General features: G+C 72.0%; 116 protein-coding genes (1 of these 116 cut by a window edge). 72 read left to right on the top strand and 44 right to left on the bottom strand.

Annotation, left to right across the window (positions count from 1 at the left end):
* Positions 1 to 304: 304 nt before the first annotated feature.
* The 6 genes from ACZ63J_RS16635 (at position 305) to ACZ63J_RS16660 (ending at position 6,732) form a co-directional block, all read left to right on the top strand.
* Complete coding sequence (locus ACZ63J_RS16635) at positions 305 to 2,482, top strand: SulP family inorganic anion transporter (protein ID WP_465405034.1); 2,178 nt, start codon at positions 305 to 307, stop codon at positions 2,480 to 2,482.
* A gap of 500 nt (positions 2,483 to 2,982) precedes the next feature.
* Positions 2,983 to 3,702, top strand: a complete 720-nt coding sequence (gene bioD / locus ACZ63J_RS16640; RefSeq protein ID WP_465308290.1) for a dethiobiotin synthase — start codon at positions 2,983 to 2,985, stop codon at positions 3,700 to 3,702.
* 72 nt (positions 3,703 to 3,774) lie between these two features.
* Entirely contained in the window at positions 3,775 to 4,788 is a 1,014-nt protein-coding gene (bioB, locus tag ACZ63J_RS16645; RefSeq protein WP_465308113.1) for a biotin synthase BioB, read from the top strand.
* Positions 4,775 to 4,981: a biotin synthase auxiliary protein BsaP gene (gene bsaP / locus ACZ63J_RS16650; protein WP_465308111.1), complete on the top strand. Its 207-nt coding sequence runs from the start codon at positions 4,775 to 4,777 to the stop codon at positions 4,979 to 4,981. Before bioB ends, bsaP begins: the two co-directional genes overlap by 14 nt.
* 72 nt (positions 4,982 to 5,053) lie before the next feature.
* Positions 5,054 to 5,650: a DUF2567 domain-containing protein gene (locus ACZ63J_RS16655; RefSeq protein ID WP_465405033.1), complete on the top strand. Its 597-nt coding sequence runs from the start codon at positions 5,054 to 5,056 to the stop codon at positions 5,648 to 5,650.
* A gap of 41 nt (positions 5,651 to 5,691) precedes the next feature.
* Positions 5,692 to 6,732 carry a M48 family metallopeptidase gene (locus ACZ63J_RS16660; protein WP_465405031.1) on the top strand — a complete coding sequence of 347 codons (1,041 nt, stop codon included), beginning with the start codon at positions 5,692 to 5,694 and terminating at the stop codon, positions 6,730 to 6,732.
* 8 nt (positions 6,733 to 6,740) lie between these two features.
* Here ACZ63J_RS16660 and ACZ63J_RS16665 read toward each other — a convergent pair whose 3' ends face one another.
* Together ACZ63J_RS16665 and ACZ63J_RS16670 are read right to left on the bottom strand one after the other, a co-directional pair.
* Positions 6,741 to 7,457: an LON peptidase substrate-binding domain-containing protein gene (locus tag ACZ63J_RS16665; protein WP_465405029.1), complete on the bottom strand. Its 717-nt coding sequence runs from the start codon at positions 7,455 to 7,457 to the stop codon at positions 6,741 to 6,743.
* A gap of 40 nt (positions 7,458 to 7,497) precedes the next feature.
* Complete coding sequence (locus ACZ63J_RS16670; protein ID WP_465405027.1) at positions 7,498 to 8,130, bottom strand: NUDIX hydrolase; 633 nt, start codon at positions 8,128 to 8,130, stop codon at positions 7,498 to 7,500.
* A gap of 111 nt (positions 8,131 to 8,241) precedes the next feature.
* Between ACZ63J_RS16670 and nadA the strand changes: the two genes are divergently transcribed.
* The 4 genes from nadA to ACZ63J_RS16690 all read left to right on the top strand — a co-directional run bounded on the left by nadA (position 8,242) and on the right by ACZ63J_RS16690 (position 13,016).
* On the top strand, positions 8,242 to 9,255 hold the full coding sequence (gene nadA / locus ACZ63J_RS16675) for a quinolinate synthase NadA (RefSeq protein WP_465405025.1): 1,014 nt from the start codon (positions 8,242 to 8,244) through the stop codon (positions 9,253 to 9,255).
* Positions 9,252 to 10,895 carry an L-aspartate oxidase gene (locus tag ACZ63J_RS16680; protein ID WP_465405023.1) on the top strand — a complete coding sequence of 548 codons (1,644 nt, stop codon included), beginning with the start codon at positions 9,252 to 9,254 and terminating at the stop codon, positions 10,893 to 10,895. Before nadA ends, ACZ63J_RS16680 begins: the two co-directional genes overlap by 4 nt.
* Positions 10,892 to 11,785 (top strand): carboxylating nicotinate-nucleotide diphosphorylase, encoded by an 894-nt coding sequence (nadC, locus tag ACZ63J_RS16685; protein ID WP_465405021.1) that lies wholly within the window; start codon positions 10,892 to 10,894, stop codon positions 11,783 to 11,785. Before ACZ63J_RS16680 ends, nadC begins: the two co-directional genes overlap by 4 nt.
* A 70-nt stretch (positions 11,786 to 11,855) precedes the next feature.
* Complete coding sequence (locus ACZ63J_RS16690; RefSeq protein WP_465405019.1) at positions 11,856 to 13,016, top strand: S8 family serine peptidase; 1,161 nt, start codon at positions 11,856 to 11,858, stop codon at positions 13,014 to 13,016.
* A 363-nt stretch (positions 13,017 to 13,379) separates the two neighbouring features.
* On the opposite strand, the gene ACZ63J_RS16695 is transcribed toward ACZ63J_RS16690, so the two are convergent.
* The 6 genes from ACZ63J_RS16695 to ACZ63J_RS16720 all read right to left on the bottom strand — a co-directional run bounded on the left by ACZ63J_RS16695 (position 13,380) and on the right by ACZ63J_RS16720 (position 17,554).
* On the bottom strand, positions 13,380 to 13,748 hold the full coding sequence (locus ACZ63J_RS16695; protein ID WP_465342046.1) for a hypothetical protein: 369 nt from the start codon (positions 13,746 to 13,748) through the stop codon (positions 13,380 to 13,382).
* Positions 13,745 to 15,085 (bottom strand): alpha/beta hydrolase, encoded by a 1,341-nt coding sequence (locus tag ACZ63J_RS16700; RefSeq protein WP_465405017.1) that lies wholly within the window; start codon positions 15,083 to 15,085, stop codon positions 13,745 to 13,747. The genes ACZ63J_RS16695 and ACZ63J_RS16700 overlap by 4 nt, the downstream gene beginning before the upstream one ends.
* Before the next feature lie 26 nt (positions 15,086 to 15,111).
* Positions 15,112 to 16,407, bottom strand: coding sequence for a WXG100 family type VII secretion target (locus tag ACZ63J_RS16705; protein ID WP_465405015.1), 1,296 nt, complete (start codon positions 16,405 to 16,407; stop codon positions 15,112 to 15,114).
* Positions 16,404 to 16,790 carry a hypothetical protein gene (locus ACZ63J_RS16710; protein ID WP_465405045.1) on the bottom strand — a complete coding sequence of 129 codons (387 nt, stop codon included), beginning with the start codon at positions 16,788 to 16,790 and terminating at the stop codon, positions 16,404 to 16,406. The genes ACZ63J_RS16705 and ACZ63J_RS16710 overlap by 4 nt, the downstream gene beginning before the upstream one ends.
* Before the next feature lie 98 nt (positions 16,791 to 16,888).
* On the bottom strand, positions 16,889 to 17,191 hold the full coding sequence (locus tag ACZ63J_RS16715) for a hypothetical protein (RefSeq protein ID WP_020644701.1): 303 nt from the start codon (positions 17,189 to 17,191) through the stop codon (positions 16,889 to 16,891).
* An 18-nt stretch (positions 17,192 to 17,209) separates the two neighbouring features.
* Positions 17,210 to 17,554, bottom strand: coding sequence for a WXG100 family type VII secretion target (locus ACZ63J_RS16720; RefSeq protein ID WP_086856673.1), 345 nt, complete (start codon positions 17,552 to 17,554; stop codon positions 17,210 to 17,212).
* Positions 17,555 to 17,906: 352 nt separating this feature from the next.
* On the opposite strand from ACZ63J_RS16720, the gene ACZ63J_RS16725 reads away from it, so the two are divergent.
* The 7 genes from ACZ63J_RS16725 to ACZ63J_RS16755 all read left to right on the top strand — a co-directional run bounded on the left by ACZ63J_RS16725 (position 17,907) and on the right by ACZ63J_RS16755 (position 22,526).
* The gene (locus tag ACZ63J_RS16725) at positions 17,907 to 19,370 is read left to right on the top strand and encodes a class I adenylate-forming enzyme family protein (protein WP_465405013.1); all 1,464 of its coding nucleotides are present in this window, start codon (positions 17,907 to 17,909) and stop codon (positions 19,368 to 19,370) included.
* A gap of 130 nt (positions 19,371 to 19,500) precedes the next feature.
* Entirely contained in the window at positions 19,501 to 20,205 is a 705-nt protein-coding gene (locus tag ACZ63J_RS16730; RefSeq protein WP_465405011.1) for a S1 family peptidase, read from the top strand.
* 57 nt (positions 20,206 to 20,262) lie between these two features.
* Entirely contained in the window at positions 20,263 to 20,706 is a 444-nt protein-coding gene (locus ACZ63J_RS16735) for a YdeI/OmpD-associated family protein (protein ID WP_465405009.1), read from the top strand.
* Positions 20,706 to 21,194: a nucleotidyltransferase domain-containing protein gene (locus tag ACZ63J_RS16740; protein ID WP_465405008.1), complete on the top strand. Its 489-nt coding sequence runs from the start codon at positions 20,706 to 20,708 to the stop codon at positions 21,192 to 21,194. Before ACZ63J_RS16735 ends, ACZ63J_RS16740 begins: the two co-directional genes overlap by 1 nt.
* A 2-nt stretch (positions 21,195 to 21,196) precedes the next feature.
* A complete protein-coding gene (locus tag ACZ63J_RS16745; RefSeq protein WP_465405006.1) occupies positions 21,197 to 21,535 on the top strand; it encodes a hypothetical protein in 339 nt (112 codons plus the stop codon).
* 55 nt (positions 21,536 to 21,590) lie between these two features.
* Positions 21,591 to 22,223 carry a DUF4190 domain-containing protein gene (locus ACZ63J_RS16750; protein WP_465405004.1) on the top strand — a complete coding sequence of 211 codons (633 nt, stop codon included), beginning with the start codon at positions 21,591 to 21,593 and terminating at the stop codon, positions 22,221 to 22,223.
* 3 nt (positions 22,224 to 22,226) lie between these two features.
* Positions 22,227 to 22,526, top strand: a complete 300-nt coding sequence (locus ACZ63J_RS16755; RefSeq protein ID WP_465405002.1) for a hypothetical protein — start codon at positions 22,227 to 22,229, stop codon at positions 22,524 to 22,526.
* Between the two features lie 4 nt (positions 22,527 to 22,530).
* On the opposite strand, the gene eccCa is transcribed toward ACZ63J_RS16755, so the two are convergent.
* Entirely contained in the window at positions 22,531 to 26,460 is a 3,930-nt protein-coding gene (gene eccCa, locus ACZ63J_RS16760; protein ID WP_465405000.1) for a type VII secretion protein EccCa, read from the bottom strand.
* Between the two features lie 141 nt (positions 26,461 to 26,601).
* Here eccCa and ACZ63J_RS16765 point away from each other — a divergent pair, with 141 nt between their 5' ends.
* The 6 genes from ACZ63J_RS16765 to eccD are packed head-to-tail and all read left to right on the top strand — an operon-like array spanning position 26,602 to position 31,987.
* The gene (locus ACZ63J_RS16765) at positions 26,602 to 27,378 is read left to right on the top strand and encodes a WXG100 family type VII secretion target (RefSeq protein ID WP_465308074.1); all 777 of its coding nucleotides are present in this window, start codon (positions 26,602 to 26,604) and stop codon (positions 27,376 to 27,378) included.
* 31 nt (positions 27,379 to 27,409) lie between these two features.
* Positions 27,410 to 28,462: a WXG100 family type VII secretion target gene (locus ACZ63J_RS16770; protein WP_465404999.1), complete on the top strand. Its 1,053-nt coding sequence runs from the start codon at positions 27,410 to 27,412 to the stop codon at positions 28,460 to 28,462.
* 3 nt (positions 28,463 to 28,465) lie between these two features.
* Positions 28,466 to 29,827 (top strand): WXG100 family type VII secretion target, encoded by a 1,362-nt coding sequence (locus ACZ63J_RS16775; RefSeq protein ID WP_465404997.1) that lies wholly within the window; start codon positions 28,466 to 28,468, stop codon positions 29,825 to 29,827.
* Positions 29,827 to 30,297, top strand: coding sequence for a hypothetical protein (locus tag ACZ63J_RS16780; protein WP_465308068.1), 471 nt, complete (start codon positions 29,827 to 29,829; stop codon positions 30,295 to 30,297). The genes ACZ63J_RS16775 and ACZ63J_RS16780 overlap by 1 nt, the downstream gene beginning before the upstream one ends.
* On the top strand, positions 30,294 to 30,614 hold the full coding sequence (locus tag ACZ63J_RS16785) for a YbaB/EbfC family nucleoid-associated protein (RefSeq protein WP_465308066.1): 321 nt from the start codon (positions 30,294 to 30,296) through the stop codon (positions 30,612 to 30,614). Before ACZ63J_RS16780 ends, ACZ63J_RS16785 begins: the two co-directional genes overlap by 4 nt.
* Positions 30,614 to 31,987: a type VII secretion integral membrane protein EccD gene (eccD, locus tag ACZ63J_RS16790; RefSeq protein ID WP_465342071.1), complete on the top strand. Its 1,374-nt coding sequence runs from the start codon at positions 30,614 to 30,616 to the stop codon at positions 31,985 to 31,987. The genes ACZ63J_RS16785 and eccD overlap by 1 nt, the downstream gene beginning before the upstream one ends.
* A gap of 34 nt (positions 31,988 to 32,021) precedes the next feature.
* Here the strand turns inward: eccD and ACZ63J_RS16795 are convergent, their stop codons facing one another.
* Complete coding sequence (locus ACZ63J_RS16795) at positions 32,022 to 33,068, bottom strand: type VII secretion protein EccE (RefSeq protein WP_465404995.1); 1,047 nt, start codon at positions 33,066 to 33,068, stop codon at positions 32,022 to 32,024.
* Between the two features lie 152 nt (positions 33,069 to 33,220).
* Between ACZ63J_RS16795 and eccB the strand changes: the two genes are divergently transcribed.
* Genes eccB through ACZ63J_RS16810 form a run of 3 tightly spaced genes read left to right on the top strand, consistent with a single transcriptional unit; the run spans position 33,221 to position 35,981 of the window.
* The gene (eccB, locus tag ACZ63J_RS16800) at positions 33,221 to 34,642 is read left to right on the top strand and encodes a type VII secretion protein EccB (RefSeq protein ID WP_465404993.1); all 1,422 of its coding nucleotides are present in this window, start codon (positions 33,221 to 33,223) and stop codon (positions 34,640 to 34,642) included.
* Between the two features lie 11 nt (positions 34,643 to 34,653).
* Positions 34,654 to 35,349: a response regulator gene (locus ACZ63J_RS16805; RefSeq protein ID WP_465308052.1), complete on the top strand. Its 696-nt coding sequence runs from the start codon at positions 34,654 to 34,656 to the stop codon at positions 35,347 to 35,349.
* Positions 35,346 to 35,981 (top strand): response regulator, encoded by a 636-nt coding sequence (locus ACZ63J_RS16810; RefSeq protein WP_465308050.1) that lies wholly within the window; start codon positions 35,346 to 35,348, stop codon positions 35,979 to 35,981. The genes ACZ63J_RS16805 and ACZ63J_RS16810 overlap by 4 nt, the downstream gene beginning before the upstream one ends.
* On the opposite strand, the gene ACZ63J_RS16815 is transcribed toward ACZ63J_RS16810, so the two are convergent.
* Positions 35,978 to 36,772, bottom strand: coding sequence for a carbon-nitrogen hydrolase family protein (locus tag ACZ63J_RS16815; RefSeq protein WP_465405043.1), 795 nt, complete (start codon positions 36,770 to 36,772; stop codon positions 35,978 to 35,980). The genes ACZ63J_RS16810 and ACZ63J_RS16815 overlap by 4 nt on opposite strands.
* Before the next feature lie 83 nt (positions 36,773 to 36,855).
* On the opposite strand from ACZ63J_RS16815, the gene hisD reads away from it, so the two are divergent.
* From hisD to hisB, 3 genes are read left to right on the top strand one after another with little or no spacing between them, the layout of a single operon-like run.
* A complete protein-coding gene (gene hisD, locus ACZ63J_RS16820) occupies positions 36,856 to 38,181 on the top strand; it encodes a histidinol dehydrogenase (RefSeq protein WP_465404991.1) in 1,326 nt (441 codons plus the stop codon).
* Positions 38,178 to 39,278 carry a histidinol-phosphate transaminase gene (locus tag ACZ63J_RS16825; protein WP_465404989.1) on the top strand — a complete coding sequence of 367 codons (1,101 nt, stop codon included), beginning with the start codon at positions 38,178 to 38,180 and terminating at the stop codon, positions 39,276 to 39,278. Before hisD ends, ACZ63J_RS16825 begins: the two co-directional genes overlap by 4 nt.
* A complete protein-coding gene (gene hisB, locus ACZ63J_RS16830; RefSeq protein WP_465308044.1) occupies positions 39,275 to 39,874 on the top strand; it encodes an imidazoleglycerol-phosphate dehydratase HisB in 600 nt (199 codons plus the stop codon). Before ACZ63J_RS16825 ends, hisB begins: the two co-directional genes overlap by 4 nt.
* On the opposite strand, the gene ACZ63J_RS16835 is transcribed toward hisB, so the two are convergent.
* A complete protein-coding gene (locus ACZ63J_RS16835) occupies positions 39,871 to 40,608 on the bottom strand; it encodes an MBL fold metallo-hydrolase (RefSeq protein ID WP_465404987.1) in 738 nt (245 codons plus the stop codon). The two genes, hisB and ACZ63J_RS16835, sit on opposite strands and share 4 nt — an antisense overlap.
* Before the next feature lie 17 nt (positions 40,609 to 40,625).
* Here ACZ63J_RS16835 and ACZ63J_RS16840 point away from each other — a divergent pair, with 17 nt between their 5' ends.
* Positions 40,626 to 40,784, top strand: coding sequence for a hypothetical protein (locus ACZ63J_RS16840; RefSeq protein WP_247062838.1), 159 nt, complete (start codon positions 40,626 to 40,628; stop codon positions 40,782 to 40,784).
* A 33-nt stretch (positions 40,785 to 40,817) separates the two neighbouring features.
* Here ACZ63J_RS16840 and ACZ63J_RS16845 read toward each other — a convergent pair whose 3' ends face one another.
* Both ACZ63J_RS16845 and ACZ63J_RS16850 read right to left on the bottom strand, forming a co-directional pair.
* Positions 40,818 to 41,255 carry a hypothetical protein gene (locus ACZ63J_RS16845; RefSeq protein WP_465404984.1) on the bottom strand — a complete coding sequence of 146 codons (438 nt, stop codon included), beginning with the start codon at positions 41,253 to 41,255 and terminating at the stop codon, positions 40,818 to 40,820.
* Between the two features lie 75 nt (positions 41,256 to 41,330).
* Entirely contained in the window at positions 41,331 to 43,526 is a 2,196-nt protein-coding gene (locus ACZ63J_RS16850; RefSeq protein WP_465404983.1) for an MMPL family transporter, read from the bottom strand.
* A gap of 205 nt (positions 43,527 to 43,731) precedes the next feature.
* On the opposite strand from ACZ63J_RS16850, the gene ACZ63J_RS16855 reads away from it, so the two are divergent.
* The gene (locus ACZ63J_RS16855) at positions 43,732 to 44,325 is read left to right on the top strand and encodes a TetR/AcrR family transcriptional regulator (RefSeq protein WP_465308034.1); all 594 of its coding nucleotides are present in this window, start codon (positions 43,732 to 43,734) and stop codon (positions 44,323 to 44,325) included.
* A 745-nt stretch (positions 44,326 to 45,070) separates the two neighbouring features.
* Here the strand turns inward: ACZ63J_RS16855 and ACZ63J_RS16860 are convergent.
* Positions 45,071 to 45,604, bottom strand: a complete 534-nt coding sequence (locus ACZ63J_RS16860) for an RNA 2'-phosphotransferase (protein WP_465404982.1) — start codon at positions 45,602 to 45,604, stop codon at positions 45,071 to 45,073.
* A gap of 33 nt (positions 45,605 to 45,637) precedes the next feature.
* Positions 45,638 to 46,099 (bottom strand): redox-sensitive transcriptional activator SoxR, encoded by a 462-nt coding sequence (gene soxR / locus ACZ63J_RS16865; RefSeq protein ID WP_465308030.1) that lies wholly within the window; start codon positions 46,097 to 46,099, stop codon positions 45,638 to 45,640.
* 53 nt (positions 46,100 to 46,152) lie between these two features.
* On the opposite strand from soxR, the gene ACZ63J_RS16870 reads away from it, so the two are divergent.
* Positions 46,153 to 46,842: a thiamine pyrophosphate-dependent enzyme gene (locus tag ACZ63J_RS16870; RefSeq protein ID WP_465308028.1), complete on the top strand. Its 690-nt coding sequence runs from the start codon at positions 46,153 to 46,155 to the stop codon at positions 46,840 to 46,842.
* 1 nt (position 46,843) lies between these two features.
* Positions 46,844 to 47,734 (top strand): transketolase family protein, encoded by an 891-nt coding sequence (locus ACZ63J_RS16875; RefSeq protein ID WP_465404980.1) that lies wholly within the window; start codon positions 46,844 to 46,846, stop codon positions 47,732 to 47,734.
* Here the strand turns inward: ACZ63J_RS16875 and ACZ63J_RS16880 are convergent.
* A complete protein-coding gene (locus ACZ63J_RS16880; protein WP_465404979.1) occupies positions 47,712 to 48,812 on the bottom strand; it encodes a hypothetical protein in 1,101 nt (366 codons plus the stop codon). The genes ACZ63J_RS16875 and ACZ63J_RS16880 overlap by 23 nt on opposite strands.
* A 459-nt stretch (positions 48,813 to 49,271) precedes the next feature.
* Here ACZ63J_RS16880 and ACZ63J_RS16885 point away from each other — a divergent pair, with 459 nt between their 5' ends.
* Positions 49,272 to 49,694 (top strand): NUDIX hydrolase, encoded by a 423-nt coding sequence (locus tag ACZ63J_RS16885; protein WP_465404977.1) that lies wholly within the window; start codon positions 49,272 to 49,274, stop codon positions 49,692 to 49,694.
* Here ACZ63J_RS16885 and ACZ63J_RS16890 read toward each other — a convergent pair.
* The 3 genes from ACZ63J_RS16890 to ACZ63J_RS16900 are packed head-to-tail and all read right to left on the bottom strand — an operon-like array spanning position 49,680 to position 51,643.
* The gene (locus tag ACZ63J_RS16890) at positions 49,680 to 50,207 is read right to left on the bottom strand and encodes an NIPSNAP family protein (protein WP_465404975.1); all 528 of its coding nucleotides are present in this window, start codon (positions 50,205 to 50,207) and stop codon (positions 49,680 to 49,682) included. The two genes, ACZ63J_RS16885 and ACZ63J_RS16890, sit on opposite strands and share 15 nt — an antisense overlap.
* 37 nt (positions 50,208 to 50,244) lie before the next feature.
* Complete coding sequence (locus ACZ63J_RS16895; protein ID WP_465342090.1) at positions 50,245 to 51,417, bottom strand: acyl-CoA dehydrogenase family protein; 1,173 nt, start codon at positions 51,415 to 51,417, stop codon at positions 50,245 to 50,247.
* A 49-nt stretch (positions 51,418 to 51,466) separates the two neighbouring features.
* Positions 51,467 to 51,643: a hypothetical protein gene (locus tag ACZ63J_RS16900; RefSeq protein ID WP_465404973.1), complete on the bottom strand. Its 177-nt coding sequence runs from the start codon at positions 51,641 to 51,643 to the stop codon at positions 51,467 to 51,469.
* Positions 51,644 to 51,813: 170 nt separating this feature from the next.
* On the opposite strand from ACZ63J_RS16900, the gene ACZ63J_RS16905 reads away from it, so the two are divergent.
* The 3 genes from ACZ63J_RS16905 to priA are packed head-to-tail and all read left to right on the top strand — an operon-like array spanning position 51,814 to position 54,094.
* Positions 51,814 to 52,668, top strand: a complete 855-nt coding sequence (locus ACZ63J_RS16905) for a hypothetical protein (RefSeq protein ID WP_465404972.1) — start codon at positions 51,814 to 51,816, stop codon at positions 52,666 to 52,668.
* Positions 52,669 to 52,699: 31 nt separating this feature from the next.
* A complete protein-coding gene (gene hisH / locus ACZ63J_RS16910; protein WP_465405041.1) occupies positions 52,700 to 53,320 on the top strand; it encodes an imidazole glycerol phosphate synthase subunit HisH in 621 nt (206 codons plus the stop codon).
* Between the two features lie 36 nt (positions 53,321 to 53,356).
* Positions 53,357 to 54,094 (top strand): bifunctional 1-(5-phosphoribosyl)-5-((5-phosphoribosylamino)methylideneamino)imidazole-4-carboxamide isomerase/phosphoribosylanthranilate isomerase PriA, encoded by a 738-nt coding sequence (gene priA, locus ACZ63J_RS16915; protein WP_465342093.1) that lies wholly within the window; start codon positions 53,357 to 53,359, stop codon positions 54,092 to 54,094.
* Here the strand turns inward: priA and ACZ63J_RS16920 are convergent.
* A complete protein-coding gene (locus ACZ63J_RS16920; protein ID WP_465404970.1) occupies positions 54,091 to 54,489 on the bottom strand; it encodes a pyridoxamine 5'-phosphate oxidase family protein in 399 nt (132 codons plus the stop codon). The genes priA and ACZ63J_RS16920 overlap by 4 nt on opposite strands.
* A gap of 82 nt (positions 54,490 to 54,571) precedes the next feature.
* On the opposite strand from ACZ63J_RS16920, the gene ACZ63J_RS16925 reads away from it, so the two are divergent.
* The 3 genes from ACZ63J_RS16925 (at position 54,572) to ACZ63J_RS16935 (ending at position 56,437) form a co-directional block, all read left to right on the top strand.
* Positions 54,572 to 55,498 carry an AraC family transcriptional regulator gene (locus ACZ63J_RS16925; RefSeq protein ID WP_465404968.1) on the top strand — a complete coding sequence of 309 codons (927 nt, stop codon included), beginning with the start codon at positions 54,572 to 54,574 and terminating at the stop codon, positions 55,496 to 55,498.
* Between the two features lie 56 nt (positions 55,499 to 55,554).
* Positions 55,555 to 55,896 carry a DUF1330 domain-containing protein gene (locus ACZ63J_RS16930; RefSeq protein WP_465308004.1) on the top strand — a complete coding sequence of 114 codons (342 nt, stop codon included), beginning with the start codon at positions 55,555 to 55,557 and terminating at the stop codon, positions 55,894 to 55,896.
* A gap of 67 nt (positions 55,897 to 55,963) precedes the next feature.
* The gene (locus ACZ63J_RS16935) at positions 55,964 to 56,437 is read left to right on the top strand and encodes a GNAT family N-acetyltransferase (protein WP_465404966.1); all 474 of its coding nucleotides are present in this window, start codon (positions 55,964 to 55,966) and stop codon (positions 56,435 to 56,437) included.
* Here the strand turns inward: ACZ63J_RS16935 and ACZ63J_RS16940 are convergent.
* Genes ACZ63J_RS16940 through ACZ63J_RS16950 form a run of 3 tightly spaced genes read right to left on the bottom strand, consistent with a single transcriptional unit; the run spans position 56,421 to position 58,265 of the window.
* The gene (locus tag ACZ63J_RS16940) at positions 56,421 to 56,807 is read right to left on the bottom strand and encodes a PPOX class F420-dependent oxidoreductase (RefSeq protein WP_465404964.1); all 387 of its coding nucleotides are present in this window, start codon (positions 56,805 to 56,807) and stop codon (positions 56,421 to 56,423) included. The genes ACZ63J_RS16935 and ACZ63J_RS16940 overlap by 17 nt on opposite strands.
* A 13-nt stretch (positions 56,808 to 56,820) precedes the next feature.
* Positions 56,821 to 57,555 (bottom strand): ABC transporter permease, encoded by a 735-nt coding sequence (locus ACZ63J_RS16945; protein WP_465404962.1) that lies wholly within the window; start codon positions 57,553 to 57,555, stop codon positions 56,821 to 56,823.
* Positions 57,552 to 58,265 (bottom strand): ABC transporter ATP-binding protein, encoded by a 714-nt coding sequence (locus ACZ63J_RS16950; protein ID WP_465404960.1) that lies wholly within the window; start codon positions 58,263 to 58,265, stop codon positions 57,552 to 57,554. Before ACZ63J_RS16950 ends, ACZ63J_RS16945 begins: the two co-directional genes overlap by 4 nt.
* Before the next feature lie 145 nt (positions 58,266 to 58,410).
* Between ACZ63J_RS16950 and ACZ63J_RS16955 the strand changes: the two genes are divergently transcribed.
* Entirely contained in the window at positions 58,411 to 59,358 is a 948-nt protein-coding gene (locus ACZ63J_RS16955) for a hypothetical protein (RefSeq protein WP_465404958.1), read from the top strand.
* Here the strand turns inward: ACZ63J_RS16955 and ACZ63J_RS16960 are convergent.
* From ACZ63J_RS16960 to ACZ63J_RS16975, 4 genes are all read right to left on the bottom strand, one after another.
* Positions 59,348 to 60,319: a hypothetical protein gene (locus tag ACZ63J_RS16960; RefSeq protein ID WP_465404956.1), complete on the bottom strand. Its 972-nt coding sequence runs from the start codon at positions 60,317 to 60,319 to the stop codon at positions 59,348 to 59,350. The two genes, ACZ63J_RS16955 and ACZ63J_RS16960, sit on opposite strands and share 11 nt — an antisense overlap.
* Positions 60,316 to 60,813 carry a SigE family RNA polymerase sigma factor gene (locus tag ACZ63J_RS16965; protein WP_465404954.1) on the bottom strand — a complete coding sequence of 166 codons (498 nt, stop codon included), beginning with the start codon at positions 60,811 to 60,813 and terminating at the stop codon, positions 60,316 to 60,318. Before ACZ63J_RS16965 ends, ACZ63J_RS16960 begins: the two co-directional genes overlap by 4 nt.
* Positions 60,814 to 60,880: 67 nt before the next feature.
* The gene (locus ACZ63J_RS16970) at positions 60,881 to 61,993 is read right to left on the bottom strand and encodes a phytase (protein ID WP_465405039.1); all 1,113 of its coding nucleotides are present in this window, start codon (positions 61,991 to 61,993) and stop codon (positions 60,881 to 60,883) included.
* Between the two features lie 66 nt (positions 61,994 to 62,059).
* Positions 62,060 to 62,647: a TetR/AcrR family transcriptional regulator gene (locus ACZ63J_RS16975; RefSeq protein WP_465404952.1), complete on the bottom strand. Its 588-nt coding sequence runs from the start codon at positions 62,645 to 62,647 to the stop codon at positions 62,060 to 62,062.
* A gap of 38 nt (positions 62,648 to 62,685) precedes the next feature.
* Between ACZ63J_RS16975 and hisF the strand changes: the two genes are divergently transcribed.
* The 6 genes from hisF to ACZ63J_RS17005 all read left to right on the top strand — a co-directional run bounded on the left by hisF (position 62,686) and on the right by ACZ63J_RS17005 (position 65,394).
* The gene (gene hisF, locus ACZ63J_RS16980) at positions 62,686 to 63,459 is read left to right on the top strand and encodes an imidazole glycerol phosphate synthase subunit HisF (RefSeq protein WP_370972470.1); all 774 of its coding nucleotides are present in this window, start codon (positions 62,686 to 62,688) and stop codon (positions 63,457 to 63,459) included.
* The gene (locus tag ACZ63J_RS16985; RefSeq protein ID WP_465404950.1) at positions 63,456 to 63,833 is read left to right on the top strand and encodes a hypothetical protein; all 378 of its coding nucleotides are present in this window, start codon (positions 63,456 to 63,458) and stop codon (positions 63,831 to 63,833) included. The genes hisF and ACZ63J_RS16985 overlap by 4 nt, the downstream gene beginning before the upstream one ends.
* Positions 63,830 to 64,192, top strand: coding sequence for a phosphoribosyl-AMP cyclohydrolase (gene hisI / locus ACZ63J_RS16990; protein ID WP_465307983.1), 363 nt, complete (start codon positions 63,830 to 63,832; stop codon positions 64,190 to 64,192). The genes ACZ63J_RS16985 and hisI overlap by 4 nt, the downstream gene beginning before the upstream one ends.
* On the top strand, positions 64,189 to 64,551 hold the full coding sequence (locus tag ACZ63J_RS16995; protein WP_395924693.1) for a DUF1304 domain-containing protein: 363 nt from the start codon (positions 64,189 to 64,191) through the stop codon (positions 64,549 to 64,551). The genes hisI and ACZ63J_RS16995 overlap by 4 nt, the downstream gene beginning before the upstream one ends.
* 19 nt (positions 64,552 to 64,570) lie before the next feature.
* The gene (locus tag ACZ63J_RS17000) at positions 64,571 to 64,696 is read left to right on the top strand and encodes a hypothetical protein (protein WP_465404949.1); all 126 of its coding nucleotides are present in this window, start codon (positions 64,571 to 64,573) and stop codon (positions 64,694 to 64,696) included.
* Between the two features lie 434 nt (positions 64,697 to 65,130).
* Positions 65,131 to 65,394 (top strand): hypothetical protein, encoded by a 264-nt coding sequence (locus ACZ63J_RS17005; RefSeq protein ID WP_465404947.1) that lies wholly within the window; start codon positions 65,131 to 65,133, stop codon positions 65,392 to 65,394.
* On the opposite strand, the gene ACZ63J_RS17010 is transcribed toward ACZ63J_RS17005, so the two are convergent.
* On the bottom strand, positions 65,339 to 65,518 hold the full coding sequence (locus tag ACZ63J_RS17010) for a DUF397 domain-containing protein (protein ID WP_465439540.1): 180 nt from the start codon (positions 65,516 to 65,518) through the stop codon (positions 65,339 to 65,341). The genes ACZ63J_RS17005 and ACZ63J_RS17010 overlap by 56 nt on opposite strands.
* Positions 65,518 to 66,351 (bottom strand): helix-turn-helix domain-containing protein, encoded by an 834-nt coding sequence (locus ACZ63J_RS17015; RefSeq protein ID WP_465404946.1) that lies wholly within the window; start codon positions 66,349 to 66,351, stop codon positions 65,518 to 65,520. Before ACZ63J_RS17015 ends, ACZ63J_RS17010 begins: the two co-directional genes overlap by 1 nt.
* A gap of 199 nt (positions 66,352 to 66,550) precedes the next feature.
* On the opposite strand from ACZ63J_RS17015, the gene ACZ63J_RS17020 reads away from it, so the two are divergent.
* A complete protein-coding gene (locus ACZ63J_RS17020; RefSeq protein WP_465404944.1) occupies positions 66,551 to 67,495 on the top strand; it encodes a hypothetical protein in 945 nt (314 codons plus the stop codon).
* On the opposite strand, the gene ACZ63J_RS17025 is transcribed toward ACZ63J_RS17020, so the two are convergent.
* Positions 67,476 to 68,090 (bottom strand): TetR/AcrR family transcriptional regulator, encoded by a 615-nt coding sequence (locus ACZ63J_RS17025; RefSeq protein ID WP_465342116.1) that lies wholly within the window; start codon positions 68,088 to 68,090, stop codon positions 67,476 to 67,478. The genes ACZ63J_RS17020 and ACZ63J_RS17025 overlap by 20 nt on opposite strands.
* 94 nt (positions 68,091 to 68,184) lie before the next feature.
* On the opposite strand from ACZ63J_RS17025, the gene ACZ63J_RS17030 reads away from it, so the two are divergent.
* The 9 genes from ACZ63J_RS17030 (at position 68,185) to ACZ63J_RS17070 (ending at position 76,347) form a co-directional block, all read left to right on the top strand.
* Entirely contained in the window at positions 68,185 to 69,735 is a 1,551-nt protein-coding gene (locus ACZ63J_RS17030; protein WP_465404942.1) for an anthranilate synthase component I, read from the top strand.
* Positions 69,736 to 69,769: 34 nt separating this feature from the next.
* Positions 69,770 to 70,297 carry a Trp biosynthesis-associated membrane protein gene (locus ACZ63J_RS17035; protein WP_465308280.1) on the top strand — a complete coding sequence of 176 codons (528 nt, stop codon included), beginning with the start codon at positions 69,770 to 69,772 and terminating at the stop codon, positions 70,295 to 70,297.
* Positions 70,298 to 70,421: 124 nt separating this feature from the next.
* Entirely contained in the window at positions 70,422 to 71,231 is an 810-nt protein-coding gene (gene trpC, locus ACZ63J_RS17040) for an indole-3-glycerol phosphate synthase TrpC (protein WP_465307968.1), read from the top strand.
* On the top strand, positions 71,228 to 72,439 hold the full coding sequence (gene trpB / locus ACZ63J_RS17045; RefSeq protein ID WP_465342121.1) for a tryptophan synthase subunit beta: 1,212 nt from the start codon (positions 71,228 to 71,230) through the stop codon (positions 72,437 to 72,439). Before trpC ends, trpB begins: the two co-directional genes overlap by 4 nt.
* Complete coding sequence (trpA, locus tag ACZ63J_RS17050; protein ID WP_465404940.1) at positions 72,436 to 73,227, top strand: tryptophan synthase subunit alpha; 792 nt, start codon at positions 72,436 to 72,438, stop codon at positions 73,225 to 73,227. Before trpB ends, trpA begins: the two co-directional genes overlap by 4 nt.
* 207 nt (positions 73,228 to 73,434) lie before the next feature.
* The gene (locus ACZ63J_RS17055) at positions 73,435 to 73,812 is read left to right on the top strand and encodes a MerR family transcriptional regulator (RefSeq protein WP_465404938.1); all 378 of its coding nucleotides are present in this window, start codon (positions 73,435 to 73,437) and stop codon (positions 73,810 to 73,812) included.
* 63 nt (positions 73,813 to 73,875) lie between these two features.
* Positions 73,876 to 74,505, top strand: a complete 630-nt coding sequence (locus ACZ63J_RS17060) for a hypothetical protein (protein WP_465404936.1) — start codon at positions 73,876 to 73,878, stop codon at positions 74,503 to 74,505.
* Positions 74,502 to 75,653, top strand: a complete 1,152-nt coding sequence (locus ACZ63J_RS17065) for a PrsW family intramembrane metalloprotease (RefSeq protein ID WP_465404934.1) — start codon at positions 74,502 to 74,504, stop codon at positions 75,651 to 75,653. The genes ACZ63J_RS17060 and ACZ63J_RS17065 overlap by 4 nt, the downstream gene beginning before the upstream one ends.
* A gap of 43 nt (positions 75,654 to 75,696) precedes the next feature.
* Positions 75,697 to 76,347, top strand: a complete 651-nt coding sequence (locus ACZ63J_RS17070; protein ID WP_465404933.1) for a peptidoglycan recognition protein family protein — start codon at positions 75,697 to 75,699, stop codon at positions 76,345 to 76,347.
* On the opposite strand, the gene ACZ63J_RS17075 is transcribed toward ACZ63J_RS17070, so the two are convergent.
* Positions 76,339 to 77,697: a type I glutamate--ammonia ligase gene (locus ACZ63J_RS17075; RefSeq protein ID WP_465404931.1), complete on the bottom strand. Its 1,359-nt coding sequence runs from the start codon at positions 77,695 to 77,697 to the stop codon at positions 76,339 to 76,341. The genes ACZ63J_RS17070 and ACZ63J_RS17075 overlap by 9 nt on opposite strands.
* 54 nt (positions 77,698 to 77,751) lie before the next feature.
* Between ACZ63J_RS17075 and ACZ63J_RS17080 the strand changes: the two genes are divergently transcribed.
* Entirely contained in the window at positions 77,752 to 79,185 is a 1,434-nt protein-coding gene (locus ACZ63J_RS17080; RefSeq protein WP_465404929.1) for an APC family permease, read from the top strand.
* A 22-nt stretch (positions 79,186 to 79,207) separates the two neighbouring features.
* Here the strand turns inward: ACZ63J_RS17080 and ACZ63J_RS17085 are convergent, their stop codons facing one another.
* The gene (locus ACZ63J_RS17085) at positions 79,208 to 79,585 is read right to left on the bottom strand and encodes a hypothetical protein (protein WP_465404927.1); all 378 of its coding nucleotides are present in this window, start codon (positions 79,583 to 79,585) and stop codon (positions 79,208 to 79,210) included.
* Between the two features lie 161 nt (positions 79,586 to 79,746).
* On the opposite strand from ACZ63J_RS17085, the gene ACZ63J_RS17090 reads away from it, so the two are divergent.
* The 3 genes from ACZ63J_RS17090 (at position 79,747) to lgt (ending at position 83,260) form a co-directional block, all read left to right on the top strand.
* A complete protein-coding gene (locus tag ACZ63J_RS17090; protein WP_465404926.1) occupies positions 79,747 to 80,871 on the top strand; it encodes an amidohydrolase family protein in 1,125 nt (374 codons plus the stop codon).
* Positions 80,868 to 82,043 (top strand): M20 metallopeptidase family protein, encoded by a 1,176-nt coding sequence (locus tag ACZ63J_RS17095; protein ID WP_465404924.1) that lies wholly within the window; start codon positions 80,868 to 80,870, stop codon positions 82,041 to 82,043. Before ACZ63J_RS17090 ends, ACZ63J_RS17095 begins: the two co-directional genes overlap by 4 nt.
* A 197-nt stretch (positions 82,044 to 82,240) precedes the next feature.
* The gene (gene lgt / locus ACZ63J_RS17100) at positions 82,241 to 83,260 is read left to right on the top strand and encodes a prolipoprotein diacylglyceryl transferase (protein WP_465404922.1); all 1,020 of its coding nucleotides are present in this window, start codon (positions 82,241 to 82,243) and stop codon (positions 83,258 to 83,260) included.
* A 3-nt stretch (positions 83,261 to 83,263) separates the two neighbouring features.
* Here lgt and ACZ63J_RS17105 read toward each other — a convergent pair whose 3' ends face one another.
* Positions 83,264 to 84,049, bottom strand: a complete 786-nt coding sequence (locus ACZ63J_RS17105; RefSeq protein ID WP_465404920.1) for an SDR family oxidoreductase — start codon at positions 84,047 to 84,049, stop codon at positions 83,264 to 83,266.
* Between the two features lie 311 nt (positions 84,050 to 84,360).
* Between ACZ63J_RS17105 and gltB the strand changes: the two genes are divergently transcribed.
* From gltB to ACZ63J_RS17130, 5 genes are all read left to right on the top strand, one after another.
* A complete protein-coding gene (gene gltB / locus ACZ63J_RS17110; RefSeq protein WP_465404918.1) occupies positions 84,361 to 88,914 on the top strand; it encodes a glutamate synthase large subunit in 4,554 nt (1,517 codons plus the stop codon).
* A complete protein-coding gene (locus ACZ63J_RS17115) occupies positions 88,907 to 90,415 on the top strand; it encodes a glutamate synthase subunit beta (RefSeq protein ID WP_465404916.1) in 1,509 nt (502 codons plus the stop codon). Before gltB ends, ACZ63J_RS17115 begins: the two co-directional genes overlap by 8 nt.
* 158 nt (positions 90,416 to 90,573) lie before the next feature.
* Positions 90,574 to 91,461 (top strand): trypsin-like serine peptidase, encoded by an 888-nt coding sequence (locus ACZ63J_RS17120; protein ID WP_465404914.1) that lies wholly within the window; start codon positions 90,574 to 90,576, stop codon positions 91,459 to 91,461.
* Between the two features lie 81 nt (positions 91,462 to 91,542).
* On the top strand, positions 91,543 to 92,934 hold the full coding sequence (locus ACZ63J_RS17125) for an alpha/beta hydrolase (RefSeq protein WP_465404912.1): 1,392 nt from the start codon (positions 91,543 to 91,545) through the stop codon (positions 92,932 to 92,934).
* Between the two features lie 20 nt (positions 92,935 to 92,954).
* On the top strand, positions 92,955 to 94,376 hold the full coding sequence (locus ACZ63J_RS17130) for a class II 3-deoxy-7-phosphoheptulonate synthase (RefSeq protein WP_465404910.1): 1,422 nt from the start codon (positions 92,955 to 92,957) through the stop codon (positions 94,374 to 94,376).
* 12 nt (positions 94,377 to 94,388) lie between these two features.
* Here ACZ63J_RS17130 and ACZ63J_RS17135 read toward each other — a convergent pair whose 3' ends face one another.
* From ACZ63J_RS17135 to pknB, 5 genes are all read right to left on the bottom strand, one after another.
* Positions 94,389 to 95,639 carry a wax ester/triacylglycerol synthase family O-acyltransferase gene (locus ACZ63J_RS17135; RefSeq protein WP_465404909.1) on the bottom strand — a complete coding sequence of 417 codons (1,251 nt, stop codon included), beginning with the start codon at positions 95,637 to 95,639 and terminating at the stop codon, positions 94,389 to 94,391.
* A 253-nt stretch (positions 95,640 to 95,892) separates the two neighbouring features.
* A complete protein-coding gene (locus ACZ63J_RS17140; protein WP_465404907.1) occupies positions 95,893 to 96,597 on the bottom strand; it encodes a hypothetical protein in 705 nt (234 codons plus the stop codon).
* A 136-nt stretch (positions 96,598 to 96,733) separates the two neighbouring features.
* Complete coding sequence (locus ACZ63J_RS17145) at positions 96,734 to 98,227, bottom strand: SPFH domain-containing protein (protein WP_465342270.1); 1,494 nt, start codon at positions 98,225 to 98,227, stop codon at positions 96,734 to 96,736.
* Positions 98,228 to 98,277: 50 nt separating this feature from the next.
* On the bottom strand, positions 98,278 to 98,487 hold the full coding sequence (locus ACZ63J_RS17150) for a hypothetical protein (protein WP_465307931.1): 210 nt from the start codon (positions 98,485 to 98,487) through the stop codon (positions 98,278 to 98,280).
* A complete protein-coding gene (gene pknB, locus ACZ63J_RS17155; protein WP_465404905.1) occupies positions 98,484 to 100,490 on the bottom strand; it encodes a Stk1 family PASTA domain-containing Ser/Thr kinase in 2,007 nt (668 codons plus the stop codon). Before pknB ends, ACZ63J_RS17150 begins: the two co-directional genes overlap by 4 nt.
* A gap of 103 nt (positions 100,491 to 100,593) precedes the next feature.
* Here pknB and ACZ63J_RS17160 point away from each other — a divergent pair, with 103 nt between their 5' ends.
* From ACZ63J_RS17160 to ACZ63J_RS17175, 4 genes are all read left to right on the top strand, one after another.
* Positions 100,594 to 100,962, top strand: coding sequence for an Rv2175c family DNA-binding protein (locus ACZ63J_RS17160; RefSeq protein WP_465307927.1), 369 nt, complete (start codon positions 100,594 to 100,596; stop codon positions 100,960 to 100,962).
* Between the two features lie 460 nt (positions 100,963 to 101,422).
* Positions 101,423 to 101,719, top strand: coding sequence for a hypothetical protein (locus ACZ63J_RS17165; RefSeq protein WP_465404904.1), 297 nt, complete (start codon positions 101,423 to 101,425; stop codon positions 101,717 to 101,719).
* A 360-nt stretch (positions 101,720 to 102,079) separates the two neighbouring features.
* Positions 102,080 to 102,616: a CGNR zinc finger domain-containing protein gene (locus tag ACZ63J_RS17170; RefSeq protein WP_465405037.1), complete on the top strand. Its 537-nt coding sequence runs from the start codon at positions 102,080 to 102,082 to the stop codon at positions 102,614 to 102,616.
* A 96-nt stretch (positions 102,617 to 102,712) separates the two neighbouring features.
* Complete coding sequence (locus ACZ63J_RS17175) at positions 102,713 to 103,354, top strand: MmpS family transport accessory protein (RefSeq protein ID WP_465404902.1); 642 nt, start codon at positions 102,713 to 102,715, stop codon at positions 103,352 to 103,354.
* Positions 103,355 to 103,405: 51 nt separating this feature from the next.
* On the opposite strand, the gene ACZ63J_RS17180 is transcribed toward ACZ63J_RS17175, so the two are convergent.
* From ACZ63J_RS17180 to merB, 5 genes are all read right to left on the bottom strand, one after another.
* On the bottom strand, positions 103,406 to 104,185 hold the full coding sequence (locus tag ACZ63J_RS17180) for an LLM class F420-dependent oxidoreductase (RefSeq protein ID WP_465404900.1): 780 nt from the start codon (positions 104,183 to 104,185) through the stop codon (positions 103,406 to 103,408).
* On the bottom strand, positions 104,182 to 105,108 hold the full coding sequence (locus tag ACZ63J_RS17185) for a phytoene/squalene synthase family protein (RefSeq protein WP_465404898.1): 927 nt from the start codon (positions 105,106 to 105,108) through the stop codon (positions 104,182 to 104,184). The genes ACZ63J_RS17180 and ACZ63J_RS17185 overlap by 4 nt, the downstream gene beginning before the upstream one ends.
* Positions 105,105 to 106,577, bottom strand: a complete 1,473-nt coding sequence (gene crtI, locus ACZ63J_RS17190; protein ID WP_465404896.1) for a phytoene desaturase family protein — start codon at positions 106,575 to 106,577, stop codon at positions 105,105 to 105,107. The genes ACZ63J_RS17185 and crtI overlap by 4 nt, the downstream gene beginning before the upstream one ends.
* Position 106,578: 1 nt before the next feature.
* Complete coding sequence (locus ACZ63J_RS17195) at positions 106,579 to 107,670, bottom strand: polyprenyl synthetase family protein (RefSeq protein ID WP_465404894.1); 1,092 nt, start codon at positions 107,668 to 107,670, stop codon at positions 106,579 to 106,581.
* A 61-nt stretch (positions 107,671 to 107,731) separates the two neighbouring features.
* Positions 107,732 to 108,421, bottom strand: coding sequence for an organomercurial lyase (gene merB, locus ACZ63J_RS17200; RefSeq protein ID WP_465404890.1), 690 nt, complete (start codon positions 108,419 to 108,421; stop codon positions 107,732 to 107,734).
* A gap of 70 nt (positions 108,422 to 108,491) precedes the next feature.
* Between merB and ACZ63J_RS17205 the strand changes: the two genes are divergently transcribed.
* Positions 108,492 to 109,376 (top strand): methylenetetrahydrofolate reductase, encoded by an 885-nt coding sequence (locus tag ACZ63J_RS17205; RefSeq protein ID WP_465307909.1) that lies wholly within the window; start codon positions 108,492 to 108,494, stop codon positions 109,374 to 109,376.
* Between the two features lie 42 nt (positions 109,377 to 109,418).
* Positions 109,419 to 109,621, top strand: partial view of a DUF885 domain-containing protein gene (locus ACZ63J_RS17210; protein ID WP_465404888.1) — the 5' end (the start) only. The gene runs 1,486 nt beyond the window's last position; the window shows 203 of its 1,689 coding nt (coding positions 1-203); the start codon lies at positions 109,419 to 109,421; the stop codon falls past the right edge of the window.

The raw sequence follows: 109,621 nt of genomic DNA on the forward strand, positions 1-109,621 counted from the left end.
TCCTTTTGTGAAGGCCTCCCCCGTGGTTTCCTCCTGGGTGGGTGCGGGGAAGCTCGACTGGGCTTTCTTTCCTCGTGTGTTCGGTGGTTGTGCCTTCCTCCCCCCCCCCCCCCCCCCCCCCCCGACACCTGGCACCGCGCGAAACCCTTTGGTGGTACGGGATTCAACTATCGTGTGACAGGTACTTGATCTTGTGAACGGCGCGTTAACGACCTGTCCGATTTGTGACATTAGTGCTAAATATGGCCAGTTGTTCACTCGATCGGGTGGCGCATAGCGGACATTTCACACGATTTCCGGTTGCATGGTGATCATGAGACCCCTCGCCGTGCTCCGACACGACCTGCCGGCCTCACTGGTCGTCTTCCTCGTAGCTGTCCCCTTGTCCCTCGGCATCGCCCTCGCCTCGGGCGCGCCGGTCGCCGCCGGCCTGGTGGCCGCCGTCGTCGGCGGTGTGGTCGCCGGCGCGCTCGGCGGCTCCGCGCTCCAGGTGAGCGGGCCCGCCGCCGGCCTGACCGTCGTCATGGCCGAAACCATCCAGACGTTCGGCTGGGTCGTCACCTGCGCGATCACCGTCGCCGCCGGCGCGTGCCAGATCCTGCTGGGCCTGAGCCGCATCGCGCGCGCCGCGCTGGCCATCTCGCCGGCGATCGTGCACGGCATGCTGGCCGGCATCGGCGTCACGATCGTGCTCGGCCAGCTGCACGTCATCCTCGGCGGCAAGGCCCAGAGCTCGGCGGTGGAGAACGTCGCCGAGCTGCCCGGCCAGATCGTCGCCCACCACGACTCCGCCACCGTCGTCGGCCTGCTCACCATCGTGATCCTGCTGGTCTGGCCGAGGCTGCCGGCGGCGGTCCGCAAGGTGCCGGGCCCGCTGGCCGCGATCGCGCTGGCCACGGTCGTGTCGCTGGTGTTCGGGATGACGCTGCCGCGCGTCGAACTGCCCGGTGACCTGCTGAACGTCCACCTGGTCCCGCAGCTGCCCGACGGCGGCTGGGGCGGGTTCGCGCTCGCCGTCGTCACCATCGCCCTGATCGCCAGCGTCGAAAGCCTGCTGTCGGCGGTCGCGGTCGACAAGATGCACACCGGACCGCGCGCCAACCTCGACCGCGAGCTGGTCGGCCAGGGCGCGGCCAACATGGTCTCCGGCGCCCTGGGCGGGCTGCCGGTCACCGGCGTCATCGTCCGCAGCTCCACGAACGTCGCGGCCGGGGCCAAGACCCGGCTTTCGGCGGTGCTGCACGGCGTCTGGGTGCTGGTGTTCGTCGTCCTGCTCGCCGGGGTGATCCAGGACATCCCGCTGGCCGCGCTGGCCGGGCTGCTGGTGCACGTCGGCGCGAAGCTGGTCAACCCCGGGCACATGAAGCAGGTGCTCGCCCACGGCGACCTGCCCGTCTACCTGCTCACGCTCGCCGGTGTCGTGGTGTTCGACCTGCTCACCGGCGTGCTCGCGGGCATCGGGCTGGCGCTGGTGCTGATGCTGCGCCGCACGCTGTGGTCCGGCATCCACGTCGAGACCGAAGACGGCAACTGGCGCGTTGTCGTCGAAGGCGTCCTGACGTTCCTGTCGGTGCCACGGCTGTCGAAGATCCTCGGGGCCATCCCCGCGGGGGTGCCGGTGCGGCTGGAGCTGGTCGTCGACTACCTCGACCACGCCGCGTTCGAAAGCCTCACGACGTGGCAGCAGGCGCACGAACGCGCCGGCGGCACGGTGGACGTCGACGAAGTCGGCCACCCGTGGTTCGGCGAAGGCAAGGCAGGACGTCCGACGCGGTCCCGGCTGGCGGCGAGCCGGGCCGTGCCGCGCTGGCTCGCGCCGTGGTCGGAATGGCAGGCGGTGGAAGGGATTCCCGCCCAGCAGACCCGCCGCGGCGCGACGGAGTTCCACCGCCGCGCGGCGCCGCTGCTGCGCGACACGCTGTCCGGCCTCGCCGACGGCCAGCGCCCGCGCACGCTGTTCATCACCTGCGGCGACTCCCGCATCGTGCCGAACCTGATCACCACGAGCGGACCGGGTGACCTGTTCACGATCCGCAACATCGGCAACCTGGTGCCGGCCGGCCAGGCGGACCCGTCGATGAACGCGTCGGTGGAGTACGCGGTGGGGGTCCTCGGAGTGGAGGAGATCGTGGTGTGCGGCCACTCGGGCTGCGGCGCGATGGCGGCGCTCGCCGACGGGCCGCCCCCGGGCCCGCTGTCGGTGTGGTTGCGCCACGCGGAGCCGAGCGCCCACCGTCTCGGTTCGGCCACGCTGGACGGGAAGGTCCCGGATCGCGAAGGCGACCGTCTCGCGCTGCACAACGTGCTCCAGCAGCTGGAGCACTTGCGCGACTATCCATCGGTAGCGGCGGCCGAGGGGGAGGGAAGGTTGCAGCTGACCGGTATGTACTTCGCGGTCGGGACGGCGCAGGTGTATCTGTTCGACGCGGCGGAGCGCACGTTCCGGCCTGCTGGGGCCGCGGTGGTGGCTCCGGGGGCTTGAGGTCGGGGGGCCGCGCGGGTGCTTTGGTGGCCCGCGCGGCCCCGCCGGTCGGCCTGGGCGCGCTCGGACGCTGCTGTCCGGCGTGGTTGGGCTGGGCCGCGGTGGCGGCGCCGGGCGTGAGGTTCGCGGTCCCGCCGGTCGGCCTGGGCGCTGCTGCCCGGCGTGGTTGGGTGGCCTCGACCGGCCGAAGCGGCGGCGGTGGCGCGGTCCCACCGGTTGGCCCGCGCGACGTTGTCCGGCGTGGGTGGGTCAGGCTCGCGGTGGTGGTGCCGGTTCGCGGTCCCGCCGATCGGCCCCGGCGCCCAGCGCCGCTGTCCGACGCTGCCGGGTGGCCGCTGCGCCGAAGCGGCGGCGAGGACCGCCGGCGTTCCGGCGCCCCACGCGGTCCCGCCGTCAACCCGCCACTACCGCCGGTCGGCTCGAATCCGCCGCCGACCTGGTCACCCCATGCCCGCAGTGCGGGGCCGCGCACCCAGTCACTATGTTCATGGTCCGTGACCATGCTGGTGATGACGGGGACCGGGACCGGGGTCGGCAAGACGATCACCACGGCGGCCATCGCGGCGCTCGCGGTGGCCGGGGGGCAGCGGGTCGCCGTGCTGAAACCCGCCCAGACCGGCGTGCGCCCCGATGAGGCCGGTGACCTGCAGGACGTCCTCCGCCTCGCCGGTGGCGACGTCACCACCCGCGAGCTGCGGCGCTACCCCGACCCGCTGTCGCCGGAGGCCGCCGCGCGGCGGAGCGGGCTTCCCTCCCTTCATCCCGGGGAGATCGCGCAAGCCGCGTCCGAGCTGGACACCGCGCACGACCTCACCCTCATCGAAGGCGCCGGTGGCCTGCTCGTGCGCTTCGACGAGACCGGCTCCAGCCTCGCCGACGTCGCCTGGTCGCTCGGGTCGCTGGTGATCGTCGTGGCCGAGGCCGGGCTCGGGACGCTCAACGCCACCGCCCTCACCGCCGAGGTCGCCACCAAGCGCGGCCTGACCGTCGCCGGGGTGATCATCGGCTCCTGGCCGGCCGAGCCGGACCTCGCCGCGCTGTCCAACCTCGAAGACCTGCCGGTCGCGGCCGGGGCGCCGCTGCTGGGCGTGCTGCCCGCGGGCCTCGGCGCCGCCTCCCCGGCGGACTTCCTGGCCGCCGCGCGGGCCGGGCTCTCGCCGTGGTTCGGCGGTGAGTTCGACCCCGAACTGTTCGCAGGGTGCGCTTCCGCCGAGAAGTGACCTGCGTCGCTGTCCCCTCGCTGCGCCTTCGTGCACGATGAGGGACGCTGCCCCCACGATCAAGGAGACGCCGTGACCGCAGTCCCGGACACCGATGTCCTCGCCTACGCACGCGAGCAGGTCCTCGAAAACGGCGTCGGCCTGGGCGAAGCCGGGGTCCTCGAGGTGCTGCGGCTGCCCGACGACCGGCTGCCGGACCTGCTCGCGCTCGCCCACGAGGTGCGGATGCGCTGGTGCGGCCCCGAGGTCGAGGTCGAGGGCATCATCAGCCTCAAGACCGGCGGCTGCCCGGAGGACTGCCACTTCTGCTCGCAGTCCGGCCGCTTCCCGACGCCGGTGCGCTCGGCGTGGCTCGACATCCCGAACCTGGTCAAGGCCGCCCGCCAGACCGCCGAGACCGGCGCGACGGAGTTCTGCATCGTCGCCGCCGTCCGCGGGCCGGACCAGCGGCTGCTTTCGCAGGTCCGCGAGGGCGTGAAGGCCATCCGCGAGGACGGCAACGACATCCAGATCGCCTGCTCGCTCGGCATGCTCACCCAGGAGCAGGTCGACGAGCTCGTCGAGATGGGCGTGCACCGCTACAACCACAACCTCGAGACGGCGCGTTCGCACTTCCCGGCGGTCGTCACCACCCACACGTGGGAAGAGCGCTGGGACACGCTGCGGATGGTCGCCGACGCGGGCATGGAGGTCTGCTGCGGCGGCATCATCGGCATGGGGGAGACGGTCGAGCAGCGCGCGGAGTTCGCCGTGCAGCTGGCCGAGCTGAGCCCGCACGAGGTGCCGATGAACTTCCTCATCCCGCAGCCGGGCACGCCGTACGAGCACTACGAAATCGTCGAGGGCAAGGACGCGCTGCGCACGGTCGCCGCGTTCCGGCTAGCGATGCCGCGCACGATGCTGCGCTTCGCCGGCGGCCGGGAGCTGACCCTCGGTGACCTCGGCGCGGAGCAGGGCATGCTCGGCGGGATCAACGCGATCATCGTCGGCAACTACCTGACCAACCTGGGCCGCCCGGCTTCGGCGGACCTCGAGATGCTCGACGAGCTCAAGATGCCCATCAAGGCCCTCAGTGACAGCCTCTGACGCACCCGCGTTCTGTGTCCACTGTGGACAGCAGTCGGCCGGTGGCGCGGACCACCCGGCGTGCCACAACCCGAGGACGGCGCTCGAGCCACCGCGGTACTGCACGTTCTGCGCGCGGCGGCTCGTCGTCCAGGTGAGCCCGCTCGGGTGGACGGCCAAGTGCAGCAGGCACGGCGACACGGCGAGCGGCTGACGCTCGTCACGCACCGACCGGTTACCCTCGGTCGCACCGTGTCGCAGGAGCGCGGCGCAGGAGGGAGTCCGGGTGAGTGAGTCGTCGGGGCCCGCGCACCGGCCGTCGGCCGTGGCCGGCCCGTGGTCGGTGCCCGTGCTGGTCCGGGAGCGGCGGCCCCGGGTCGTCGTCAAGGGCGACATCCTGCCCGCCGTGAGCGTGTTCGGCGTGCTGAGCCTGCTCAGCTTCCCCCTCGCGTTCGTCTGGTCGCGGATCGCGCCGCCCGAGCGCGTCCGCATCATCGCCACCGACGGCACCCAGGGGCCCCTGGAGCTGGAGAGCTGGCACCGCTTCGACGACCTCGCCGTGTTCGGCTTCCTGACGCTGGGCGTCGGGATCGTGGTCGGGGTGGTCGTGTGGCTGCTGCGCGAGCGCCGCGGGCCGGTCGTGTTCCTCGGCGCGGTGCTCGGGGTCGCGCTCGCGAGCGCGCTGGCCATGCTGCTCGGCGTCGGCTGGGCGAACGCCCACTACGCCATCGACAGCGCGCCCGCGCTCGGCTCGGTGATCGAGCTGGCGCCGCGGCTGGAGTCGTGGTGGGTGCTGCTCACCGGCCCGCTCGGTGTGTCGGTCACCTACAGCATGCTGACCACCTGGAACGGGCGTGACGACCTGGGCCGCCGCCTCGGCTGAGCGTTTTCCCCTACTCTGGTGCCCTCGACACAGGGGGTTCAGTGACTGAAGACATCGAGGTTTCGCGGCACAACGCCGTCCGTTTCCCGGGCATCAGCCCGCGCGCCTACGAGCACCCGGTGGACCGCGGCGCGCTCGCCACGCTGCGCGCGGTGCCCGGGTTCGCCCAGGTCGTCAAGGCCGTCTCGGGCTTCTACAACGAGCGGGGCGAGCGGCTGATGGCGCTCGCGTCGTCGATCCGCGTCGGGCCGAAGCAGTACCCGGAGCTCGACCGGCTGCGCCACGAGTGCGCCGAGACGCTCGACCTGCCCGCCGTGCCGAACCTGTTCGTCTACCAGGACCCGCGGATCCAGGCGTCGGCGGTCGGCATGGACGAGCCGTTCATCCGGGTCAGCACCGGGCTCGTCGAGCTGATGAGCCACGAGTCGCTGCGGTTCGCGATCGGGCACGAGATGGGGCACGTGCTGTCCGGGCACACGGTCTACCGCACGATCATGGTGCGCCTGATCGGCCTGCAGCTGTCGATGTCGTGGACGCCGGTGAGCGCGCTCGGCATCCGCGCGATCATCGCGGCGCTGCGCGAGTGGTACCGCAAGGCCGAGCTGTCGTGCGACCGCGCCGGGCTGCTCTGCGGCCAGGACCCGACGGCCGCGCTGCGCGCGCAGATCCAGATCGCCGGCGGCGTCGACCCGTCCCGCATCGACATCCCGTCGTTCCTGCAGCAGGCGACCGAGTACGAGTCGGTCGAGGACATCCGCGACAGCTTCCTCAAGCTCAAGTTCGTCGAGACGGAGACCCACCCGTTCGCGGTGGTCCGCGCGGCGCAGCTGCAGCGCTGGGCGGCGTCGGAGGAGTACCGCGCGATCCTCGCGGGCGACTACCCGCGCCGCGACGACGACACCCCGGCGTCGGACTGGAAGGACGACCTGAAGTCGGCGGCCAAGTCGTACAAGGACTCGTGGAACAGCTCGGCCGACCCGCTGACGAAGGTGTTCAGCGACGTCGGCGAGGCGGTTTCCGGCGCGGCGGGCAAGGTGTGGAACAAGTTCGGCACCGGGAACGGCTCGGGGGAGGGCGCCTGACCGCGGGGTCAGTTCAGGCTGGCCGGGCGGCTCATGTCCGTGAGCTCGCTCGGCGGCAGGGGCACCGCGCCGAGCGTGTTCAGGAACCCCGCCTCGCGCGTCAGCAGGCGGCAGGCGATGCGCAGCCGGCGTAACGGGTGCCGCTCCTCGAGCAGGCGCTGGCGGTCCTCCAGGGGCAGCAGGCAGTCGGCGGCCAGTTGGTAGGCCAGCTCCGCCAGCTCGGTGTCCGCCGCCGGGGCGGTCCAGTCGTCGCTGCGCCACGCCGTTTCGCAGTAGCGCTGGTGCGCTCCGCGCGCGACCGTCGCCAGGCGCTCGGCCATGTCGCCGGCCGGGGCCACCGGGTCGTCGTCGACCCACTCCACCGACGCGATCAGGTACGGCGCCGAGACGCAGTCGAGGTCGGTCAGCCGGAAGCGGCGCTGGGCCTGCGTCACGACGTCGAAACGGCCGTCCGGCAGGCGTTGCGCCTCGCGCAGGATCGTGCTGCAGCCGATGTCGTACAGCTGGTCCAGACCACGGACCTCCCGCGTGAGGGACGACCGCAGCGCGACCACGCCGAACTCGCGGCCCGGCACCGTGCCGCTGACGAGGTCCGCCGTCAGCTGCCGGTACCGCGGTTCGAAGATGTGCAGCGGGAGCCGGGTGCCCGGGAGCAGCACCGTCTGCAACGGGAACAACGGCAGGATCGTCGTCGTCGCGCTGCTTTCCGGTTCCGGCTCGGTCACGGGTCAACCGTAAGGGGAGAACCGGTTCGGCGCAGGATGGTCACCGGTTCGGCGGCTTGAACACCGCGAACGGATCGGTGATCTGCATGCCCTTGCCGGCGAAGGAGAACAGGGCCGCCGGACGCCCGCCCGCGCGGCCCGGCGCGGCCGTGTGACCAGTGGGAACCAGCAGCCCGCGCCGGGAAAGCACCCGCTGCAGGTTGGTCGCCGAGACGCGGTAGCCCAGTGCCGCCGAATAAAGCCCGCGCAACGCGGAAATCGTGAACTCGTCGGGGGCCAGGGCGAACCCGACGTTGGTGTAGGAGAGCTTCGCGCGCAGCCGGTCGCGCGCTCGCAGCACGATCGCCTCGTGGTCGAACGCCGTGCGCGGCAGCTTCGCGACGTCGTGCCATTCGGTGTCCTCGGGCACTTCCGGGTCGACGTCGGAGGGAACCAGGGCGAGGAACGCCGTCGCGACCACGCGCGGGCCGGGGACGCGGTGCGGGTCGCTGAACACCGCGAGCTGCTCGACGTGCTTGAGCCGCCCGACGTCGACCTTCTCGGCGAGCTGGCGGCGGATCGACGTCTCGACGTCCTCGTCGGGCCGCAGCCGGCCGCCCGGCAGTGACCAGCGGCCGAGGTGCGGGTCGAGCGCGCGGCGCCACAGGAGCACCCGGAGTGTGTCCGAGCGCACTTGAAGGACCGCTCCCAAAACCTCGTGGGCCAGGGGGGCCTGGGTGTTAAGATGACTTCGCACGGTTTTCGATTATAAGGCGAAAACCCGCGACCGGTCCAGGAGGGCCACATGACCACCACGTTGGTTCCGGAAGGTCTCACCCCGTTCGGCGGGGTCGAGGCGAACGCGGCCTGGGCGGAGGAGGTGCGGCGCCTGGCGAACGAGCGCGACGCGGTCCTGCTCGCGCACAACTACCAGGTCCCGGAGATCCAGGACATCGCCGACCACACCGGCGACTCGCTCGCGCTCAGCCGCATCGCGGCGAGCAGCGACGCGTCCACCATCGTCTTCTGCGGTGTGCACTTCATGGCCGAGACCGCGAAGATCCTGGCCCCGGAGAAGACCGTCTTGATCCCGGACGCGCGGGCCGGCTGCTCGCTCGCCGACTCCATCACCGGCGCCGAGCTGCGGGCCTGGAAGGCTGAGCACCCGGGCGCGGTCGTCGTCTCCTACGTCAACACCACGGCCGAGGTGAAGGCCGAGACCGACATCTGCTGCACGTCCTCGAACGCGGTCGACGTCGTCGCCTCCATTCCTGCTGACCAGGAGGTTCTCTTCCTGCCGGACCAGTTCCTGGGCGCGCACGTCAAGCGCGTCACCGGCCGGGAGAACATGCACATCTGGGCCGGGGAGTGCCACGTCCACGCCGGGATCAACGGCGCCGAGCTCGCCGAGCGCGCGGCTTCGAACCCCGACGCGGACCTGTTCATCCACCCCGAGTGCGGGTGCGCGACGTCGGCGCTCTACCTGGCCGGCGAGGGGGCCGTGGCGCCGGAGCGGGTCAAGATCCTCTCGACCGGCGACATGGTCCACGAGGCCCGCGACACGAAGGCCAAGACCGTCCTGGTGGCCACCGAGATCGGCATGATCCACCAGCTGCGCAAGGCCGCACCGGGCATCGACTTCCGCGCGGTGAACGACCGCGCGTCCTGCCGGTACATGAAGATGATCACGCCGGCGGCGCTGCTGCGGTGCCTGCGTGAGGGTCTCGACGAGGTCCACGTCGACCTCGAAACCGCCGCCCGCGCGAAGGCGTCGGTGCAGCGGATGATCGAAATCGGGCAGCCTGGCGGCGGAGAATGACCACGCCGGTTAATGACTTACGGGCGAAAACCCCGGTTTGGGAAGCCCGTGCGGATCTGGTCGTGGTCGGCAGCGGTGTCGCCGGGCTGACGGCGGCGCTGCGCGCGCAGGCCCTCGGGCTGCACGTCCTGGTGGTCACCAAGGCGACGGTCGCGGACGGCAACACCCGCTGGGCCCAGGGCGGCGTCGCCGTGGTCCTGGAAGACCAGCACGACCTCGACGACTCGGTCGCGAAGCACGCGGAGGACACCTTCACCGCGGGTGCCGGGCTGGTCGACGAGGCGGCCGCCCGGTCGATCCTCGAGGGCGGCCCGGCGGCGATCGCCCAGCTCCGGGCGGACGGCGCGAAGTTCGACTCGGCCGGAGACGGCCTGCTGGCCCGGGCCCGCGAGGGCGGGCACAGCGCGTTCCGCGTCATCCACGCGGGCGGCGACGCCACCGGCGCCGAGGTCGAGCGCGCCCTGGTCGCGCAGGCCGGGCAGGCGCGGGTACCGGTGCTGGAGCACCACATCGCCGTCGACGCGCTGCGCACCCCGGGCGGGCGCGTCGCGGGGGTCACCGTGCTCGACTCGGGTGGCGTTCTCGGCGTCGTCCGCGCTTCGGCCGTGCTGCTGGCCAGCGGCGGGATCGGGCAGCTCTACCAGGCGACGTCGAACCCGGAGATCGCGACCGGAGACGGGCTCGCGCTCGCGCTGCGGGCCGGGGCGACCGTCGCGGACGTCGAGTTCGTCCAGTTCCACCCGACCGTGCTCTACACCCCGGGCGCTCGCGGCCGCTGCCCGCTGGTCACCGAGGCGGTGCGCGGCGAGGGGGCGACCCTCATCGACGGCGCCGGCGTTTCGGTCATGGCGGGGGTGCACCCGCTGGGCGACCTCGCGCCGCGGGACGTCGTCTCCGCGGCGATCACCCGCCGGATGGGGACGGCGCCGGGCGGCGTCGACGACCACGTCTTCCTCGACGCGACGTCGATCGCCGGGTTCGCCCAGCGGTTCCCGACGGTCTTCGCGGCCTGCGGGGTGCTGGGGCTGGACCCGGCCCGCGACCCGATCCCGGTGACCCCGGCGGCGCACTTCTCGTGCGGCGGTGTGGTGACCACTGTGGACGGACGCTCGTCGGTGCCCGGGCTCTACGCGGCCGGCGAGGTCGCGCGGACCGGCCTGCACGGCGCGAACCGGTTGGCCTCCAACAGCTTGCTCGAAGGCCTGGTCGTCGGGCAGCGGGTCGCCGAGGCCGTCGCGGCGGACCTCGCCGCGGGGCTGCTGGCGGATCCGTCGCGGGGGCGGCTGCCCTCGTGGACGACCGCGCCGGCCGCCGACCGCGACTCGCTGCAGCGGGTGATGAGCCGGTACGCGGCGATCGGCCGGGACGCCGACGGCCTGGCGGCCGCCGGTTCCGTGCTCGACCTGTCCGTCCAGGACAGTCCCTTGTGGACGCACGCGGCGGTGGAGGACGCCGCGCTGACCGTGGTGGCGCAGGCGCTGCTCGCCGCGGCCGTCCGGCGCACCGAGTCGCGCGGCTGCCACGTGCGCACCGACTTCCCGGCGCCGTCGGAGACCTGGCGGCGCAGCCAGCTGATCCGGCTCAGCCCGTCCGGCCAGCCGGTGCTGGCCGACCCGATCCCCTTGGAGGGCGTGGCATGACGTTCCCGATCTCCGAACCGGTCCTGCGCCTGGTCGCGGCGTCCGGTCTCGACGTCGAAGACGTGCGGCGCGTGGTCACCACGGCGCTGGGCGAAGACCTGCGGTACGGGCCGGACGCGACGACCGCGTCGACGGTGCCCGCGTCCGCTTCCGCGGTGGCCGAGCTGACCCCGCGGGTCGACGGGGTGGTGGCCGGGCTGCCGGTCGCGCTGGCCGTGTTCGACATGGTGCTCGGCTCTTCCGTCGAGGTGCTGGCCGGGCGCGAGGACGGCGAGCGGCTGGTGGCGGGGGAGCCCGCGCTGGTGCTGCGCGGGCCGGTCCGCGGGCTGCTCACCGCCGAGCGCACGGCGCTGAACCTGCTTTGCCACCTCTCCGGTGTCGCCACCGCGACCGCCGCCTGGGTGTCCGAAGTGGACGGCACGGGGTGCGCGATCCGGGACTCCCGCAAGACGTTGCCGGGGCTGCGGCTGCTGCAGAAGTACGCCGTCCGCTGCGGCGGCGGGGTGAACCACCGGCTGGGGCTGGGTGACGCGGTGCTGATCAAGGACAACCACGTCGTCGCGGCGGGGTCGGTGACGGCCGCGCTGGCCGCGGCCCGCGAGCACGCGCCGGAGCTGCCGTGCGAGGTGGAGGTCGACACGCTTTCCCAGCTGGAGGAGGCGCTGGCCGCGGCCGCCGACGAGGTGCTGCTGGACAACTTCACGCCGGAGCAGTGCCGGCAGGCGGTGGCGCGCCGCGACGACGTCTCCCCGAAGACGCGGCTGGAATCCTCTGGTGGGCTCACCCTCGACCGTGGTAGGGCCTACGCGGAGTCCGGTGTGGACTATCTGTCGGTGGGCGGCCTGACGCATTCTTCGCCGGCGTTGGATCTGGGCATGGACCTTCGCTGAACGGGCTTTCCGAGCTAGACTGGCGGTGGTGGGAAGTTCTTTCCCGCCACCGTCTTTCGGGAGGGATCGGGTGCGGATTCCGGCAGCGCTGGCGGTCGCGGGCCTCGTGCTCACCGCCTTGCCCGCAGTGGCCGTCGCGGCGCCCGAAGCGCAGTGCGCGAACCCGTCCGGCACCTACACCGGCGCGGTCCCCTGGGGCCAGCGCCTGGTCGACCCGGCGCGGCTCTGGCCGCTGACCCGGGGTGACGGCCAGCTGGTCGCCGTCATCGGCACCGGCGTCGACGGGCTCAACGGCCAGTTCGCGCCCGGGCAGCTCGAAGGCGGCGCCGGCACGGAATCCTCCGACTGCGACGGCCGCGGCACGATCGCGGCCGGGATCGTCGCGGCGCAACCGGATCCGTCGACGACGTTCGCCGGTGTCGCACCGGGCGCGCGTCTCCTGCCGATCCGGTACACCGACAGCTCGGCGAAGGACGGCGGCGACCCGGGTGCGCTGGCCGGCGCGATCGACACGGCGCTCGACCGGCGGGCGGGCGTCATCCTCGTGGCGGTGCCCGCGGCGTTCGACAACCCGGCGCTCTCCGGGGCGGTGGCGCGGGCGCGGTCGGCAGGCGCGGTGGTCGTCTCGGCGGCGTCGGCGACCCAGCAGGGCGCGCGGACGTACCCGACGGCGACCCCCGGTGTGCTGGCCGTCGGGTCGGTGAACCCCGCGGGCGAGCCGGTGCAGACCGAAGCCGGGGACTACGTCGGGATCGCCGCGCCGGGCGCGGAGCTGGTCAGCACGTCGGCGGGCGCGGGCGGCGCGGTCGCGCACCGCTTCCCGGTGACCGACCCGGGACTGCCGGCGGCGTACGTCGCCGGCGTCGCGGCGCTGGTCCGTGCATACCACCCGGACCTCACCGGCGACCAGGTCCTCACCCGCCTCACGCTCACCGCGCACCGCCCGGCTTCGGGCGGCCACGACCCGCGTCTGGGCTGGGGAGTCCTGGACGCCTACGCGGCGGTGTCCTCGACCCTGCCGGCCGACGCGGCCCCGCCGGGCTCGGTCGTCCAGCCGGCGGCGGGACCCGCGGTGGTCCCGGCCGCGGCCCCGGCCCCCACGCCGTCGGACCTCGCGGCGGGCACGATCGCGCTGGCCGGCGTGGCTCTCGCGGCCGCCGCCGGCCTGACGGTCGCCGCGGTCCGCCGCGCCCGCCGCCGCAACTGGCGCCCCTCCCGCTTCACCCCCTGACCCACGTGTCGTCCGTCCAGGCACGCGTGTCGTCCGCCGGTGTACGCGTGTCGTCCCTTCAATCACGAGTGATGCCCCTCCAATCACGCGAGATACCCCTTCAATCACGCGAGATACGCGCCCAATCACGCGAGTTACGTCCCTGATCACGCGAGTTCGGAGTACCGGACCGGACGACACGCGTACTCAGCCGGACGACACGCGTACCTGGATGGACGACACGCGTGATCAGACGCGGGATTCGCGTGACTGGAGGCGGAACTCGCGTGATTGGGGAGCGATCTCGCGTGATTGAGCGGGCATCTCGCGTGACTGGAGGGGCATCTCGCGTGATTGGAGGGGCATCACGGCGGGAGGGAGGGGTCAGGCGGGGACGGGGCGGGTGGAGCCGATGATCGCGACCGCGTGGCTCGCCCGGGCGACGTGCACCGTGAAGTCCGCGCCTTCTCGGCTGAACCGGGCGATCAGCTCACGCGGGGTGCTGCGGTCGTGGGCCTGCCAGCCACTCTGCTCCAACGTCGGGAGGACGACCTCGGCGAGCCGGCGTTCCGGCTCGCCGGGGTGGTCGAGCCGGACGCCGTACTGCCAGCAGAGCAGGTTCCCGGGCTGGGTGGGGTCGCAGTCCAGCTCGCCGTTCACCGTGGGGTCCGCCGAGGGGCCGAACACCGCCGCGACGCTGTTGATCACGTCCGTCAGCTCGGCCGCCAGGCGGTCCAGGTCCGAAGAAGTCACCGCAGCACGCCTCCGTCGTTGAGGAACTCGACGCCGTGCTCCAGGATGCCATCCGGCTGGAAGGAGCCGTTGGGCGTGGTCGGCCCGGAGGTGATGACGCGGTACATGTTCGTCCAGGACTCCGAACCCGGCTTGAGCACGTCACTGTGCGACGAGAGCCCCCACAGCTGGTCCCCGGACGCGGAGCGGCCCGTCTCCAGCTCGGTGACGCCGGGGAAGGTGTCCGGGTCCGCGCCGTGGCCGATGCCGGTCCACTCGAGACCCCACGCGTTGCCCTGCGCGATCTCGATCGGGTCGAGCGGCGCCGTCATCGAGAACCGCTGCACCCCCGCCTGGCTCGCCGGCAGGTCCGCAGGCGACCAGACGCCGTGGCCCATGCCCGCCGACTCGACGTGCAGGACGCGGTCGACGTCGAGACCCTGCGTCTCGGCCAGCCCGACCGTCGCGCCGCCGTAGCTGTGCCCGATCGCGGTCAGCGTGACGTCGGAGCCGGCGTGGCTCCCGATCTCGCCGCGCAGGTCGTCGGTGAAGTGCTTGAGGTCCGGCGCCATCGCCTCCGCATAGCTCGCGGACGGCCCCTGCACCACCGGGTTCTGCGGGAACACCCCGTCGGCCCAGACGACCATCGCGGTGCGCCCGGTCGGGTCCGCGGCCACCAGGCTGCGCCCGAGGCCGGCGTAGGAGTCGAAGTTGGACATCTGCGTGTTGACGCCGGGGACGAACAGCCCGACGTTGCGCGTGCCCGGCTCGATGTGCCCGACGAGCTCGGCGATCCGGCCGTTGCCCGCCGGGTCGAACTTCAGGATCTGCCGGTTGTTCGCGAGAATGTCTTCGTACAGCGAAATCCGCGCCTGGGAGCGTTTGATCTCGTCGGCGTCGGTCAACGAAGCCAGCCGGGAACGCTCGGCCGTCAACGCGTCGGAGACCTTCGTGCGGTTGGCCGCGATCGCCTGGCCCCACGCGCCGGTGTCGGCCGCGCCGCCGATCCCCGCGGGATTTCCCGCCGCAGGCAACGGATCCTCGGGAAGCAGCGAGCGGTACATCGCCGCCACCTGAGCGTCGGCCCGGCGGTACCCGACGGCCGACGACGTCAGTCCACTTTGGAGCGTCCGCAGCCGGGAGACCTCCGAAGAGAGCTTCGATCCCAGCTCCGTCATGGTCTTCTCGAACGTCTTCGCGGCGGCGGCCGACGCGTCGACCTTGCCGAACGCGGCCGCCGGCACCTTCTCACCCGCCACCGCCGACTGCGCCGAAGCGAGTGCGTCCGCCCGCGTGCCGAACTCGCCCGCCACGGTGTCGAGGCGGGCCGGGGCGACGCGGTATCCAGCAGCCGTCACGGCCCGCCTCCATGGTCAGAAGTTACTCAGTACGCTTCCGGCTCTTCGCCGATCACCGGCGGTGCGACCGGGGCCGACTGGCCCCAGACGTTCTCCGTCTCCACCAGCCAGGCCGGGATCCGGCGCCCGGACCCCATGTCCCCGCCGCCGCCCATGCCCATCGGCATCATGGGCATCATCGGCATCGCGCCCTTGGCGGCCGCCGCGCCCACGGCCCCGGCCGCGCCGCCGGCGAGCCCGGACAGCGCGTTGCCCGCGCCGCCGTCACCGGCCAGGCCGGAGTGCGCCGCGGGGCCGTCGCCGCCCCCGCCGATCCCGGCCCCGCCGGGGACACCGCCGCCGATCGACGGCGCGTCACCCCCGCCGATCGGGATGCCGCCGCCGGCGCCGCCTTCGACACCCGCGCCGCCACCGAGCTTCGTGCCGGGCGCTTCTTCCTTGCCGTCCTTGGGATCCTTGCCGCTGGCCCACGACGGCACCTTCGGCATGATCGAGCCGAACCGCCCGAACGCGGCGGCCGAGGCCGCGGCGAGCCCGGCGGTGAACATGTCGCCGAAGAGCGGGTTGGACGTCGGCACGGTCGTCCCCGGCTGCTGCGTCGTGCCGCCGCCGGGCAGCGGGTGCCCGTCGGTCGGGGTGACGACGACGCCGGGATCGGTGACGCCGTTGCCGACCAGACCGGGCGAGCCCACGGTGCCCGCGCCACCGCCGGCGGGCGGGGCCGTCGGCGTCTGCACGGCGTTGGGGGACGCCGGGATCGAGTCCTCGGCGGTGGTGTAGTCGCCGGCCAGCTGGGTCATCACGACGATCGCCTTGCCGTGCGCGGACCCGGCGGCGTTGGCCGCGGACTGCTGCGCCTCGACGTTCGAGATGGCCTGCTGCCGCTGCTGCGCGGCGGCCTGGACGACGGCGGGCGAGGCGTCCGGCGGCAGCAGCGGCGGGTTCACCGCGAGCGCGACGTCGGCGGGGGAGACGTCCGGCACCGAAACCGGCGGCGGCATCTCCTTCTTGGCCTTGACCAGCGCGTCCGCGGCGTCGTCGAGCATCACGTTCATCGCCTCGGCGGTCTGCGCCACCTTGGAGATGCCGTTCGCCAGGTCGACGATCATGTGCTGGTACTGGTCGGCCGCGCCGCCGGTCCACTCGTCCTTGAACTCGGTGAGCTCGGAGTTGAGGTTGTGGGCCTGCTCGTGCAGGTGCAGCGCGGCGGACTTCCACTTGTCGGCGGCGTGCCGCGCGCTGTTCGGGTCGCCCGCCTGCAGCATCGCGTAGAGCTGCTGGTGGCTGTACGCGGCGAAGTTGGTGTGCGCGGTGTTCGTCATCCCTTGTGGCTCCCGTTCGAGTCACCGAGGCCCAGCAGGCCGAGCACGGGGTCGAGCAGCCCGGTGACCGCACCCGAGCTGTGCAGGTCCCCGGCCACCGTCTGGTCGGCGTTCTGGTACCCGTCGGCGACCGTGGTGGTGACGTCCTGGGCGAACCCGATCGCGCTGCGGACCTGGTCGAGCAGGCCCTGCATCTCCGAGACGGCGGCGCGGTGGGCGTCGGCCAGCGACCCGGCCTCGCCGAACTCGCCGAACAGCAGCGGCTCTTCGCCGAGCGTGAGCAGGAAGTCGTTCGGTTTGGCCATCGCGTGGATCTGGGTCTCCAGCTCCCGCACGAAGTCCTTCAGCGATTCCAAGTGGACGTAGTACGACTGGTCGTGCATCGGGTCCCGGCTCTCTCGTCGCACGTGAAGAAGGCAAGCCGGTCGGCCGGTGCGAGCGGGGGGTTTCCCGCACCGGCCGACCGACGTCTGGGCGCGGATCAGCCCGCGAACAGCCCCTGGTTGCGGTTCTCCAGGCTCTGCTGGAGGTCGTGGGCCTCGCCGACCTTGCCGCCGAACTGCGCGATGATGGCGACGATGTCCGCGGTGGCCTGGCGCAGCCGGGTCTCCGACTGGCGAGCGGCGTCACCGGCGGAGCTGCCGGAGGCGTACCAGGTCGCGGTGATGGGCTGGAGGTTCTGGTGCAGCTGCTCCAGCTGCGAGGTGAGCGCCTTGGCCTTGGCGGCCAGGGAAGCCGAGCTGTGCTGCAGCGCGGCGAAGTTGATTTCGACGACGTCGGCCATGGTGGGCGTCCTCTCGGGTCAGGGGTTGAGGCGGGGGATCACGCCCGAGCCCTCGAGGGAGTTGCCGACCCCCTGGAAGCTCTGGTGGACGTCGGCGTCGCCGCGGCCGTAGTTCTGGTGGCTGGTGTGGACGAGCTGCGACATGGTGTCGAGCTCCTTCACGGCCACGGTCATCTTCTCCTGGAGCCGGCGCTGCAGGTCCCAGAACGCGACGGCCTGGTCACCCTTGTAGTTGCGGAGCGCCTCGGTCAGCTCGGACTCCAAGCTGGCCATCGTGGACTTGGCGTTCGTCGCGGTTTCCTCGAAACCCTGGACGGCGCGCGTCATGGCAGCGGAATCTGCCTGGAATCCCGGACTGGACATCGACGGGCCACCTCCCTTCCTCAAGCGAATTCCCCTGGCGCGGTGGTCCGCGCGGTGTGAAACTCACGCTAGAAAGAAGGCCGGTGTGGTCAAACGGCACAACTGCCGGTCGCGGTGACGGCTTTTATACCCACAGAGGACACCCGGTCGCCGGACGGGGGCGCGTGGCAGCGGTCGCGGTTCCGGCCCGGGGCAAACCCTGGCGGACAACGGAAAGCCGCTGTTCACGCACCGGCCATGTCGCGTCGCCGGGTCGCTGCCCGTTGATGATCGCACCCCGGTCAACCCGCCTCTGCCGAAATTCTGAGATCCGCCCGGTAGACCGGGAGCCCCCGGGCGAAAGGCGGTCGAGATGGTCCACCCGCAGGCTCTGCTGGACGAGCTGGGGCGCGCCCCCGGCGTTCCCGCGTTCGAACACGGCTCGCGCGTCACGTCGCGCCGCGAGCTGCGGGAGCTGGTCGGCCGGTTCACCGCGGGCCTGCGGGCGGCCGGGCTGTCGCCGGGGGACGGCGTCGGGATCGCCACCGCCGTCACCGCCGAGGGGTTCGCCGCGATCATCGCCGCGCAGGTGCTCGGCTGCCGGGTCGTCGGGGTGCGGCCGGGCCTGCCGGTGCCACAGCTGCGGCACGTCGTCGGGGACGTCCGGGCGCTGGTCGTCGACGAGGCTTCCGAGTCACCGGAGCTGCGCGGCACCGTCGCCGGGGCGGTGATCCTGCGGATCGGGCCGGAGCTGCTCGCGGCGTACGAAGAGCCGGAGCCGTGCGGGCGGCCGGACGACACCGCGACGGTCGTGTTCACCAGCGGCAGCACCGGCGTCCCGAAAGGCGTCGCCTTCAGCTACCGCGCCCTGACCGAAGGCCGCGTCTGGCGGCCCCCCGTGCCCGGTTCGGCCCACGAGCGGCTCGGCGCGGGGTTCGGCCGGTTCCTGCTGTTCGGCACGCTCACCAGCGCGGTGATGCTCGAACAGCTGGCCCTGTGCCTGTTCGCCGGCGGCACCGCGGTGATCCCGGAGGAGCTGCCGGACTTCCCGTGGGTGCTGCCGCGGCTGCGGGTGAGCGCGGCGCTGATGACCGTGCCGCGGCTGCACCAGGTCCTGGACGTGCTGCGCGCCGAGGACGTCGACCTGAGCGACCTGCGGACGCTGATCGTGGCCGGCTCGCCGGTGCCGCCGCACAAGCTGGCCGAGGCGGCCGAGCTGGTCGGGCCGGCGATGCACCACGCCTACGGCCAGACCGAGACCGGGATGCTGACGATCTCCGGCGCGGCCGAGGGGCCCGGCTCCGTCGGGAAGGCCTGCGACACCGTCGAGATCGAGGTTCGCGACGCTTCGGGCGTGCCGCTCCCGGCCGGGACCGAAGGCGAGATCTGGGTGCGGACGCCGTCGGCCTTCGTGGGCTACTGGCGCGACGAGGTGACGACGGCCGAGGTGCTGGACGGCGGCTGGGTGCGCACCCAGGACCTCGGGCACCTCGACGCCGCGGGGTACCTGCACCTGTCCGGGCGGGCGCGGGACGTGGTGATCGTCAACGCGATCATCCACTACACCGGCCCGATCGAGCGGGCGATCGCGGCGCACCCGGACGTCGACCAGGCCTACGTCGTGGCGGTGCCGGACGCGCGGACCGGCGAGGCCGCGGTCGCGTTCGTGGTGCCGTCATCCGGGCGCTCGCCGGACCTCGATGAAGTGCGCAAGGGCGTGGCGGCCGAGCTGGGGGAGGCCGCGGTGCCCGCGCGGTTCGCCGTGGTGGCGTCGGTTCCGGTCGCGCCGTCGGGGAAGCCGGACAAGGCGGCGCTGAGGGCGTCCCTACTGGACTAGCAGTACCGCCGGTCACGGTCGGCAAGTTACCGACTTCGGTAGGTTCCGACAAACCTCTCACGAACCTACTTTGGGCTCGTCGCCCGAATTCGGGACGGACATCCGGATCACCTGGCCGAAGGGCATTTTCATGCGAATGTCGAGGGCTGTCACCGCGGTCGGCGCCGCCGCCGCGGTACTGAGCATGGTCTCGGTGGGGGTTGCGGACGCCCAGGAGGACATCATCGGCGGGAGCACCGTCTCCTCCGCTCCGTGGGGCGCCCAGATCTACTGGAACAACGTCACCACCTACGGCGGTTTCGAGTGCTCCGGGACGATCATCGCCCCGCAGTGGGTGCTCACCGCCCAGCACTGCCTGAACTCGCCGGGCATGCACGTCAAGGTCGGCAACGTGACCCTCCAGCAGGGCACGAACGCCACCGTCGACCAGCAGAAGGCGTCGCCCAACGGCGACATCGCGCTGCTGCACCTGTCCACGGCGGTGAACACGACCTACATGAAGCTCGGCACCGGCAACCCGCCGACCGGGTCCACCAACCAGATCTACGGCTGGGGCCGCACGCAGGGCACCAGCCCGCCGTCGAGCACCCTCAAGACCGCCAACGTCCGCGTCACCGGCACCAGCACGGACGCGTTCGGCGGCACGGCCATCGCCAGCCAGGGTGTCAACGGCTCGGCGTGGCACGGCGACTCGGGCGGCCCGCAGCTCTCGGGCGGCGTCCAGGTCGGCGTCTGCTCCACCGGCAGCAACTCCGGTTCGAACCCGCAGGGCACGCAGAACTACGCGAGCGTCGCGTCGAGCCGCAGCTGGATCCGCACGACCGCGGGCGTCTGACACGCGTCCCGTGCCGGCCTCACCGCCCGGGAGGCCGGCACGGGGCATACTCGCCCCATGGAGTTCCGCACGACGGTCCTGCTCGGCGGCAAGACGGCGACCGGCCTGCCGGTCCCGGACGACGTCGTCGAGGCGCTCGGGGCCGGGAAGAAGCCCGCTGTCACGGTGACGCTCGGCGGCCACAGCTACCGCACGACGGTCGCGAGCCGCGGCGGGCAGTACCTCGTCCCCTTGAGCGCGGAGAACCGCGAGAAGGCCGGGGTTGCCGCGGGGGACGACGTCGAGGTGGCGATCGTCCTCGACACCGCGCCGCGCGAGCTGGAGATCCCGCCGGACCTGGCGGCCGCGCTGGCCGCCGACCCGGCCGCCCAGGCCCGGTTCGAAAGCCTGTCCTACAGCGGGAAACAGCGGTTCGTGCTGCCGATCGGCCAGGCGAAGACCGAGGAGACGCGGCAGCGCCGGGTCGCCAAGGTGATCACGGACCTGCGCGCCGGGAAGTGATGGACGCCCGCACGGTCCGGCGGGTGCTCGCGGCACTGGCCCCGGCCCGGGTGTGGCTGGCCGGCGGCTGGGGCGTCGACGCCCTGCTGGGCCGTCAGACGCGCGAACACCACGACCTGGACCTGCTGCATCGCCTCGAGGAAGAGCCCGACGTGCTGGCACGGCTCGGGGCGCTGGGCTACCGCGAAACCCTCGACCTGCGCCCGGTCCGGTTCGTCCTCTCCGACGGCGGCACCGAGCTGGACCTGCACCCGCTCGTCTTCGCTCACGACGGTTCCGCCACGCAGAAAGCCGACGACAACGGCGCGACTTTCCCCTATCCCACGGACTGTTTTGTCACCGGGCGGATCGACGGGGTCGAGGTGCCGTGCGTGTCCGTGGCGCAGCAGGTCTTCTTCCACCAGGGGTACGAACCGCGGCCGCACGACCTCGCGGACATGCGGCACCTCCGTGAGGCCTTCGGCGTGGCCACGCATTTCCAGTGGTGACAGTGGAGAAGACACTCAGGGTGCTGGCGGACTACGACTGCTGGGCGTTGTGGGCGTTCGCTCCGCCGAGAATGGAGAACCTCGATCCCGCGGATCCCGAGCTGGGGCTGAGCCCGGCTCTGGTGGGAGAGCTGAACCGCTGGGCGGACGAGTACACCGCGACCTTGAATCGTGACGACCCAGCAGCCTCCGGTTTTCCGTCCGAAGCGGAGGAGCGGGACTTCGTGGCCCGGGGCCGCCACCTGGCGGAAGAGGTGCACGCGCAAGTCGGCCCCGGCTGGCGAGTCACGTACTACGACAGTGAGCTCGGCCACGATGTCGAGGTTCAGGCTCGCGCTTGAGCCCGAAGCGCCGCGGCGGGTATACGCTGCCCGCTGACTTCGTCCCGGGGGAACCATGGCCGCACCCGAGCACGATCCTGTGCTCTTCGACGAGCTGATGCGCACCGAGCTGCGCCGTCAGCCGATCAGTCGTTACGCCATCGCCACGCTCGTGTCGGGGCTGCTCGGCGGGCTGCTCGCGCCGGTCTTCGGTGTCGTCGCGCTCGTGCGGATCCGGAAGCACCGGCAGCGCGGGCGCGTGCTGGTGATCTGTGGCCTGGTCGCCTTCGCCGGGTGGATGGGCGTGCTCACCTACCAGATCTCGACCGGGACGACGTGGTGGCAGCAACGCGCCGCGCTGGCGTCCGGCGAGCGGCTGCCCGAGGGAGTGACCCACGGCAGCGACCTCGTGGCCGGCGACTGCTTCTGGTCCCCGGCGGCTTCGGGCGGCGTCGACGTGCTGCGGGCGTCCTGCACCGAGCGGCACACCGCCGAGGCGTTCGAGGTGCTCCCGCTCGGCGACGGCCCGATGCCCGACATCGTCGAGGTCTACCAGCGCACGCTGGCCCGCTGCCAGGCCGACGCCCGGCCGGTCCCCGAGGTCCGCGTCCAGGTCGTGACGCCGACGTCGCAGTGGTGGGCCGAGGGCAAGCACCGCGCGGTCTGCTACTACCACTTCGCGGCCGAGCTGACCGCGCCGGTGCGCTGAGCCGTGTCCGGGAACCTCGTGCTGCCGGACGGACGGGTGTGGTCCGCCTCCAGCGGCGTCTACTACTGGGTCGTCGACTACCTCGCGGCCGCGGTCACCGACCGGGAGCTGGCCGAGGAGCTGCGTGCCGTGTCGGTGCACGGCTTCCGCACCTTCGACCTCGGCGCCCTCGCGCCCGATCGGCGGCAGGAAGTGCTCGACCTGGTCCTCGGCCCGCTGCTGCCGGCCGTGGCGGACGAGTTCCCGGACAGCGCTGCCGCGCAGGAGTTCGTCGCCGGGCTGAGGGACCTCGTGCGAGGCTGACCCCTCAGGACTCCGCCGGTTTGGTCCACGCCACCTGGACCAGCCCGGTCCCGTGCCGCCGCGACACCAGCGTTCCGCGGCCCGGCGGCTGCGGGGACGGCTTGACGTCCGCCAGCAGCGCGCCCTCGTCCTTCGTCCCCGACATGATCAACCCCGGTGAGCCCAGCTCCCGCAGTCGCTGCAGCACCGGCTCGAACAGCGCGCGCCCGGCGCCGCCGGAACCGCGGACGATGATCACGTGCAGGCCGATGTCACGCGCCTGCGGCAGGAACTCCAGCAGCGGCTGCAGCGGGTTGCGCCCGACCGTGGCCACTAGCTCGTAGTCGTCCACCAGGACGAACAGCTCCGGGCCGCGCCACCACGAGCGGTTGCGCAGCTGCTCCGGCGTCACCGACGGGCCCGGCAGGCGGTTGCGCATCGCCGTGGCGCACTCGGTGATCAGGTCGGTCAGCTTGCCTTCCGCGCCCGCGTAGCCCAGCAGGTGGTCTTCGGAGACCGCGCCGAGCAGGCCGCGGCGGTAGTCCGCGACGATGATCGCCGCCTCCTCCGGCGTGTACGCCGAGGTGATGCCGCGAGCGATCGCCCGCAGCAGCGAAGACTTCCCGGACTCGACGTCGCCGAAGGCCACGAAGTGCGGGTCCGCCGCGAAGTCCAGGCACACCGGGCGCAACGTCGACTCCGCGATGCCCAGGGTGACCTGCCGGGACGGGGCCGCGGGCAGCGTGTCCAGCGGGACCTCCGGCGGCAGCAGCCGCACCTTCGGCGCGCGCGCGCCCTTCCACGCGTCGGAGATCCGGCGCGTCAGGTCGACACCGCCGGCGCCGATCGTCTCCGGACGCTGGTCGCCGTCGATGCGCGGCAGCGCCGCCAGGAAGTGGAGCTTCTCCGCGGTGATGCCGCGCCCGGGCCGGTCGGCCGGGACGTTCACCGCGACCTTGCGGTCGATGGAGGAGTCCATCGGGTCGCCGAGCCGCAGCTCGAAGCGCGTGCCGATGGCGTCACGCAGCTGCGCGCGGACGCCGATCCACTGGTTGAGCGAGACGATCACGTGGATGCCGAACCCGAGCCCGCGCGCGGCCAGCCCGGTGATCTGCTCCTCCAGCTGCTCGTACTCCTGCCGGATCGTGGTCCAGTTGTCCACGAACAGGAAGACGTCGCCGAACTCGCGGCCGTCGGTGCTCTCGGTGAACTCCGCGCGACGCTGGCGGAACGTCGTCACCGACTCGATCCCGTTGGCGGAGAAGAACTCCTCACGCTGTTCGAGCAACGTCGTCAGCTCGGCGACGACCCGGCGGCAGCGCTGCGCGTCGCGGCGGGTGGCGTAGCCGGACGTGTGCGGCAGGCCGGCGATCGGCGCCAGCGCGCCACCGCCCATGTCCAGCACGAAGAACTGCACCTCGGCCGGGGTATGGGTCAGCGCGAGCATGCCCGCGATGTCCTTCATCAGCGTCGACTTGCCGGTCTGCGGGGCGCCGACGATCAGCGCGTGCCCGCCCGCGCCGGAGAAGTCGGCCCACAGCATGTCGCGGCGCTGCTCGAACGGCTTGTCCACCAGGGCGACCGGCACGGTCAGCTTGCCGTTGCCGCCCCAGCCGAGCGGGCACAGGCCACGCGCGGCGTCCTCGCCCAGCGGCGGCAGGAGCTGGTCCAGCGTCGGCGGCTCGTTCAGCGGCGGCAGCCAGATCTGGTGCGCGGACGGGCCGCGGCCCTCCAGCCGGGACAGCATCGCGTGGATGATCGTCTCGCCGGTGCCGTCGGGCGCGACAGGGGCGTCCGAGATCTCGGTCGTCACCGGGATCTCCACCGGGGCCAGGGAGAACGGCAGCACGCCGAGCTCCTGCCCGTCCTCGCGCACGACCGTGCTGCGCGGCGGCAGCTCACCCGAGACGTAGGCGGCCTTGAGGCGGATCAGCGTGTCGGTGTCGGACTTCAGGTACGCCGAACCCGGCACGGGCGGCAAGTGGTAGGCGTCGGCGACCCCCAGCACGGTCCGGCTTTCCGACGCGGAGAACGTCCGCAGGCCGATCCGGTACGACAGGTGGGAGTCCAGCCCGCGCAGCCGTCCTTCTTCGAGCCGTTGCGACGCCAGCAGGAGGTGGATGCCGAGCGAGCGTCCCAGCCGGCCGATCGCGACGAACAGGTCGATGAACTCCGGCCGCGCCGACAGCAGCTCGCTGAACTCGTCGATGATCACCAGCAGTGAGGGCAGCGGCTCGAGCGCGACGCCGTCCGCGCGCGCCTTCTCGTAGTCCCGCACGGACGCGTAGTTCCCGGCCGCGTGCAGCAGCTCCTGCCGCCGCAGCAGCTCGCCGTTGAGCGCGTCCGCCATGCGGTCGACGAGCGCGAGGTCGTCGGACAGGTTCGTGATGACGGCGCAGGTGTGCGGCAGGTCCGTCATGCCGGCGAAGGTCGCGCCGCCCTTGAAGTCGATCAGCGCCAGGTTGAGCGTCTCCGACGAGTGCATCACGGCCAGCGCGGTCACCAGCGTCCGCAGCAGCTCGGACTTGCCGGACCCGGTCGCGCCGATGACCAGGCCGTGCGGGCCCATCCCGCCTTCGGCCGACTCCTTGAGGTCCAGCTCCACCGGCCGGCCCTCCGGGTTGATGCCGAGCGGGATCCGCAGCCGGTCGCGGGCCGCGCGCGGCGCCCACGTCACGGTCGTGTCGGTGTCGCGCGGGTCGCCGATGCCGAGCAGCCCGGACAGGCCGAAGGTCGCCGACATCGGCTTCTCGCCGACGATCGCGGCCGGCGTGTGCAACGGCGTCAGCATCCGGGCCAGCGCTTCGGCGGCGCCGCGGTCGAGGACGTCCGGGCGGCCGAGGAACCCGAGGCGCTGCTCACTGGCGTCGCCGACGACCATCCCGAGGGAGTCCGCCGACGTCTGCAGGCTCAGCAGCCGCTCGGTCGAGTACGTCCGCGGGTGCTCCTGCCCGATCTCGATCACCGTGACGCCGAGCCGCCCGTCCTCGCCGATCAGCCGCGGCTCGCCGTGGGCGTTGCCGCCGTCCACGACGACCACCAGGTGCGGGAGGTCCAGCTCGGCCGCGGCGCGGCGGCTGAACGCGGGGCGTTCGCCGAGGTCCGGGCCGAGCAGCTCGGCCAGTCCCGCCGCCGAGTCGGCCGCCAGCCGCCGCGAGCCGACGGCGTCCGTGGCGCCGGCCGCGGTCGCGTGCGGCAGCCACTTCGCCCACTCCCAGTCGTGCTGCCGGTCGGGCGGCACGCACAGCGCGACACGCAGGTCGCCGGGGGAGTGGAAGGTGACGAGCTGGCACACCAGCGCCCGCACCAGGCCGAGCACGGCCGGGCGCCGGCCGGCCACGGTGACCGCGGCGAACGAGCGCAGCGACAACGCCACCGGCAGGCCGTCGACCGTCGAGTAGGTGCGGATGAAGTGCTTGAGGCTGGTGGAGGACACCGGGTCCAGGTCCTCCAGCGGCACGGTCTGCGGCGCCTTCAGCGGGGTCGCCAGCCGCTGCGGCCCGGACCCCGCGCGCACCTGCGCGAACTGCGCGTCGGTGCGCCGGCGGTCCCACAGCTTCCCGGTTTCGACGTAGGCCCAGAGGTCCGCGGGGTCGGGCTGGACGGCGACCATGGCCGCGCGCTGGCCGTCGGCGATGTCGCGGACCTGGGCCCGCAGCCCGGAAAGGTACCGCTGGTAGTCGCGGCGCTCGTCGTTGATCTGCGCCTTCTTCGCCATGCCACCGCGGCCCAGCGACATCACGACCATGCCGCCCATGGCGCAGATGAACAGCGCGCCGAAGATGTAGGTCATCACGCCGCCGTCGCGTCCGATGTAGACGAACGACATCGCGCCCATGCCGAGCATCATCGGCAGGAACATCATCAGCTGCATCATCCCGCCGGACGAGCTCTTCGGGAGCATCGGCGGGGACTGCAGCACGATCTCGCTCGGTCGTTCGGGCGACAGGCTCATCGGGACATGCTCCGGACTCGGGGATGCTCTGACCGGTATTTTGGCCACTCACCGCCCGCTCGCGGTGGGTACTTTTGCCGTCCGCCCGCTTCCTGGCGCGAACTTACGCTCTGCCGAGCAGCCACCCGCGGAAGGAGAGCCATGGCCGGCGAGTACCGGGCTGAGCCCGAGGCGATGCGCTCCGCCGTGGGCAACGTCGGCGGCATCATCGCCCACGGCATCAACGCCGTGGCCGACCTCGAACGGCTCATCGTGCAACCGACGTCGTTCGCCGGCTTCGGCACCGCGGTCGCGGCCGCCAACGCCGCGCTGCACTCCAGCCAGGTGACCGCCGTCCGCACGCTCCTGCAGCTGCTGCAGCAGGTCAACGGGCTCGTCAAGGCCAGTGCCGACGCCTACCAGGCGGCCGACCAGGACGCCGCCGCCGGTTACGGCGGGGGCACCGGGAGCGGGTCGACGCCCCCCGCGTCGTCGATCTGGGGGAGCTCGCACGCGTCCGAGCTGGCCACCGTGGCCATCAACGACAGCGCGGGCGCCCACGGCGAGCCGTCTTCGGTCGGCAACGTGCTGCGCTACCTCGGCGACGCGAGCTTCGGCAGGCTCGGCGACCACCCGATCACCGACGCCCGCTTCCACGGGGTCGCCGACTTCAACGACTGGCTCGCCGGGGACGCCGGCAACCAGGCGCGAGTCGGGCTGATCGAGGTCTACGCCGGCACCGCGCGCGCGTTCTCCGACGTCCCCGGCGGCGTGCACAGCGGTGACGTCGTGGTCGTGGAGCCGCTGCTGTTCTCCGACCGCCAGCCGGTCATCGGGGTCGCCGGGGACGGCGGCCGCCTCTACAACCACGGGCTCCTCGACGCCCGCATCAGCGGGCTGGCGAAGGTCAGCGTTTACCGGCCCGCGTCCGTCGTCTGATCGTCCGCTCCTTGAGAACTTGCGAGGTCCGATGCTGACTTTCCCGAACTCCAGCGCGATGGACGCGACCGCGTCCTCGGGCGGGCCGATCACCATCCTGCCGCAGATCGTCACCGGCCAGCCGGAGCAGATCGCGCAGCACGTGCTCGACCTGGTGAAGAAGGCCGAGCAGTTCCTGAGCATGTACACCGAGCTCACCAAGGCCGCCGACCAGCTCGGCAAGATCTGGTCGGGCGCGGCGAGCGAGTCGGCGCTGAAGAAGATCTCCGACTCCTTGAAGCAGCTCGAGACGATCATCACCGTCGTGCAGAAGGGCGCCGAGCTGCTCGGGGTGTCCGGCACGCTGATCAAGACGGCGCAGCAGGCCTACCGCTCGGTCGTGGCCGCGGTGAACCCGACGGTCGCGTCGCTGATGTCGAACCCGTGGACCTACGGCGCGGCGGTCGCTTTGTCGACCGCGACGAGCGCGTCGCTGCGGGCGTTCATCACCGCGATCGGCGCGCTGCTCAAGGCCCTCGGCGCGGTCGACCTCGCCCAGCAGGTCACCCAGCTGGCGCAGGTGATCGGCGCGATCGAGAAGCTGTTCCACCACGACTCCGGCAGTGCGGGCGCGACGACGCCGTCGATCGGGAACACCCCGGTCACGGCGCCCCAGGCCCCGCCGTCGGTGGCAAGCCCGGCCGGGCAGCAGGCGGTGGCGGGCGGGAGCGGCGGGGGGATCCCGCAGCAGCCTTCGTTCACCGACTACACCCCGCCCGCGCTCGCCACCGGCGGCGGTTCCAGCGCCGGCGCCGGCGCGACCGTCCCGGTGACGGCCAACGGCACCCCGCTCGACCCGTCGAACAGCTGGATCGCCGTGGACCCGGCGCAGCACGGCGCCACCGTGCCGACCCAGCCGGCGCCGGTCACCCAGCCCGCCCCGGTCGGCGGCGGCGCGAACGAGGTCACCATCCACACCAACCTCACCACCGGTGAGTCCACTGTGGAGGCTCCGGGCGGCCAGGACTTCGACCTCGACATCGCCTTGGACTACAACGGGAAGCACTTCAGCCAGCACGTCGGCTACGACGCGGCCGGGAACTGACCCGTGTGGGGCTCGGGGGTCGTCGACGCGTCCGGGGTGGTCAGCTCCGTGCTGTCCGGGTACCGGCAGGTGCTCGTCGAATGCCAGAGACGGGTGACCGGTGACCCCGGCGCCCTGAGCGCGGCCTCGCAGCGTGTCGGCACCCAGGCGTCGACGGTCTCGGCCAAGGCCCGCGAGATCGGCGACTCCGCGAAGAGCCTGCACGCGGACTGGGACGGCGACGCCTACACCGCGTTCGCGACAGCGGCCCAGAAGCTCGGCGAGGAGCTCACCGACGCCGCCACGAAGCTCGACGACCAGGCGAAGCGGCTCGCGACGGCGTCGCAGCTCGTGCAGTCGGCGAAGGCCGCGGTCGACTCGGTCATCGCGCAGTTCGACCAGTACGCCCAGCAGCTGACCGCGCAGGCCCGCGCGGTGAACTCGGGCTCGGTCGGCGCGTTCATCCAGGCCGCGCGCCAGCTCGGCGAACAGAGCGTGCAGGCCGCTCGCCAGGTCGTCGACGAGTTCTCCGAGGCGCTGGCCGAGCTGTTCCCGCCCGAGGGCACCCAGCGGCTGGAGTACAAGCTGGGCAAGAAGACCGGCGGCCCGCTGGGCTGGCTCAACGGCAGCCCGCTCGACGGGCGCAAGCGGCCGCGCGACGCGCCGTCGTGGTTCAAGAACTCGGGCTGGAAGAAGCTCACCTGGGACGGCCTCGAAGGCACGCGCGCGCCGAAGAAGGCGGACACGCCGTTCGGGCAGCCGAAGCCGGAGAGCGTCAAGGACAAGCTGGGCAACAACACCGAGATCACCTACTACAAGTTCAAGCACGAGCAGGACGGGCTCACCCCGGAGTACGACGGCAAGATCACGTCGAAGGGCTGGGACGTCGGCGCGTCCGGGCACACCGAGCTGGCCGCGGTGAAGGAAGAGGCCGAGCTCAAGGGCGACTGGGGTGTCTCTTCGGCGCACGCCAAGGGCACGCTCTTCGCCGGCGGCGAGGCGAGCGCGTCGGGCACCATCGGCGCCCACGGCGCCGGCGCGCACCTGAACGCCTTCGCCGGCGGGAAGGTCGAGGGCGAGGTCGCGGCGGACGTCGCGGGCATCGGCGTCGGCGCGAACGGCACGCTGCAGTACGGCGTCGGCGCGCAGCTCGACGCCCAGGCCGTCTACGACGCCGGGCACCTGAAGGTGAACTTCAAGGCGGGCGCGGCGCTGGGCCTCGGCGCGGGAGTCGGCGCGAAAATCGACATCGACCTGCCGAAGCTCGGCCACACCATCGGCGAGTACGGCGGCGCGGCCGTCGACTACGTCGGCACCGCGGCTTCCGACGCGGCGAACGCCGTCGGATCCGCTTGGGACGACGCCGTTTCCTACGTGGGGCTGTGATGACCCTTCCCCTCGACTTCGTCATCCCGGACGGCTGGACGGCCGTCGACCCGGGTGACTCCGGCGCGGTTTTTGTCGCCGTGCACGACGCTTCGCCGGGCGAGTTCGTCCCGAACATCACGGTGAGCGTGCAGCAGCGGCCGGACGACGCCTCGATCGACGCCATCGCCGCCGAAGCCGTCGAACGCCTTTCGCGCACGACGGCCGGGCTCGACGTGCTGAGCCGCCGCGACGTCGGCGCCCCGGCCGCGCCCGGTGTCATGCAGCTGCTGCACCTGCGCACCGGCGAAGGCGACGAGCTGATCCAGACGCAGGTGCACCTGACGGTCCCCGGCGCGACGCCGGAAGAGCGGCTGGTGCTCGAGCTCGCCTGCACGGCCGCGCCCGCGACCGCGCGGGCGCTCTCACCCGGTTTCCAGCGGTTCGTGGGCAGCGTCCACGTCCGCCAGCACGAAGGGAAGACGCGATGACCGATCCGTACGCGGTGCCGGACATGGACGAACTGCTGGCGCAGGTGCGCAAGCAGACCGAAGAGGTCCAGCGCATCCAGCGCACGGTCGAGGCGATGGAGATCAAGGCGCACTCGCGGCAGAACGAGGTCACCGTCACCCTCCGCGGCGACGGGCGGTTCACCGCCATCGACATCGACCCCCGCGCGATCCGCGAGTACGACGCCCGCAACCTCTCGGAGATCGTGCTGGAGGCGGTGAACGCCGGGCTCTCGAAGCTCGCCGAAGCCTCGAACGCGAAGTTCGCTCCGGTGATCTCGGCCGCGAAGAACGTCTGATGACCACCGCGTCTCTCACGGGGACGACGCGCCGGGTCACGGTGGTCACGCCCCGGGCCCGCGTCGACGTCGCGCTGCCACAGCAGTCGACGTTCGCCGAGCTGGTGCCGCAGCTGGTCCGGCTGGCCGGCGCCGCCGGGCAGGCGTCGGCGGAGCATCCGGGCTGGGTGCTCTCCCGCCTCGGCGGCGCGCCACTGGCGCTCGGCCTGAGCGTCGCCGCGGCCCAGATCCGCGACGGCGAAGTCCTCCACCTGACCCCGCGGGAACGCCCGCGGGGTCCGCTGCTGTTCGACGACGTCGTCGACTCGATCGCCAGCGTCGCCGACTCGTCCGGGGGCTGGAGTCCTTCGGTGGCACGGCGTTCCGGCCTGGTGGCGGCGGTGGTGCTGCTGCTGGCGGGCGGGCTGCTGGTGCAGTCGGCGGCGTCCGGCAGTGTGCTGGCCCCGGTGGGGACGGGGTTGCTGGCGCTGGTGCTGCTCCTCGGCGGCGGCGCGCTGAGCCGCGCGTACGGCGACGCCGAAGCGGGCGCGGCCGGGTCGCTGGCCGGGGTCGGCGTGGCGCTGCTGGCGGGGATGTCGATCCTGCCGCCGCACCCGCTGTTCTCGCTGTCGGCGGGCCCGCTGGCGGCGGGGCTCGCGGCGGTGACGGTGTACGGCGTCCTGGCGGCGGTCTCGGTGGCCGACCGCCTGCCGTGGTTCGTGGCGATCACGGTCGCGGCCGGCTTCGGCGCGGTGACCACGGGCGTGGTGCTCCTGTCGGGCGTCCGCCCGGTGGCGGCGGCGTCGGTGGTGGCGGTGCTGGCCACGGCGCTGGCGGCGGTGGCCCCGATGCTGGCCCTGCGCCTGGCCCGCCTGCCGCTGCCCCGCGTCCCGGACGACATGGAGGCGTTCCGCGCGGACGAACAGCCGTCCCTCGGCACGGAGATGTTCGGCCGGACGTCGCACGCGCAGGGCGTCCTGACGGGGTTGCTGGTAGGCCTGGGCCTGGTCGTCCTGGCGGCGTCGGTGGTGCTTTCCACGGGTGGGCCGTGGGAAGCGGGCCTGGCGGCGCTGCTGGGGGTGGCGTGGATCCTGCGGTCCCGCTCGTACGCGCGCCGAGCGCAACGGCTGGTGCTCATCGGTTTCGGGATCGTCGGCCTGGTGACCGCGGGAGTGTGGCTGGTGGCCTCAGGCCAGCGAACGGCGATCTTCGCGGCCGGCTGCGCGGTGGTTTTGGCCGCGGCGGTGTGTTTGGTTTACGCGACGCGGGTGGCGCGCGGGCTGCGTTCGCCGTACTGGTCGCGGCTTTTGGACGTCTCGGAGTTCCTGGTGCTGCTGTCGCTGGTGCCTTTTGTGGGGATGATCGCGGGGGTTTACGAAGCCGTCCGCGGCTGACGCCGAGCGCCCCAAGGCCACCTTGGGGCGCTGCTCAGCTGTCCAGGGCCAGCGGAAGGGTCTTCCGCACCGCGGCCCCATGCCGCCCGTGCAGCGGAACCGCCGCACCCGGCACGGGCACCGCAGCCCCGGGCCGACCCCCCACCCGGATCGTCACTTCAGCCTTCTCCCGCCCACCCGGAGTCCGCGTCAGCGTGTAAGACGTCGCCGTGAACGCCGCCCCCGCCACCGACGCATCCAGCACCCGCGACGACCGAGGCGTGAAGCACATCTGCGCGGCTTCCCCCCACGTCCACGACTTCCACCGGTCCGGCGCACCCGAAGCCGCGCCCTGGACACCGAGCGCCACCCGCAGCTCCTGCGCCAGCTCGCCGGCTTCGAGCACCGTGCTCTGGTACCCCGCCTCGGCCAGCGAGCCCATCAAGCTCAACGCCGCCGACGCCGTGCTCCGCAGCGCGCCCAGGTCGCCGCCGCCGCGGGCGAGGGCCGCTATCGGGGCCTGGTCCGGGCGGTAGCGGACGGCCAGCCAGCGGACCCGCAGCACCTGCTCGCCGCGCGGGATCGCCCACGTCAGCAGCTGGGCCGACGCCAGCGGGACGTCCGTGCGGCGGTACGCCTCGCGCAGGATGTCCACCAGCGCCGTCGGCGCGCCCGTGCCGGGGGTCAGGCGCACCAGCGCGCTCCAGCCGCCGTCGACCTCCGCGACGCCGAAGCGGTTGCCCGCGCGGTCGACGTGCTGGCGCACCTTCACCGGCCCGGCCACGCACATCAGCGGGTCCGGGCTCTCGCGGCGCGTGTCGTGACGCCGGAGCCGGTACGCCGTCCAGGTCAGCGCCCAGCCGGCCAGGTGCCGCCCGGCGAAGCGCACCGACGTCAGCAGCACCAGCAGCCCGGCGGCGACGCTCACGCCGATCCGCACCGGCTGGCCGACGGCGTCGACCGTCCACACGAGCAGGACGGCGATCGCGGCGATCTCCCACAGCGCGGCCTGCAGCGGCCGGACCGGCAGCAGCCAGGGCAGCGGCGCCGACGCGGGCCGGGCCGGGGCCGGGCGGACGGCGCCGGCGGTTTGGACGGACACGGGCTCCCCTTTCCCCGGGTCTCCGACGCTACTGCCTCCCCAGATGTCGCGTGGGCGTAAAAATTACCCTCCCCTTCGGCCAACCGGGTGCCTAGCATCGAGGCCTCTGAGGGCCGAGCAGGGACGACGCACACAGCCGGGGGCTAAGCAGCGTGTGGACGCAGCGGGACCAGATCCAGGCGTACCAGTTCCTCCGCCGCAGGCTCGTTTCGGCGCTCGTCGCCGCCGACGCCAACCACCCCGTCTCGCCCAGCCGCCGGCTCGTGCTCGGCACCGTGCTGGGGCTCGTGGCCGCGCTGCTGGTCACCGCCGTCTTCGGGATCATCGGCCTGCTGAACCCCTCCGGCGGCAAGGACTGGCTGGAAGGCGGCAAGGTGATCGTCGAGGAGGGCACCGGCGCGCGGTTCGTCCTCGGCGCCGACGGCGTGCTGCACCCGGTCCTCAACTACGCCTCCGCGCGGCTGCTGGCCGGCGGCGCCGGCGACGCGACCGTGTCCGTCTCGTCGGAGAACCTCGGCAAGGCCGGCCGCGGCGCTCAGATCGGCATCCCGGGCGCGCCCGACTCGGTGCCGGTGGCGGCCGCGCTGGTCACCACGCCGTGGACGAGCTGCAGCCGCACCACGCAGGACGCGCCCGCGTCGGCCGAGCCGCGCACCGCCGTGCTGCTCGCCGCGCCCGCGTCCGGGGTCGAGCTGCCGCGGGACCAGGGTGTGATCGTCCGGCTGCCGAAGGGCGACCGGTTCCTGCTCGCCGGCGGCCGCCGCTACAAGCTGTCCGACGAAGCCGCGACGGCGTTGCAGTTCGACAGCTACCCGACGATCGCGGTGTCCGCGCGCTGGATCGACACCGTCCCGGCCGGGCGTGACCTCACCGCGCTGCCGGTCGACGGCGCCGGCGACCGGGGCCCGTCGATCGGCGGCCACGACTCCCGCGTCGGCCAGGTGCTGGCCGTCGTGGACGCCATGGCCGCGCCCGGCGCCGCGGCTTCGTACTACGTCGTCCGCCGCGACGGCCTCGAGCCGGTCGGCCAGACCGAGGCGAGCCTGCTGGTGACGACCGAAGCCAACGCCGCCGCCTACCCGGGCCCGCCGGCGCCGGTCGAGGTGCGCGCGGCCGACGTCGCCGCCGCGCCGAAGGCCGGGGCTCCTCGCGCGGGTGGGGCCGACCCGGCGGCCTTCCCCGACCGCATCCCGGGGAAGGCGCCGATCACCGGGAACTCGGTGGTCTTGTGCATCCAGGGCAACCGGTTGCTCGTTTCGGCCGAATTCCCGCTTCCCGCCGGCGCCAAGGCAATCCAGGTCCCGATGCGGACCGAAGCAAGGGTGGCGGACGAGGTGTTCGTGCCTCCGTCGGGGGGCGCCGTCGTCGTCGAGTCCGGCTCGGCCACCACTTACCTGGTGACCGACTCAGGCCGGAAGTACCCGGTGGTGAACGCCCAGGCGTTGGCGTCGCTCGGCTACGGAAGCGTGGCCAAGTCACCGGTCACAGGTAGTTTGCTGGCATTGGTGCCGACGGGCCCCGCGCTGGACCCGGCCACGGCCGGGCAGCCGGCTCCGTCGGGTGGAACGGGGTGAAAGTCGTGCACATGACAGAAGAGCGTTCGACCGAAGACGACTTGGGCCAGGGGCGCGTCCGGGTCGCCGTCATCGAAGACCACCCGCTGTACCGCGTTTCGGTGGAACGCGTGCTGGCCGAAGCCGACTTCGTCGAGCTCGGCGCGGTGGTCGACTCGGTCGCCCGGTTCCACGTGCACCGGCAGCCGCCGGGCAGCGTGGTCCTGCTCGACCTGGGCCTGCCCGGGGTGGCGGGCGCGGCGGCGGTGCTGGAGGTCTGCGAGCTCGGCCACCACGTGCTCGTGGTGTCCGCGCAGGCCGAGCCGGAGGTCGTGCTCGGCGCGATCGCCGCCGGCGCGCGCGGTTTCCTGTCGAAGGACGTCGACGCCGACGAGCTGCTGATCGCGATCAAGACGGTCGCCGGCGGCGGCGCGTACGTCTCGGCGGTGGTCGCCGGGATGATCATGAAGGACAACGCCGACCGGCCGGCGCCGTCGGCCGAGGTCGAGCTCTCGCCGCGCGAGGAACAGGTGCTGCGGCTGGTGGCGGCGGGGGAGCGGGACGTCGACATCGCCCTGATCCTCGGGATCGGCGTCCGCACGGTGCGCGGCTACCTCGACCGCATCCGCGACAAGACGGGCGAGCGGCGGCGCCCGGGCCTGGTCAAGGAGGCCATCCGGCGCGGTCTCATCGGCGGCTCGGGCCCCCGGCGCGGCGGCCGCAAATGAGCCAGCCGCGGTCGATCCGCGTCGGCGTGATCGAGGACCACCCGCTCTACCGGTACGCGCTCACCCGCGTGCTGACCGAGGCCCCGGACATCGAGCTCGGCGCGGTCGCCGACTCGGTGGCCCGGTTCGCGGTCCAGGACCAGCCGGCCGGCAGCGTGGTCGTGCTCGACCTCAAGCTCCGCGGGGTCCAGGACGCGGCCGCGGTCCTGGAGGTGGGGCACATGGGGCACAAGGTGCTGGTGGTGTCCGCGCACGCGGAGCAGCCGGAGGTCCTCGGCGCGATGCAGGCGGGCGCGAAGGGGTTCCTGTCGAAGGACGTCGACGGCGACGAGCTGCTGCGCGCGATCCGCACGATCGCCGACGACAACGCGTACGTGTCGCCGACGCTGGCCGGGATGATCATCCAGGACAGCGAAGAGCGCCACGCGGGCCCGAAGATCGTCCTGTCGGAGCGCGAAAAGCAGGTGCTCCGGCTGGTGGCGGCGGGCGAGCGGGACGTCGACGTCGCGGAGATCCTCAACATCAGCGTCCGCACGGTGCGGTCCTACCTGGACCGCATCCGCGACAAGACGGGCGAGCGGCGCCGGGCGGGCTTCGTCCGGGTCGCGATCCGCGAAGGCCTGCTCCGCTAGAGCCTGCGGTTGGCCAGGGCTCCCGTCGCCGTGCGGGCCTTGGCCGGCACCGCCGGGTCGACGTCCACCAGCAGCATCTCCGGGGCCGCGCCCGCGGCGGCGTGCACCCGGCCGAAGCCGTCCGCGGCCAGCGAGTGGCCGATCCCGGTCGGCGCCTTCGGGTTCACCGTGACGCCCGTCGCCGCCGGGTCGGCCTGGCCGCAGCCCAGCACCCAGCAGCCGGAGTCCAGGGCCCGCGCCCGCACCAGCACCTCCCACTGCTCGCGCTTGCCCTCGCCGGCGCCCCACGACGTCGGGAGCAGCACGACGTCGGCGCCGTCGTCGGCCAGCGCGCGGAACAGCTCCGGGAACCGGACGTCGTAGCAGGTCGCGACGCCGTAGACGACGTCGTCCAGCTCGAACGTCGCCAAGGTGGCGCCGGGCGCCACCGTGTCGGACTCGGCGAAGCCGAACGCGTCGTAGAGGTGGATCTTGTCGTAGCCGCGGTGGTGCCCGCCGCCGGTGATCAGCAGCGTGTTGTGCACGCGCCCGGCGTCGGCCGGGGTGAACATCCCGGCGACGACCACGACGTCGTGCTCGGCGGCCACCGCGGCGACCGCGGACGCCCACGGCCCGTCGAGGGGCTCCGCGACCGGCTCCAGCGGACGGCCGAAGCGGGCCATGGTCGCTTCGGGGAAGACGACGATCCGCGCGCCCTCGGCCGCGGCCGCCTCGACCCCGGAGCGGACCAGCTTCAGGTTCGCCTCCGGTTCGTCACCCGAGTTGACCTGGCACAACGCGATTCGCGCCACCGCTGCCTCCTGCATGCTGGGATCCGCCGTCACCGGGGAGTATCGCTGAAAACCCGCTCGGCGTGACCTCGTACCCTGGGGGCATGTTGAACCGCACCGACCTGCGCGGGCAGGTCCCGACCGCCGCCGAACTGCGCGCCACGCTGCCGCGTGCCGAATACGACGTGGACGCGGCGCTGCATCACGTGCGCCCGGTGGTCGAGGCGGTCCGTGACCGCGGTGTCGAAGCCGTCCTCGAGTACACGGAGAAGTTCGACAAGGTCCGCCCGATGAGCGTGCGCGTGCCGCGGGAGCGGCTCACGCAGGCCCTCGCGCAGCTCGACCCGGCGGTGCGCGCCGCGCTGGAGGAGTCGATCACCCGCGCGCGCAAGGTGCACGCGGAGCAGCGCCGCACCGACGTGACCACGACGGTCGTCGACGGCGGCACGGTCACCGAGAAGTGGGTGCCGGTCGAGCGTGTCGGGCTGTACGCGCCGGGCGGCCTCGCGGTGTACCCCTCGACCGTGGTGATGAACGTCGTCCCGGCGCAGCTCGCCGGCGTCGGCTCGCTGGTCGTCTGCTCGCCGCCGCAGGCCGGGTTCGCCGGGCTGCCGCACCCGACCATCCTCGCCGCGGCCGAGCTGCTCGGCGTCGACGAGGTGTGGGCGGTCGGCGGCGCGCAGGCCGTCGCGCTGCTGGCGTACGGCGGCACGGACACCGACGGCACCGAGCTGACCCCGGTCGACGTCGTCACCGGGCCGGGCAACATCTACCTGACCGCGGCGAAGCGGCTGCTGCGCGGCCTGATCGGCATCGACTCCGAGGCCGGCCCGACCGAGATCGCCATCCTCGCCGACGAGACGGCCGACCCGGTGCACGTCGCCGCCGACCTGATCAGCCAGGCCGAGCACGACCCGCTCGCCGCGAGCGTCCTGGTGACGACTTCGATGGAGCTGGCCGACGCCGTCGACAAGGAGCTGGTCGGGCGCGTCTCGGCGACCAAGCACACCGAGCGCGTCACCGAAGCGCTGGGCGGCAAGCAGTCCGGCGTCATCCTGGTGTCCACAGTGGACGACGGCCTGCGCGTGGTGGACGCGTATGCCGCCGAGCACCTGGAGATCCAGACGGCGGACGCGCGCGAGGTCGCCGCCCGGGTCCGCAACGCGGGCGCGATCTTCGTCGGCGCGTACGCCCCGGTGTCGCTGGGCGACTACTGCGCCGGCTCCAACCACGTCCTGCCCACCGGCGGGTTCGCCCGCCACTCCTCGGGCCTGTCGGTGCAGAGCTTCCTCAAGGGCATCCACGTCGTGGACTACAGCGAAGACGCGCTGCGCGAGGTCGCCGGCCGCGTCGTCGCGCTGGCGAACGCCGAGGACCTGCCCGCGCACGGCGAGGCCGTGACGGCGCGTTTCGGAGGTTCGGTCCGATGACCATCGGCGAAGAGGTCACCCTGGACGAGCTGCCGCTGCGGGACGACCTGCGCGGCAAGTCGCCCTACGGCGCGCCGCAGCTGGACGTCCCGGTCCGGCTCAACACCAACGAAAACCCGTACCCGCCGCCGCCGAAGCTGGTGGCGGACGTCGCGGAGGCGGTCCGCGCGGAGGCGGCCGAGCTGCACCGCTACCCGGACCGCGACGCGCTCGCCCTGCGGCACGACCTGGCCGACTACCTCAGCGTGTCGACGCGTGTGGTGCTGACCGAGCGGAACGTCTGGGCCGCCAACGGGTCCAACGAGGTCCTGCAGCAGATCCTGCAGGCGTTCGGCGGTCCCGGGCGCAGCGCGCTCGGTTTCGAGCCGTCGTACTCGATGCACCCGATCATCGCGTCCGGCACCCGCACCGAGTGGGTCCCGGCGCCGCGCCGGGACGACTTCACGCTGGACACGGCCGCGGCGGCGGCGGTCATCTCGGAGCGGCGTCCGGACATCGTGTTCGTCACCAGCCCGAACAACCCGACCGGCGGCTCGATCCCGCTTTCCGAGCTTCGCGCGATCCTGGACGCGGCCACCGGGATCGTCGTGGTCGACGAGGCGTACGCGGAGTTTTCGTCGCAGCCGAGCGCGGTGGAGCTGCTGGCCGACTACCCGGCTTCGTTGATCGTCTCCCGCACGATGAGCAAGGCGTTCGCCTTCGCGGGCGGCCGGCTGGGCTACCTGGCGGCGGCCCCGGCGGTCGTCGACGCGTTGCAGCTGGTGCGCCTGCCGTACCACCTCTCACGGCTGACGCAGGCGGCGGCTCGGGCGGCGCTGCGGCACGCAGACGCCACTTTGGACAGTGTGCACAAGCTGGCCGCCGAACGCGACCGCGTCGTGGAGGCGTTGGCGGGCCTGGGATTCGACCCGGTGCCGAGCGACTCGAACTTCGTCCTCTTCGGACGGTTCGCGGCGCCCTCGGTGGCGTGGAAATCCTATTTGGACAAGGGTGTGCTGATCCGCGACCCGGGTATTCCCGGACACCTGCGCGTGAGCATCGGCACCCCGGAAGAGAACGACGCCTTTCTCGAGGCGAGTAAGGAAGTGGCCCGATGAGCCGCATCGGCAAGGTCGAACGGACCACCAAGGAGTCCTCGATCTTCGTGCAGCTGGACCTCGACGGCACGGGCGAGGTCGACATCTCGACCGGCGTGCCGTTCTACGACCACATGCTGACGGCGTTCGGCGTGCACGGCTCGCTGGACCTCAAGGTCGAGGCCACCGGCGACGTCCACATCGACGCGCACCACACGGTGGAGGACACGGCGATCGTGCTCGGCCAGGCGATCCGCCAGGCCCTGGGCGACAAGAGCGGCATCCGCCGTTTCGGCGACGCGTGGATCCCGATGGACGAAACCCTCGCGCACGCGGCGATCGACGTCTCCGGGCGGCCGTACTGCGTGCACGTGGGGGAGCCGGAGCAGTTCAACACCTTCACGATCGGTAACAACTACCCGTTCGTCCTGACGCGGCACGTGTTCGACTCGCTGGCGTTCCACGCGCAGATCGCGTTGCACGTCCGGGTGATCCACGGCCGCGACCCGCACCACATCGCGGAGGCGGAGTACAAGGCGGTGGCCCGCGCACTGCGCGCCGCGACCGAGCCGGACCCGCGCGCGGGCGGCATCCCTTCCACGAAGGGCGTGCTCTAAACCGCGAACACCGCGCCGGGCGTCGCGACTTCGACCTGTCCGGAGTGGACGGCCGAGGCGCGCGCGACGGCGTCCCCGGCGGTGAGGAACGGGCCGAGGTGAGTCAGCACGAGCCGCCCGGAGCCACGGGCGGCCCGTGCGGCGTCCTCGGGCGTCAGGTGGACTTCCGACGGCTCGGGCCCATCGGCCTCGCAGAGGAACAGGTCGGCGCCGGTGGCCAAATCGGTGAGCGCGGCGCACGGGCCGGTGTCCCCGGAGTAGGCCAGCACCCGGTCGCCGTCGGTGACGCGCACGCCGAACGCCGGAAAGCCGTGCTCCACCGCGGTTGTCGCCAGCGTCAGCCCGCCGACGGCGGCGAAGTGACCGTCGTGCAGTTCGTGCACCTCGAATGCTTCCCCGATCGGTGCCGCCGCGGCGTTGGTGAGGAAAGCGCCGAGCCGCTCGCCGATGCCGGGCGGCCCGTACAGCGGAATCGGCCGCACCGGCCGCAGGTCGGCGAACAGCAGCGCGTACACGGCGGGCAGCAGGTCGGCGACGTGATCGGCGTGCAGGTGCGAGACCCAGATCGCGTCGACGTCGGTCAGCATGGTGTGCTCCTGCAGCGCGGCCAGGGTGCCGGGCCCGGCGTCGAGCCAGACTGTGGTGCCGGCACCGCGCACGAGGTAACCGGAGCACGGTTCGCCGGGGCGCGGGTAGGGGCTGGCGCTGCCCAGCACGAGCACGTCGAACGGCATGTGGCACCCTAACCGGCGTGAGCAAAGAAGTCGTTGGCGTCCTGCTGCTGGCCCTGGGCGGTTTCCTGGTGGGCGGGGTCTACTCGGCGTGGAAGACGGCGAAGTTCATGGCGGTGGTCCTGGGCATCGCGGCCGTGCTGGCCATCGGCGGCGCGATCTTCTGGTTTGCCAGCTAGCGGGCCGCCTCGAACAGCCCCAGCCCCGGCCGGTCACTCCAGCGGAACGTAGTCGCTCCCGGCCTGAGCCGTGGCGAGATCGGCGTGCGTCGACGCGCTGGTCAGGAAGCGGCCCTGGACGACCCGGACGAAGGACCCGTCGAGCGGGAAGACGAGCACGAACCTCCGCCCGTCGTTTCCGCGCAGCACGAGCCCCTTCCGCAGGTTGTCGAGGAACTCGACGATGTCGCGCTCGATCGCCGCCGCGAACTCGCGCTGATCGGCCCGCGTGATGTCGTAGAGGTCCGTGTCGATGTCGTACGTGGTGCGCCGGCCCGACACCGGGTCCCACGCCTCGAATTCCAACCCCAGCCAGCGTTGCGGGTCGACGACCACGGTGGCCCGCCACGTCCGTCCGGCGAGCTGCCACCTCGGTCCGGCGCCGGTGGCCCGGAGCTCGCGAAGGAGGTCGAGGAGGCGGTGGCCCGTCATCTACGTCATCCTCGCGGAAATCCCCCGGCCGGCAACCGAAAAAGGCCCCCCCGGGTGAGGAGGGGCCTTCTTCGGCTAGCGGCTCGCGCCCACTAGTTCGCGCTCGTCGTCGTCCGGAGCGGCGTCGAGCTGCTTCGTGAGCTTCTCGCCCTCGACGTCGACGTCCGGCAGGATGCGGTCGAGCCACTTCGGCAGCCACCAGGCGCCGCGGCCGAGCAGGGACATCACCGCCGGCACCAGCGTCATGCGGACCACGAACGCGTCCACCAGCACCCCGAACGCCAGCGCGAAGCCGATCGACTGGATCAGCGACGACTCCGCGAGCACGAACCCGGCGAACACGCTGATCATGATCAGCGCCGCCGCGACGACCACCCGCGCGCCGTGGCGGAAGCCGGTGACCATCGCCTCCTGCGGCTCCGCGCCGTGGACGTGCTCCTCGCGCATCCGCGTCACCAGGAACACCTGGTAGTCCATCGCGAGTCCGAAGAGGACACCGATCAGCAGGATCGGCAGCATGCTCATGATCGGCCCGGTCGACTCGACACCGAGCAGATCGGTCAGCCAGCCCCACTGGAACACCGCGACCACCGCGCCGAACGTCGCCGCGACCGAGCCGAGGAAGCCGATCGTCGCCTTCAGCGGGACGACGACCGAGCGGAACACCAGCATGAGCAGCACGAACGCCAGCCCGACGATCAGCGCGAGGTACGGCAGCATCGCGTCCGAGAGCTTCGCGGAGACGTCGATGTTCGCCGCGGTCTGCCCGGTGACGGCCAGCTTCGCGCCCGTCGCGTTCTCCAGCGTGCCCGACTCGGTGCGGATCGCCGCGACCAGGTCCTCGGTCTGGGTGCTGCTCGGGCCGCTCTTCGGGATCACCGTGAGCAACGCCGTGTCACCGGTCTGGTTGACCTTCGGCGGAGTGACGGCGGCGACGTCGGGCAGCTTCTGGATGTCGGCCGCGGCCTGGCCGAGCGCGGCCTGGCGGTTCGTGCTCGAGCCGACGTCGACGACGACCAGCAGCGGCCCGTTCGAGCCCTCGCCGAAGCTGCGGCTCGCGATCTCGTACGCCTTGTGCTGCGTGGACTCCGGCGCGGCGGTGCTGTCGTTGGGCAGGCCGAGCTGCATGCCGAGCGCGGGCAGCGCGACCACGGCCATCCCGGCCAGCGCGACGAGCAGCACCGGGATCCGGTGGCGCGCGACGAACCGCGCCCAGCGCTCGCCGTGCGTCGGTTCGACCGGCTTGCGGCGCAGCCGGATGCGGTTCCCGGCGACCTTCGCGCCGGCGAAACCGAGGATCGCGGGCAGCAGCGTCAACGCGATGAGCACGGCGATCGCGACGGTGACCGCGGCCGCGACGCCCATCTGGCCGAGGAACGGGATGCCGATGATGGTGAGCCCGGCCAGCGCGATGATGACGGTGAGCCCGGCGAAGACGACGGCCGAGCCGGCGGTGCCCGCGGCGCGTCCGGCGGCCTCCTCGGGTTCGCGGCCGATGCTGAGCTCGTGCCGGTAGCGCGAGACGATGAACAGCGCGTAGTCGATGCCGACGGCCAGGCCGATCATCAGTGCCAGGATCGGCGTGTTCGAGTTCAGTTCGGTGACGCCGGAGGCGAGCAGGATGCCCGCCATCCCGATGCCGACGCCGACGAGGGCGGTGAGCAGCGGGATCCCGGCCGCGATCAGCGAGCCGAAGGTGATGATCAGCACGATGGCGGCGACCGCGACCCCGAGGCCTTCGGTGGCGCCGGTGGCCGGGACACCCTGCACGGCGTCACCGCCGAACTCGACGGTGAACCCGGCGTCGCGGGCCGCGTCGGCGGTCTTCAAGAGGGCTTCGCGGTCACCATCGGTGAGTTCGAAGGCCTTCGCGCCGTAGCTGACCTGGGCGAGCGCGACGCGCTTGTCGGGGGAGATCGACTGCGCCTGGAACGGGTCCACGACGCCGGCGACCTTGGGCGCGGTCTTCAGCTGCCCGACCAGGGCCTCGACGGTGGCCTTGCCCTTGGTGTCGGTCACCGAGGTGCCGGCCGGGGCCTCGATCACGACGCGCGCGGTCGCGCCCCCGGCGTTGGCCTGCGGGAACTTCTCGGTCAGCTGGTCGATGGCCCGCTGCGACTCGGTGCCGGGGATCGTCACCGAGTTCGACAGCTGGCCCGAAAGCGTGAGGGCGCCCAGCCCGAGCGCCACGAGGACGGCCGCCCAGACGGCGGCGACCAGCGCTCGCCGTCGGAAGGACAACCGGCCGAGCCGGTACAGGAAGGTCGCCACGCGTCAGCTCCGTTTCCCCCGAAAGGGGTCGGTTCACTCCATCTGGTTACGACCCACGCTAGCCGATCGGCAAGGAGACCTCCAAGCCGATCGGCAAGTATGTGACTTGCCGAACAGCAAGGTTTATCCCAGCCGATCGGCAAGTAAGCGGTTTGCCGATCGACAGGGAGTGACGTACGCTCCGACCGCTCGCTGAGGAGGAAGAATGACCGCCGGCCCGGCCGAGGACACCCGGACCCGACTGCTGCACACCGCGCTGCGGCTGTTCACCGAACACGGGGTCGAGGGCACGTCGCTGCAGATGATCGCCGACGCGCTGGGGATCACGAAGGCGGCCGTCTACTACCACTTCAAGACGAAGGCGGAGATCACCGAGGCGGTGGCCGAGCCCGGTGTCCGCGACCTGGACGAGCTGGTGCTGCGCGCGGCCGCGCAGAAGCGCCGGGGTGCGCAGGTGGACCTGCTGCTGGAGGGGTTCATCGACCTGGTGATCCGCCACCGGGCGCTGGTGGCGCTGTTCTCGAGCGACCCGGGGCTGATCCGCGCGATCGAGAAGTCCGCGCACGGTGGCATGGAGGGGTTCGGCCAGGCACTGCTCGGCATCCTGGCGGGCCCGGACCCGGACGCGGCGGCCCGCGTCAACGCGATGGTGACCCTGACGGGCATCGCAATGGCCGGCGGTTCCCCCGACCTGGCCCGCCTCGGCGACGAAGAGCTCCGCACGGAACTGCTCGATGTAGGCCGCCGCCTCCTGGGCCGCCCCCGCCGCCGAACCCTAACCCCCCTCTCAACCCCCTAACCCCCTTTCGCCCCCTCCACCCGTCTCGACCCTCCCCCCCCACGTGTCGACCCTCCCCGCCCACGTGTCGACCCTCCCCGCCCACGTGTCGACCCTCCCCGCCCACGTGTCGACCCTTCCCTCACGCGTGTCGACCCCCCAATCACGCGAGATGCCCGCCCAATCACGCGAGATGCCCGCCCAATCACGCGAGATGCCCGCCCAATCACGCGAGATGCCCGCCCAATCACGCGAGATGCCCCCCAGTCACGTGTGATGCCCGCCCAAACACGCGAGATGCCCCCTCAATCACGAGATGCCCCTCCGATCACGCGAGATGCCCGCCCAATCACGCGAGTTCCGTGCGCAATCACGCGAGTTTCGGGTTCAATCACGCGAGTTCCGTCTCTGATCACGCCAGTCCCGGGCCCAGTCACGCGAGTTCCGCGAACCCCGGCGGACGACACGCGTACCTGACTGGACGACACGCGTACTCGGCCGGACGACACTCGCGACCCGAGCCGATCTCGCGAAGCCCTAGCCCGATCTCGCGTGTGACCCGCGCCGGATCTCGTGTGATCCGGGGCGGGTCTCGCGTGTCTGAAGGCGGAACTCGCGTGATTGGAGGCGGAACTTGCGTGATTGGCGGGTCGACACGCGTGATTAGGGGGTCGACACGCGTGATTGTGGGGTCGACACGACGTGTCGTCCGGCTGGGTACGCGTGTCGTCCGTGCAGGGACGCGTGTCGTCCGGATGGGTGCGGGTTAGGTGAGTTGGTGGAGGTAGGTCGGGGGGACTGTGGCCGTCAGCCAGACTCCGTTGGCGCTCACCTGGAACGCGTGGCCCGCGGCGGCCATGGCGGCCGCGTCCACCCGCAGGATCACCGGCTTTCCGCGCCGGGCGGCGACAACACGCGCCGTGTCGATCGTTGCCGACAGGTGGACCGCGTGGCGCTTCATCGGGCGCAGGCCCTCGCGCAGGATCGGGGCGAGGAACTTCGCCACCGTTCCGTGGTAGAGCGCGTCCGGCGGCGGTGTGTCCGGCAGGCCGAGCTCGACGGCGACGCTGTGGCCCTGGCTCGCGCGGATCAGCGTGCCGGTCTCGTCGAAGGCGAAGCGGCGCTTGTTGTTCGTCTCGACGACTTCGTCGAGCTGCTCGCGGGTGATCCTCAGCGCGCGCAGCAGCGCGTCGACCGGCGCCCAGCCGTCCGGGGTGAGGGTGAGCCCGATCGCGGCGGGGTCGTGACGCAGGTGCAGCGCCAGCCGCTTCGAGATGCGGATCATTTCTTTCTCGTTCATTTCCTCCCCAGGATCCCGCCCGGGGCAACCGATTTAGATGCCACCCTCGACGGCGGGACGCAGTTTGCCGGCCCCCGGGCCGAAGCGCGCCAGCTCGTCGTCGTTGTTGTAGAGCGAGCAGCTGCGCAGCGACAGGCACCCGCAGCCGACGCAGCCGGTGAGCCGGTCGCGAAGACGTTGGAGGGCGTCGATGCGGGCGTCGAGCTCGTGCTGCCAGTCGCGGGACAGGCGCGCCCAGTCGGCCTTCGTCGGGGCGTGGTCGGCGGGCAGCGTCGCCAGCGCGGAGCTGATGTCCTCCAGGGAGAGCCCGACCCGTTGCGCGGCGCGGATGAACGCGATCCGGCGCAGCACCGAGCGTGAATAACGGCGCTGGTTGCCCGCCGAACGCTCCGAGCTGATCAGGCCTTTCTCCTCGTAGAACCGCAGTGCCGTGTGCGGAACCCCGCTGCGGTCCGCCACCTGTCCGATGCTGAGATGTTCAGCGAGCCTCGTCACCAGCTCAGGCTAGCCTTGACTTCGAGTTTAGTCGAGGTTGCATCGTCGGAGGCATGACCACTGCGACCGAACCGGGCCACGCGGAGCTGCCCCGCCTGATCTCCCTGATGACCGGCGACGACAAGCACCTCGCCGCCGCCGAGTCCACTGTGGACGTCCTGTGGGTGCTCTACGACCGCGTGCTCGACATCACGCCCGAAAACTTCCGCGAGCCCGACCGCGACCGGTTCCTGCTGTCCAAAGGGCACGGTCCGATGGCTTACTACGCCGTGCTGACCGCGAAGGGCTTCATCGACGAAGCCGAGCTGGAAACGTGGTCCGACCCGGTGTCGCGGCTCGGCCACCACCCCGACCGGCGGCGGATCCCCGGCGTCGAGATCTCCAGCGGCTCACTCGGCCACGGGCTGCCGATCGCGCTCGGCTCGGCGCTGGGCCTGCGCGCCCGCGGGCTGACGTCGAAGGTCGTCACCCTGGTCGGCGACGCCGAGCTCGACGAAGGCTCCAACCACGAGGCGATCGTCGTCGCCGCGCGGTTCGGGCTGGAGAACCTGACCACCGTGGTGGTCGACAACCAGTCCTCGACGCGCGGTTGGCCAGGCGGCATCGCCCGCCGGTTCGAGGTCGAGGGCTGGGAGACCCGCACGGTGTCCGGCCGCGACCACGACGCGCTCTACGACGCCTTCACCACCGCCCACCCCGGCCGGCCGCTCGCCGTGGTCGCCGTCGTCGAACCGAAGGGCTGACATGCTTTCGATGCGGGACACCTTCCTGGCCACCACCGAGCAGATCCTCGACGCCGACCCGGACGTCGCGATCGTGCTCGCCGACATCTCCGCCGCGCAGCTGGCCGGCGCCGCGCGGCGGCACCCGGACCGGGTGATCAACGTCGGGATCCGCGAGCAGCTGCTGGTCAGCGCGGGCGCCGGGCTGGCGCTGGCGGGGCTGCGGCCGATCGTGCACACGTTCCCGTCGTTCCTGGTGGAGCGCGGGTTCGAGCAGATCAAGCTGGATTTTTCCCACCAGGACGTCGGCGGGGTCCTGGTGTCGTACGGCGCGTCGTACGACATGCCGACGGCGGGGCGCACGCATCAGTCGCCGGGAGATGTGGCGCTGATCGATTCGTTGCCGGGCTGGACGGTCCACGTGCCGGGCCACCCGGACGAGGCCCGCCGCCTCCTCCTGGAGTCCATCCCCGGCGACGGCCGCGTCTACCTGCGGCTGTCGGCGCAGGAGAACTCTTCGCCGCACCTGGGAGTGGGTTTCACGCGGTTGCGGTCGGGTTCGCGTGGGGTCGTGGTGGCGGTGGGGCCGATGCTTGATCGGGTGCTGCGGGCTACGGCGGGTCTTGACGTCACGGTGCTGTACGCGTCGACGATCCGGCCGTTCGACGGGGCGGGTTTGCGTGCGGCCGTGGATTCTGTTGCTTCGGTGGTGCTGGTGGAGCCGTATTTGGCGGGGACGTCGGCGCATTGGGTGGCGGAGGCGCTGTCGGACGTGCCGCACCGGCTGCGGTCGCTGGGGGTGCGGCGGGATGCGGAGGTGCGGACTTACGGGGATGTTGCGGACCATGATCTGGCGCATGGGCTGGATGCCGGGTCGTTGGCGTTGTCGATCAGGGAGTTCCTGGGGGAGTAGGGGCAGTGCCGCCGGTGCTGGGGGTACCGGCGGCGGGCTTGCGATACCGGAGATCGACGACTTCGCCGTCCAGCAACCGCATGAGCTTCCGGTTGGTTCTTCGTTCGTCGGCCGTGTCCTGGGGACGCTCGACGTTGAGGCTTTCGTACAGCGTGAACCGGTTCAGGTCGATCATGCTCTTGACCGCGGTGGTGTACTCGTCGGCCGCCGCGACCGCGGCGCGGTAGGCGAGGTACGCCAGCGCGTAGGGAGCCAGGGCGATGAGCAGCCACCACCCGTCGGTGGCGAGGCAGGCGGCCGCTTCCGCCGCGCCGAGCAGGGACACGACACACAGCCGGATCGAGGTGTCCATCTGCTGCCGGGTGTCCCGGAGGTACTGCACGTGCTTGTCCGCTGAGACGAGGACGAACAGCGGGACGGTCAAGATCGCCTCGAGACCGTACTGCCGACCGGCACGGTCTTCTTCGCGCCGAAGGGCGTTTCCCAGCCGGGTGGGCATGATCCGCTCGATCTCGGGGTAGCGCTCGGTCGCGTGCGCCGCGGCGTCCCAGGCGGCGATCAGCCCACCCAGCCGGTTGCCGTGCCCGGAGTTCAGGATCGCGTGCCGTCGCCCATCCTCGTCCAATCCGGCGAGCATTCCCGGATCCACTTGCTTGATCTGCCTGGCTTTCTTGACGACGGCGGCTTCGAGGAGGTCCTCGAGGCGGGTCGCGTCGTCGTTCGCGCGAAGTGCGCGCTTGCGGTGGTGCCCGATGCGGATGCGCAGAAAGGCGCGGGCCGGCCGGGTGTGGCCCCAATACCCTTCGAGGACCTGGGTCATGGCGAACTGCAAGGGATGCAGGAAGAGCCCGGTCGCCAGGCTCGCCAGCAGCAGCCAGGCGACACCGGTGAGCGACCAGCCGCCGATGCGCGGCCCGATCCACTCCGGGTGCGGCGCCCCTTGCCAGGCGCCGCTCGTCGCGAGCGCGGCCGACCAGAGCACCAGGAACAGCGCGGGCAGCATGCTCACGAGCCCGAAGTAGCGGCCGATGCGGCTGCCGATGTTCAGAGTGCCTTCGGCGAACGAAGGCGCACTCATCGGTTGGTCCCGGCGGAGCGGTGACCGCACCTCGTGCAGGTGTATCCGCCGTCGTTGTTCCGGCGCAGGCTCCCGCTGCACCCCTCGCGCGGACAGTGTCCGCCCCCGGCGCGCCGCCGCCGGCCGGGCATGCGTGCGGGCGGGTCGTTGAAGCCGAGTGCGGCCATCCCGCCGGTGAGGGCGAGCAGCAGCCGCAGAGACCACATCCGCTTCACCCCGCCCTCCAGGATCCGACCATGTTAGGCCAGCATTCAGGTGCAGTCGACAACGTGGGACGAGGTGGGGATGGGCTTCTCGCCCTGGGTGGTGCCTGCTGTGGGCATCGTCGTGGTCGCGGTTGCCGGGGGGTTCGGGGGTGGTGGTGGGGCCTGGGTGGCCGTCGGGGTTCTGGCGGTCTCGGGGGGTAGGTGGCTGGTTTGGGTCGTGCTTCGGGAGCTGCGAGCCGATAGCGTTGGCCCCATGGGGTCCAGTATTCGGCCGATCGCGCTCGGGATCATTCGGCGGGGAGACGCGTTGCTCGTCTTCGAAGGCCGCGATGACGGCCAGACCTTCTACCGGCCGCTCGGTGGGGGTATCGAGTTCGGTGAGCGGGGCGAGGAAGCCCTCAAACGCGAGTTCCTCGAAGAACTCGACGCCGGGATCGAAGTCCGCGGACGGCTCGGTGTCCTCGAGAACGTCTTCACCTGGCGCGGCAAGGCCGGTCACGAGATCGCCTTCCTCTACGACGCCGAGTTCACCGATCCCGGCTTCTACGCCAAAGACGAGATGAAGATCCTCGACGACCCCGCCACCGCTCGGTGGGTCGACGCCGAGGACTTCCGCGACGGCAGCAAGATCCTCTTTCCCGACGGGCTCACCGAACTGCTCTCACCGGAGCAGTGACCGCGTCGTCGGCTCCAAGGCTTCCCCCGGACCCGAACGGCTGAACGACACCGTGAACGGCCCGTCCTCCCGCACCGGCAGCTGGGGGAAGTTGTTCGGCGACGGCTCCGTCTCGAACACCGCGAACGCCGACGGAGCCGCAGCACCGACCGTCAAACACAGACCGGAACCCGGCGGCGGCGAAGCAAGACCACGCCGGACCGAACGGAGCAGCAGCACGTCGTCCGAGTCCACCATCGTCGCGTTCGCCGCGTCTCGGTGACGACGCCACACCGGGCCGGTATAGAACGCCTCCAGCGCCGACTTCCGGGCAGCGAGCGAAGAAAAACCCCGCAGCCACACGAACTGGTCCGGGGACGCCGGAGACCGGAACAGCCCGAACAGGTGCGCTCCCGCCTCCTCCTGCGGTTCGACGAACTCCCGCTCGAACAGCTCGATCAGCTCGTCGCGCCGCCCGGGGTGCAGGGTGTAGCGGCGCAGCTCCAGCACCGTCTCGAAAGAAGAAAAGTCCACGGACCGCAAGCTACCGGCCACCACCGACAAAAACGGATCAGCGGAACGCCGCCAGCCCCGTCACCGCCTGGCCGAGCGACAGCGCGTGCATCTCCTCCGTGCCTTCGTACGTCAGCACCGTCTCGAGGTTCGCCATGTGCCGCATCACCGGGTACTCCAGCGAAATCCCGTTCGCGCCGAGCATCGTCCGCGCCGTGCGAGCGACCTCCAGCGCCGAGCGCACGTTCGCCAGCTTCCCGAAGCTCACGTGGTTGTGGTGCAACGACCCCGCGTCCTTCAGCCGGCCGATCTGCAGCGCCACCAGGCCGGCGCGGTTGACCTCGACCAGCAGGTCGGCGAGCTTGCGCTGGGTCAGCTGGAACCCGGCCAGCGGCTTGCCGAACTGCGAGCGCGCCAGCGTGTACTCCAACGCCGATTCGTAACACGCCCGTGCCGCGCCGACGACGCCGAACAGGATTCCGTAGCGAGCCTCGTTCAGGCACGAAAGCGGCCCGCGCAACCCCCTGACCTCGGGGAACGCCGCCGAAGCAGGCAGCCGGACGCCGTCCAGCACCAGTTCCGCCGTCAGCGAAGCCCGCAGGGACAGCTTGTGCTTGACCTCGTTCGCCGTGAACCCCGGCGTCGACGTCGGGACGACAAAACCGCGGATGCCGTCGTCGGTCTGGGCCCAGACGACCGCGACCTCGGCGACCGTTCCGTTGGTGATCCACATCTTCGTGCCTGACAGCACCCAGTCGGACCCGTCGCGCACCGCGCGCGTGCGCATCGAGCCCGGGTCGCTGCCCGCGTCCGGCTCGGTCAGGCCGAAGCAGCCGAGCGCGTCGCCGGTGGCCATGCGCGGCAGCCACTCCTTGCGCTGCTCTTCGCTGCCCCACTTGTGGATCGCGTACATCGCCAGTGAACCCTGCACCGAGACGAAGCTCCGCAGCCCAGAGTCGACGGCTTCGAGCTCACGGCACGCGATGCCGTACGCGACCGCGCTGGTCCCGGCGCAGCCGTAGCCCTCCAGGTGCATGCCCAGCAGCCCCAGCGAGCCGAAGCCCTTCGCGAGCTCGGCGGCCGGGAGCACGCCCGTCTCGTACCAGTCGGCGACGGCGTCCAGCAGGTTGTCCTTCGCGTACGCGCGCACGGCGTCGCGGATGGCGCGTTCTTCCTCGGCGAGCCCGGCGTCGAGGTCCAGGAAGTCGTGCGGGTCCGGAGTGCGGCTCATGAGGGCTCCAAGGGGGACGCGTCGGTGCGGCCCTCGCAGGAAACCACAGTCAGGCGTCTGTTCCCCGAGTGGCGTTCGTCACGCGGACGGCAGACGCGGTCGGCGAGCGCCGCGGCCGGGTCTGCTGCCGCGGGATCAGCAGCTCGCTGAACTGCGGGAACGGCACACTCTCGATGTCGTCGCGCCAGGCGTGCAACATCTGGGACAGCACGTCGTCCTCGGCCATGTACGCCTCCCTGGCGTCCGGTCGTGGAGGCTGACCTCACACAATCGAGTGATTGGATACCCAGCTGCCGGGACGGCGAAACGTGTCTCTTCAAGATTCTTCCGCGCCGTCACCCACCCATGGCAGAATCGCGTCGCCGCCGCCATGGCCTCTACTTCCGAGGAGCGCACATGCGCGCGGCCAGTCTGCTCGCTCTCACCACCGCCGCCCTGCTCACCGCCACCGGTGTCGCGTCCGCCCACGACGCCCGCTGGCGCCAGGTCGGGCACACCACCGCCGAAAACCGGGTCAGCGGCGAGGGCATCACCACGCTCCGGCTGCCCGGGCAGCCGCCCGAGATCGTCTACCGCAACGGCGCGACCATCCCGCAGCCGCTCAAGGACGAGGGCTGGGGCCACGTCGGCGACCCCGACTCCCTGCGCGGGTACGTCTTCGACGTCTACCAGGACACCGTCACGCCGACGCCGACCAAGAAGATGTACCTGGTCACGAAGCCGGACGGCACCACGACCGAGTTCGTCCACCCGCTGCAGGCCGACGAGCCCGCCGCCAACGCGAACGCCCAGGTCGCGGCCACCCCCGACGGCCAGTGGCTGGTCTCCGGCCCGCTCGGCGAGACCGACCGCTTCTACGTCTCCGCGACGCCGTTCCTCAACCCGCGCGGCCCGAAGACCGCGGGTGACCTCCCCGTCGCCGCCCGGATCCACCTCGACCACCACATCCGCAGCGCCCAGGGCTGCGACTTCGTCAGCCCGACACGCTTGGTCTGCGCGACGTCCGACCCGAACAACGACCTCTACCCGACGAACCTGCAGCTGCTGCAGGTCGACCTCGCGCGGCCTCTGAACGGCCGGGACGTCACCGCCAAGGTGCACGAAATCAGCCAGGTTCCGCTGGTCAGCACCTGCACCGGCACGTTCACGCCGGAAGGCGTCGACTACGACGCGGGCGTGCTGCGCGTCGAGGTCGTGCCGCCGGCGCCGTGCAACACCGTGACGGACGTCTATTCGTTCGAACGCCGCTGAGGGCGACGGCTACGCTGGGTGCGTGTCTCGTGTGGTGATCCTCGACTACGGTTCCGGCAACCTCCGCTCCGCCGAACGCGCCGTGGCGCGCGCCGGGGCCGAAGTCGAGGTCACCGCCGACCCGCATGCGGCGGTCGAGGCCGACGGCCTGGTCGTGCCCGGGGTCGGCGCCTACTCCGCCTGCATGGCGGGGCTGCTGGCGGTGAAGGGCCACCGGATCATCGGCAAGCGCCTCGCCGGCGGCCGTCCGGTGCTCGGCATCTGCGTCGGCATGCAGATCCTCTTCTCCCGCGGCGTCGAGCACGGCGAGGAGACCGAAGGCACGGCGGAGTGGCCCGGCACCGTCGACCGGCTGAAGGCCGACGTGCTGCCGCACATGGGCTGGAACACCGTGCGCGCGCCGGCGGACTCGCAGCTCTTCGCGGGTCTCGACGCCGAAGAGCGCTTCTACTTCGTGCACTCCTACGCCGCCCGCACGTGGGAGCTGGAGTCGGGACTGGCCGGTCAGGAGCCGAAGGTGACCTGGGCGAACCACGGTGAGGACTTCGTCGCCGCGGTCGAGAACGGGCCGCTGTGGGCCACCCAGTTCCACCCGGAGAAGTCCGGTGACGCCGGCGCGCAGCTGCTGCGCAACTGGCTCGCGACCCTCTGACCGGGTGACGGGCGTCTCCGCCTTACAGTTACCGGCGTGACTTTCACGCTGCTTCCCGCTGTTGATGTGGCCGATGGCCAGGCCGTGCGACTCGTCCAGGGCGAGGCCGGCACCGAGACCTCCTACGGCAGCCCGCTCGACGCGGCGCTCGCCTGGCAGCGCGACGGCGCCGAGTGGATCCACCTGGTCGACCTCGACGCCGCGTTCGGCAAGGGCGGCAACCGCGAGCTGCTCGCCGAGGTCGTCGGCAAGCTCGACGTCCAGGTCGAGCTCTCCGGTGGCATCCGCGACGACGCGTCGCTGACGGCCGCGCTGGCCACCGGCGCCCGCCGCGTCAACCTCGGCACCGCCGCCCTCGAGGACCCGGAGTGGACGGCGCGGGTGATCGGCGAGTACGGCGACCGCGTCGCGATCGGCCTCGACGTGCGGATCACCGAGGCCGGCCACCGGCTTTCGGCCCGCGGCTGGACCTCCGACGGCGGTGACCTCTGGGAGGTCCTGGAGCGCCTGGACCGCGACGGCGCGTCCCGTTTCGTCGTCACCGACGTGAGCAAGGACGGCACCCTGCAGGGCCCGAACCTCGACCTGCTGCGCGAGGTCGTCGCCCGCACCGACTCGCCGGTGATCGCCTCGGGCGGGGTGTCCAGCGTGGCCGACCTGGTCGCGTTGGCCGGCCTGGCCTCCGACGGCGTCGAGGGCTCGATCGTCGGGAAGGCGCTGTACGCCGGGGCGTTCACGCTGCCCGAGGCGCTGGCCGCGGTCGCGAAGGTCTAGTACGTGTAGCGGCGGACCCGCTCCGGGTGGATGACCAGCCGGAGCTGGTCCGTCGCGAGGATCTCCGCGAGGTCCTTCGCGCGCACAGGGTCCTCGAGATCCCAGTAGCGGGCCGCCAGCCGGGACGCGAGGTCGTGCGCGCCCTCCGGTTCGAGGGTGACGCTCCCCGCCGCCGACACCCAGCGTTCACGCTCGCCCACCGGCGCGGCGACGACGAGCGAGGCGCGCGGGTCGCGGCGCACACGGCGCACCTTGAGGGCGTCCGGTTCCGTGAACAGCTGGATCGTGCCGTCGTCGGTGGCTTCGAACCACACGGGCCGGGGCTCGCCGCCGGCCACCGTGAGGAAGCCGTGCAGTGGGCGGTGGAGGAACTCGAGGTCGTCTGGGGTGAGCATGCCCCCGATTCAACCGGCCCGGTTCGGACGATTCCATGGGTGAGAAGCCGGATCGCCTGTCCGTTCGTCTAGCCTCGGTGAGGTGGACGCCTTCAGTGACCTGATCCGCGGGGTGCGGGCCCACGGCTCGCTGTTCGGCAGCTCGGCCCTCTCGCCGCCCTGGGCGTTGCACTTCGTCGACGGCGCGCCGCTGACCCTGTGCACGGTCCTCGGCGGGTCGGGCTGGATCGTGGCCGAGGGCGAGCCGCCCGAGCCGCTGCGGGCCGGTGACACGATCATCGTGCGCGGGCCGGCGACGTTCACCTTCGTCGACGAGCCCGGCACCCGCGCCGAGCCGGTCGCGTGCGGCGAGTTCTGCGCGACGCCGGAAGAGGGCGGCACCCGGCACCGGCTCGGCTGGCACGACACCACCGGCGGCCCGACCACGCTGATCGTCGGCGCCTACCCGGTGCGCGGCGAGCTGAGCCGACGGCTGTTGGAGGCGTTGCCGGTGGTGCTGCGCGTGCCCGGTGGCGGCACGGGCGACGCCGTGCTCGACCACCTCGCCGCCGAGGTCGCCGTCGACACGCCGGGCCAGCAGGTGGTGCTCGACCGGCTGCTGGACTGGATGCTGGTCTGCACGCTGCGCGACTGGTTCGACCGGCCCGGCGGCGAGCCCCCGGCGTGGTGGGCGGCCCAGCACGACCCGGTGGTCGGCCACGCACTGCGCCTGCTGCACGCGGAACCGGCGGCGCCGTGGACGGTCGGGACGCTGGCCGGGCGCGCCGGGGTGTCCCGCTCGACGCTGGCCAAGCGGTTCGCCGAGCTGGTCGGCGAACCGCCGTTGACCTACCTGACGCACTGGCGCATGACGCTGGCGGCCGACCTGCTGGCCGGCTCCTCGACGGTCACCGACGCCGCCCGCGCCGTCGGGTACGCCGACCCGTTCGGCTTCAGCGCGGCCTTCAAGCGGGTCCGCGGGGTGACGCCGAGCGACTTCCGCGCGGCCGCGGTATTACCTCCGGCGTAATCGACGCCGGGCGATGCGCGCGACAGGATTCCTTCGTAGCCAACGAAAGGAACGTCATGACCGCCTACGGACTCGCCCACCTCCGCCCGCCCGCCGTGCTCGCGGAGGAGGTCTTCCAGTACCTCGAACGCATCCAGGCGACGCTCGACCCCTTCGGCGGCCGGTTCGTTGTGCACGGCGCGCCGGTGGTGGTGAAGGAGGGGGAGTGGCCGGGCGCGCTGGTGATCATCGAGTTCCCGAGCGCCGCCGCCGCGCACGAGTGGTACGACTCGCCCGCCTACCAGGCGATCCTGCGGTTGCGGGCCGACCACATCCCGGGTGACCTGGTCATCGTCGAGGGCTGTGGACCGGACCACGACTCGGCGGCGATGGCGGCCGCGATGCGCGCGGCGGCGTGACGACGCGGCGGGCCGAAGCGACCGAAAAGCGGCTGACAGCGGCACCCGCAGCCCGTAGGTTGCCGCGGTGGAGGAGATCGTCACCCAGCTCGAAATGACCGCGGCCGACCGGCTCAACCCGGCGCCGCCCGTCGACGGCGTCGCGCTGCGGGCCGCCGGGCCGGGGCCGGACATCCGGGAGCTGCACGTCCGGATCGGCACGCCCTACCAGTGGCCGAGCGCCTCGCGAAGCGACGAGGCGTGGGAAGCCTGGCTCGCCGAACCGGACCGCCGGTACCGGCTGATCGAGTACCGCGGTGAGGTCGCGGGGGTCGCGGACTTCGAGCGGCGCCACGAGGACGTCGAGATCACCACCTTCGGCCTGCTGCCCGAGTTCGTCGGGAAAGGCCTCGGCGGGTACGCGCTCACCCTCGTCGTCGCCGACGCGTGGGCGGTGCCGGGTGCGCGGCGCGTCTGGCTGCACACCTCGACCCTCGATCACCCGAACGCGCTGCCGAACTACCTGCGCCGCGGCTTCCGCAGCTTCAGTCGTCCAGCTTGACGGCGATCCCGATCGTCCGGTCGGCCGGGCCGCGCAGCTTCGAGAAGAACATCGACACCCGCCCGAAAACGCCGTACTTGCGCCCGATCACCTGCTGGATCCGCTGGGTCTCGTCGAGGTCCAGCAGCCGCGCCTGCCCGCTCGCGACGGCACCGTGCGTCTTCTTGCCGCGCAGGTCGCACGCCTGGACCTCGACGCGCCCGCTGTTGCGGATGCGCTTGACCTTGCCCGTGTCCCGCACCGAGTTGAAGACGAGCTCGCCGCCCTCGCCGGCCACCCAGATCGGGGTCGGCACGGCGCGGCCGTCGCGGCGGAACGTGGTCAGGACGACGTAGCGCTCGGCCGCGAGCCGGTCCGTTTCGGAAGCCATGCGCCCACGGTAGTCACGGCGTGCGCCGCCGCAACGTCGCCGCGCCGAGCACCAGGGCCAGCAGCGCGCAGCACGCGACGACCAGCAGGTTCCGCAGGATTACCGCGTCCACCGTCGACGACGCCGTGACGCGCGTCAGCGCCTCGACCGCGTAGGACAACGGCATCACGTCGGACAGCCACCGCAGCAGCCAGCCCATGTCCGCGCGGGGCACGAAGAGCCCGCACAGCAGGATCTGCGGCAGCACGAACACCGGCATGAACTGGATGGCCTGGAACTCGGTGCGCGCGAACGCGCTGACGAACAGCCCGAGCGCCATGCCCAGCAACGCGTCCAGGACGGCGATCAGTAGCAGCATCACCACCGACCCGGCGAGGTCGAGGCCGAGCCACCACAACGAAACGCCGGCCGCGAGCGCCACCTGAACGACGGCGATCGAGCCGAACGCCAGCGCGTACCCGAAGAGCAGGTCGAGCCGGCCGATCGGGAGGGTCATCAGGCGTTCGAGGGTGGCCGTCGTGCGCTCCCGCAACGTCGTGATCGACGCGATCAGGAACATGATCAGGAACGGGAACACCCCGAGCAGCGCGGGCGCGACGCGGCTGAACACCAGCGGCGAGTTGAACACGTACCGCAGCAGGATCATCAGCAGCGTCGGCACGAGGACCAGCATCACGACGGTGCGCGGGTCGTGCCGCAGCTGCGTCAGGATGCGCCGGGTCGTGGCGAGCGTCAGCGCGGGGTTCACGACGCGGCCCTCACCAGGTGCAGGAACGCCCCTTCGAGGTCGGCGGCGCCGGTGCGCTCGCGCAGGGCGAGCGGCGCGTCGTCGGCCAGCAGCGCGCCTTCGCGCATGAGCAGGAGGCGGTCGCAGCGGGCCGCCTCGTCCATGACGTGGCTGGACACCAGCAGCGTGGCGCCGGCGTCGGCGAGCCGGCGGAACAACGTCCAGAGCTCGTCGCGCAGCACCGGGTCGAGCCCGACGGTCGGCTCGTCGAGCACCAGCAGCTCCGGCTCGCCGAGCAGCGCGACGGCGAGGTTCGCGCGGTTGTGCTGCCCGCCGGACAGCGAGCCGACCAGCTTCCCGGCGCGGTCGGCCAGCCCGACCTCGTCGATCACTCTGTCCACATCGGACGCCGGTGCGCGCAGCACCGCGGCGAAGTAGCGCAAGGCTTCCCGGACGGTCAGGTCCGCGTAGATCGCCGGGTTCTGCGTCGCGTAGCCGATCCGGCGCCGCAGCGGCGGGCTGCCGGCGGGCAGGCCCAGCACGGTGACGGCGCCGCCCTCGACGATCTGCACACCGACGACGGCCCGCATCAGCGTCGTCTTGCCGCAGCCGCTCGGGCCGAGGAGCCCGGTGACGCTGCCGCGGGGCACTTCGAAGCTCACGTCGCGCACCACCGGCCGGCCGCCGCGCCGGACCCGCAGCCCGGAGACCACGAGCGCAGAATTAGTCATGTGTTTAATTCTGCGCCCGAGGTGAAGTCCGCGTCAAGCACGCACCCGGCGCAACCGGATGGGGCACATCGGCAGAAGCGCTTCAACACTCCTTCTTGCGACGATCGAACGGCTGGGTTTACCCGCACACTGGAGGGAAGACTTGATGGCCGTCACCCACGAAGTCCCCGTACATCCGCAGGCCGGCTTCTTCGGCGCGGGGCCGTATCCTTCGCGCCGGGCCGTGATCGCGCTCGTCGCCGTCCTCGCCGGCTTCGCCCTGACCGCGCTGTGGTCGGCGCCGTTCGTCGACTCCGTGATCGGCGACAGCGTCGCGAACGGCCTGCTCGGGTACGACGCCAAGGCGACCCCGATCAGCGGCGTGCTCGCCGGGACGCTGTTCGCGTTCGTCTCCGGCCTCGCGGGCTCCTTCACGGCCTGCAACATCGCCGCCTTCGGCGCGGTCGCCCCGCTGGTCGGCGGCCAGGCCGGGGAGAAACGGCGCTTCGCGACCACGCTCAAGCCGCTCGGCTGGATCGCCGCCGGCATGCTCACCGTGTCGGTCGTCTACGGCGTGGTCGTGGCGCTGGTCGGCACGCGCATGCCGCAGTTCTCCACCGCGACCGGCAGCGGGCTCACCCCGCGCAGCATCCAGTCCATGATCGCCTTCGGGGTGGTCGGGCTCGTGTTCCTGGTGATGGGCCTGATCGCGCTCGGCATCCTGCACAACCCGTTCGCCGGCTTCGTCAGCCGCCACCCGGCCGCGCCGCTGGTGCTGATGGGCGCGCTCATCGGCGGGTTCCTCATCGGCCGGCCGTACCCGCTGTTCCGGATCATGTTCCGCAGCGCCGCCGAGCAGCACAACGTCTTCTACGGCGCCGCCGCGTTCGCCCTGCAGTCGCTGGGCAACATCGTGATCATGGGTGTGCTGTTCCTGATCCTGACGCACGCGACGGGCGGGCGCGTGCAGCGCTGGCTGGCCGCGAAGCCGGCCCGGATCGCGACCGTGACCGGCGCGGCGCTGCTCGTCGGCGGCACGTTCACGCTGCTCTACTGGGACGTCCGCGTGCTCGGCCGGCTCGGGATCATCTGGTTCCCGGCGGTCAGCTGGTAGGCCGCCCGAGCCAGCGGTAGTCGGGCGCCGGGTCGAGCTGGACGCCGTCGGCGACGGCGACCAGCTCGGCCTGCGGTTCCGTCCCGGCGACCGTCAGCCACCGGCCCGACGGCAGGCGGACGGCGACCGTCCCGGCCTGGCCGTTCGCGGGCGCCAGCCAGAACCCCGGCCCGCCGCGGACCGCGATCGGCGCGGCGCCGTTGACACCGGGGGAGCCCGCGCTCGCCGTGACCCGCACGGGCGCCCGCCCCGGGGCCGCCGCGGTCAGCTCGGTCGAGCCGTCGGCGGGGCCGGTGCCCTTCACCGCGGCCGAGCGCTCGGCCAGCCCGGCCGGGAGCGGGCCGAACCGCAGCTCACCGCGGACGCCGACGGCCTGTGTCGTGACGCCGTCGGCGATCCGCTGGGCGACCGCGCGCGCGTCCGGGACCCCCGAGACCCGCGCGGTCAGCACGTGGTCGTCGTCGGCCAGCCAGGTGAGCAGCGCGGAGCTTTCCGCGTCGCCGGTGACCATGGCGACGCGGCCGTGCACGAGCGTCTGGTCCTTGAGCGCGGCGATCCGCAGCGCGGTCCGCGACCACTCGGGATCGGCGGTCGAGTACGCCGACAGCGTGACCTCCGCCGGCCCGGCGAACCAGCGCCGGACCTGCGGCGCGGTGCCGGGACCGCCCTCGCGGTACTGCTCGGTGAAGCCGTCCGGCAGCCAGCCGGGGGAGTACCCGAGCACCGGGCGCCCGGCGGCCGGGTCGAGGCCGGGCGGTGTCGTGAGCAGCTGCGTCCCGGTGATCACCCCGGCCACCAGCGCGACGACGGCCGCGGCCACCAGCGCGAGCCGCACGGGCGCGCGCCGCCGCGTCCGCCGGGCGAGCGCTTCGCGGACGGCGTGGCCGTCGGGGGCGCGGGCGGCGAGCCGGTCCAGGCTTTCCCGGATCAGCGTCTCGGTGTCGTGGTCGCTGCGGGTCATGCGTGGTCTCCGGTGGTGAGGGCCGTCGGCTGCGGGGCCTGGCGCAACGTGGCCAGCGCACGGGAGATCTGGCTGCGCACGGTGGAGACGCCGCAGCGCAGGACGGCGGCGATCTCGGCGTCGGAGTAGCTCTCGTAGTAGCGCAGCACGATCGCCGCGCGCTGCTTGCGCGGCAGGGTGGCGAGCAGGCCGAGCATGGCGTCCCGCTCGTCGTAGGCGGCCGAGGGGTCGGCTTCCGGCGGGCCGAGCGCGTCGAGGACGTCGTGGCTGCTCGGCACCACGCGCCGCACGGCCCGCCGCCGCCACGACAGGTACTCGTTGGTGACCATCCGCCGCACGTAGGTCGGCGGGGAGTCGATGCCGTCCCACCGTTGCTGGGCGCGCAGGAGCACGTCCTGGACGATGTCCTGCGCCAGGTGCGGGTCGTTCGTCAGGACGGTGGCGTAGCGGAGCAGCCCGTCCAGCCGCTCCGCCACGAACTCTTCGAAACCCACGCAGTCCCCTTCGTCACCCCCATGGACGCGTGAGAGGGCGGGGTTGATGCACGGGTGTGAGATGTATTTAAAGAACGTCTTCGAGCCGCAGGAACGCGAAGCCGGTGCCGGCGTCGCCGCGCTCGCCGTCGTGGACGACCAGGAGGCCGCGCGGGAAGCGGCGGCCGAGATAGGCCGTGCTGATGGCCGAGCCGTCGGAGTGCTCCACCGAGTCCGTGCCGCGGCCGGCGACGATCCGCAGGTCACGCGTGCGCTTGCCGCCGTAGACGACGAACCGCGAGTCGCCCTGGCTCGACGCGAACAGCTTCGGGCCGGCCACCGCCACCCCTTCCGCGTCGGCCTCCAGCCACTGGCCGCCGAAGCCGGGGTCCGGTCCGGACGGCACACACTCTTCGGTGGCGGCGTCCCACCGGGCCGGGACGCCGTACGAACGCACCCGGTCGACCAGCTCCGGCCGCCCGAACCCGCCGCTCGACAGGGGGATCCGCCAGATCCCGACGTTCTCCTGGGCGGTGTAGAGCACCCGGCCGTCGATGACCGAGCCCTCCAGCTGCGGCCGCTCGCCCGGCTCCTCGCACGGCGACCACGTGCCCCCGTCCGGCAGCCGGAAGGACGCGGGCAGGTCGACCGTGGCGAGCGGCGCCGTGCCGATCTTGCCGCCGGGCAGGTCGACCAGCCGCAGCAGCGCCACGCGCGTTTCGTGCCGTTGCGTGACGGCCACCCAGCGGACGCCGGTGCGCGGGTCGCGGCCCGCCGCGAGGCCGTACGCCGTTCGCTGCTCGGACAGCTCGGCCCCGAACACCGGCGGGGCCGCCGGGTCGGTCACGTCCCGCAGGACCGGCGTGTGGCCGGGGTCGATGCGGAAGACGCGGATCCGGTCCTGGCCGCGGTCGCTGACCACGGCCAGGTCGCCCAGGACGTCGACGTTGTTGAACCGCCCGCCGGGCCCGGCCGGGACGACCTGCAGCGTCCGCGCGTCGAGGTCGAACGCCGCGAGGCCGCCTTCCTTCAGCGTGCCGAGCACGATGCTGCGGGACGGGTCGTGCGGGTGGACCCAGATCGCCGGGTCGTCGGCGTCGGCGGGTTCCCCGAAGGTCTGGGTCTGCACCACCGGCGACGGGTCGCGGGGGGTGGCGGAGGCGGGGACGGCGGTCAGCAGGGTGGCGGCGGCGACGGCCACCGGGAGGAGTCTGCGCACGCGCGGCAAAGTAGACGAATCGGATGGCCGCGAGGTGAACGCGCCGGCCTACGAGGGGTCGGCTTCCGGATCCAGGTAGTACTGCGCGACCGGCGCCAGCAGCGCGACGATCTCCTCGTCGGACGCCTCGGCCAGCGGCGGCAGCTTGATCACGTACCGCAGCAGCGCGACGCCCATCATCTGCGCCGCGATCCCCGTCACGCGAATGCGGGGCACCTCCAGCGCCCGCGCCACCTCGGCCAGCACCGCGCGCTCGATGAACTGGCGCATCATCAGCGCGACCTGCTCGTTCGTCGCCGCCGCGCGCAGCATCGCGACGAACGGCGTCCGCCCCTCCGGCGACGCCCACACCGCCAGGAACGCGCGCACCAGCCGTTCGCCCAGGCCGGAACGCGGGCCCGCGAGGATCAGCGGGACCAGCTCGGCCGGGTTCACCGGCAGGTTCATCGCCGCCGCGAACAGCTGCTGCTTGCTGCCGAAGAAGTGGTGCAGCAGAGCCGCGTTGACGCCCGCGTCGGCGGCGATCCCGCGGACCGTCGCGCCGTCGTACCCCAGCTCGGCGAACCGGTGCCGCGCCGCGTCGAGGATCTTCTCCCGCGTGTCGGTCTGCCCCGGCCGCCGCCCCGCCCGTGCCATTGGCCGAGCTTAGAACGCTCTTGACTACGCTGGTGGGCATGTCTGTCGCGGTGCGGGTGATCCCCTGTCTCGACGTCGACGCGGGCCGGGTCGTGAAGGGCGTCAACTTCGCCGGCCTGCGGGACGCCGGCGACCCCGTCGAGCTGGCCCGGCGTTACGACGCCGAAGGGGCCGACGAGCTGACGTTCCTCGACGTCACGGCGTCCTCGGGCGACCGCGAGACCACCTACGACGTCGTCCGCCGCACCGCCGAGCAGGTGTTCATCCCGCTCACCGTCGGCGGCGGCGTCCGCAGCAACGACGACGTCAACCGGCTGCTGCGCACGGGCGCGGACAAGGTCAGCATCAACACCGCCGCGATCGCCCGGCCGGAGTTCCTCCACGAGGCCTCACGCCGGTTCGGCGCCCAGTGCATCGTCCTGTCGGTCGACGCGCGCCGCGTGCCCGAGGGCGGCGAGCCGACCGCGTCCGGCTTCGAGGTCACCACCCACGGCGGCCGCCGCGGCACCGGCATCGACGCCGTCGAGTGGGCCGCCCGCGGCGAGGAGCTCGGTGTCGGCGAGATCCTCCTGAACTCCATGGACGCCGACGGCACCAAGAACGGCTTCGACCTCGAGCTCATCGAGCTGGTCCGCAAGGCCGTGCGCGTCCCGGTGATCGCGAGCGGGGGAGCGGGGGCGCTCGAGCACTTCCTGCCCGCGGTCCGGACGGGCGCGGACGCCGTGCTCGCGGCCAGCGTGTTCCACTTCGGACAGCTGAAGATCGGCGACGTCAAGGACGCGCTGCGCGAAGGCGGGGTCGAGGTCCGATGAGGTCCTGGCAAGCCCCCGTCGAGGTCAAGGTCGTCGCCGGCCTGCTGGTCGGCCTGCCGGTCGCCTGGGCGCTGCTCGACCTGATCCCCGTGCTGAGCGCCGGGGCGGGCCTGGCGATCTACCGGATGCCCGCGCTCGCGCTCATCCTCGGCGGCGTCGTGACGACCGGCCTGGTGCTCAAGATGGGCAGCGCCCGCATCGGCGGCCTGGTCGTCACCGTGGTGTTCGCGCTGCTGCACGCGTTCCTGCTGCTCGGCGCGGCGCTGTGGTTCAACAAGCTGTTCTCCGGCCTGTCCTTCGCCGGGTACGGCTACGCATTCGTCCTGCTGAACTCGATGCCGCTCAAGCGGCACATCCTGGGAGCCGAAGCATGACCCTGGACGCGGCCGTCTCGGCGCGCCTCAAGCGCAACGCCGACGGCCTGATCGCCGCCGTCGTCCTCGAGCACGCCACCTCCGACGTGCTGATGATGGCCTGGATGAACGACGACGCGCTGGCCGCCACCCTGGCCACCCGCCGCGGCACATACTGGTCGCGCAGCCGGCAGAAGCTGTGGGTCAAGGGCGAGACGTCCGGGCACTACCAGCACGTCCGCGAAGTGCGGATCGACTGCGACGGCGATACGGTCCTGCTGCGCGTCGACCAGACCGGCCCGGCCTGTCACACCGGCACGCACACCTGTTTCGACACCGAAGAGCGCCTGCTCCTGGCCGATGAGAAAGAGAACGCGTGAGGATCGTCGCGGACGTCCTGGTCGGGCTGGTGGCCCTGATCCACGTCTACATCGTCGTGCTGGAGATGTTCCTCTGGACGACCCCGCGGGCCCGGGCGGCCTTCGGCACCACCGAGGAGTTCGCGAAGGAGAGCGCGCCGCTGGCCGCGAACCAGGGGCTGTACAACGGCTTCCTGGCCCTCGCGCTCGTGTGGGGGCTCATCGCGAGTGATCCGACGGGCTTCCAGCTCAAGCTGTACGGCATCGTGTGCGTGATCGTCGCGGGCCTCTACGGCGCGGCGACGGCGAACAAGCGCATCCTCTTCGTGCAGGTCCTGCCCGGGACCCTGGCGCTCATCGCGCTGCTGCTGGCGCGCTGAGCGGGCGTACGCTGCCCGGATGCGACGGGCTTGTGACGTGGTGGTGGGGCTGTGGTGTGCGCTCGAGGTCGCGACGGTCGTCGTCCTGCTGGTGCTCGGCCGCTGCCGGACCGCCGCCGTCGCGGGGGCCTGGGTGTCCTCCTGACGCTGTTGTACGTCGAGACCAAGCGGCTCCGGGACTACGGCACCTGCGCCTGGCCGCTGGCCGAGTGTCGCCGTCATCGCGACGGTCACCGCCGCCGGCGCGCTGCCGTCCGTCGAGCACGTGCCGAAGGGCGCAGGCGGGATCGCGCTCGGTCTGGTGCTGGGCGCCGGGGTGATCGCCGTCCTGGGTTTTGCCGACGCTCGCCGAGGCGCTGATCTTCACCCCGGAGAACCGGTCCGGCACGAGCAAGGTCAGCGTCCGGTACCGCGACCACAGCCGGATCCTGTTGTGTCGCAGGAGCTCTACGCATTCCTTCAGCAGGCGGCGCGGGACGGTTCATGGTCGTGCTCTTCCCGCCCGACGAGTCCGACCCGTGGCCGTACGCCGTCCCGGTGGTGGCGCACGAACCCCGGATCACGAGCTAGGCTCGGGTGATGGCGCTGGGGAAAGCCGAAGTGAGCCGACGGCTGCGGAACTTCACGATCACGACCGGGCTCGCGGTGGCGGTGATCATCGTGGCGTTCGTGGTGCTGCTGACGAACGACGTGCTGTGGGGCGCGTTCGCCGTGGTGGTGGGCGGCATGCTGGCCGTCCTGGGGTACGCGTGGCTTTTCGCCTCGCGGTTGAAGCGCGACGCCCGGCTCAGCGGGACCGAAGCCGCGCCAGCGCGGATTCCCAGGCACGGGCGGAAACGCTGAGCTGACCCGCCGAGCGCGCCTTGGTGTCCCGCACGCCCACGACCCGCCCGAGCGCCACCTCGACACAGCTGCCTTCGTGGCCGCTGTACGACGACTTCCGCCAGACACTCATGATTGCCTCCATTATTGTGCGGTCTTCAGTAGCAAGTCTCGCGATGCGTCTTCGCTCAAAGCCAGGCCACGAATCACCTTGGCGAGCTTCTTCTGTTCCCCAGTCTGAGACTCATCGTGGAGGAATGCGGTCGAATTGGTGTGCTCGACCGAGATGATCGGCGGTGCATCGGCGAACTCGTAGATGTCGAACGGACCGATAAGGCCAGGATGGTAGCCGATGCCGGCGGGCACGATTTGCAGGCGGATGTTGGTGCTCCCGGCCATCTTCACGAGATGGTCGATCTGGTCGGACATCACCGCTGGGCCGCCGAAATTCTCGTGGAGCGCATGTTCGCCGAGCAATGCGGTGAACCGCACCGGATCCGGGCGGGTGAGGATCCGCTGGCGCTTGAGCCGGACCTGCAGCCGTGTGTCGGCTTGCTCGACCGTTACGGGGGCGTTGTCCATGATCGAGCGGATGTAGTCGGGAGTCTGCAGCAGTCCCGGAACGATCAACGGCGACCATGCGGTGATGGCCGTTGCCGTACTTTCGAGGCTCAGGCGCGTTGTGAGCGCGAAAGGAGGTCCGGCGGTGCTCGAGACAAGCCAGTTGGACTCGCGGGCGTGCCGGGCCAATGTTCGGATCCGATTTCGGTGCTCACCGGTTACTCCCAGTAATGCGAGGATCGCCGACACGTCCTCGACTGTCGGCAACCGTTGCCCCTTCTCCCACGCAGACAGCAGCTGCGGGATGATCCCGAGCATCTCCGCGAGCTGACGAAGGCCGACGTCGCGTACCTCGCGTTCCTCGCGCAGTAGGGCGGCGAGGGTTCGGGCCGCTGGTCCCGATGAGGTGGGCTTCATGGGAAAAGGATACGAATCCCGTCGATTCCCCGAATGCGTGAACGGTGTCCGCGAACCGCGATGACCAACGTTCTTTCGCGCATTCGGGTGATGCGATGCGCCTGGTCCCTTACACGCGCGGGGAGCCCGTCCGGTTGCCTCGGCCGCCTATGCCGTTTCTCGCAGCATCGGCCCAGGTCAACGCGCCTACGATCACTCCATGCGGGCATTCTGGGTGGTCGTCTTCGTCGTCTTCTCGCTCCTCTCCACGCTCCTCGCCGGGGCCACGGTGTACTCGCTCTTCTCCGGCGACGACGATCTGCCGGGCAACGCGCTCTTCCTGACCGGTTTTCTCGCGTTCGCCGCCCTCGGCTGGTACAGGTTGCGGCTTCTGGACCGCGATGCGCAGGCCGCCGTCGTGGACTTCGGCCCGTGGCTGCCCGCGGCGGATCCCGCCGAGGGTGACCACCCGGAACGGGACGCCCGCCTGCGCCGGCGTTCCCGCCGCGCGACGGGCTTCGTCGTGGGCTGGGCGGTGGTGCTCGCGGCCGGGTTCACCGGCGTCGCGCTGGCCGGTGCGGCCGCCGACGACCTGCTCGCCACCGGCGTCCAGGAGCCCGGTGTGGTCGTCAGCGCGCACCACAGCTTCAGGGGCACGTCGTACATCCACGTGCGCCACGGCGACCGGACCGACGCGATCATCTGGAATTCGGACCACGACTACCAGGTCGGCGAACGGGTGATCGTCAGCTACGACCCGGCCGACCCGTCGCGCGTGCGCACCGCCGACGAACCGAACGAAAACCAGGTCGTGCTCGGCTCCGGCGCGGTCCCGATCCTGGCCGCCCTGTTCGGCCTCCCGTTCTCGATCGGGGCGGCGGCGAGCTGGCGGCGCCGGATCCGGGCTGTCGGGCGCACCGGGTGGCGGCGGGCCGAAGTGAGCGACCTGGAAGGGAGGACGCTGCACGCGAGATTCCACGACGGGACGGTGATCGGGCTGCACCGCACCTCGGGGGTCCTCGCCCTGTCGCCGACGGCCGGCTGGAAGAACCGGCCGGGCTGGGTCGGCGGCTGGGGCAGGACGATGGTCGTGCTCCTCGAGAACGACCATCCCATCGTGGCGGTCCGCGCGATCCGGGAGCGGGTCAGCCGATCTCCCCGGTGAGGTAGCGCTGCAGGTTCGGCGCGACCGCCCGCACGAGGACCTCGACGTCTTCGCTCGCGAACGGCTCGAACTTCGCCACGTACCGGATCATGCCCATGCCCACCATCTGGGAAGCGCAGAGGTTCATCCGCAGCGACACGTCGTCCGCGCCCATCGACGCGATCAGCGACGTGAAGAACTGCTGGAAGAAGTCGCGCAGCACGTGCCCGGCCTGCTCGTGGCCGGCGACACTGCGGATGAGCGCGACGAACACCCCGCCGCCCGCGCCGTCCCAGCGGGTGATGAAGGTGCGGACGATCCGTTCGCCGAGCTCGTCGTCGGGGCCGTCCCGGAGGATCTTCTGCAGCTCCAGCGGGTCGAACGGCAGCTTGAGCACGGCCTGGGCGAAGAGGCCCTCCTTGCTGCCGAACCAGTGGTTGACCATCGCCGCGTCGACCCCGGCGCGGGTGGCGATCGCGCGCACGGTCGCACCGTCGTAGCCGTTCTCGGCGAACACGGCCCGCGCGGCTTCGACCAGCGCGGTGCGCGTGTCCTGGCCGGCGGGCCGCCGGCCCCGGCGGCGCGCAGTACTCTCGGTGCTGTCGGTGGTGCTCACCGCCCCATCATGACCCAGGCGTCCGCTTAATTCAACATTCAATGAATTAAGACCCCGCGTGGCCGGTCCGCGCCGGGGCGGCACAATGAGGTCCATGGTCAGCGCATCCGCCGGTCCCGGCTCGGTCAGCCCGTCCCGCGAGGACTTCCGCGCCCTCGCCGAGAACCGCCGCGTGATCCCGGTCGTGCGCCGGGTCCTCGCCGACGGCGAGACGCCGATCGGGGTCTACCGCAAGCTCGCCGCCGACCGGCCGGGCACGTTCCTCTTCGAATCCGCCGAGAACGGCGCCTCCTGGACGCGCTGGTCGTTCATCGGCGTCCGCAGCCCGGCCGCGCTCACCGTCCGCGACGGCGAAGCGGTCTGGACCGGCACGCCGCCGGTCGGCCTGCCCTCGGAAGGCAACCCGCTCAACGTCCTGCGCGAAACGATCGAAGCGTTGCACACCGAGCAGCTGCCCGGGTTGCCGCCGCTGACCGGCGGCATGGTCGGCTACGTCGGCTACGACGCCGTGCGCTGGCTGGAAAAGCTGCCGGAGCTGGCCGAGCGCGACCTCGACATCCCCGAGCTGACCATGCTCCTGGCCACCGACCTCGCGGCGTTCGACCACCACGAGGGCACGGTCACGCTCATCGCGAACGCCGTCAACTGGGACGACTCGCCCGAGCGCGTGGACGCGGCCTACGACGACGCTGTCGCCCGGCTGAGCGCGATGACCGAGCAGCTGCAGGTGCCCGCGCCGGCGACCGTCGCCGCGTTCGACCGGCCCGCGCCGGAGTTCGTGCGGAAGCGGTCCAAGGAAGACTTCCACGCCGCGGTCGAGAAGGCCGTCGAGGCGATCAAGGCCGGCGAAGCGTTCCAGATCGTGCCGTCGCAACGGTTCGAGATCCCGACCGCCGCCGACGCGCTCGACATCTACCGCGTGCTCCGGACGTCCAACCCCAGCCCGTACATGTACCTGCTGCGGCTCGACGGCTTCGACATCGTCGGGTCCAGCCCCGAGTCGCTGGTCACCGTGCGGGACGGCAAGGCGACCACCCACCCGATCGCGGGCACCCGCTGGCGCGGCGCCGACCCCGAGGAGGACGCGCAGCTGGCCAAGGACCTGCTGGCCGACGAGAAGGAGCGCGCCGAGCACCTGATGCTCGTCGACCTCGGCCGCAACGACCTCGGCAAGGTCTGCAAGCCGGGCACCGTGCGCGTGGTCGACTTCTTCCAGATCGAGCGCTACAGCCACGTCATGCACATCGTGTCGACCGTCACCGGCGAGCTGGCCGACGACAAGACGGCGTTCGACGCGGTCACGGCGTGCTTCCCGGCCGGGACGCTCTCGGGCGCGCCGAAGGTCCGCGCGATGGAGCTGATCGAGGAGCTGGAGCCGGTCCGCCGCGCGCTGTACGGCGGTGTGGTCGGCTACCTCGACTTTGCCGGTGACGCCGACACCGCGATCGCGATCCGCACCGCGCTGGTCAAGGACGGCATCGCGCACGTCCAGGCCGGCGGTGGCGTGGTCGCCGACTCGGTGCCGGACTACGAGGACACCGAGTCGTTGAACAAGGCCAGGACCGTGCTTTCGGCGGTCGCCGCCGCCCAGACGATGGTGGCGGCGGGCGCCCTCGACCCGGCCGCGGACTCCGCTCATGTCTGAGCCCGCGCAGAAGCCGGCCCGGCGTCCACTGTGGATGATCGTCGTCGCGCTGCTGCTGGGCGCGCTGGCGCTGTGGGGCGCGTCCCGGCTGACGTGGTTCGCCGAGTTCCGCGACGGCGGCGTGCGCGGGACTGTCCTCTACCGCGAGACCGGTGAGCAGCGCGCGACCGCGCTCGTGCCGCTCGCGCTGCTCGCGCTCGCGGGTGTGGCCGGGGTGATCGCCACCGGCGGCTGGGCGCGGCGCGTGCTCGGCGTCGTGCTGGCGCTGGCCGGCGTCGCCGCGGTCTGGTCCGGCGTGGCCGGGGTCCGCTTCGGCGGCTACGCCGACGGCCTCCCCGTGACGCAGATGCTGCTGGGGCGCGGCCTGGCCGTGCTCGGGGGAATTCTCGTCGCGGCGGGCGGGTTGGCAGCGGTCAAGGGCGCGGGCAAAGCCGCGCGGCTCGGCGCGAAGTACGCAGCGCCGGCAACGCGGAAGAAGGTGCGTGATCCGGACGCCGAGCTGTGGGAAGCGCTGTCGGAGGGGGAGGACCCCACCGACGTCCGGGCCAGGCATTCGGAGTAACGCACGCACCCGGAACCGAGCGCTCCAGATGCGGGGGTTAGCATCGTTTCGGCGGGAAGGGGAAGGTTTTTGTGAGCGACCTTGCGAGTGAATCGGTGACCACGTGCCCGGGCGGGGGCGCCCGGTGAGCGTGCTCGAAGAGATCGTCGCCGGCGTGCGGGAAGACCTCGCCGTGCGGGAGTCCGCGCTGCCGTTCGACGAGCTGAAGATCCGCGCGGCCGCCGCGCAGCCGCCCCGCGACGTGATGTCCGCGCTGCGCGAGTCCGGCATCGGCGTGATCGCCGAGGTGAAGCGGCGCAGCCCGTCCAAGGGTGACCTGGCCGACATTCCCGACCCCGCGGCGCTGGCGAAGGACTACGAGGTCGGCGGCGCGCGGGTGATCAGCGTGCTGACCGAACAGCGCCGCTTCGGCGGATCGCTGGCCGACCTCGACGCCGTCCGCGCCGCCGTGGACATCCCGGTGCTGCGCAAGGACTTCATCGTCAGCCCCTACCAGGTGCACGAGGCCCGCCTGCACGGCGCCGACATGGTGCTGCTGATCGTCGCCGCGCTGGAGCAGAACGCGCTCGCCGCGCTGCTCGACCGCGTCGAGTCCCTCGGCATGACCGCGCTGGTGGAGATCCACAACGCCGAGGAGGCCGACCGGGCCCTCGAGGCGGGCGCCAAGGTCATCGGCGTCAACGCGCGCAACCTGCACACCCTCGAGGTGGACCGCGACGTCTTCTCGCGGCTGGCCCCCGGCCTGCCGATGGACGTCTACAAGGTCGCCGAGTCCGGGGTCCGCGGGCCGGGCGACCTGATGTCCTACGCCGGGCACGGCGCCGACGCGGTGCTGGTCGGCGAAGGGCTCGTCGCCTCGGGTGACCCGAAGGGCGCCCTGGTCAAGCTCGTCACCGCCGGTTCGCACCCCGCCTGCCCGAGGCCGTCGCGGTGACCGCTGAGCACGGCGAGCACGACCCGGACGAGCGCGGTTACTACGGCCCGTACGGCGGCCGGTTCATGCCGGAGGCGCTGATCGGCGTCGTCGACGAGGTCGCAACCGAGTACGACAAGGCGCGCAACGACCCGGAGTTCCTGAACGAGTTCAACCGCCTGCTGCGGGAGTACGCGGGCCGTCCGTCGCTGCTGACCGAGGCCAAGCGCTTCGGCGAGCACGCCGGCGGCGCGCGGGTGTTCCTGAAGCGGGAAGACCTGAACCACACCGGCTCGCACAAGATCAACAACGTGCTGGGCCAGGCGCTGCTCACCAAGCGGATGGGCAAGAAGCGCGTCATCGCCGAAACCGGCGCGGGCCAGCACGGCGTCGCGACGGCCACCGCGTGCGCGCTGCTCGACCTCGACTGCATCGTCTACATGGGCGAGGTCGACACCGAGCGCCAGGCGCTGAACGTGGCCCGCATGCGGCTGCTCGGCGCCCAGGTGATCCCGGTCAAGACGGGCTCGCGGACGCTGAAGGACGCGATCAACGAGGCGCTGCGCGACTGGGTCGCCAACGCCGACACCACGCACTACCTCTTCGGCACGGCCGCCGGCCCGGCGCCGTTCCCGGCGATGGTCCGCAACTTCCACCACGTCATCGGCGAGGAGGCGCGGGCGCAGATCCTCGAGCAGGCCGGCCGCCTGCCCGACGTCGTCGCGGCGTGCGTCGGCGGCGGGTCGAACGCGATCGGCATCTTCTCGGGCTTCTACGACGACCCGTCGGTGCGGCTGGTCGGCCTGGAGCCGGGCGGCGAGGGCATCGAGGGCAACCGCCACGGGGCGACGCTGACCAAGGGCTCGCCGGGCAACCTGCACGGCGCGATGACGTACCTGCTGCAGGACGAGGACGGCCAGACGGTCGAGTCGCACTCGATCTCGGCCGGGCTGGACTACCCGGGCGTCGGCCCGGAGCACGCGTGGCTCAAGGACACCGGCCGCGCCGAGTACCGGCCGGTCACCGACGCCGAGGCGATGGACGCGTTCATGCTGCTGTCCCGGACCGAAGGCATCATCCCGGCGATCGAGTCGGCGCACGCGCTGGCCGGCGCGCTGGTGCTGGGCCGCGAGCTGGGGCCGTCCGGGCTGATCGTGGTGAACCTCTCGGGCCGTGGCGACAAGGACATGGACACGGCGGCGAAGTGGTTCGGACTGGTGAACGAATGAGCGGGCTGGACGACCTCTTCGCGGCGACGCGCGCGGAGGGCCGCGGTGCGTTGATCGGCTACCTCCCGGCCGGGTTCCCGACGGTCGCGGGGTCCAAGGACCTGATCGCGGCCTGCGTCGACGGCGGCGCGGACCTGATCGAGGTCGGCGTCCCGTACTCCGACCCGGTGATGGACGGCCCGACGATCCAGGCGGCGTCGGTGACGGCGCTGGACAACGGCTTCCGCCTCAAGCACGTGTTCGAGGTGGTCGAGTCGGTCTCGGCGCGTGGTGGCCGCGCGGTCGTGATGACGTACTGGAACCCGGTGCACCGCTACGGCGTCGACCGTTTCGCGCGTGACCTCGCTTCGGCGGGCGGGCTCGGCATGATCACACCGGACCTGATCCCGGACGAAGCGGCCCCGTGGATGACGGCGTCCGACGAGCACGGCTTGGACCGCATCTTCCTGGTGGCGCCGTCGTCGTCGGAGGAGCGCATCGCCCGCACGGTGGACGCGGCCTCGGGGTTCATCTACGCAACGGCGGTGATGGGCGTGACGGGCGCGCGCGACCAGGTGGGCGTCCACGCGGAGGACCTGGTCCGCCGCACCCGAGCGCACACGTCCCTGCCGATCGGCGTGGGGTTGGGCGTCCGGTCGGGCGACCAGGCGGCCGAGGTGGCGTCGTTCGCGGACGCGGTGATCGTGGGATCGGCGCTGGTGACGGCCGCGGCGGAGGGACCCTCGGGCGTCCGGGCGCTGTCGGCGGAGCTGGCGGAGGGTGTGCGCCGGACGGTTGCCAAGGCTTGAGTCTTTGGTCTGTGGAGGCCTCCTCACCGGGTTTTGCCCGGGAGGAGGCCTCCACGGCTTTCCGGGCCCCGCCGGCCGCGCGAGTCGCGAATGGGTCATTGGGGACGTCTGGCGTCCCGAATGGGTCATTGGCGACACTCCGCGCCAGAGCCCAGACCGGACCTCGCCCCTTGACCCGGAGTGCACTCCAGGTGTCACTCTGGGTCGGTGACGTCCTACACCCCGGCTCAGGTGACCGAAAAGACCGGCTTCACCATCGACACCCTCCGCTACTACGAGCGCATCGGCCTGCTCCACGAGGTCGGCCGCACCGCCGGCGGGCGTCGCACCTTCACCGACCACGACATCGAGTTCCTCCAGCTCCTGCGCTGCCTTCGCTACACCGGCATGCCGGTCGCGGAGATGCTGCGGTTCGTCGAACTCCTCCGCTCTGGTGACGCGACGCAAGACGAGCGTCTCGAAGTCCTCCGTGACCACGAAACCCGCGTCGCCGGGCAGATCGAGCGGTTGCGGGAACACCAGGAGCACATCCGGTTCAAGATCCGGCTCTACAGCGGGGCGGGTGAACTCGCGACCGCGGGCTGACGCCGGGAGGCCGGATCTCGCTCTCCGTGTTCTGATGATGAGCACGGACGAGAGGGGAACCGGGTGACCACCACACCGCCGCCGGGCTGGGTGCCCGTCGAGCACCGGCTGTTCGGGCTCGACCGCCGGACCTTCACACCCGCGCTGGTCGCCCTGGTGATCGCGGTGCTGCTCGCCTACGGGCTGCCCGCGCTGAACGCCGCCATCCCGTGGCACAACGAGATCCGGGCCGGCGACCGGCTCGACCTCGGGGACGGCGCGACCGCCGTCCCGCCCGTGGGCTGGCAGCTGCAGAACGGCACGCTCCTCGGCGCCGCCGCGACGAACCCGGCGACCCTGCAGACCGACCTCGCCACCGGCGGCGCGACCATCGCCCTGCGCGGCGCGCCCTACCGCGGTTCCGCCGAAGACTTCCTCGACCAGGTCGAACGCTCCGAAGGCGACGTGCCCGGCGTCAACGGCGCCCGGGGCACCGTGACCACCGCCGCCGGGCTGACCGGCGTCGGGCAGAGCGGGACCGGGCCGGGCGGCGACGCCCTCGACGTCGCCTTCAAGATGGCCGCGCCCGGTCAGGACGCCGATGCCGCGCCCGCGCTGCTCTTCCGCGTGCGGACCGCGCCGGGCCAGTTCGAGCGCTTCCGCGACGAGATCAACGGCGTCCTGCGCAGCATCACCCCGGGAGCGGGCCGGTGACCGCGCCGCCGGGGACCAAGGCGGCCCAGCTCACCGCCATCGAAGAGTCCGGCTGGGGGCAGCCGTTCCGGTTCTTCCAGCCGCACAACCTGGCCTTCTGGGTCTACCTCGTCGGCGTCGGCGGCGGCGCGCTCGCCATGCTGCGGTACTTCGGCACCGGCGGTGAGTTCTACACCCCGGCCCTGACCGGCGGGATCCTGCTGTTCGGGCTCTACCTCGTGCCCTGGTTGCTGCTGCTGCGCCACCAGAACCGCTACACCGCCCAGCCGGGCGGGCTGCTGGCGGCGGCGTTCGCCTGGGGCGGGATCGCGGCGGCGTTCTGGGTCGCGCTCCCGGCCAACACAGCCCTGCTGGAGATCTGGACGAAGCTCGGCGGCACCGCGTTCGCCTCGAACTGGGCCGCCGGCCTGACCGCGCCGATCGACGAGGAGTTCGCGAAGGCGCTCGGGCTGGTGCTCCTGATCGGGCTCGCGCCGCGGCTGGTCCGCAGCGTCTACGACGGCTTCATCATCGGCGCCTTCCTCGGCCTGGGCTTCCAGGTCTTCGAGGACGTCCTCTACGTCTACAATGGCGCCGCCCAGACCTTCGGCGCCGACCAGCTGAGCTCGTCCCTGCAGATCTTCGTGGTCCGCGGCGCGTCCGGGATCGTGTCGCACGCGCTGTTCAGCGCCATCTTCTGCGCCGGCCTGATGTGGGTGCTGGGCCGGGACCGGGCCGACCGCAACGTCGTCCGCGGCGTGCTGACCATGCTGACGGCGATGGTCTTCCACTTCGCCTGGGACGACATGACCGGCCTCGGCGGCAACGGCCCGCTCGTCGGCGTGCTGCCGTTCGTGATCGCGGCGGTCGAGCTGACGTTCCTGTTCTACGTCCTGCGCCACGCCGCCCGCCGCGAACGCGGCTGGACGCGCGAGCTGCTCGGCCCGGAGGCCGAGGCGGGGGTCGTCGACCCGCCGCTGCTCGACGCCGTCAGCGGCCTGCGGAAGCAGCGCAAGGCCTACCGCAAGCACGTCCGCAGCCGCCGCGTCGCGCGGCACCGGATGGCCGCCGCGAGCGACCTCGCCCGGGAGATCGCCCGCGCCGGCGGCCAGGAGACCGCCCGCGTCGCCCACGCGCGCGCCGAGGTCGTCCGGCTCCACCGGCACTGACGTTTGTACAAAAGCTGTACGCGGCCGCGGCAGAGTCCGCCGCATGGACCTCAGCCACCTCCCGCGGCGCACCTTCCTCCGCGGCGCCGCCGGGCTAGCCGTCGCCGGCGCGACCGGTCTCGTGCTGCCCCGGGCCGCCCAGGCCGCCACCGCGCCCCGGATCTACAGCTGCGCCGAGTGGGGCGCCCGGCCGCCCGCCGACGCGCTCACCACCCTCGACCACCCCGCGAACCGCATCCTCATCCACCACATCGCGAGCGCCAACAGCACCGACTACTCGCTGGCGCACGCCTTCCAGGTGGCCCGCGACGACCAGCACGACCACATGGACAACAACGGCTGGTCCGACACCGGCCAGCACTTCACCGTCAGCCGCGGCGGCTACCGGCTGGAAGGGCGGCACGGCAGCCTCGACGCCCTGCGCGGGCGCACCACGATGATCCAGGGCGCGCACTGCCCCGGCCAGAACACCAACGCCATCGGCATCGAGAACGAAGGCCTCTACACCAGCGTCGAGCCGCCCGAGGCGCAGTGGGCGTCGCTCGTGGTGTTCTGCGCCTACATCTGCCGCCAGTACGGCATCGGTGTCGAGGAGATCAAGGGCCACCGCGACTTCTACAACACCGAATGCCCCGGTGACCGCCTCTACGCGAAACTCCCGCAGTTGCGCGAAGAAGTGGCCGCGTCAATGTAGGTAACGCACGAGCGCGCAGAGCTCGGCCGGGGGCAGCGCGCCGAGCCGCGCGATCTCGCCGCGTCGCACGTCCATCAACGTCGTCGCGAACTCGGCGCCGAACGCCGAGGTCAACGCCGGGTCCGCCTCGAACGCCGTCACCGCGTCGGCCAGCGAGGTCGGCAGGCGGACGGCCGAGGGCAGCGTCCCCGGGTCGACGTCCACCGGTTCGGGCAGCGTCGCCTCGTCGGCGAGGCCGGCCAGGCCGGCGAACAGCAGCGCGGCCGCCACCAGGTACGGGTTCGCGGTCAGGTCGAAGCACTTGACCTCGAAGTTGGCCGTCCGGTCGCGCTGCCCGGCCGGGCCCTGCACCAGCCGCAGCGGCGCCTCGCGGTTTTCCAGGCCCCACACCGAAAACACCCCGGCCCAGTGGTGCGGCTCCAGGCGCAGGTAGCTGACCACCGACGGCGCGCCGATCGCCAGCAGCGCCGGCAGCCGCGCGAAGATCCCGGCGCCGAACGCCTCCGCCGTCGACGTCAGGCCGAACCGGCCGTCGCCGCCGGCACACAGGTTGCGGTCGCCGTCCCAGAGGCTGAGGTGGACGTGGCCGCCGTTGCCCACGCCGTCCGGCGCGAACTTCGGAGTGAACGACGCGCGCAGCCCGTGCCGGGCGCTGACCATCCGGATCGTCTCGCGGGTCAGCACCGCGACGTCCGCCGCGCGCACCGGGTCCTCCGGCGCGACCGACAGCTCGAACTGCCCGGCCGCGTACTCCGGGTGGACCTGTTCGACCACCACGCCCTGAGCGGACAAAGTGGACACCAGTTCCCGCAGGTAGCCCGCCTGCGCGGAAAGCCGCGCGAAGCCGTAGGCCGGGCCCGCGGTGGCCGAGCGCGGGTCGTCCGGCGCGTCTTCCGCGGTGATCACCCACTCGATCTCGAACGCGGTCCGCACGTTGTAGCCCAGCGCCGCGAGCCGGGCCGTCGCGGTGGCGGCCAGCGCCCGCGCGTCCAGCGGGTGCGGCTCGCCTTCCTGGTCGTACTTGCGGACCGGCGCCCACGCCCAGCCCGGCTGCGCGGCCAGCGGCACGAGCGCGTCGAGGTCCGGGTGCAGGCGCAGGTCGCCGACCGGACCGCGGCTGTAGGTCCCGTCGGTGATGTCGTCGGTGGCCAGGAAGAAGTCGAAGGAGTTCGACGCGCCGACGCCCCACGCCGCCGCCGACCACAGCCGGTCCACCGGGACGGCCTTGACCCGCGCGATGCCGCTGTTGTCCACGAAGGTCAGCGCGACCAGCTCGACGCCGGCCGCGCGCAGGCCGTCGGCCCGGAGCGCGCCCTGCTGTGCGAGTTCTGCCCGATCGAGCTGGCTCATCCTGCTCCCGTCGATGTTCACTTGAGTTTTCACCGCAGAAAAGAGGTGGAGATCGTGTCAGACACCGTCGAAACCCGTCCAGGCCTGCGCCGGTCGCTGTCCGTCTGGCAGGCCGTCGGCCTGTCGGTGGCGCTGATGGCCCCGAGCATGGCCGCCAACATCAACCCCCAGCAGACCGCCGCCTCGGCCGGGCGCGCCGTCCCGCTCGCGTTCCTGCTCTCGGCGGTCGGCGTGCTGCTGGTCGCGTACGGCTTCGTCAAGCTCTGCCAGTACTACCAGCACGCCGGCTCGGTGTACGCGTTCGTCGGCGCGACGCTCGGCCCGCGCGCCGGTGTCGTCTCCGGCATCGGCCTTCTCGGCACGTACACGTTCTACGCCGTCGTCACGAGCTCGGCCGCGGGCACGCTCGGCACGGCTTTCCTCACGCAGGTGGGGATCTGGCCGAACCCGCCGTCGTGGGGGCCGTTCGTGCTGACGGCCGTCGCGCTGATTGGCGCTTGGCTGCTCGCGGTGGTCCCCGCGCGTCGTGGAACGAGCACGCTGCTCGCGGTCGAGGGCGCGACGATCGCGGTGATCCTGCTGGTCACGGCGGTGATCCTGGTCCGGCTCGTCGCGGGCAACGCCCCGGACGGCGCGCGCTTCACCCTGGACGTGTTCGTTCCGGACACGGGAGTGTCCGGAGTGTTCCTCGGCGCGGTGTTCGGCTTCTTGTCTTTCGCCGGCTTCGAAGCCGCGGCAACGCTCGGCGAGGAGACCCACGACCCGAAACGCAACATCCCCCGCGCGATCCTCGGCACGGCGATCTTCGGCGGCGTCTATTTCGTGGTGGTCACGGCGGTCGAGATGATGGCGTTCCGCACGGACGCAACGGCGTTCCACGACTCGCCGTCCCTGCTGGGCGACCTCGGCAGCCGCTACGCGGGAGGCTGGGTCGGCGACGTCATCAGCGTCGGCGCGGCGATCAGCGCATTCGGCTGCTGCCTGGCGTGCATCGTCGGCGGCTCACGGCTGCTGTTCGCCTTGGGCCGCGACGCGGTCGGCGGCCGCGGCATCGGCCGGACGTCCCGCCGGGGCACCCCGGTCACCGCGGTCAGCGTGGTCACCGGCGCGGCAGTGCTGATCATCCTGGTGTGCGCGCTGTTCTTCGGAGCAACGGCGTCGGACACGTTCGCCTGGAGCGGCTCGATCGGCACGTTGGTGTTGCTGGTGATCTACCTGCTGACGACGATCGGCGCGATCCTCCTGCTGTTCGTGAAGCGCCGCATGCGAGTACCGGCGTGGCACCTGGTGTTCCCGATCGGCGCGCTCGCGGTGCTGGGGTACACGGTGTACGTCAACGTGGTCCCGTACCCGACGGAGGGCCCGGCGCGGTGGTTCCCCGTGGTGGCTGGGGCGGTGCTGGTGCTGGCGGTGATCTTGGTGCTGGCCGCGCCGGGGTTCGCTCGTCGGGTGGGGGAGAGGTTGAGCACGGTGGATGGAGGCGCATGACGGAGGTGCCGAGGCGTGTTCGTCACGCCGCGGCAGCCGGAGGACGCCCGGCCCGTTCGGGGCGGCGTACCACCAGCGCGCCGGCCAACACGATCCCGCCGAGCGCGAGCAGGCCCCAGCCGAAACCGCGCCGCATCGACAGCGCGCTGTCACACGCTGCCTGGTAACCGGCGGTGCCGTCGGAGAGTCTCCAGCCGGCACCGGCGTCGGCGGCGTAGGCGTTCGTCAAAGCGTTGACGTTCGAATCGTGCGCGGCCTGGCTCATGTCGGTGTGGAACCCGGTCCCGCACGCCACGGACTGCCCACCCGTGGCGGTCGCCTTCACGGGGACCCCGAGCAGGACCAGCGCACCCAGGGCGACGGCGGCTGCGACGACGGCGACGAATGTGCGGGGCGTCATGACGTCCTCCGAGGGAATAGGCGGCGTTTCGGCACAGGTCGCCCCGATCAGCGATCTTGTTACGCGCGTCCGCGACCTGCTCGTCGGTGGATCTTCGCCCTGTCCACACCCGCCCTCGCTCGTAAGGTGGAGCAGAGCCTGACCACCACGAACGGAGGCCCATGACCGACCTGCTCCCGTTCGTCGCGGACCTGCCGCTGGTCGACCACCACTGCCACGGCGTGATCACGAAAAACGTGGCCCGCGCGGACTTCGAAGCGATGCTGACCGAGGCCGACACCACCTCGCCGCTCGGCACCAGCCTCTTCGACTCGCTCATCGGGCTCGCCGTGCGCGAACGCTGTGCACCCGTCCTCGACCTGCCGAAGCACGCCGAACCCGACGCCTATCTCGAACGCCGCGCCGAGCTCGGCGCGGCCGAGGTGGCGCGGCGGTTCCTGCGGACCACCGGCACCACCGACTTCCTGCTGGACGGCGGTTTCCTCCCCGACGCGCTCACCACGACCGGCGACTTCGCGGACCTCGCCGGCGCTCGCGCGCACGACGTCGTCCGGCTGGAACAGGTCGCCGAAGCCGTGATCCGCGGGAGCACGGCCGAAGGGTTCGCCACCGCCTTCACCGACGAGCTGGGGAACCGGGCGAAGACCGCCGTCGGGCTCAAGTCGATCGCCGCTTACCGGGTCGGCCTCGAACTGAAAGCAGAGCCGCCGACGCCGGGGGAGGTCGAAGCCGCCGCGGGGCGGTGGCTGCGCTCCGGAAAGGCCCGGCTCGCCGACGAGGTCCTCCACCGCTTCCTCGTCTTCACCGGGCTCGACCTCGGCTTGCCCGTGCAGTTCCACGTCGGCTACGGCGACGCCGACGTCGACCTGCGCCGGTGCGATCCGCTGCTGCTCACCGGCCTGCTGCGGGCCACCCGCGACCGCGGGGTGCCGATCCTGCTGCTGCACAACTACCCCTTCCACCGCAACGCCGCGTATCTGGCGCAGGTCTTCGAGCACGTGTTCGTCGACGCCGGGCTCATCACGCACAACGCGGGGTTCCGGGCGCCGGCCGTGCTGGCCGAGCTCCTGGAGATCGCGCCGTTCGGGAAGGTGCTCTTCTCGACCGACGCCTTCGGCCTGGCCGAGCTGTACCACCTGGGCACGGCCCTGTTCCGGCGGGGACTGTCCGACTTCCTGCGTGCGGCGCTGGCCGCCGGCGCGATGTCCGAAGTGGACGCCGTCCGGATGTGTGCTTTGGTGGGACACGAGAACGCGAAGAGGATCTACCGCTTGGAGCGCGTGTGAGTGACCTGTGGGCCCGGTGGACACGGGCGATCGCCGAGGAACTGCCCGCCGCCGTCGAGCTCCGGCACGCCGTGCACGCCGACCCGCGCGGCTCCGGCGACGAGGAGGACACCGCCCGCCTGGTCGCCGAAGCCCTCGGTGCGGGCGACGGGACCCGGGTCGCCAAGACCGGCCGCGCGATCCGGCTGCCCGGTGGCGAAGGCCCGGCCGTTGCGCTGCGGGCCGAGCTCGACGCGCTGCCGGTGCTGGAAGGCACCGGCGTGCCGTGGGCGTCGGAGTCGGACCTGATGCACGCGTGCGGCCACGACGTCCACCTCGCCGCGCTGGTCGCGGTCGGCCGCGCGGCGGTGCGCGTCGGCGTGCCGCGCCCGATCCTGGCGCTGCTGCAGCCGCGGGAGGAGACGTCGCCGCCCGGCGCGCTCGACGTCGTCGAGTCCGGGGTGCTGGCCGAGGCGGGCGTGGACACGGTGATCGGCGCACACGTCCAGCCGCGGATCGCGCACGGGGTCGTGTCGGCGGTGCCGGGCCCGGTGAACGCCTCCACCGACGAGTTCGAGGTGACGATGCACGGCCAGGGCGGCCACGCCGGCTACCCGCACCTGCTGCGCGATCCCATCCTGGCGCTGTCCCAGCTGGTCGTGAGCCTGCAGCAGCTGGCGTCGCGCCGGATCGACCCGGTGCACGGCGCGGTCTGCTCGGTCGGCCGCATCCAGGGCGGCGCGGCGGCCAACGTCGTCCCGAACAGCGCGTCGGCGTTCGGCTCGCTGCGCCTGATGCGCGCGAAGGACCGCGAGCGCGCGCTGGCGACGCTCGCGGAGATCGTCCACGGCACCGCGCAGGCCCACGGCTGCACGGCCGAGCTGCAGATCAACCCGTGCGAACCGGTGCTGGACAACGACCCGGCGCTGGCGGCGGCCGCGCAGGGCTGGCTCCGCCACGGCGGGTTCGCCGTCGACGACGAGTTCCGCTCCTTCGGCGCCGACGACTTCGCCCACTACTGCGGCGGCCCGACCCGCGGGCTGATGTTGTTCGTCGGCCTCGGCGACACGGCCGGCGTGCCCAGCCTCCACGACGAGCGCTTCCTCCCGCGCGACCAGGCCGTCACCCAGGTCGCGCACGCGCTGGTGGCGGGCTACCTGGCCGCCTTGGAGGCGCCGGACAAGCGAGGCTGAGGTCCCGGCCTGTACCCCGGTTGTCGCACTGGTCAGCGCTGCGACGGGGTTCTACTTCGGTGCGCATGTCGCGGGCTCGAGCGGACGAGGTAGAGGAATCCGACGCCGGCTGAAAGTTGCGGCCGGGATCGAGGCGAGTTCCCGTTCTTCCAGCCCAGCGGCCGCTAGTGGGACAGACACGCTACGGTGACCGCGTGATGACCGCCTACCTCGCGACGTTCCCGAGCCCCGACCGCGGGGTCTGGCACCTGGGACCGATCCCGATTCGCGCGTACGCCCTGTGCATCATCGCCGGCATCATCATCGCCATCTGGTGGGGTGAACGGCGCTGGGTCGCCCGCGGCGGCACCAAGGGCACGGTCATCGACGTCGCGGTGTTCGCCGTGCCGTTCGGCCTGGTCGGCGGCCGGTTGTACCACGTCATCACCGACCCCGAGCTGTACTTCACCGAGGGCAAGAACCCCTGGAAGGCCTTCGCGATCTGGGACGGCGGCCTCGGCATCTGGGGCGCCATCGCCCTCGGCGCGGTCGGCGCGCTCATCGCGTGCCGGCGCAAGGGCGTCCCGCTGCCGGCGATGGCGGACGCGATCGCCCCCGGCATCGTCGTCGCGCAGGCCATCGGCCGCATCGGCAACTACTTCAACCAGGAGCTCTACGGCGCGCACACCGACCTGCCGTGGGGCATGGAGGTCTTCCAGCGCTTCAACCCGGAAGACCCGGAAAACCTGCTGAACGGCGTCGCGACGGGCCACATCCCGCTACCGGAGAGCCCGGTCCACCCGACGTTCCTGTACGAGCTGATCTGGAACCTGCTGGTCGCGCTGCTGGTGGTCTGGGCCGACCGCAAGTTCAAGCTGGGCCACGGGCGCGCGTTCGCGCTGTACGTCGCCGGTTACACGGTCGGCCGCGGCTGGATCGAGATGATGCGCACCGACACGGCCAACCACATCCTCGGCCTGCGGGTGAACGTCTGGACGTCGATCCTGCTGTTCGCGGCGGCGGTGGTGTACTTCGTGCTCGCCGGGAAGCGCGGGCCGCGCGAGCTGCCGGAGACGCTGCGGAGCAAGGACGCGCCGGGCCCGGACGAGACGCCGGTCGAGGACGCCGCCCCGGAGGGCGAGGAGCCCGAGCACGCCAAGGTGGCGGCCGAGGCCCCGGCGGAGAAGCCCGCCGAAGAGGCCCCGGCGGAAGAGCCGAAGAAGACCGACGAGAGCTGAGCGTCAGAGGTCCGGCAGGCCCAGGTCCAGGTTGGGCGCCTGCAGCCCGCCGTCCACCTCGAGCACCTTGCCCGTGATGTACCCGCCGGCCCGCGAGGCCAGGAACACCACCGTCGCCGCGATGTCCTCGGCCTCGCCGAGGCGCTTCAGCGGTGTCGCCGACTCCATCTTGGAGCGCAGCTCCGGGTTGCCCGCCACGATCTCCAGGGCCGACGTCAGGACCGAGCCCACCGAGATCGCGTTCACCCGCACCTTCGGGGCCAGGTCCGCCGCCGCGAGCCGCGTGTAGTGGGCCAGGGCCGCCTTCGCCGTTCCGTACGCCGCGAAGCCGCGGCCGCTGACCCGGCCCATCACCGACGAGATGTTGACGATCGAGCCGCCCGACTCCGCCAGCGAGGGGGCCGCCGCCACCGTCAGCGCGTGGGCCGTCGCCACGTTGAAGCGGAACGCCTCTTCCATGAAGTCCACCGAAGACTCCAGCAGGGGCCGCGGGTATGTGCCGCCGACGTTGTTGACCACCAGGTCGAGGCGGCCGAGCTCGGTCACCGCCGTCGACGCCAGTGCCGCCGTGGCCTCGGGCGAGGAGAGGTCGCCCGGCACGGGCACTGCACGGCGGCCAAGAGCCGTAACGCGCGAAGCGACCTCGGAAAGCTGGGAAGCGGTGCGGGCCGCGATGACCACGTCGGCGCCCGCTTCGGCGAGGGCCACGGCCGTGGCCGCGCCGATCCCGCGTCCCGCGCCGGTGACCACCGCGACCTGCCCGTCGAGCCGGAACCGGTCGAGGATCATGGCCGGAAAGGTAACACGTTCTAGTGATCGGCGACACAGCTCCACTGTGCTGCGTCGGGCCGGTCACGTTAGGCTTGACGGACGTTTCCCAGCCGTATACTTAGCAGAACGAACTACTGGGAACCCATCAGGAACTATGTCGTTCCGCGCAGCCAGATCGTTACCGTCCGACGCCGTTCGGCGCGCTCCGAAGTGCTGCTGGCGTGTTTCCCAGGTGTTAAAGTCGCGCTAACAAGCGGGCCATCGTCGTCCCGTGCGCTCCCCGGCCGGTAGCCCGGCCCGCACGAACAGACGACGAAGGAGGTCCCTTCATGATCTTCTCCGCCATGCCCGGCAAGCAGGGTCTCTACGACCCGGAGACCGAGCAGGACTCCTGCGGTGTGGCCATGGTGGCCGACATCCGCGGGCGCCGTTCCCACGGCATCGTCACCGACGGCCTGGCCGCGTTGACCAACCTGGACCACCGGGGCGCCGCCGGCGCCGAGCCGACCAGCGGTGACGGCGCGGGCATCCTGCTGCAGCTGCCCGACACGCTGCTGCGCGCCGAAGCCGGCTTCGCGCTCCCCGAGCCCGACGAACACGGCCACCACACCTACGCCGCGGGCATCGCGTTCCTGCCCGAAGACGCCGAGCAGCGCCGCAAGGCCGTCGAGCTGGCCGAACGCATCGCCGTCGAAGAGGGCCTCGAAGTCCTCGGCTGGCGCGAGGTGCCGGTGGACGCCGACCGGGCCGACATCGGCCCGACCGCCCGCTCGGTCATGCCGCACTTCGCCATGCTCTTCGTGGCCGGTGACGGAAAAGCGGGCGTGAAGCTCGACCGCCTGGCCTTCTGCCTGCGCAAGCGCGTCGAGCACGAAAGCGCGAACTCCGGCTGTGGCACGTACTTCCCGTCGCTGTCCTCGCGGACCATCGTCTACAAGGGAATGGTGACGCCGGAGCAGCTGCCCGCGTTCTTCGCCGACCTGCGTGACGAGCGGCTGGAAAGCGCCATCGCCCTGGTGCACTCCCGCTTCTCCACCAACACGTTCCCGTCGTGGCCGCTGGCCCACCCCTTCCGGTTCGTGGCCCACAACGGCGAGATCAACACCATCCGCGGCAACCGCAACCGCATGCGGGCCCGTGAGGCGCTGCTCGAGTCCGAGCTGATCGACGGCGACCTGAGCCGGCTGTTCCCGATCTGCTCGCCGGATGCGTCGGACTCCGCGTCCTTCGACGAGGTCCTCGAGCTGCTGCACCTCGGCGGCCGGTCGCTGCCGCACGCGGTGCTGATGATGATCCCGGAGGCGTGGGAGAACCACGCGACGATGAAGCCCGAACGCCGTGCGTTCTACCAGTTCCACGCCAGCCTGATGGAGCCGTGGGACGGCCCGGCCTGCGTCACCTTCACCGACGGCAGCCTGGTCGGGGCGGTCCTCGACCGCAACGGCCTGCGCCCGGCGCGCTGGTGGCGCACGGCCGACGACCGCGTGGTCCTCGCCAGCGAGGCCGGCGTCCTCGACGTCGCGCCGAAGGACGTCGTCGCCAAGGGCCGCCTCAAGCCCGGCAAGATGTTCCTGGTCGACACCGCGGCCGGCCGGATCGTGGACGACGAAGAGGTCAAGTCCGCGCTGGCCAAGGACCTCCCGTACGAGGGCTGGCTGCACGCCGGGCTGCTCCAGATCGCCGAGCTGCCCGACCGCGACCACGTAGTGCAGAGCCACGACTCGGTGCTGCGCCGCCAGCTTTCCTTCGGCTACACCGAAGAAGAGCTGAAGATCCTGCTCGCGCCGATGGCCGAGAAGGGCGCCGAGCCGATCGGCTCGATGGGCTCCGACACCCCGCCCGCGGTGCTGTCGAAGCGATCTCGGCTCCTCTACGACTACTTCAAGCAGAACTTCGCGCAGGTGACCAACCCGCCGCTGGACGCGATCCGCGAAGAGCTCGTCACCTGCATGGCGCGGATCATGGGCCCGGAGCGCAACCTCCTGGCGCCGGGGCCGGCGTCGTGCCGGCACCTCAAGCTGCCGTACCCCGTCATCGACAACGACGAGCTCGCCAAGCTCATCCACATCAACGACGACGGCGACCTCCCCGGCTTCGCGTGCAGTGTCCTTTCCGGACTGTACGAAGTGGACGGCGGCGCCGAGGCGCTGGCCGGTGCGATCGAGCGGGTCCGGCGTGAGGCGTCCGAGGCGATCGCGGCCGGCGCGCGCACACTCGTGCTGTCCGACCGCGACTCCGACCACCGGATGGCGCCGATCCCGTCGCTGCTGCTGGTTTCCGCGGTGCACCACCACCTGGTCCGCACCAAGGAACGCCTGCGCGTCGCGCTCGTCGTCGAGTCCGGCGACGCGCGCGAGGTGCACCACATCGCGCTGCTGCTGGGTTACGGCGCCGCCGCGGTCAACCCGTACCTGGCCTTCGAGACCATCGAGGACATGATCGCGCAGGGCGCGGTCACCGGCATCGAGGCCGGCAAGGCGATCCGGAACTACGTGCAGGCGCTCGTCAAGGGCGTTCTGAAGATCATGTCCAAGATGGGCATCTCGACGGTCGGCGCGTACACCGCCGCCCAGGTCTTCGAGTCCCTCGGCCTCGGCCAGGACCTGCTCGACGAGTACTTCACCGGGACGTCGTCGAAGCTCGGCGGCGTCGGGCTCGAGGTGCTCGCCGAAGAGGTCGCCGTGCGGCACCGCCGCGCGTACCCGGACAACCCGACCGAGCGTGTCCACCGTGGACTCGACACCGGTGGCGAGTACGCCTACCGCCGCGAGGGCGAGCTGCACCTGTTCACGCCGGAGACGGTGTTCATGCTGCAGCACGCGTCCAAGACCGGCCGCGAAGAGGTCTACCGCTCCTACACCGACGAGGTGCACCGCCTCTACCGCGAAGGCGGCACGCTGCGCGGGCTGTTCTCCTTCCGCAACGGGGTGCGTGAGCCGATCCCGCTCGACGAGGTCGAGCCTGCCGAAGCGATCTTCAAGCGCTTCAACACCGGCGCCATGTCGTACGGCTCGATTTCGGCCGAGGCGCACGAAACCCTGGCCATCGCGATGAACCGGCTCGGCGGCCGGTCCAACACCGGTGAGGGCGGCGAGGACCCGGAACGCCTCTACGACCCGGAGCGCCGCAGCGCGATCAAGCAGGTCGCTTCGGGCCGGTTCGGCGTCACCAGTGAGTACCTCGTCAACGCCGACGACATCCAGATCAAGATGGCGCAGGGCGCGAAGCCCGGCGAGGGCGGCCAGCTGCCGCCGAACAAGGTGTACCCGTGGATCGCGCGCACCCGGCACTCGACGCCGGGGGTCGGCCTGATTTCCCCGCCGCCGCACCACGACATCTACTCCATCGAGGACCTGGCGCAGCTGATCCACGACCTCAAGAACGCCAACGAGCACGCCCGCATCCACGTGAAGCTGGTGTCCTCGCTCGGGGTCGGCACGGTCGCGGCGGGCGTGTCCAAGGCGCACGCGGACGTCGTGCTCATCTCCGGGCACGACGGCGGCACCGGCGCGTCCCCGATGAACTCGCTCAAGCACGCGGGCACGCCGTGGGAGATCGGCCTCGCCGAGACCCAGCAGACGTTGCTGCTCAACGGGTTGCGCGACCGGATCACCGTGCAGGTGGACGGCGCCATGAAGACCGGGCGCGACGTGGTCATCGCGGCGCTGCTCGGCGCCGAGGAGTACGGCTTCGCGACGGCCCCCCTCGTCGTCGCGGGCTGCATCATGATGCGCGTCTGCCACCTCGACACGTGCCCGGTCGGCGTCGCCACGCAGAGCCCCGAGCTGCGCAAGCGGTACACCGGCCAGGTCGAGCACGTGATCAACTTCTTCAAGTTCGTCGCCGAAGAAGTCCGGGAAACCCTGGCGTCGCTGGGCTTCCGGACTCTCGACGAGGCCATCGGGCACGCCGAGCTGCTCAACACCGACGAGGCCGTCGACCACTGGAAGGCGTCCGGGCTGGACCTGGCGCCGATCTTCGAAATGCCTTCGGAGACCCCGTACGGCGGCGCGAAGCGGCGCACCCGCGGCCAGGACCACGGCCTCGAGCACGCCCTGGACCGCACGCTCATCCAGCTCGCCGAGGCGGCCCTGGAAGACGCGCACAGCGTGAACATCGAGCTGCCGGTGCGCAACGTCAACCGGACCGTCGGCACGCTGCTCGGCTCGGAGATCACCCGCCGCTACGGCGGGGAGGGCCTGCCCGAGGGCACGATCACCGTCAAGCTGACCGGGTCGGCCGGGCAGTCGCTCGGTGCGTTCCTGCCGCGCGGCATCACCCTCGACATGGTCGGCGACGCGAACGACTACGTCGGCAAGGGCCTCTCGGGCGGCCGGATCGTCGTCCGCCCCGACCCGGCGGCCGCGTTCGCCGCCGAGGCGCAGACGATCGCGGGCAACACGATCGCCTACGGCGCGACCGCCGGCGAGATCTTCCTGCGCGGCCAGGTCGGCGAACGGTTCTGCGTCCGCAACTCCGGCGCCACCGTCGTCGCCGAGGGGGTGGGCGACCACGCCTTCGAGTACATGACCGGCGGCCGCGCGGTGGTGCTCGGCCCGACCGGGCGCAACCTGGCGGCCGGCATGTCCGGCGGCATGGCGTTCGTGCTCGACGTCGACCGCAAGAAGGTCAACCAGGACATGGTCGACCTGCTCAAGCCGGGCGCGGACGACCTCGCCTGGCTGAAGAAAACCGTGCAACAGCACTACGATCTCACCCGCTCCGCGGTGGCGGCCTCGCTGCTCGGCGACTGGCCGCGCCGCTCGGCGGCGTTCACGAAGGTGATGCCGCGCGACTACCAGCGGGTCCTGGACGCGGCGAAGGCGGCGCGCGCCGCCGGCCGCGACGTCGACGAGGCGATCATGGAGGCAGCTCGTGGCTGACCCGACGGGCTTTCTCAAGTACGACCGCGAAGAGCCGAAGAAGAAGTCCAAAGAGGACCGGCTGCACTCGTGGGGCGAGGTCTACGCGGACGTCGATCCCGGCGAGCGCAACGAAAAGGTGCGCAAGCAGGCGTCGCGGTGCATGGACTGCGGCATCCCGTTCTGCCACTCCGGTGGTTCGGGTTGCCCGCTTGGCAACCTGATTCCCGAGTGGAACGACCTGGTCCGCCGCGGTGACTGGGCCGCGGCCAGCGACCGGCTGCACGCCACCAACAACTTCCCCGAGTTCACCGGGAAGCTGTGCCCGGCGCCGTGCGAGGCGGGCTGCGTCCTGTCCATCTCGCCGGACTCGGGCGGGCCGGTGGCGATCAAGCGCGTCGAGCAGACGATCGCCGACCAGTCCTGGGAAGCGGGCTACGTCCAGCCGCAGGTGGCGGAGGTGTCGTCCGGCCAGCGGGTCGCGGTCGTCGGCTCAGGCCCGGCCGGGCTCGCCGCCGCCCAGCAGCTGACCCGCGCCGGCCACGAGGTCACCGTCTTCGAGCGCGACGACCGGCTCGGCGGGCTGCTGCGCTACGGCATCCCCGAGTTCAAGATGGAGAAGAAGGTCCTCGACCGCCGGCTCGCGCAGCTGCGCAAGGAGGGCACCCGGTTCGTCACCGGCTGCGAGGTCGGCGTCGACCTGACGGTGGAAGACCTGCGCGCGCAGTACGACGCGGTGGTCCTCGCGGTCGGCGCGCTGCGCGGCCGCGACGACACGGTGACCCCGGGCCGCGAGCTGGCCGGCGTCCACCTGGCGATGGAACACCTGGTGCCCGCCAACAAGTTCGTCGAGGGTGACGGCCCGCCGTCGATCGACGCGCACGGCAAGCACGTGGTGATCATCGGCGGCGGTGACACCGGCGCCGACTCCTACGGCACGGCCACCCGCCAGGGCGCGCTTTCGGTGACCCAGTTGGACCAGTACCCGACCCCACCGTCCACAAGGGACGACGAGCGCTCGCCGTGGCCGACCTGGCCGTACATCCTGCGCACGTACCCGGCGCACGAGGAGGCGGGCGAGCGGAAGTTCGCGGTGGCGGTCAAGCGGTTCGTCGGCTCCTCGGACGGTCGAGTGACGGCGGTGGAGCTCCAGCAGGTCCGGGTGCAGAAGGACCCGTCGACCGGCCGCCGTGAGGTCATCCCGGTCAACGACGAGATCGAGACGCTCCGGGCGGACCTGGTCCTGCTGGCGATCGGCTTCGAAGGCGTCGAGGAGATGCCGCTGCTGGAAGGTCTCGGCCTGTCCCTGACCCGCCGCGGCACGCTGTCGTGCGGCGCGGACTGGCAGACGGAGACCCCAGGGGTGTTCGTTTGCGGCGACGCCCACCGCGGCGCGTCCCTGGTGGTCTGGGCGATCGCGGAGGGCCGTTCGGTGGCCAACGCGGTGGACGCGTTCCTGACGGGCGCGTCGGACCTGCCCGCGCCGGTCCACCCGACGGCGTTGCCGCTCGCGGTCGTCTGATCGCAGGGTTCCGGAAGCCCCCTCGCCGCTGGTGAGGGGGCTTTCGACCGTTTCGACCCATTACGCCGAACGGTGGCTGCGCTCTGCGTACACGGACAACTACTTTCGAGTAACCGTGCCGGTTTCGCGGTAATTCACCTCGGCGGAAGGTGGGCGTCTTGAAGCACACGGCTCTCCGGACAGCGGTCGTGACCGCAGTCCTCTCCCTAGCGTTCGCCCTGGTCGGCGTGCCCGCCCAGGCCGCTCCGAAACCCTTCTGGACGCCCGAGGCCATGCGGTCGGCCGTCCCGATGGACACCCTCGTCCAAGCGCCCGCCTTCACCCCGAAGGACGTCGAACGCGGGCAGAGCGCGATCATCCGCAGCATCCCCAACGGCGGGGGCGTCTGGACCGGCGGCGGCCAGGTCACCCACACCGCCGGGCGCGTGTTCTTCGTCTTCAACGGCCAGAACGCGTCCTGCTCCGGGGACGCCGTCACCAGCACCAACGGCAGCGTGGTCGTCACCGCCGGGCACTGCGTGAAGTACCAGGGCACCTGGCACACGCAGTGGACCTTCGTCCCGGGGTACGACAACGGCAACGCGCCCTACGGCCAGTGGGCGGCCAAGTCCACGCTGACCACACCGCAGTGGGAAGCCAGTGAGGATATGAACTACGACGTCGGGATGGCCGTGGTGAACCCGCTGAACGGGCAGCGGCTCACCGACGTCGTCGGCGCGCAGGGCATCGCCTTCAACCAGCCGAAGAACCAGAGCATGTACACCTTCGGCTACCCGGCCGAGGCGCCCTACGACGGCACCAAGCTGGACTACTGCAGCGGCACCACCTTCACCGACTTCCTGCTCACGAAGGACCACGGCATGCGCTGCACCATGACGGGCGGCTCGAGTGGCGGCCCGTGGTTCCTGTCGTTCAGCGAGGCGACCGGCACCGGCGTCCAGGCCTCGGTGAACAGCTTCGGTTACGTCTTCCTGCCCGGCTACATGTTCGGGCCGTATTTCGGCGCCGACGCGCAGAACCTCTACAACCGCGCGCAAGCCGCGTGAGGCGCGTCAGCCCAGGGGAGGACAACGGAGTCCGGCCCTTGGGCTGACGTCCGCGCGGGCTTGCCGGGCCAGGCTCGGAGCATGCGAAGACTGCCGGCCCTCCTGGTTTTCCTGCCCCTGCTCGCCGCGCCGCCGGCGGCCGCGGCGCCACGGCTCACCTGGACGACCCCCTGCCCGGACTACGGCATGTCGCCGTCACCCACCGCCGGACTCGAATGCGCGACCCTGCGTGTGCCGCTCGACTACGCCCATCCCGAACGCACCATCGAGCTGACTCTCTCCCGGCACACTGCCGTCCCCGGCAAGCGGCGCGGCGTGCTGCTGATGAACCCCGGCGGCCCGGGCAGCCCCGCGCTCGCCATGCCCGCGCAGCTGCTGGCGAGAATGGGCGGCACCGGCCTGCCCGACGCCTACGACGTCATCGGCTTCGACCCGCGCGGCACCGGCTACAGCGCGCCGGTGACCTGTGACATGACTCCCGAGCAGCGAGGCGCGGTGCTCGGCCCGTACGCGGACGGCCCGCGTGACGTCGTCACCACCGCGGCGAAGGCGCGTGTGGTGGCGCAGAAGTGCGGCGAAGCGGCGACGGCGGACCTGCTGCCGCACATGACCACCGCGAACACCGCCCGGGACATGGACCGGATCCGGGAAGCGCTGGGGGAGAAGAAGATCTCCTACTACGGCGTCTCGTACGGCAGTTACCTCGGCGCCGCCTACACGTCGATGTTCCCCGCCCGCAGCGACCGGATCGTGCTCGACAGCGTCCTCGGGCCGCGAGGCCTCGACGTCGTCGCGAACCAGCGTTTCGCCGAAGGCTTCGCCGACCGGTTCCCGGACTTCGCGGCCTGGGCCGCCGCGCGTGACGACGTCTACCACCTCGGCCGGACCCCGGAAGCGGTGACGGCGAAGTTCGCCGAGCTGGCCGCCGCGCGGAGCCCGGAGTTCCGCTCGGACACCTGGAACGGGCTCTACGACGACGCGTTCTTCCCCGCGCTGGCCGCGGAATGGGCCGGCCCGGCGCGGGCCGCGGCGGGGCCGCTCGACGGCGACACCCGCGCGGCACTGCAGCTGCAGGTGATCTGCAACGACTCCGACTGGCCGGAGCAGGTCGGTTACTACCAGCGCGCCGTCGAGCGCGAACGGGTGCGGCACCCGATGTTCGGCCCGGCCGCGGCGAACGTGAACCCGTGCGCGTTCTGGCCGGTCGAACGCACCGAGCCGCCGGTGCGGGTGGGCGGCCCCGGCCCGGCGGACGTGCTGCTCGTGCAGAACCGGCGTGACCCGGCGACCCCGCTGTCGGGAGCACGCGAAACGCGAGCGGCTTTCGGGAACCGGGCGCGAATGGTGACCGTCGACGCCGGCGGGCACGGTGTCTTCACGCGGGACAACGCCTGCGGCAACACCGTGGTGCTGCGCTATCTGCGTGACGGGGTGTTTCCGGCGAGCGACGGCTCCTGCCCGCCGGGGAGGTGATGGGCCGACCGGGGGGAGCGATGCGCGGCGGGAACCTTATCCTGGGTGTCGTGAACTGGACTGTGGACGTCCCCGTCGACACACTGCCCGAACTGCCGCCGCTCCCGCCCGAACTGCGGGAACGGCTCGACAAAGCACTGGCCCTCCCCGCCGCGCAGCAGCCGGAGTGGCCCGATCCGGACGCGACCCGCCGGGTCCGCGGTGTCCTGGAGAGCGTGCCGCCGATCACCGTGCCCGCGGAGATCGACCGGCTCAAGGACCGGCTGGCGATGGTCGCCAACGGCGAGGCCTTCCTCCTGCAGGGTGGCGACTGCGCGGAGACGTTCGAGTCCAACACCGAGCCGCACATCCGCTCCAACCTGCGCACCCTGCTGCAGATGGCGGTCGTGCTGACCTACGGCGCGAGCCTGCCGGTCGTCAAGGTCGGGCGCATCGCCGGCCAGTACGCCAAGCCGCGCTCGGCGGCCACCGACGCGCTGGGCCTGCCGGTCTACCGCGGCGACATCATCAACTCGCTGGTCGCCAAGCCCGAGCTGCGCGTGCCCGACCCCGGCCGGATGATCCGCGCCTACGCGAACGCGGGCGCGGCGATGAACCTGGTCCGCGCCCTCACCGGCGCCGGCATGGCCGACCTGCACCAGGTGCACGACTGGAACAAGGACTTCGTGTCGGCGTCGCCGGCGGCGCAGCGCTTCGAGGCGCTGGCCAACGAGATCGACCGCGGCCTGCGGTTCATGTCGGCCTGCGGCGTCACCGACACGTCGCTGCAGTCGACCGAGATCTTCGCCAGCCACGAGGCGCTGCTGCTCGACTACGAGCGTTCGATGCTGCGACTCGACAAGGCGGACGCGGCCAACCCGAAGCTGTACAACCTGTCGTCGCACTTCCTCTGGGTCGGCGAGCGCACCCGCCAGCTGGACGGCGCGCACATCGCGTTCGCCGAGCTCCTGTCGAACCCGATCGGCCTGAAGATCGGCCCGACGACCACGCCGGAGCAGGCGCTCGAGTACGTCCAGCGCCTCGACCCGCGCAACGAGCCGGGCCGCCTGACGCTGATCGCGCGGATGGGCAACGGCAACGTCCGCGAGGTGCTGCCGGCGATCGTCGAGAAGGTCGAGGCGTCCGGGCACAAGGTCATCTGGCAGTGCGACCCGATGCACGGCAACACGCACGAGTCGTCCACCGGGTACAAGACCCGCCACTTCGACCGCATCGTCGACGAGGTCCAGGGCTTCTTCGAGGTGCACAACAAGCTGGGCACCTACCCGGGCGGCATCCACGTGGAGCTGACCGGCGAAGACGTCACGGAGTGCCTGGGCGGCGCCCAGGAGATCTCGGACATCGACCTCTCCGGCCGCTACGAGACGGCGTGCGACCCGCGGCTGAACACCCAGCAGTCGCTGGAGCTGGCTTTCCTGGTCGCGGAGATGCTCCGCGGCTGACAGCGCTCGGCGTCAGGAGGCGTCGAGCAGGCGGGACGCGGACTTCAGCACCGCGTCCCGCAGCGACCCGACGTCCGGGACCGCCTCGCCGTTGACCTGCAGTCCGATGTGGACGGCGTCGCGGTAGGTGGCCACCGCGATGCCGACCGCGTGGCGCGGGGCCAGCGGGACGAACGGGTAGATCTCGGCCAGCCGGGCGCCGTCCAGGGAAAGGCGGGCCGGGGGGACCGGGACCGTCGTGATCACCAGGTCGAACAGCATCGGCGCGGCCTGGCCCGCCCGGCGGGTGCCCAGGCGGTGCAGCAACGGCGGCACACGGCCGGCCAGCAGCGGGAGCGCCCCGGCGCCGCGGCTCGGGCCCGCCGCCTTGTTGCGGGTCATCGCGCGGCGGACCACGCGCAGCCGCTCGACCGGGTCGTCCTCGCCGACCGGCAGGTCGCAGAGGTAGCCCGAGAGCTTGTTGCCACCGAGCTGGTCACCCGCGCGGCCGCGCACGCTCACCGGGATCAGCGCGCGCAGCGTGCGGCCGTCGGCGCGGTGGCCGCGGTTCACCAGCCACTCGCGCAGCGCGCCGGAAAGCACCGCCAGCACGACGTCGTTCGTCGTGCCGCCGTGGGTCCGGCGCACCTCGCGCAGCTCCGCCAGCGGCAGCCGGACGAACCCCAGCCGCCGTTCGGCCGACGGCGGCGCCGACACCGGCGACAGCGGCGGCCGCGCGGCGCGCACCAGCGACGACGCGATCCCGGCCGTCTCGTTCGCCTGCCCCCACGCCGTGCCCAGCGCGTCCTTCACCGTGTCCAAAGTGGAGCGCGGCGCGGGGATCGACCGCGACGGCGCCGCGATCCGCTCCGGCAGCTTGACGCCGTCGAGCAGCCCGGCCGCCACCGCGTACGCCCCGGCGCCGTCGGTGAGCGCGTGGTGCAGCTTCAGCAGCAGCGCGAACCGGCCGTCGGGCAGCCCGGTGGCCAGCGTGAGGTCCCACAGCGGACGGCCGGTGTCGAGCGGCTCGGCGATCCACCGCGACGCGAACGCCGCCAGCGGGTCCGGTTCGTACAGCGAACTGAGCGGCGCGTGGTGGATGTGGTGCGCGGCAACGAACTCCGGGTCGTCGGCCCAGCTGGCCGAGCCCGGCGGGAACAGCTCCGCGCGCGCCCGCTGGCGCAGCTTCGGCAGCTGGGCGGCCCGGTCGGCGAGCAACTCGGTCAGCACAGCGGGATCCACCGGGCCACGCGGGGTGAAGGTGACCACCGCGCCCATGTGCATGGGGGTGGTTTCGCTTTCCAGGCAAAGGAAAGCGACATCGAGTGCGCTGAGCGGCGAGCCTGCCATAAGCGACCTTTCCCATCCGGGTTCGCGGGTGTGCACGGCCACGTGCGTCGGGGGGAGGAGATTCCACTGCACCAGCCCGACATGACGAACGGGTGGTCGAAGTGTTTCCACGACGCTAACTACCCACCCCATTCATCCATTCGAGATACCCCGGGCCGCGGTGCCCGGGGTCACAGATCAGGAGTTTTCACTCACCGGGGGCGGGATCGGGCTGCTCCGCCCGCACCACCGCCGCGGTCCCCCATTCGGGGGTGAGCGTGACCTGCTTGCCGACCCGGCGTACCGGCAGGCCGTTCGCCTGCCGCTTGCCCAGTCCCGGCCAGATCTCCGCGGCGTCCTTCGCCGCGGCGCGGATCGCGCCGCCGTCCAGCGTCGTCCGCGTCTCTTCGATGCCCCGGTCGTGCCACTGGACGACCAGCTTGAGCGGCCCCGCCGACGGCAGCGGCCAGAGGAACACCTCGTGCTCGACCGCGAACCGCGTCCCGCCGACGGCCTGCGCCCGCAGCACCGGCCCGTCCGGCTCACTCGCCGAGGGCACGGAGACGGTCTCCGAGCTGGCCCGGCTCCCGTCGGCGTAGAGCACGCCGATCAGCAGGCCGTTGTAGTCGGGTACCCGGCGGTGGTCGATCAAACCCTCACCGGGGTCGTCGACCAGGCTGTCGCGGGAGTACACCGTGATGCGCAGGGTGACCGCCTCCGGCCACACCTCGACCGCCCGCAGCGCGACGACCGTGCGCTCGGACCGGCCCAGCGGCTGCGCCCACGGCAGCACGGCCGGGACGATGTGCTCGCGCGGGGCGTCGGTCCAGTGCCGGCCGCTGAACGCGTACAGCTCCTGCTCCGGGACGGGGAACAGGGGACGCTCACGAGGACCGCCGTTGAAGAAGGTCATCGGGCGGTCCGCGACGAGCTGTCCGGCACCATGCGCCCACGGTAGGACAACCGCCCGGGAATTTCCGCCCCCGAACGGGCGTACGGCCCCTGCCTCCCGTGATCCGGGACACAGAGGCCGTACGCAGCGTGACGAACTACTCGCTCAACTTGAGTTCCCCGTTGCGCCGGGCGGACTCGTCGAGCTCCTTCTCGGTCGGCTTCCCCATGGAGTCCATCAGCTGGCGGGCCAGGCCGAGACCGGTTCCGCCGAGCGACAGCGCCTTGGCGAACATGTCGGACATGCCGTCGGCGCCGTTGAGCACGACCATGTGGTCGATGTTGCCGAACGCGCTCGCGCCCGCCTCGACGATCTCCGGCCAGCGCTCGGCGAGCTGCTGGGCGACGACCGCCTCCTGGTTCTCGGCCAGCGCCGCGGCGCGCGCCTTGATGGCGTCCGCCTCGGCCAGGCCCTTCGCCCGGGCCGACTCCGCTTCGGCGAGACCCTTCGCCTTCGCGGCTTCCGCGTCGGCGAGACCGCGTGCCTTGGCCGCGGCCGCCTCCGCCTCACCGGTCGCCCGGGTCGCCCCGGCCGCCGCCTCCGCACGGGCCTTCGTCGCCTGCGCTTCGGCCTCGGCCGCGGTCTTGACGCGGGTCGCGTCCGCCGCCGCCCGCAGCTCCGTCTCCTTCGCCTCGGCCTGGGCCTTCGCGATGGAAGCGTCACGGGCCGCGTCGGCCGTCGTACGCGTGTCGTACGCCTTCGCGTCGGCCGGCTTGCGGACCTGCGACTGCAGCCGCTGCTCCGCGAGCGCCGCCTCCAGCTCGGCCGCCCGCGTCTCCTGGACGACGACCTCCTGGCGCGCGGTCGCCTCGGCCAGCGGACCCGACTGGGACATCTTCGCCCGCGCCTGGTCGACCTCGGCCTGGTAGCCGGCCTGCTGGATCTGGCTCTCGCGGACCGCGGCCGCCTTCTTCGCCGCGGACATCTGCTCGACCTCGGCGGCTTCCTGGTCGCGCTGCGCCTCGGCGATGCGGGCCGACGCGGCGATCGCGGCGGCGTGCGGCTTGCCGAGGTTGAGGATGTAGCCGGACTCGTCGTCGATCTCCTGGATCTGCAGGGAGTCCACGATCAGGCCGAGCTTGATCATCTCCGTGGCCGAGGACTGGCGCACCTCGCCGGTGAGCGCGTCCCGGTTGTGGATCATCTCCTCGATGGTCAGCCCGCCCACGATCGAGCGCAGGTGCCCGGAGAACAGCTCGTGGATCGTGTCGTTCATGCCCTTCTGCTGGTCCAGGAACCGGCGGGCGGCGTTGGCGATCGACGAGAAGTCGTCGCCGACCTTGTAGATCACCACGGCCCGCACGGTGACCGGCAGCCCCTGCCGGGTCACGCACGAGACCTGCAGGTTGACGCCCCGGGTGTCCAGCGACAGCCGCCGGGCGGTCTGGAACCCCGGGATGACGTTCACGCCGCGACCGGTGATGATCTTGAAGCCCAGGCTGTCCGCGGTCTCGCTGCGCTCGACCCGGATCCCCCAGCCGGACACGATCAGCGCCTCGTTCGGCTCCGCCACCTTGTACAGGATCCGGAGCAGTCCGAAGATCACGATCACGGCCACGACGGCGATGCCGACGATCAGCAGGATGTTCATTGGCCTCCCACACCCCTCGCTCTTCTGTTGTTGGTAGCCCTTCGACGCCGCTAGCGGCTCAGTGGTTGCCACCGTTCGACATAAACCGTGCGAGGGGGCTCGAAGTCGACGACGAGCACCTGCGTGCCGGAGGTGAAGGTGGCGTCCGGGTCGACCGGGTAGGCGTAGAACGCCTCCGTGCCGCCCCGGACGTTCAGGAGCACCTCGCCGATGAGGCCCGGGCCGATCGTGCCGGTCACGCGGCCACGGCTGCCGATCATCCCCCGAAGCCCTTCAGCTTGACCTTGCTGCCCTTCTGCACGAACGTGCCCGGCTGCGGGTCCTGCTGGAAGACGAAGTCGAACCCGCCGCCGTTGCCGCGCCCGCGGCCGCCGTCGCGGTCGGCCTTCAGCCCGGCCTGCTCGAGGATCTTCTGGGCGTCGTCGAACGAGCGGAACCGGACGTCCGGCACCTGGACGGCGTTGTTCACGAAGACGCCGATCCGCTTCTCCTTGGCCTGGGAGTTGGCCGGCGGGTCGGTCCGGGTGACGGCGCCGCCCGGGACCTCCTGCTTGAACTCCTCACCCGCCTGGAACGGCTCGAAGCCGGCCTGCTGCAGCAGCTGGAACGCCTCGTCCTTGCTCCGCCCGGTGACGTCCGGGACCGGCGGCAGCGGGATCGGGCCCTTCGACACGATGATCGTGACCTGGCCGCCGATGTTCAGCTGGCTGCCCGCGGCCGGCTCGGTGCGGATCACCGCGCCCTGCGGGACGTCGGCGTCGAAGTCGTCCGTCCCGCGGACCGGCGTCAGCTGCGCGGTCTTGATCGCCTGCTCGGCGTCGGGCAGCGCGGTGCCCGGCCGGATGTCCGGCACCGCCGGGCGGCCCTTCGACAGCACGACCGACACCGTCGAGTTCGGCTGCAGCGTGGTGCCCTCGGCCGGCTCGGCGCGCAGCACCGTGTTCGACGGCACGGAGTTGTCGAACTCCTGGCTGAACTGCGGGGTCAGCTTCGCCGCCCGCAGCGCGTCACCGGCCGCGGCCTGGTTCAGCCCGACCAGCTTCGGCACCGTCGAGGTCTTGTCGCCGCCGGTGTCGGTGAGCATGAAGACGAACGCCGTGATCAGCCCGCCGAACAGCAGCACCGCGGCGGCGATCACCGCGATCCGCTTCCGGTTGTCCTTCGGCTTCTCCGGTTCGGGCTCGCTTCGGCGGCGCGGCGGCCGCACCGGCGGCACCTGCTGGGTGATCCCCGGGGCCGGGGTGGCCGGGTGGCTCAGCGCCCGCGTCGCGTTCGGGCGGTGCACCGGCATGGTCCGGTCGACGTCCGGGCGGACCGCCGGGATCCGCGTCGTCTGCTCGGTGTCGGCGACGTCGTCCCCGCGGCCGTGCGTCACCGGGATCGGCACGGTCACCGGCAGCAGGCCCAGCTGGGCGCGCACCGCGGTCAGCTCGGTCAGGAACTCCCCGGCGTCGGCGGGCCGCAGGGCGGCGTCGCGCCGGGTCGCGCGGGTGATCAGGTCGTCCAGCGCCGGCGGCAGGTCCGGGCGCAGCTCGCTCGGGCGCGGGACATCGTCGTTGACGTGCCGGTAGGCCACCGAGATCGCCGTGTCGCCGGTGTAGGGCGCGCGGCCGGTGAGCATTTCGTAGAGCAGGATCCCGGCCGAGTAGACGTCGCCGCGCGCGTCGGCCGCGCCGGTGGTGACCTGCTCGGGGGAGAGGTAGGCGACCGTGCCGAGGATGACGCTCGAGGAGGTCGTCCCGGCGCTGGCCACGGCCCGCACCAGGCCGAAGTCGGCGACCTTGACCACGCCGCCGCCGCTGTGCGGCCCGGCCCGGCCGATCAGCACGTTCTCGGGCTTGACGTCGCGGTGCACCAGCCCGGCCCGGTGCGCGGCGGCCAGCGCCGACAGCACGGGCTCGGCGACGCTCAGCGCGAGCGCGACGTCCAGCGGGCCCTGCTCGTCCAGCAGGTCGCGCAGCGTGCCGCCGTCGACGAGCTCCATCACCAGGAAGGCGAGGCCGCCCTCTTCGCCCTGGTCGTGCACCGCCACCACGTTCGGGTGGTGCAGCTGGGCGGCGGACTGCGCCTCCCGCACGAACCGGTCCACGAAGGACCGGTCGTCGGCGAAGCGCGGATCCATGATCTTGATCGCGACCGGGCGGTCCAACCGGGTGTCCGTCCCCTGGTAGACCGACGACATGCCACCGTGCGCGAGCAGCCGGTCCACCCGGTAGCGCCGCTCGAGGAGCGTGCCGGCCAGGCTGGGATGGGTGCGTGTCACGAGTAAGGATCGTACGGAACCGCACACGCGTCGTGGAGGAGACCTCGCGGGTCACCCGTGCGCACTAGCGGGTGAGGGGACGGAATGTGGCACAGTGTCACCTGTGAGTGGGATTCCTGTCGCCGAAGACATCCTCGACGCCGCTGTCGCAGTCCTCCCGTTGCCGGAGGTGGCGACGGCCCTCGGGACGTCGACCAACAAGGTCCGGCAGATGCTGCGCGACGGGCAGCTGATCGCGCTGAAGCGCGGTGGTGAACTCTGCGTGCCCGGGGCCTTCTTCGTGAAGGACGGCGTCGTCAAGGGGCTCGCCGGCACGATCACGGTGCTCGCCGACTCCGGGTTCTCCCGGACCGAGATGCTCCGCTGGCTCTTCACCGCCGACGACACCCTGCCGGGCAGCACCCCGGTCAACGCGCTGCGCACCAGCCACGGCACCGAGGTGAAGCGGCGCGCGCAGGCGATGGCCTTCTGACCGGCGGAGATACACCGCCGCGGCGCCTAATTGGATGGCCGCCGCGGCGCTGAGGCACGCCGGGAGCGACCAGGTCGCCAGCGGCCCGGCGAGAGCTGCCCCGGCCGCCAGCCCGGTGATCTTCACACTCGCGGCCGTCGTGAACACCTGGGCGCGCACGTGCGCGGGCGCCTCACGGTGCCGGATCGCGAACAACGCCGTGAGCTGCGGTCCTTCGGCGAGCCCGGCAAGCGCGGCCGCGGCGACCAGCGCGACGACGTCGTGGGCGAGCGCCGCCAGGCCGAAGCTCGCCGCGAGGACCAGCGTGCTCAGCCAGACCGTGCGATCCGGCGCCCACGGCAGCGGGTGCTTGGCGAAAACCGCGTTGGCCAGCAGGGACGCCGTCGCTAGCACGGTCAGCAGCAGCGCGCCGTCGGCCGGGCCGCGCAGGTGCGCCGCGCCCAGCAAGGGGTAACAGACGGTGACCATCCCGATACCGGTGCAGGAGAGCGTCGACGCGAGGGTCGCCCGCCGCAGCGGCGTGTTGGTGACCAGAACCGTGAAGCCGTCCTTGAGGTGTGTCCTCGCCGCGGGCTTGCTTTTCGGGAGCTTCCACGCCACCGGGACGGCCACGGCGACCAGGACGACGGCGACCTCGAGTCCGGCGTCACCGAGAAGCCCGGCGAGCCCCGGCCCGGCGAGGGCGGCGGCGGTGAAGGTCAGCGCGTCGAGCCGGCTGGCCTTCTGGATCCCGGCGCCGGCGACCCCGGGCAGCTGAGCGGTCCACCCGCCCGCGACGGCGGGGTTGAGCAGCCCGGTGACCACGGCCACGGCGACCACCGCGACGAGCGGAAGGTGCCCGAAGGTGGCGGCGACCAGGGCGATCCCACCCGCGTACCCGGCAAGGGCGGCGGCCAGCAGCCGTCCCGGCGCGGCACTGCGGTCGAGGAAGGCGCCGAAGACGGGCCCACCCACGGCGGCGGCCGCGGTCAGCCCGGCGAGCAGCGCCGACCCGGCGTGCGGACCGGCGGTCAGGCCCAGCAGGAGCAGCGCGGGCCCGGACAGCTCGTCCCCGGTCCGGGCGAGGGTGGCCCCGAGCAGGTAACGCCTTATCATGAGCAAGACGTTACAGTGGGGTATGGCCTTTCCGCACCGAGATTCCGTGCAGCGCGCCGTCGACCTGCTGGAGGTCCTGCTGGTTCCGGACCCCGACCCGGCTTCGGTGGCTCGTGTCCTACGTGCGCACGGGGAACCGTCGGTCCGGTTGTCTCTGTCTGAAGTCGCGGAACTGCGTTCGGCGGCGCTCGAGCTGCGCGAGGTGTTCGCGGCGCGCGACGCGGCTTCGGCGGCTTCGGTGTTGAACCGGTTGTTCGCGGCGTACGCGAGCCCGCCGCGGCTGACGGACCACGAAGAGGGCTACGGCTGGCACCTGCACGCGGACGCGGCGGACGACGGACCGTGGGGAGCGTGGCTGGTGACGTCCTCGGCGCTGGGGTTGGCATCGCTGCTGGCGGAGCGCCAGGACGTCCCGGGCGGGTTGTGCGCGTCGGCGTCGTGCGGGAAGCCGTTCGCGCATACGGGCGGGGGGAGTACGCGGCGGTTCTGCTCGTCGCGGTGCGCTACGCGGGAGCGTGTTGCGGCGCATCGGGCCCGGACCGGGGAGTCGCTCGAGTAGGGTCTTTCGCCCTGTATTGGTTGCGGAGCGTAACAACGGGCCGGAGGCGGGCGACCGGAGTGGGGAACGCGTCGGCAGACCACGAATCGAGCACGCATGTCCGTCCCCGTCACCCAGCCACCGGCAGCCGGCCGGAAGAAGCACCCCAAGTGGCCCTGGATCACCGCCGCGGTGGCCGCGGTGGTCCTCGTCGGGTCGATCTCGGTCGCCACCTCGCCGAAGCCGGCCTTGACCGCCGGCGCGACCTCGGCGGAAACCACGACCGCGCCCGTCCGCACGACGGATCCGGTGGCCGCGGCCGCCGAAAGCTCCGCCGCGAAAGCGAGCTGGGAGGCCGAGCAAAGCCGTTATTCGGAGGCGGCCAAAGCGTCCTCGGAAGCCGCGGTGGAATCTTCGAAGGCCGCGGCCAGTTCGTCGGCCGCGGCGGAGGCCCAGCAGAAGGCCGAGGAGGAGGCCCGGCGCAAAGCGAACCAGATCACCTACAGCGTCACCACGACCGGCTCCGGGATCTCGATGGTCACCTACCTGAAGCCGGGCTTCAACATCTCCCAGGAGACGAGCGTCCGGGGGAAGAAGTGGTCGAAGACCATCGACCCCGACGGAGACACGCTGGGCATCAACATGAACGCCCAGAACGCGGGCGGCGGCACGATCACCTGCCGGATCACCCGGGGTGACGGCAGCGTCGTCGCGGAGAACAGCAGCTCCGGCCAGTACGCCGTCGTCAGCTGCGGCTGAACGGCGTCGAGGCCGCCCCGGAACCCCGGGACGGCCTCGGCAAGACCAACCTCAGCCGTTGTTCTTGTCGCGCCAGGCGACCCACGCCTCGAGCTTGCTCAGGTCGTGGTCCGGCCCGCCGACACCCACGGTGAACGTCGTGACACCCAGGTCCAGCAGCTTCGGGCCCAGCTCGTCCGGCTCGCCCTGGACACCGCACGAGCGCTCGATCTCGGCCGGGTCGCGGCCGACGTCCGCGCAGTGCTGGTCGAGGATCTTCACCTTGCGCTCGACGACCTCCGGGTCGCCGAAGCCGTGCCAGATGTCGCCGTGCTTCGCGACGAGCTTGAGCGTCTTCTTCTCGCCGCCGCCGCCGATCAGGACCGGGATCTTGCGGGTCGGCGCCGGGTTCAGCTTGCCGAGGCGGGCCTCGATGCGCGGCAGGGACTCCGCCAGGTCGTCGAGGCGGCCGCCGGCCGTGCCGAACTCGTAGCCGTACTCGTCGTAGTCCTTCTCGAACCAGCCGGAGCCGATGCCGAGGATGAGCCGGCCGCCGGAGATGTGGTCGACCGTGCGGGCCATGTCGGCCAGCAGCTCGGGGTTGCGGTAGCTGTTGCAGGTCACCAGGGCGCCGATCTCCACCCGGGACGTCGACTCCGCCCACGCGCCGAGCATCGTCCAGCACTCGAAGTGCTTTCCGTCGGCGTCGCCGTACAGCGGGTAGAAGTGGTCCCAGTTGAAGACGATGTCCGCCCCGAGGTCCTCGGCGGCGGAAGCGGTGCGCCGGATGGCGTCGTAGTCGGCGTGCTGCGGCTGGAGCTGCAGGCCGATCCGGATGCGTCGTTCGGTCATGATCCGAGCCTACGACCGCCCCCGAAGGTCTCGCGCGCCCAGACCACGGCCAAGGGGGGTAGTGCGACCACCAGCCTGCGGGACTTCGGCACCACCGCGCGCCGCGTGAGGATGTCGTAGTCAAGCCCGACGATCTCGTCGAGAATGCCTTCGTACAGCGTCAACGCCGTCCGCACGCACGGCCGCGACTCCGGGCGCAGCAACGGAACACCCGCTTCGGCCCGCCGGTACACCGCCCGCGTCCGCGCGACGAAGTACGCCAGCGCCGCCCGGATCCGCGGGTCGGGCCGCCGCTGCTCCAGCAGCTCACGCGTGACGCCGAACGCCGCGAGCTCCGTCAACGGCAGGTACAGCCGGCCGCGGTCGAGGTCCTCGCCGACGTCACGCAGGAAGTTCGTCAGCTGGAACGCCTCGCCCAGCGCGATCGCGCCCGGCTCGGCGTCGGCCAGGGCGCCGACCGTGCCGAACACCGGCAGCATCTGCAGCCCGATCACCGCGGCCGAGCCGTACATATACTCACCGAGCTCGGCGAACGTCGTGTACTCGAGCGGCTTGAGGTCCATCCGCATCGACGTGAGGAACGCGTCGAACAGGCCACGGGCAATGCCGTAGCGACGCACCGTGTCGGCCAGCGCCACGAGCACCGGGTCGGCCGGGGTGCCGCCCTCGAACACGACGTCCACCATCGCCGCGACGCGGTCCAGCTCGGCCGCCGGGTCGCTGCCCGGGGACGGGTTGTCGACCAGCTCGTCGGCCATCCGCGCGAACCCGTAGAGCGTGTGGGCGGCCGGCCGGGCCCGCGCCGGCAGCAGCCGGGTGGCCAGGAAGAACGTGCGCCCGTGGTGGGCGTTGATGCGGCGGCACTCGGTGTAGGCGGCCCGCAGCGCGGGCCCGGTGATGCCCGCGGCGTCGAGTTCGTTCACCGGCCGGTGATCCTTTCCGCTGCCAGTCGTCCGGAGATGAGCACCGGCGGGATGCCGACGCCGGGGGTGGTGCCGCAGCCGGCGAGCACGACGTTGCCCGCCGCGCGCACCAGGTTCGCCGGCCGGAACGGGCCGGTCTGGGCAAACGTGTGCGCCAGGGAAAACGGCGTCCCGGCCGCGAGGCCGCGGGCCGCCCAGTCCGCCGGGGTGATCGTCTCGTTGACGCTGAAGTCGTCGCCGAACCCGGTCAGCCCTCGCGCTTCGAGAGTCCGAAGCAGCTCTTCGCGGTACGGCTCGCGTACGCGCTCCCAGTCGATCGGCCCGCGACGCAGGTTCGGCGCCGGCGCGAGCACCGAGACGATCTCACCGCCGCGCCCGGCCAGGCCGGGGTCGGTCGCCGTCGGCCGCGTGACCAGCAGCGACGGGTCGCTCATCAGCTTCCCCTCGCGGATGATCTCGGCGAACGTCCGCTCCCACGCGTCGCCGAAGAAGATCGTGTGGTGCCCGAGGTCCCACGCCCGCGTCGTCCGGCCGTGCAGGACCACGGCCGACGGCGAGTACCGCAGCGGCACCGGCCGCCGGGGCCGCGCGCCGATCAGCCGGTACGCCGAGCTCAGCTCGGTGGCGAGGACGACGGCGTCGCAGGCGATCCGCTCACCCGAGCGCGTCCGGACCGCGCGTACCCGCGAGTCGACCCGCTCGAGCCACGCGGCCTCGGTGCCGAACCGCACGTCCGCGCCCGCCCGCGCGGCGGCGGCGGTCAGCGCCCGGCCGATCTCGCCCATCCCGCCTTCGGGGTAGTAGACGCCGCCGACGGTGTCCATGTACGCGATGACGCCGTACGCGCCGATCGCGCGGGCCGGGTCGAGACCCGCGTAGAGCGACTGGAACGAGAAGAGCCGCCGGACGCGCTCGTCGAGCAGGTACCGGCCGACACGCGGGCCGAGCCGGCCGAACCCGCCGAGTGCGGCGAGCTTCGCCAGCTCGGGCCGGGCCAGGTCGAGCGGCGAGTCGAAGTTCGTGCCCAGGAACCGGTCCTTCTGCACGGTGTACAGCTCGGTCAGCCAGCGCCGCAGCGCCCGGTAGCCGGCGGCTTCCCGCGCGCCGGCGAAGGCGCGGATCTCGGCCTCCATCGCGTCGCCGTCGGTGTGCAGCGCCAGGGTGCTGCCGTCGGCGAAGCGGGCCCGGTACGCCGGGTCGAGCCTGGTCAGGCGCAGGTTCTTGGCCAGCGGCTCGCCGACCGCGGCGAACGCCTCCTCCAGCAGCTCCGGCATGGTGAGCACACTCGCGCCGGTGTCCACGGCGTTGCCGTCGAAGCTCTCCTGCCCGGCCCGGCCGCCGGGGACGTCCGACTGTTCCAGCAGCGTGACGCGCCGGCCCGTGCCGAGCAGGTGCAGAGTCGCCGAAAGGCCGGCCAGCCCGGCCCCGATCACGACCACGTGGTCGGTGGGCCCGTCCGTCCGCCGCACGTCAGTACGTCCGCTGGGTGGCCTTGACGACCAGCCCGGTCAGCGCCTCCGGCGCGGGCTCGGCCAGGTGCGCGCGCTCGAGCGCGGCCATCGCCGCGGTGGTCAGCTCGTCGATCCGCCGCTCGACGGCGTCGACCGCGCCGACCTGCTGCAGCGCCATCCGGACGGTTTCGACCTCTTCGTCGGAGAGGTCGGCGTCGCCGATCGCGTCCGCGATCACGGTGGCCGCGGCCTCTTCGCCCTTCTCGGCGGCGAGCTGCAGGCCGAGCGCGACGAGCAGGGTGCGCTTGCCCTCGCGCAGGTCGTCCCCGGCCGGCTTGCCGGTGACCGACGGGTCGCCGAAGACGCCCAGCAGGTCGTCACGCAGCTGGAACGCGACACCGACCTCGCCGCCGAACTCCAGCAGCGTCTCGATGAGCTCGGGAGACGCCCCGCCGAGCGCGGCGCCCAGGTGCAGCGGCCGCTGCACGGTGTAGGCGGCCGTCTTGAGCCGGTCGATCTTCAGCGCGGCCTCGGGGGAGGCGTCGCCGGTGGCCTGCGTCCGGACGTCGAGGTACTGCCCGGCGAGCACTTCGGTGCGCATCGCGCGCCAGGCCGGGCGGGCCGCGGCGAGCGTCTCGGCGGGCAGCGGCGCGTCGGCGAACATGTCGTCGGCCCAGGCCAGCGCCAGGTCGCCGACCAGCACCGCGGTGGCCAGGCCGAACGTCGCGGGGGAGCCGAGCCAGCCCTGGTCGGCGTGCAGCTTCGCGCCCGCGATGTGCACGGTCGGGAACCCGCGGCGGGAGTCGGAGGAGTCGATGAGGTCGTCGTGGATCAGCGCGCACGCCTGGATCAGCTCCAGGCTGGACACCGCCTGCAGCACCCCTTCGGCGTCCGGGCCCGCCGGGTCGCCGCCCGCGCCGCGCCAGCCCCACCAGGCGAACGTCGGGCGCAGCCGCTTGCCGCCGGTCAGCACGAACCCGCTCAGCGCGTCGATCCCGGCGGCCACGGTCGGCTCGGTCCCGACGATCCGCGCGCTCGCCCGGCCGAGGAACCCGGCCAGCGCGCGCTCGACGTGGGCGGGCAGCTCGGCGTCGGAAACGGGCGTGTCCATGCCCGTAATACTCGCCGAACCCGCGCCCGGCCGGGCCGCCGGGGCTCCCGGATGTGGCGAATCAGACTCTGGCCGGAGCCGCCCAGAACGGCCCGCTCAAGCCCGCCTCGGCGAAGTACTCCACCGCGCCATCGGGCTCGCGACGCCGGTAGCCGCGCTCGAGCCGGCCCGCGTACCAGCCGCGCGCGAGCCGCCAGAGCGTGCCGAGGTCCATCACGTACCCCTTGTCCTGCCCGGTCCGCGCCAGCCACTCGTCCACACAGGACTCGCCGCAGAACAGCCGCTGGTGCCCGCAGGTGTGCAGCACGTCGTCCCACATCCGCGCGGCGGGCACCAGGAAGTGCGCCACCTGCGCGCCTGCCGGCGGCGCGGCCCGGTTCACGACCAGCGCGTGCGGCTCCTCGCAGCCGGGGCACCGGGTCGCGACGAGCACCTCCGGTTCGGCCTCGACCAGGTGCGGGATCGCGAAGGAGTCCCACGCGCAGCCGCCCCACCACAGCGTGCGCGAACCCATCACGGAGAAGCCCAGCGACTTCGCGGCGAAGGGATGCGCCAGCACGACGTGCTCACAGTCGTCGAGCACCAGGTGGTGGGCGTCGGCGAGGCGGTGCAACGCCTGCTTCGCGACGGCCAGCGACCCGCCCGCGGCGTCGGCCAGCTCCGGCGCGGTCGGCGCGCGGCCCCGATCGGCGAAAGCGTGGTAAACGGCGAGGCGCACGTCCTCGTCCCAGCTGGCGTCGTCGTCTCTCATCGCGCTCTCCCCAGGGTGAGAGCACAGTCTAGTCTCCCGCCCGCCGGGCACGGCCCCTTAACATTCGGGTATGACATCGGTGATCGAGCGGTTGCGCGGCGACGGGCCGAAGTTCTCCATCGAGTTCTTCCCGCCCCGGGACACGGCGGACGAAGCCGTCCTGTGGAAGGCGATCCGCGAGCTCGAACCGTACGACCCGGCCTACATGTCGATCACCTACGGCGCCGGCGGCTCCAGCCGCGACGGCACGATCCGCAGCATCGCCCGCGTCGCGACCGAGACCACGCTGGTGCCGATGGCGCACCTGACCGCGGTCAACCACTCCGTCGCCGAGCTGCGCAACGTGATCGGCTGGTACGCCTCGGTCGGCGTCCGCAACATCCTCGCGCTGCGCGGCGACCCGCCGGGCGACGTCTATGGCGAGTGGATCCCGCACCCCGAAGGCCTCAACTACGCCGAAGAGCTGGTCCAGCTCGTCCGCGAGCTGGGCGACTTCTGCGTCGGCGTCTCGGCGTCCACCTACGGCCACCCCCGCTCGGCCGACCTCGAAACGGACACGAAGTACCTGGTCCGCAAGCTGCGCGCGGGCGCGGACTTCGCCATCGCGCAGCTGTTCCACGACGCCGAGGACTTCCTCCGGCTGCGCGACCGCGTCGCCGCGACCGGCTGCGACGTCCCGGTGCTGCCCGGCGTCATGCCGCTGACCACCCTGCGGACCCTGCAGACGACGATCAAGCTGTCCGGCGCGCCGGCCCCGGCGAAGCTGCTCGACCGGCTCGAGCCGCTCGCCGACGACCCCAAGGCGTTCCGCGCCGCGGGCATCGACGTGATCACCGAGCTGTGCGAGAAGCTGATCGCCGAGGGCGTGCCGAACCTGCACTTCTACACGTTCAACCGATCCAAGGCCACGCGCGAGGTGATCGCCCGCCTCGGACTGGTCCCGGCCCGCACTTAAGTCCGTACCACCGGCCGGTAGTGGACCGGTAGCGTGCGCCACATGGCTTCTACTGCTACCGAGGGCGTAAACGGCATCTGCGACCGCTACGTCGAGGACTACGCGGCCGCGGACCCGGTCGCGGCGACGTCCCACGGCATCATCGGGCACGACCACCGGCTGACCGACTACTCGGCGGACGGGTTCGGCGAGCGCGCGACACTGGCCTCGCGGGCGCTCTCCGCCGTGACCGCCGCGCAGCCGCG

The sequence above is a fragment of the Amycolatopsis sp. NPDC104863 genome, from assembly GCF_055582965.1.

Excerpts from the sequence above, each read along its gene's own strand:
- ACZ63J_RS17085 (WP_465404927.1), bottom strand. The coding sequence starts at position 79,585 with ATGACGCCCCGCACATTCGTCGCCGTCGTCGCAGCCGCCGTCGCCCTG.
- gltB (WP_465404918.1), top strand. The coding sequence starts at position 84,361 with ATGATCTTCTCCGCCATGCCCGGCAAGCAGGGTCTCTACGACCCGGAG.
- ACZ63J_RS16870 (WP_465308028.1), top strand. The coding sequence starts at position 46,153 with ATGACCACTGCGACCGAACCGGGCCACGCGGAGCTGCCCCGCCTGATC.
- ACZ63J_RS17145 (WP_465342270.1), bottom strand. The coding sequence starts at position 98,227 with ATGAACATCCTGCTGATCGTCGGCATCGCCGTCGTGGCCGTGATCGTG.
- ACZ63J_RS17030 (WP_465404942.1), top strand. The coding sequence starts at position 68,185 with ATGGTCAGCGCATCCGCCGGTCCCGGCTCGGTCAGCCCGTCCCGCGAG.
- ACZ63J_RS16635 (WP_465405034.1), top strand. The coding sequence starts at position 305 with ATGGTGATCATGAGACCCCTCGCCGTGCTCCGACACGACCTGCCGGCC.
- nadA (WP_465405025.1), top strand. The coding sequence starts at position 8,242 with ATGACCACCACGTTGGTTCCGGAAGGTCTCACCCCGTTCGGCGGGGTC.
- ACZ63J_RS16785 (WP_465308066.1), top strand. The coding sequence starts at position 30,294 with ATGACCGATCCGTACGCGGTGCCGGACATGGACGAACTGCTGGCGCAG.
- ACZ63J_RS16885 (WP_465404977.1), top strand. The coding sequence starts at position 49,272 with ATGGGGTCCAGTATTCGGCCGATCGCGCTCGGGATCATTCGGCGGGGA.
- ACZ63J_RS17105 (WP_465404920.1), bottom strand. The coding sequence starts at position 84,049 with ATGATCCTCGACCGGTTCCGGCTCGACGGGCAGGTCGCGGTGGTCACC.
- ACZ63J_RS17170 (WP_465405037.1), top strand. The coding sequence starts at position 102,080 with ATGGCCTTTCCGCACCGAGATTCCGTGCAGCGCGCCGTCGACCTGCTG.
- ACZ63J_RS16960 (WP_465404956.1), bottom strand. The coding sequence starts at position 60,319 with ATGACCCGCAGCGACCACGACACCGAGACGCTGATCCGGGAAAGCCTG.
- ACZ63J_RS17150 (WP_465307931.1), bottom strand. The coding sequence starts at position 98,487 with ATGATCGGCAGCCGTGGCCGCGTGACCGGCACGATCGGCCCGGGCCTC.
- ACZ63J_RS17125 (WP_465404912.1), top strand. The coding sequence starts at position 91,543 with ATGCGAAGACTGCCGGCCCTCCTGGTTTTCCTGCCCCTGCTCGCCGCG.
- ACZ63J_RS17075 (WP_465404931.1), bottom strand. The coding sequence starts at position 77,697 with ATGAGCCAGCTCGATCGGGCAGAACTCGCACAGCAGGGCGCGCTCCGG.
- ACZ63J_RS16985 (WP_465404950.1), top strand. The coding sequence starts at position 63,456 with ATGAGGTCCTGGCAAGCCCCCGTCGAGGTCAAGGTCGTCGCCGGCCTG.
- ACZ63J_RS17020 (WP_465404944.1), top strand. The coding sequence starts at position 66,551 with ATGCGGGCATTCTGGGTGGTCGTCTTCGTCGTCTTCTCGCTCCTCTCC.
- ACZ63J_RS17195 (WP_465404894.1), bottom strand. The coding sequence starts at position 107,670 with ATGGACACGCCCGTTTCCGACGCCGAGCTGCCCGCCCACGTCGAGCGC.
- ACZ63J_RS17130 (WP_465404910.1), top strand. The coding sequence starts at position 92,955 with ATGCGCGGCGGGAACCTTATCCTGGGTGTCGTGAACTGGACTGTGGAC.
- ACZ63J_RS16720 (WP_086856673.1), bottom strand. The coding sequence starts at position 17,554 with ATGTCCAGTCCGGGATTCCAGGCAGATTCCGCTGCCATGACGCGCGCC.
- ACZ63J_RS16725 (WP_465405013.1), top strand. The coding sequence starts at position 17,907 with ATGGTCCACCCGCAGGCTCTGCTGGACGAGCTGGGGCGCGCCCCCGGC.
- ACZ63J_RS17010 (WP_465439540.1), bottom strand. The coding sequence starts at position 65,518 with ATGGAGGCAATCATGAGTGTCTGGCGGAAGTCGTCGTACAGCGGCCAC.
- ACZ63J_RS16905 (WP_465404972.1), top strand. The coding sequence starts at position 51,814 with ATGCGCGCGGCCAGTCTGCTCGCTCTCACCACCGCCGCCCTGCTCACC.
- ACZ63J_RS16680 (WP_465405023.1), top strand. The coding sequence starts at position 9,252 with ATGACCACGCCGGTTAATGACTTACGGGCGAAAACCCCGGTTTGGGAA.
- ACZ63J_RS16810 (WP_465308050.1), top strand. The coding sequence starts at position 35,346 with ATGAGCCAGCCGCGGTCGATCCGCGTCGGCGTGATCGAGGACCACCCG.
- hisB (WP_465308044.1), top strand. The coding sequence starts at position 39,275 with ATGAGCCGCATCGGCAAGGTCGAACGGACCACCAAGGAGTCCTCGATC.
- ACZ63J_RS16710 (WP_465405045.1), bottom strand. The coding sequence starts at position 16,790 with ATGCACGACCAGTCGTACTACGTCCACTTGGAATCGCTGAAGGACTTC.
- trpA (WP_465404940.1), top strand. The coding sequence starts at position 72,436 with ATGAGCGGGCTGGACGACCTCTTCGCGGCGACGCGCGCGGAGGGCCGC.
- ACZ63J_RS16940 (WP_465404964.1), bottom strand. The coding sequence starts at position 56,807 with ATGGCTTCCGAAACGGACCGGCTCGCGGCCGAGCGCTACGTCGTCCTG.
- ACZ63J_RS17180 (WP_465404900.1), bottom strand. The coding sequence starts at position 104,185 with ATGACCGAACGACGCATCCGGATCGGCCTGCAGCTCCAGCCGCAGCAC.
- ACZ63J_RS16835 (WP_465404987.1), bottom strand. The coding sequence starts at position 40,608 with ATGCCGTTCGACGTGCTCGTGCTGGGCAGCGCCAGCCCCTACCCGCGC.
- ACZ63J_RS16855 (WP_465308034.1), top strand. The coding sequence starts at position 43,732 with ATGACCGCCGGCCCGGCCGAGGACACCCGGACCCGACTGCTGCACACC.
- ACZ63J_RS16750 (WP_465405004.1), top strand. The coding sequence starts at position 21,591 with ATGGCCGCACCCGAGCACGATCCTGTGCTCTTCGACGAGCTGATGCGC.
- ACZ63J_RS17135 (WP_465404909.1), bottom strand. The coding sequence starts at position 95,639 with ATGCACATGGGCGCGGTGGTCACCTTCACCCCGCGTGGCCCGGTGGAT.
- ACZ63J_RS17140 (WP_465404907.1), bottom strand. The coding sequence starts at position 96,597 with ATGACCTTCTTCAACGGCGGTCCTCGTGAGCGTCCCCTGTTCCCCGTC.
- ACZ63J_RS16950 (WP_465404960.1), bottom strand. The coding sequence starts at position 58,265 with ATGACTAATTCTGCGCTCGTGGTCTCCGGGCTGCGGGTCCGGCGCGGC.
- ACZ63J_RS16955 (WP_465404958.1), top strand. The coding sequence starts at position 58,411 with ATGGCCGTCACCCACGAAGTCCCCGTACATCCGCAGGCCGGCTTCTTC.
- hisI (WP_465307983.1), top strand. The coding sequence starts at position 63,830 with ATGACCCTGGACGCGGCCGTCTCGGCGCGCCTCAAGCGCAACGCCGAC.
- ACZ63J_RS16735 (WP_465405009.1), top strand. The coding sequence starts at position 20,263 with ATGGAGTTCCGCACGACGGTCCTGCTCGGCGGCAAGACGGCGACCGGC.
- ACZ63J_RS16900 (WP_465404973.1), bottom strand. The coding sequence starts at position 51,643 with ATGGCCGAGGACGACGTGCTGTCCCAGATGTTGCACGCCTGGCGCGAC.
- ACZ63J_RS16930 (WP_465308004.1), top strand. The coding sequence starts at position 55,555 with ATGACCGCCTACGGACTCGCCCACCTCCGCCCGCCCGCCGTGCTCGCG.
- ACZ63J_RS16875 (WP_465404980.1), top strand. The coding sequence starts at position 46,844 with ATGCTTTCGATGCGGGACACCTTCCTGGCCACCACCGAGCAGATCCTC.
- ACZ63J_RS16975 (WP_465404952.1), bottom strand. The coding sequence starts at position 62,647 with ATGGCACGGGCGGGGCGGCGGCCGGGGCAGACCGACACGCGGGAGAAG.
- eccD (WP_465342071.1), top strand. The coding sequence starts at position 30,614 with ATGACCACCGCGTCTCTCACGGGGACGACGCGCCGGGTCACGGTGGTC.
- ACZ63J_RS17005 (WP_465404947.1), top strand. The coding sequence starts at position 65,131 with ATGGCGCTGGGGAAAGCCGAAGTGAGCCGACGGCTGCGGAACTTCACG.
- ACZ63J_RS16920 (WP_465404970.1), bottom strand. The coding sequence starts at position 54,489 with ATGCTCACCCCAGACGACCTCGAGTTCCTCCACCGCCCACTGCACGGC.
- ACZ63J_RS16740 (WP_465405008.1), top strand. The coding sequence starts at position 20,706 with ATGGACGCCCGCACGGTCCGGCGGGTGCTCGCGGCACTGGCCCCGGCC.
- ACZ63J_RS17070 (WP_465404933.1), top strand. The coding sequence starts at position 75,697 with ATGGACCTCAGCCACCTCCCGCGGCGCACCTTCCTCCGCGGCGCCGCC.
- ACZ63J_RS17175 (WP_465404902.1), top strand. The coding sequence starts at position 102,713 with ATGTCCGTCCCCGTCACCCAGCCACCGGCAGCCGGCCGGAAGAAGCAC.
- ACZ63J_RS17000 (WP_465404949.1), top strand. The coding sequence starts at position 64,571 with ATGCGACGGGCTTGTGACGTGGTGGTGGGGCTGTGGTGTGCGCTCGAG.
- ACZ63J_RS17015 (WP_465404946.1), bottom strand. The coding sequence starts at position 66,351 with ATGAAGCCCACCTCATCGGGACCAGCGGCCCGAACCCTCGCCGCCCTA.
- hisF (WP_370972470.1), top strand. The coding sequence starts at position 62,686 with ATGTCTGTCGCGGTGCGGGTGATCCCCTGTCTCGACGTCGACGCGGGC.
- ACZ63J_RS16765 (WP_465308074.1), top strand. The coding sequence starts at position 26,602 with ATGGCCGGCGAGTACCGGGCTGAGCCCGAGGCGATGCGCTCCGCCGTG.
- ACZ63J_RS17205 (WP_465307909.1), top strand. The coding sequence starts at position 108,492 with ATGACATCGGTGATCGAGCGGTTGCGCGGCGACGGGCCGAAGTTCTCC.
- ACZ63J_RS16705 (WP_465405015.1), bottom strand. The coding sequence starts at position 16,407 with ATGACGAACACCGCGCACACCAACTTCGCCGCGTACAGCCACCAGCAG.
- hisD (WP_465404991.1), top strand. The coding sequence starts at position 36,856 with ATGTTGAACCGCACCGACCTGCGCGGGCAGGTCCCGACCGCCGCCGAA.
- ACZ63J_RS16770 (WP_465404999.1), top strand. The coding sequence starts at position 27,410 with ATGCTGACTTTCCCGAACTCCAGCGCGATGGACGCGACCGCGTCCTCG.
- ACZ63J_RS16730 (WP_465405011.1), top strand. The coding sequence starts at position 19,501 with ATGCGAATGTCGAGGGCTGTCACCGCGGTCGGCGCCGCCGCCGCGGTA.
- ACZ63J_RS16860 (WP_465404982.1), bottom strand. The coding sequence starts at position 45,604 with ATGAACGAGAAAGAAATGATCCGCATCTCGAAGCGGCTGGCGCTGCAC.
- lgt (WP_465404922.1), top strand. The coding sequence starts at position 82,241 with ATGACCGCCTACCTCGCGACGTTCCCGAGCCCCGACCGCGGGGTCTGG.
- merB (WP_465404890.1), bottom strand. The coding sequence starts at position 108,421 with ATGAGAGACGACGACGCCAGCTGGGACGAGGACGTGCGCCTCGCCGTT.
- ACZ63J_RS16780 (WP_465308068.1), top strand. The coding sequence starts at position 29,827 with ATGACCCTTCCCCTCGACTTCGTCATCCCGGACGGCTGGACGGCCGTC.
- bioD (WP_465308290.1), top strand. The coding sequence starts at position 2,983 with ATGCTGGTGATGACGGGGACCGGGACCGGGGTCGGCAAGACGATCACC.
- ACZ63J_RS16825 (WP_465404989.1), top strand. The coding sequence starts at position 38,178 with ATGACCATCGGCGAAGAGGTCACCCTGGACGAGCTGCCGCTGCGGGAC.
- ACZ63J_RS16805 (WP_465308052.1), top strand. The coding sequence starts at position 34,654 with ATGACAGAAGAGCGTTCGACCGAAGACGACTTGGGCCAGGGGCGCGTC.
- nadC (WP_465405021.1), top strand. The coding sequence starts at position 10,892 with ATGACGTTCCCGATCTCCGAACCGGTCCTGCGCCTGGTCGCGGCGTCC.
- ACZ63J_RS16895 (WP_465342090.1), bottom strand. The coding sequence starts at position 51,417 with ATGAGCCGCACTCCGGACCCGCACGACTTCCTGGACCTCGACGCCGGG.
- ACZ63J_RS16880 (WP_465404979.1), bottom strand. The coding sequence starts at position 48,812 with ATGAGTGCGCCTTCGTTCGCCGAAGGCACTCTGAACATCGGCAGCCGC.
- eccCa (WP_465405000.1), bottom strand. The coding sequence starts at position 26,460 with ATGAGCCTGTCGCCCGAACGACCGAGCGAGATCGTGCTGCAGTCCCCG.
- ACZ63J_RS16845 (WP_465404984.1), bottom strand. The coding sequence starts at position 41,255 with ATGACGGGCCACCGCCTCCTCGACCTCCTTCGCGAGCTCCGGGCCACC.
- ACZ63J_RS16715 (WP_020644701.1), bottom strand. The coding sequence starts at position 17,191 with ATGGCCGACGTCGTCGAAATCAACTTCGCCGCGCTGCAGCACAGCTCG.
- ACZ63J_RS17090 (WP_465404926.1), top strand. The coding sequence starts at position 79,747 with ATGACCGACCTGCTCCCGTTCGTCGCGGACCTGCCGCTGGTCGACCAC.
- ACZ63J_RS17035 (WP_465308280.1), top strand. The coding sequence starts at position 69,770 with ATGATCGTCGTCGCGCTGCTGCTGGGCGCGCTGGCGCTGTGGGGCGCG.